Here is a 107,591-nt window from a genome sequence, read left to right as displayed (position 1 = left end):
GCGTCACCGGCTGCGGCTCCGGCGCCGGCCCCGGAGGACGACATCCCGCCCTTCTGATCCGAATCTGCCACACCACCCCGTTTCAGGGGAAACAGCAGTATGCGGGCCAACACGGGCGGGTCATCCAAAGCGCACCAGGACATGTGACCTGGATCAGTCGCACTCATGGCAGCGAGGCAAGGGATCGTGCGGCGAGCCGAGGGCGGCGGCGAACTGGGGGCGGCGGCGAGCTGGGGGCGGCGGGGAGCGGAGCGGAGGTGGGTGGTTGTGGAGGCGCGCGTAGGACCGTGCCAGCAACCACCGCGCCCGCGATGGCCGCGACAGCGGCATCACCAGGACGCAACTATCACGGCGCGCCGGAACAGCCACCCACCGCAGCGCAGCGATCCACACCCGCGGCGCCAGATGCCCGGGAAGCCCCAATTGCGACAGTGGCAGGAATCGGGAGGCCGTCCACTCAGACGACCGTGGACGCCCGCGCCCCGTTCCCGCATCACGCCGCCCCGTTCCCGCATCACGCCGCCCCGTTCCCGCATCACGCCGCCCCGTTCCCGCATCGTGCCGCGCCGTTCCCGCATCACGCCGCGCCGTTCCCGCATCACGCCGCCCCGTTCCCGCATCACGCCGCCCCGTTCCCGCATCACGCCGCCCCGTTCCCGCATCACGCCGCCCCGTTCCCGCATCGTGCCGCGCCGTTCCCGCATCACGCCACGCCGAATGCCCGTCGGCCTTCGCGGGTCGGCCGGTGTGAATCGGCCTTCGTGAGTCGACGGACCTGCGTGAGTCGGGCCTGCGTGCCCGGCGCGATACCGGCCTCGCTGTCCGTGGTGATCGAATGAGTCTCGTAGGCCAGTTCGATCGCCATGGACTTCCTCAGGCTCGGCGTGCGACGGCGGCGATGAGCGGCTGCACGAGGCGAGCGGCCAGAGGACCGAACGCCGCCAGGATCAGGACGTACGCGGCGGCCAGCGGTCCGAGGTCCGGATGGGCCCCGGCGGCGACCGCGAGTCCGGCGATGACGATGTTGAACTCGCCGCGAGGGATGAGCGCGATGCCCGCTCGTACGCGGCCTTCCCGCGCGATGCCCGCTCTTCGCGCCGCGTACGCGCCGGTGGCCAGCTTGGTGATCATGCTGACCACGGCGAGCAGCGCGGCCAGACCGGCGACCGGCCAGATCGCGGCCGGGTCGGTCTGCAGGCCGAAGAAGACGAAGAACACCGCGGCGAACAGGTCACGGATCGGGGCGAGCAGCGCGCGGGCGTCCTCGGCGAGCTCACCGGACAGGGCGATGCCCACGAGGAAGGCGCCGACCGCGGCCGAGACCTGGAGCTTCTGGGCGAGACCGGCGACCAGCAGGGCCAGGCCGACCACCTTGAGCAGCAGGACCTCGGAGTTGGGACTGCGCACGAACGCCTCGATGACGCGTCCGTACCGCAGCGCGACCAGCAGGACCAGGCTGACCGTGGCGAGTGCGATGGCGACGGTGACGGCGCCGCTGAGGAAGCCCAGCCCGGCGAGCACGGCCGTGAGGATCGGCAGGTACAGCGCCATCGTGAGGTCTTCGAAGACCAGCAGCGACAGCACGACCGGGGTTTCCCGGTTGCCGATCCAGCCGAGATCGGACAGCACCTTGGCCGTGATTCCGGAGGATGTGGCATAGGTGACGCCGGCCATCGCGATCGCCGCGACGGGTCCCCAGCCGAGCAGGAGGGCGCACACCGCGCCGGGGGCGGCGTTGAGGACCAGGTCGACCAGACCGCCGCGGGCGTTGTCGCGCAAGCTGGTGACCAGTTCGTCCGCGTTGTACTCCAACCCGAGGGTGAGTAGGAGGAGGATGACGCCCAGCTCGGCACCGACCGAGATGAAGTCCTCGCTCGTCGCCAGGGGGAGGATGCCGCCGGTGCCGAAGGCGAGACCGGCGATCAGATAGAGGGGAATGGGAGAGATACCGACGCGCAGGGCGAATGCTCCGAGCACACCGAGCGCGAGAACGACACCACCGAGTTCGACGAAGAGGATCGCTGTGTGCACCCGCTGCCCTACCCGTTCGCCATGATCTCGGCGACGGCCTCGGTGCCCTCTGAGCTTCCTACCACGACCACCACATCCCCTACGGCGAGCACGAACTCCGGTCCGGGACTCGCGATCACTTGTCCGGCCCGCACCACCGCGACGATCGACGTCCCGGTGCGGGTGCGCACCCGCGCATCTCCCATCGGCCGGCCCGCGTACGGCGTGCCCGGCACGATCGGCAACTGTTCACTGACGAGCCCTTCGACCTCGCGATGAAGGGCGTTGAGGCGCTGCACGATCCGCGGCGCGCCCAGCAGTTCGGCCAGGGCGTCCGACTCCTCGTCGTTCAGCTTGATCGCCTCGCATGCCCGGTCGGGATCGAGGCGGTCGTACACGATCAGGTCGCGGCGGCCCGTGCGGTGTGACACGACACCGATGCGCCTTCCCGCCTGCGTGACGAACTCGTGACGCAGCCCTATGCCGGGCAGCGCTGTCTGTTCGACCTCCACCGGTCTCCTTAATCCGTGTCTGTCCGGGGCTTTAACCGTACCAATCCGGACAACCGATTTCGGGTGACCCGTTGGTGTGTCATTGGTCCCAGACGGTCGAGTGTGTACTCCGGCAGATCACCGGAGAACCGAATCTTCCTCCGGAACGGCTGGTCTGGCTAGTCTCAATGGTCACCCGCGACTACGCCCCATTAAGGAAGCTGTGACCACTGAGTAATACGCCGTAACTACTCTCCCACGCATGTCATTCAACGTCCGGCGGGCCCTCACGACCGGCGCCACCGCCATGGTGGCCCTCGGCCTCGTCACCCCCGCTGCCCTCGCCGCCGCGACTCCCGACCACACGGTGAAGGTCACCGTGATGGCCAGCTCCGACATCCACGGAAACGCCCTCAACTGGGACTACTTCAAGAACGCCGAGTACGACGACAGCGCGCACAACGACGTCGGCCTGGCGAAGATCTCCACGATGGTCAAGCAGATCCGCGCCGACCGGGGCGCGGACCACACGCTGCTCTTCGACTCCGGCGACACCCTCCAGGGCACGCCGCTCGACTACTACTACGCCAAGGTCGAGCCGATCACGGAGTCCCGCGAGATCCACCCGATGGCCAAGGCCATGAACGCCATCGGGTACGACGCGGTGACCCTCGGCAACCACGAGTTCAACTACGGCCTGCCGCTGCTGGCCACCTGGATCAAGCAGATGAAGGCCCCGGTGCTGGGCGCGAACGCGGTGTCGGCCACGACCGGCCTGCCCGCGTACACGCCGTTCATCATCAAGACGATGAACGTCAAGGGCGACAAGCCGATCAAGGTCGGTGTGCTCGGGCTGACCAACCCGGGCGTCGCCATCTGGGACAAGGCCAACGTCGACGGCAAGCTGGAGTTCCTCGACCTGGTCGCCACCGCGAAGAAGTGGGTGCCGGTCATCCGCAGCCAGGGTGCCGACGTGGTCCTGGTCACCGCGCACGCGGGTGACAACGGCCTGTCCTCCTACGGCACGGACCTCCCGGTGGAGAACGCCGCGGCGATGGTCGCCGAGGAGGTGCCGGGGGTCGACGCCGTCCTCTTCGGCCACGCCCACAACGACGTGCCGCAGCGGTTCGTCACCAACAAGGCGACCGGCGAGCAGGTGCTGCTGACCGAGCCGAGCAGGTGGGGCCAGCGGCTGTCGGTGGTGGACTTCACCCTGACCAAGCAGCGCGGCCAGTGGTCCGTGGCGGCCAAGTCGTCCACCACGCTGAACACGAACACGGTGGCCGAGGACCCGAAGATCGTCACGCTGATGCAGTCCCAGCACGACAAGACGGTGGGCTACGTCAACCAGGTGATCGCCCAGTCCAAGGAGCAGCTCTCCGCGGCGGAGTCGCCGTACAAGGACACCGCGATCCTCGACTACATCCAGAAGGTGCAGACCGACCTGGTGAGCAAGGCGATCGCGGGCACGCCCGAGGCGTCGCTGCCGGTGCTGTCGATCGCCGCGCCGTTCAGCCGCACCGCCGTCTTCCCCGCGGGTCCGGTGAGCGTCCGCGACATGGCCGGCCTGTACGTCTACGACAACACGTTGCTCGGGATCACGCTGACCGGCGCCCAGATCAAGGACTACCTGGAGTACTCCGCCAAGTACTTCGCCCAGGTGACTCCGGGCGCTCCGGTCGACGTCGCCACGTTCACCAACGCGGGCGGCACCCCGGACTACAACTACGACCAGCTGTCGGGCGTCACCTACGACATCGACATCTCCAAGCCGGTCGGGCAGCGCATCGTCGGCCTCTCCTACAAGGGGCAGCCGCTCGCGGCCGACCAGCGGTTCGTGGTGGCGATCAACAACTACCGTCAGTCGGGCGGCGGCGGCTTCCCGCACGTCACCACCGCTCCGGTGGTCTACAACGCGCAGGTGGAGATCCGGCAGGCGCTGATCGAGTACGCCACCGCGTCCGGCACGATCGACCCGGCGACCTTCGCCGAGGCGAACTGGAAGCTGGTCCGCGAGGGTGTGCCGGTCTTCTGACCGGTCCCGGGCCTACGGCAGGACGCCCGCCTCGTCGAGGATCACCCGGGCGAGCGCGTCCGCGGCGTCCAGGCGGCCGAGCGACTTGGCCGCCCACGCCATGGCGGCGCGGTCGCCGGGGTTGCCCAGCAGGGCGGTGAGCTCGGCGAGGAGCCGGTCCGCGCCGGGCTTGTCCGAAAGGATCGCCCGGGCGGCGCCGGACTCGGCCAGATAGCGCGCGTTCTGGCGCTGCTCGTCACCGGCGGACGGGACGAGAGGGATGAGGACGGACGGCTTGCCCACGGCGGTCAGCTCGGCGATCGTGCCCGCGCCACTGCGCGAGACCACGATGTCGGCCGCGGCGAACACGTCGGCCAACTCGCCGCCGATGTACGGCACGGGGTGGTAACGCCGCCTCAGATCAGCGGGAAGGCGGGAGGCGGCCAGTGAGAGCTGGTCGATCCAGCCGGCGCCGCACTGGTGGAGCACCTGCGACCGCGTGAGCAGCGAGGGCAGGATCTCCTCGATCATCGTGTTGATCTGGCGGCTCCCCTGCGCGCCGCCGGTGACGTAGATGAGCGGCAACCCCGGCGTGAGTCCGAAGTGCTCCCACACGGACGCGGCGTCGCCGTGCACGAGGTGTGGCCGGATGGGGTTGCCCGTGACGACGGCCCGGTCCCGGGCCGAGGCGGGCAGGTGGTCAATCGAGGACGGGTGGGTGAGCGCGATCCGGGTGGCGAACCTGGCCAGGATCCGGTTGGCCAGGCCGAGCGCGGTGATCTGCTCGTGCATCACGAGCGGGCGGCCGAGCACCCGGGACGCGAGGCCGATCGGCACGCACACGTACCCGCCGGTGGAGAGCACGACGTCCGGCCGGTAGCGGGCCGCGATGACGGCGGCCTGGATGAGGCCGACCGGGATCCGGAACATGTCGGCGACGTTCGAGGCCAGCTCGCGGAGGTTGGGCCTGCGGCGCAGCTTCCCCGCTTTGATCGCCCGGAACGGGATGCCGTTCTCGGCGCTGACGCGGGCCTCCAGGCCGTCGGCGGTGCCGACCCAAAGCACGTCGAGGTCGAACCCGGCGGCGGCGGCACGCTCCCGGACCGCTCCGATGGTGGTCAGCGCAGGGTAGGTGTGCCCGCCGGTCCCGCCCCCGGTCACGAGCAGCCGCAGGCTTCGTCGGTCTCCGGCCATCATTCCCGCTTGTCCTCTCGACGGTGTCCACAATTGCGGGGCACCACTTTTCCACGAATGGGGACATGTCCTGACATCGTCCCGACACTGTCCCCGACATCAGCAACCAGACGGCCCCCGGGACTGCTGCTCACGGAACACGCTCGGGGCGACCCCCACCCGCCGGGTGAACAGGCGGGTGAAGTATCCGGGGTCGTCGTACCCCACCCGGCGGGCGACGGCGGCCACCCCGAGGTCGGTGCCGGCCAGCAGCTCCTTGGCCTGGTTGAGGCGGATCGTCAGCACGTAGTCCTTGGGGCTGCACCCTGCGCTGCGCCGTACGGCGTCGCGGAGGTCGGCGACCCGCATGGACAGGCGGCGGGCGTGCTCGGGCACGGACAGCGGCAGGCAGGCGTCCCTGGCCAGGCTCTTCAGCACCGGGTTGCCGTTGGGGTCGTGGTCGGCGCGGCTGCGCCGCAGCGTCACCAGCAGCTCGTGCACGGCGGCGGAGGTCTCCACCTCCATGTGGGGACCTCCGCGGCGGCAGGCCGCGGCCATCTTCTTGACCACCAGGTGGGCGGGCTCCGCCGACGACAGCGGGACGACCACCTCCTCGGGGTCGAGGAATCCGAGCTCGCCGTACGCGGCGACGGCGGGGCCGGTGAAGTCGGCGAAGCACTCCGACCAGCCCGGCTCGTATGGGCCGTAGTGGTGCTCCACGCCGGGGAACAGCCACAGGAGCGCGGGGGCGGCCACGTCCACCGGCGGCCGGCCGTCCCAGGAGAACCAGCCCTGGCCGGACAGGACGATCACGGCGACGTGGTGGTCGAGGACGCGGGGGCCGACAGCGGGCAGCCGCCCCCGCTGGGTGCCCACCGCGAGGCAGGCGAGCCCCAGCCGCCGGTGGACCGGACTCGGGGTGAGGTAGTGCCACCAGTGGTCCCAGGGCTCGTGCCCCTGCACCCAGTCGATGGGTCCAACTGGACGCCGCGAATTGTCCATGGTCGCCCCACCCCGTCCTCGGCAAGCTCGTGCCCGGGGATCGTAATGAGACTGAATGACGATCCCGTCACGAATGAAGGGGGATCGTCAGTGGGAAATTTCACGATAGAGAACGGCGCATTCCGACTGAACGGCGAGGATTTTCGCCTGCTTTCTGGCGCTATGCACTATTTCCGGGTGCATCCGGACCAGTGGTCGCACCGGCTGGCCATGATGCGCGCCATGGGCCTCAACACCGTGGAGACCTATGTGCCGTGGAACCTGCACGAGCCGCGGCCCGGGCGGTACCGGCGCCTGGACGAGCTGGACCGCTTCCTTGAGGCCGCGGCGCGCGCGGACCTGCACGCGATCGTACGGCCCGGGCCGTACATCTGCGCGGAGTGGGACAACGGCGGGCTGCCGTGGTGGGTGACCGGGCGTCTCAGGACGAGCGACCCGGAGTTCCTCACCCACGTCGACCGGTGGTTCGCCCGGCTCCTCCCGCGCCTTGCCGAGCACCAGATCACCAGAGGCGGAAACGTGCTCATGGTCCAGGTGGAGAACGAGTACGGCTCCTACGGCACGGACCGCGCCTACCTGCGCCACCTCGCGGACACCATGCGCGCGTCGGGGATCGACGTCCCGCTGTTCACCGCGGACGGAGCGGAGGACCACATGCTGACCGGCGGCTCCCTTCCGGGGGTGCTCGCCACCGCCACGTTCGGCTCCGATGCCGCGCAGGCCCTCGACACCCTGCGGCGCCACCGGCCGGACGACCCGCTGGTCTGCATGGAGCTGTGGATCGGCTGGTTCGACCACTGGGGGAACCGGCGGGTCACCCGGGACGCGGCCGAGGCCGCCGCCGTGCTGGAGGAGGTGCTGGAGGCGGGCGCGTCCGCCAACATCTACATGGCGCACGGGGGGACGAACTTCGGGACCTGGGCCGGGGCGAACCGCGACCTGGAGACCGGCGCCTACCTGCCCACGATCACGTCGTACGACTACGACGCGCCCATCAGCGAGAACGGGACGGCGACGGAGAAGTTCCGGCTCTTCCGCGACGTGCTGACGCGCTACAACCCCGCGCCGGAACCCCCTCCCGCGCCGCCCGTGCTGCCACCGGCCACCGTGCGGCTGACCGAGTCGGCGGCGCTGCTGCCCGCGCTGCCCGCGCTGGCGGGACCGCCCGTCGCCCGCCCGACGCCCCCGTCGTTCGAGGAACTCGGGCTCGACCACGGCCTGGTCCGTTACCGGGTGGAGGTCCCCGGGCCGCGCGGGCCGTACCCGCTGGTCGTGGACGGCCTGCACGACCGGGCCCACGTCTACGTGGACGGCGTCCGCGTGGCCGTGCTGGACCCCGTGGACCAGAAGGAGCACCGGGCGGTGGAGGTGTCCGGCCCGGCCACGGTGGAGCTGCTGGTCGAGTCGCTCGGGCGGTTGAACTACGGCCCGCTGATGGGCGAGCGCAAGGGCGTCACCGGCGGGATCAGGCACGAGCGGCAGTACCTCCACGGCGTGACCGCGGAGGCCGTCCCGCTCGGCGACCTGCGATTCGGCGACGCGGGCGCGGTCCCGTTCCGGCCCGGTACGGCGACCGCCGCCCCCGCCTTCTACCGGGGCGCCGTCACGGTGGACGAGCCCGCCGACACGTTTCTCGCGCTGCCGGGGTGGGGACACGGCTATGTCTGGGTGAACGGCTTCTGCCTGGGTCGCTACTGGTCGATCGGCCCGCAGCGCACGCTCTACCTGCCCGGCCCGCTGCTGCGGGCCGGGGACAACGAGATCGTGGTCCTGGAGCTCGACGAGGCCGGGGATCCCGTCATCGAGCTGCGGCCGGAGCCCGACCTCGGGTGAGGCCGGGCAGTACAGCCGCGGTCACAGGCACCGTCAGAAACGCCGCCGGAAACACCGCCGGAAACACCGTCAGAGCTTGACGCTGCCGGCGGCGAGGTCGGCCTTCCAGAAGCGCTGCAGCGACACGAAGGCCAGGATGACGGGCACGATCGAGATGAGGGCGCCCGTGACGACGGCGTCGCGCAGGAAGCCGGTGCGGATGCCGTGCCACTTGACCAGGCCCAGGGTGACGGGCCACAGGGCCTGGTCGTTGAGCACCATCATCGGCAGGAAGAAGTTGTTCCAGATCGCCACGAACTGGAACAGGAACAGCGTCACCAGCGCGGGCGCCATCAGCCGGATCCCCACGGTGAAGAAGATCCGCAGCTCCCCCGCCCCGTCGATGCGGCCCGCCTCCAGCAGCGTGTCGGGCACCGCCGCCTCAGCGTACGCGCGGGCGAGGTAGACGCCGAACGGGCTGACCATGCACGGCAGCAGCACGCCCCACATGGTGTTCAGCAGGCCGATCCGGCTCTCCAGGAGGTACAGCGGAAGCGTGATCAGCGGGGCCGGGATGAGGACCGCCCCCATGACGATCGCGAACACGACGCCGCGACCGCGGAAGGGGTACTTCGCCAGCGCGTACCCCGCCATGGCCGCGAGCAGCGTCGCCCCGAGCGCGCCTCCCCCGGAGTAGATCAGGGTGTTCAGCAGCCAGCGGGAGTACAGACCGCCGTCCTGCGACATCACCCGGTCGATGTTGCCCGCCAGGTGGAGGTCGCCGCCGAACCAGAGGCCGGGCGTGTCGAACAGGTCGGCGGCCGACTTGGTGGCGGACACGACCATCCACCACACCGGCAGCAGGATGTAGACGGCGACGACGAACAGGAACGCGGTGGTGAGCACCTGGGCTCGCATGGACGTTCTCATCGGTCACATCACTCCGCGTCGGGTGAGCCAGGCGGATAGCCGCAGGAAGAGGAAGGACAGCGCGCCGGCGAGCAGGGCGAGCACGATGGCGATCGCGGACCCCAGCGCGTAGTCGTTGTTGTCCAGGGCGACCTGGAGCGACCACATCAGCGGCGTGTAGCTCTTTGAGACAGCGGTGGTGACGCCGCTCAGCACGGTCGGCTCGTTGAAGAGCTGCAGCGTGCCGATGATGGAGAAGACGCCGGTCAGGATGAGCGACGGTCGGACCATCGGCACCTTGATCGACCAGGCGATCCGCCAAGCGCTCGCCCCGTCCATCGCCGCCGCCTCGCACAGCTCCTTGGGGATCGCCCGCAACGCCGAGTAGATGACCAGCATGTTGAAGCCGGTCCACGTCCACGTGACGATGTTGCCGATCGACCACAGCACCACGCCGCCGTCGAGCAGGTCGAGCCCGAACGGCGAGATCTCCGGTGTGTAGAGGAACGACCACACGATCGCCGCGATGACGCCCGGCACCGCGTACGGCAGGAAGTAGACGAGCCGGAAGAACCGTTTGAACCGGGCCGCGTGGCCGTCGAGGAGCAAGGCCAGCACCAGCGCCAGGCCGAGCATGATCGGAACCTGCACGATCCCGAACAGCAGCAGCCGTCGCACCCCGGTCAGGAAGGTGTCGTCCCGGAAGACCGCCGCGTAGTTCGCCAGACCGGAGAAGACCCGCTCCGGCGTCCCGAACCCGAGACCCGACCGCTTCAGCTTGTACAGGCTCTCGTTGACCGCGTACCCGATGGGGAGCACGAAGAAGACGACGAACAGCGCACCGAACGGCAGGAGGAAGATCAGCGCCGCCCGGTTGGTCACCCTGCTGGTCACCCTGCCGCTCGTCCCGCCACTCGCCCCGCCGGTCACCGCCCTGCCGCCCGGGCGGGCCGTCTCATGTTGCTGGACTGCCATGTTTTCGCTTTCTGGAGAGGAAACGTCCCGCACGGCGGCGCCGTACGGGACGTCTCACCGGAGAACCGGAGGTAGGTCGTGTCGGACACTCCTTAGCCTTCGGTGACGCTCAGGCCCTTGTCCTTGATGGACGCCACGGCCTTCTCCTGGACGGCCTTGAGGGCGTCCGCCAGTGTGCCGCCCTTGGCCACCGCCTCGCCCACGGCGGAGTTGAACGCGTCGTTCACGGCGGGGGTCGTCGGCCCCCACCCGAAGGACGGCGCGACCGTCTTCGCGGCCTCGGAGAACACCTCGAAGACCGGCTGGTCGCCGTAGAAGGGCCGCGGCGCCTTCATCGAGGGCAGCGAGGTGCCGTCCGCCGAGGTCGGGAACAGACCGCCGTTGACGACCAGGTCGTCGAACGCGGACTGGTCGGTGGCCAGCCAGGTGGCGAACTCCACGGCCTCCTTGGGGTGGGCGCATCCCTTCAGCACCGCGTTGGGCGAGCCGCCGACGTTGCCGGTGACCGTCGCGCCGGCCTCCCAGGACGGCATCGGTGCGACCGCCCACTTGCCCGAGGTCTTCGGGATCGAGTCCTCCAGCACCTTGGTCATCCACACCGCGCCGACCAGCGAGGCGATCCTGCCGTCGGTGAAGTCCTTGAACCAGGCGTCGGACCAGGCGGGCTTGACGTCGACGAGCTTCTTGTCGAGCAGGCCCTGCCAGTAGTTCGCGACCTTGAGGGTGGGCTCGTCGGTGATGCTCACCTTCCACGCGTCGCCGGCGGTGGAGAACCAGCTCGCCCCGGCCTGCCGGGCATAGCCGCTGAAGCCGTACATGTCGTCCGGGTTGAACGACGTGAGGAAGGCCTTGGGGTCGGCGGCGTGCAGCTTCTCGGCCGCGGCGGCGAACTCGTCCCACGTCTTCGGCACGTCGATCTTGTGCTTGGCGAGGATGTCCTTGCGGTAGAACATGCCCATCGGCCCGGAGTCCACCGGCACCGCGACCTGCCGGCCGCCGAAGGTGACCGAGTTGACCGCCCATGGCTGGAACTTCGCGTTCGACTCCTTGGCGTAGTCGGTGATGTCCTCCAGCGCCCCCTCGACGAGGAAGCTGGCCAAGGTCTCGCCGCCGACCTGGGCGAGGCACGGAGCGTTGCCCGCCTTCACCGCGCCGAGCATCTTCTGGTAGCCGCCCTTGGACCCAGGCTCGATCTGGGCGTACTTCACCTGGATGTCCGGGTGGGAGGCGTTCCAGGCCTCGGCCGCCTTGTCGTAGCCGGGCGCCCAGCCCCACCACTCGACGGTCACCGGACCCACGGACGCGGCCGGCCTGTCCCCGCCGACGTCGGTGCCGCCGCCGCCACCGCTCCCGCACGCGGCGACCATGAGGATCGCGGCCACTCCGGCGGCCACTCCGGCGCTCCGCCTCGCCTTCTCTGTGACGCCCATGACGTCTTCGTCCTCCCTAGCCCAAGGTGATCCGGTCAGCCGCAACCTTCACTCCGAGGGCAGGTTCCGCTCCATGGACAAACAGCGGCCGATCCTTGCACTTTGCGCATCGACCTCGTGATTCACGAGGAGGCGTGCGCGCTCGTGCGGCCGGATCTCCCAGAAAGAGCATCTTCGCCCACATAGCGGACACGTCACAACGGGCCGCGCATGGAACGGGCCGCGCCGCCGATATGGCGGGCGCGGCCCGGGTTTCAGCTCGCCGCCTGATTCAGTCCGCGCGTGACCCAGTACGGCGGCTGACTCAGGACGGCGAGCAGGTCAGGACGTGGTGCGATACCGCTCGACCTCCGACCACGCGGCCCACATGCCGGCGAGGCACCGGTCGAACACCTCGCCGTGCCGGACGTACTCGTCACGGGCGGGGCCGGGGCGCACGCACAGGTCGTCCTCGTCGTTGACCGACCACGGCTCGACGTCGTGGCCGAGCGCGGCGGGCAGCAGCGAGGCGACGCCGCGGGCGCCCAGCTCGCTGGTGAGCTGGCGGCGGACGGGACGGCCGAGCGCGTCGGCGAAGATCTGCGCCCAGACCTCGGACCTGGCGCCTCCCCCGGCCAGCCGCCACGGGCGGTCACCGACCTCGGCGCCGCTGGCCAGGACCCGGTCGAGTTGGACCCGGTGGTACTGCGCGACCCCCTCGATGACCGCGCGGGTGAGGTGGCCGCGACGGTGCACGCCCGAGATGCCGAGGAAGGTCCCGGAGGCCGCGGGGTGCTCGGGCGCGCCGTTGACGAAGGGCAGGAACAGCAGGCCCTCCGCGCCCGGCGGCACCGTGGCCGCCTCGGCGAGCAGCTCGGCCGCGGGAACGCCGCCGACCTGGCCGTGCGGCACCGACGCGGACGCCAGCCATTCGAGGTTGGCGGCCGAGGTCGGCGCGACCTCCATGGCCAGCATGGTGCCGGTGTCGGGCATCAGCGCGCTGAGCGTCACCTCGGGGGCCGGGGTGCCGGCGGGCACGACGACGCCGTTGATGGCCCACGTCCCGACGATGATCGTCACGTCGCCGAGCGCGCGCCCTCCGGCGCCCAGCGTCGCCGCCACGCAGTCCATGCAGCCCGCGATGACCGGCAGCCCCTCGGGCAGGCCGGTCAGCTCGGCTACCCGGGCGCTCAGCCCGGCGACGATCTCGCCGGACTCCCGCAGCGGCGGGAACCGGTCGAGGTCGCTCGCGGGCAGCCCCACCAGCTCCAGCGCCGTCGCGCTGTACTCGCGGGTGTCCAGGGCCACCATGCCGAACGCGCTCGCGTCGCTGTAGTCCGCGCTCGGGATCCCGGTGAGCTGCGACGTCACCCAGTCCTTGCAGGACAGCGCCCACCGGGTGGCGGCGTAGGTCTCCGGCTCGGTGTCGCGCAGCCAGCGCAGCAGCACGCTGGGCTGGGCCGCCCACGGGATGGAGCCGGTCTCCCGCGCCAGGCGGAGGGCGTCCTCCTCCGCGATCTCGTCCACGATGTGCTGGGCCCGGCTGTCCGACGACGCGATGGCCGGGCCGACCGGCCGCAGGGACGCGTCCACGGGGTAGAGGCCGTTGCCGTGCGCCGCCACGCCGATGCCGGCCGGGACGTACCCGTCGGCGGCCAGCTTGGCCGCGAGGTCACCGAGCAGCGACACGACCGTGTCGGCCAGCGCGACCATGTCGACGTCGTGCCGGTGCGCGGTCACGGCGGTGCGCGGCGTACGGGCGTGCACCACGCCGATCTCGTTGCCCTCGGCGTCGAAGGCGGCGGCCTTCGACGCGGTGAGGCCGACGTCGACGCCGATGTAGCACGTGGCGGGGGCCGTCACGAGGTCCTCCTGTCGCTTCCGCTGGGTGTTGGGGTGGCCAGGGCCCGAGGACGGAAGCGGCGTAGCTCCGCCTCGTAGCCCGCGACCTCGGCGCGCGCCCGCGCCTCGTCCCAGCCGAGGTGCCGTACGGCGACGTCGGCGCAGGTGGGGGCGGCCGAAAGGCCCATGTCCGCGCCGAGCCCGACCAGCATACGGCGCAGCAGGATGTCGCCCAGCGTCACGGCCCCCTCCTCGCGTACGGCCATGACGACCTCGGCGGCGAGCGCGCCGGACTCCTTGTCGACGACCTCGGCCAGCGACGGGTTCTCGGCGGCGAGTTCGAGCACCCGGCGGGCGCGGACGCCGTAGACGGTGAGCAGCCGGCGCGACTGCTTTCCGCTGAGCGGCGACGAGCGGATGAAGTCCTGGGCGAACGCCTTCCAGTCCGAGGTCTCCGCGCCGGGGAACGGCCGCTCGCGGGTGACGCACCGCCGGGGGCGGCGGCCGAGCACGCGCAGGACATCGTCGGTGACGTCCTCGGCGAGCGCGCGGTGGGTGGTCAGCTTGCCGCCGATGACCGTGAGCAGCCCCGAGTACGCGGGGGCGTGGTTGAGCACGGTGTGGCCGCGGCTGATCTTGGCGTTGTCCGACACCCCGGCCGTGTACGGCAGGGGCCGCACCCCGGCGACGCTGTACAGCACGTCGGAGGGGGTGAGCCGGGCCTCCGGGAAGATCCGGTTGGTCTCGGCGAGCAGGTAGTCGATCTCGGCGTCGCTGGCGACGACCTCGTCCAGGTCGCCCTCGAAGGTCAGGTCGGTGCTGCCCAGCATGTACCGGCCCTGCCAGGGGAGGACGAAGATCGGCCGCTGGTCGGCGGCGGCCTCGAAGAAGATGCAGGTGTCGGGGGCGCCGGGGAACGGGTCGATGATGACGTGGCTGCCCTTCGTGCCTCCGTTGAGGCGCCGGCTCTCCACCTGGCCGTCGAGGATCCGGTCGATCCACGGACCGGCCGCGTTCACGGTGACGGCGGCCCTGACCTCGGCGCGCTCACCGGTCCGGTTGTCCTCGATCCGCAGGCCGGAGACGCGGTCGCCCTCGACGATCAGGTCGGTGACCGTGGTGTAGGTGAGCACCCGCGCGCCCAGCCGCTGGGCGTCGAGGAGCAGTTCCACGCAGAGCCGCTCGGCCCACGGCACCTGCGCGTCGTGGAACAGCGCCGCTCCGCGCAGCCCCTTCCGCGACAGGGTGGGCCAGCGGCGGGCCACCTTGCGCACGGAGACGCCGCGGCTGAGGCCGCGTCCGCGGTTCATCGCGATGGCGTCGAACGCCGCCAGGCCGAGCCGGATCAGCGCGCCCGGCCTGCTGTTCCCCTCGTAGAAGGGGATGAGCATCGGGTAGTCCCGGACGAGGTGCGGGGCGGTGCGGAACAGGAGGTGCCGCTCGCGGATGGACTCGTTCACGAGCGTGAAGTCGTAGCGCTCGAGGTATTTCAGGCCGCCGTGGATCAGGCGGCTCGACGTGCTCGACGTGCCCGCGCCCACGTCGGCGCGATCGACGACGACGACGCGCAGGCCGCGGGCGGCGGCGTCTCGGGCTACGGCGAGCCCGTTGATACCGGCTCCGATGACGGCGAGGTCGACGACGTCGTCACGTCCGGCGGGGTGGTGCGGCATGGGGATGCTCCCGGGGATGACGGGCGCGGGTCCCCCGCCGGCGGCACTGCCGATGCCGCCCGGGACCCGCGCCCACGAAGGGGTCAGGACGCTGCGGTGCCGGCGGCCGACCGCTCCTTGAAGAGCTCGTGGGCCTCTTCCGGCTTCAGCCCGTCGTGCACGACCGCGCGCACCGCCGCGAGCATGGCCGCGGGGTACTCGCTCTGGAAGATGTTCCGGCCCATGTCGACGCCGGCGGCGCCCTCCTGGATCGAGCGGTAGGCCATCGTCAGGGCGTCCAGCTCGGGCAGCTTCTTGCCGCCCGCGACGATGATCGGCACCGGGCAGCTCGCGGTGACGGTCTCGAAGCCCTCGTCGACGTAGTACGTCTTGACGATGTGCGCGCCCATCTCGGCGGTGATCCGGGTGGCCAGCCGGAAGTAGCGGGCGTCGCGGACCATGTCCTTGCCGACGGCGGTGACGCCGAGGACGGGGACGCCGTGCCGCTGCCCGGCGTCCACGAGCTTGGCCAGGTTGGCGACCGACCGCGACTCGTGCTCGCCGCCGACGAACACCTGGATGGCCAGGGCGTCCGCGTTGAGCCGCACCGCGTCCTCGATGTCGAGGGCGATGTGCTCGTCCGACAGCTCGCGCAGGATGCTCGGGCCGCCGCTGGCGCGCAGGACGATGCCCGCACCGGTGGTGGAGGGGATGCTGGTGCGCAGCGCGCCCCGGGTCATCATGATCGCATCGGCGTCGGGCACGAGCGGCGCGATGTTGAGGTCGAGACGCTCCAGGCCCGCCATCGGCCCGACGAAGTAGCCGTGGTCGAACGCCAGCATGACTGTCCGCCCGGTGTCCGGCCGGAAGATGCGGGACAGCCGGTTCTGCAGCCCCCAGTCCTGCGCGTGCGCGCCCTTCACGTGGAAGCCGCCCGCGATGCCGCTCGCCGGGGCCCCGGACGTCCCGAAGTCGCGGGCGTCGATCAGGCCGTCGGTGTCAGCCATGAGTGTTGTCTCCTGTTGTTGTGGTGGTCGCGGCCGCCGTTCGCGGCCGTCTTCTGAATCGGGAGGCCGTGCCCCCGGCACGGTCACCCCCGCCGGCGAGGAAGAGGACGAAGAGCACCAGGCCGCCCTTGAGCAGGTTCTGCGCGGCGGTGCTCCAGCCCACGAGGTTGACGAGGCCGTCGAGCAGGATGAAGAAGAGTCCGGCTCCCCACACGCCCACCGGCACGGCGCGGCCGCCGGAGATGAGCGTGCCTCCGATGACGACGACGGCCACGGAGTCGAGCAGGTAGCGCGTGCCGAGGTCGGCGGAGGGCGCGATGTAGGCCGCAAGCAGCGCGCCGGTCAGCCCGGCGAGCGCGCCGCTCACCAGGTACGTCGTCGCGATGACCCGGGCGACCGGGATGCCGGCCCGCTCGGCCGCCCTGCGGTTCTGCCCGACCGCGATCAGGGAGCGGCCGTAGACCGTACGACGCAGCAGCAAGACGATCAGGCCGGTCAGGACCGCGACGGCCACGGCGAGGATCGGCACGCCCGCCGGGCGCACGTTGAGGAGCTGCCGCAGGCCGGGGTCGGGGATCGCGGTGAAGCCGGTCGCGATCGTCAGCGTGACCGACGAGGCGACGAGCCCGGCGGCCAGCGTGGCGATGATCGGCGGGACGGACAGGCCGAGGATGGCCACGGTGCTGATGACCGCGATGAGGACGCCGACGCCGATGCCCGCGAGGACGCCGACCGTCGCCGATCCGGACGAGGCGGCCACCCCGACCGAGACGAACCCGGCGAGCGAGATGATCGGCGCCACCGACACGTCGATGTTGCCGGGGCCCGCCGTGATGACGAGCATCTGGCCGAGCCCCACGACGACGAGGTACGGCGCCAGAGACAGCGCGAGCGACACCGTCTGGCCGCCGCCCTGGCCCGAGACGGTCAGGATGACCAGCCAGACGAGCACCGCCGCGGCGAAGCCCCAGATCCACGGGCGCGAAGCGATCGCGCGGATGTTCATCGCAGCACCTTCCCGACCACGACGCGGCCGGCGAGCACGGCCAGAACGATCACACCTTGTACGGCGGACTGCATGTTGGACTGCACGTCGAGCAGGCTGAGCACGACGCTGACCAGCCCGAGCGTCACCCCGCCGATGGCCACGCCCCAGGGAACGGCGCTCCCGCCGACGAAGGAGCCGCCGCCGAGGATCACGGCGGCCACGGTCATGAGCTGGTAGCTGGAGGCCGACGACACGTCCCCGCCGCCCGTCTGGGAGGCCAGGACGAGCCCGGACACGACGCCGAGCGCACCCGCCGCGGTGTACGCGAAGACGCGGGACGTCAGCGGCCGGAGGCCGGCCCGCTGGAGCGCCACCGGGTTGCTGCCCAGGCCGCGCATCCGCACGCCGAGCGCGCTGCGCGACGTGAGGAGGTACACCACCAGGGCGACGACCAGGATCGGCAGCAGCGGCGCGGGGAACCCGGCGGGTGCCCACGCGCCGAACGACGCCAGCCACTCCGGGGTCGAGCCGCCGGGCGTCGGCAGGATGAACAGCCCCAGTCCCAGCCAGACGAACGACGCGCCGAGGGTCGCGATCAGCGACGGCACCCGGCGGAGGTGGATGAGGGCGCCGAGCACGGCGTACGCCGCGACGAGCCCGAGAAGCATCAGGACGCCGAGCAGCGGCGACGTCACCAGCGTGGTGGCCGAGACGACGGTGACCAGGCCGACGAAGCTGCCGATCCCGAGGTCGATGTCGCCGACCGACATGAGCACCATCTGGGCCTGGGCCGCGATGACGAGGGGCACGGTCGCCGACAGGACCAGCGTGAGGCCGCCCACGGTCAGCACGTCCGACTGCAGCGACGCGCAGACCGCGATCATCGCGGCGAGGGCGACGGCGCTGACCACGGCCGGGGCCGTACGGCGCATCCGCGCCCGGGACGGCAGGGCCGACGCGAGGAGCTCACTCATTGCTCTGCTCTCCATCCGACTCGGACTCGGCGAAGGAGACGGCGATGATCCGTTCCTCGGAGATCTCTTCGCCGACCAGCTCGGCGACCACGCGGCCGGCGCGGAACACGTAGACCCGGTCGCAGTGGGCCATCTCCGCGTTCTCGCTGGAGTACCAGACGACGCTCCGGCCCTGCGCCGCCTCCTGCCGGATCAGTCCGTACAGGTCGGTCTTGGTGTGCACGTCCACGCCCCGGAAGGGGTCGTCGAGCAGCACGAGCTCCGCCGTCGAGGCGAACGCGCGGGCGACGATGACCTTCTGCTGGTTGCCGCCGCTGAGCTCGGTGATGCCCGCGTCCGCGCCGCCGCGGATGGCGAGGCGCTCGACCCAGTCGCCGACCGCCGCGCGCTCCTCGGCGGGGCGGCGGATGCCCTGCTTCGCGAGGCCGCGCATAGCGGTGACGATGAGGTTCTCGGCCACGCTCCACAGAGGCAGCACGCCGGAGCGCTGCCGGTCGCCGGGCACGTACGCGCGGGTGCCGAGCACCTTGGTGTCGCGCCGGACGGGGCGCCACAGGCGTTCGAGCACCTCCTGCTGGCCCTGCCCGGCCAGCCCGGCGAGGCCCACGACCTCGCCGGCGCCGACCCGCAGGGAGACCTCGCGCAGGCCGGGTCCGGTGGCGCCGCGCAGCTCGGCCACGACCGGCCGCTCGGCGGCGCCCTCGGCCGCGTGGGCCGCGGCGGCGCGCTCCCGCTCCGACGGGACCGCGACGTGCGCCCCCATCAGCGTGAGCACGTCCTGCTCGCCCAGCCCCTCGGCGAACCGCTCGGCGGTGACCGCGCCGTCGCGCAGCACGGCGACGCGGTCGGCCACCGAGAGGACCTCCCGGATGCGGTGCGAGATGAGCAGCACGGCGGTGCCGGCCGCGGTCAGCCGGCGCACGTAGTCGTACAGCGACCGCGCCGCGTCCGGGCCGAGCGACTCGGTCGGCTCGTCGAGGATCAGCAGGTCGAGCCGGTCGACCAGGCTGGCCCTGGTGATCTCGACCATCTGCCGCTGGGCCAGGGACAGGTCCTCGACCCGGTCGCGCGGCGTCACGCCGTGGCCGGGGAACATCTCGTCGAGCCGGCCGCGGACCGCGTCGCTGGCCGCCCGCCGCCACCGCATCCGCGGGAGGCAGTGCCGCGAGGACACCCAGATGTTCTCCGCGATCGTGAGATCGGGGCAGAGCGAGGTCTCCTGGTAGGCCATCCGCACCGCGCGGAAGTCCGCGGCGCGCGGGCCGGCCTCGCCGGAGACCTCCTTCCCGTGCACCAGGACCGCGCCGTCGTCGCAGGACTCCAGCCCGGCGAGTACGCGCATGAGGGTGCTCTTGCCGGCTCCGTTGTGGCCGACGAGCCCGAGCACCTCGCCCGCGCGGACCTCGAGGTCCACGCCGTTGAGTGCCCGGGTGCGCCCGTACGTCTTGGTCACGCCTTTGGCGACGACGACGGGCCGCCCGGCTCGCGGTCCCCGGTCCGCCCCCGGCGGCGTCTCGGACGGCCCCTGGGACGGGTCCTGAGATGACGCTGCCGGGAGGTTCTCCACGTGCATGCCCCGGTCTCCTCCGTGCCTGTTCGCTGTTCGGGTTCCTTCGGTTCCCCGGTCAGCCGGCGGCCGTCGGGATCGGCGGCTGCACCGGCTCGCCGCCGGTCTTAATGGCCTCGACCTGCTGCTGGAACAGGTCGCGGGTCCACGGCCACGCGGCGTACTCGTCGGGCTTGAGCACGGAGGCCCACGCGTCGCGGTCCTTCTGCTCCACGAGGACGATCGGGAAGGTCAGCTGCTTGGGCACGTCCTTGCCGTCGAGCAGCTCCAGCGCCTCCCACAGGGCGGCGACCGACTGGCCCGGGTCGGACATGACCGCCACGGAACCGTTGTCGATCTTGTTGTCCTTCCAGTAGTTCAGCGCGCGGCCGTTCGTCTCGAACGTCACCGCGGGCACCGGCTTGCCGGCCGTGGCGAACGCCTGGGCGACGCCGTAGCCGTCGCCGCAGCCGATGACGCCGTCGACCTTCGGCACGCTGGACAGCACGCCGAGCACGGCCTTCTGCGCGGTGGCGCCGTCGCACATGCCGGTCACCGTCGCGGCAGTCTTCACGCCGGGGTAGTCACCGAGGATCTTCTTCGTGGTGTCGAACATCTCGGCCTCAGGCTGCGAGCCGACGACGCCGCGGCTGACGATCACGTTGCCCTTGCCGCCGATGCCGTCCAGGAGCGGCTTCGCGGCGTAGGTGGCCCAGTCGACGAAGCTGTTCTGCAGCACGTGGGCGCACGGGGCGTCGATCGCGGAGTCGAACACGACGACCTTGACGCCGGCGTCACACGCCTGCTGGATGACCGGCTTGAGCGCGGTCGGCGAGGACGGGTCGATGAGCAGGGCGTCCGGCTTCTGCAGCAGCAGGCTCTTGATCTGCGCGACCTGCTCGGTCGCGGAGTTCTCGCCCGGGGCGTTGACGACCTTGTACTTGCTGATCAGGCCGTCCTTCTGCGCCTGCGTGGCGGCGGCCTCGAACTTGGCGATCATCGTCTGCCGCCAGCCGTTGCCGATGAAGCCGTTGCTGAGCGCGATGAACGGCTTGTCGCCGCCGCCGGCGGCGCTCGGCTTGTCGTCGGCCGCGGTGTCGCCGGAGCTACACCCCGTGGCCAGGACCGCGAGAGCGGCGATCGTCGCCGCGGAGGCCGCGCGCCAGGGCCGGCGTGTGGGACGAATACGCATCGTGTCTCCAGAGAGAGCAGGTCCGCCGGAGCGGGAGAAGTCGAAAGCCGCGGGAACGCATCACTCGCAAGAGGCGGGATGTCATTACAGGCCTGTAGTGACAAGCAAACTAAGCCGACGTTACGGAGCTGTCAAGACTGAGTTTCCCTGCGGACATGACCAGGGCAATGGAGGATAATCTTCACGACAGGCGCAAAAGCCTGTCATGACAGGCTTGCCGGGCATGGCATGCTGCTTGCAGCCACCGCCGAGGAGGGACCCGTGACGATGACCTTTCCGCGCCTCAACCGCGACGGGGCGGAACCGCTGTGGATGCAGCTCATGCGGGCGTTACGGGCGGAGATCGAGAGCGGCGAGCTGGGCCCGGACCAGCCGCTGCCGTCCGAGGCCGAGCTGAGCGTCATGTTCAGCGTGTCCCGCACCGTCGTCAGGGAGGCCCTGCGCGAGCTCGTGCAGCAGCGCCTCATCTACAAGATCAAGGGACGCGGCGCCTTCGTGGCCCCGCGCAAGACCGAGCTGCGCTTCGTCGGGTCGGTGTCCGGCTCGGCCGACGACCTGCGGGAGTCGGGACGCCGGGTGACGACCCAGACCATCCACCAGGCGATGGGCGAGGCGGACGAGCGGGAGGCGGCCCTCCTCCGGATCCCGCTCGGGGAGCAGGTCGTGCGGCTGCGCCGGCTGCGCCGCGTCGACGGCCAGCCGTGGCTGCTCGTCGACACCGCCCTGCCCGCCCGGCTGGTCCCTGGGCTGGAGCGCGCGGTCCTGGAGAACCAGTCCCTGTACGACGTGCTGCGACGCCGGTACGGCATCGAGCCGGCGGCGGCGGACCGGTGGATCGAGGCCGTCTTCCCCGACCCCGACGACGCGGCGCTGCTGGAGGTCTCCACCTCGACGCCGCTGCTCGGCATCGAGTCGGTCGCGTGGCTGGACGACAACACCCGGTTCGAGGCGTACTACGCGCTCCACCGCAGCGACCAGACCCGGTTCTACGTCGGCATCCGCTGACATCCCGCCGGCATCCGCCCGAAATCCAGCAGGCATCCCGCGGCTAGCCGACGTCCACCCAGTTCATCGCGCGTTCCACGGCCTTCTTCCACCCGGCGTACCCCTCCGCGCGCTGCTCGTCGGTCCAGGTCGGCAGCCAACGGCGGGCCTCGTTCCAGTTCGTCCTGAGCTCCCCCGTCGACCGCCAGAAGCCGACGGCCAGCCCGGCGGCGTACGCGGCCCCGAGCGCGGTGGTCTCGGCCACGACCGGCTTGGACACGGGCACGCCGAGGATGTCCGCCTGGAGCTGCATGCACAGGCTGTTCGCGGTCACTCCCCCGTCCACGCGCAGCACATCGAGGACGACCCCCGAGTCGCCCTGCATCGCCTCGACGATGTCGCGCGTCTGGTAGCAGATCGCCTCCAGGGCGGCCCGGGCGATGTGCGCGTTCGTGTTGTAGCGGGACAGGCCGACGATCACGCCGCGCGCGTCGGAGCGCCAGTACGGCGCGAACAGGCCGGAGAAGGCGGGCACGAAGTACACGCCGCCGTTGTCCTTCACCTGCCGGGCCAGCGCCTCGCTCTGCGCCGCGCCCGAGATGATGCCGAGCTGGTCCCGCAGCCACTGGACGGCGGAACCGGTCACCGCGATCGAGCCCTCCAGCGCGTACACCGGCGGCTCGGCGCCGAACCGGTAGCAGACCGTGGTGAGCAGCCCGTGCTTGGACCGCACGGGCTCGGTGCCGGTGTTGAGCAGCAGGAAGTTGCCGGTGCCGTAGGTGTTCTTGGCCTCGCCCGCGTCGAAGCACACCTGGCCCACCGTCGCCGCCTGCTGGTCGCCGAGGTCGCCGGACAGGGGCACCTCGCCGGCGAGCGGCCCCCTCCGCCGGGTCAAGCCGTACACGTCCGGGTTGGATGATGGCAGGATCCGCGGCAGCATCGCGCGCGGGACACCGAAGAACGACAGCAGCTCCTCGTCCCAGTCCAGGGTCTCCAGGTCCATCAGCATCGTCCGGCCGGCGTTGGTGGGGTCGGTGACGTGCACGCCGCCGTCGGTTCCGCCGGTGAGGTTCCACAGCAGCCACGTGTCGGTGTTACCGAAGATCGCCTCGCCGGACTCGGCGTCCTTCCGCACGCCGTCGACGTTGTCCAGAATCCACTGGATCTTCGCGCCGGAGAAGTACGTCGCCGGCGGCACCCCGGCCCGGCGCCGGATGACGTCGCCCCTGCCGTCGCGGTCCAGCGCGGCCGCGAGGCGGTCGGTCCGGGTGTCCTGCCACACGATCGCGTTGTAGTACGGCCGGCCGGTGCGCCGGTTCCAGACCAGCGTCGTCTCGCGCTGGTTGGTGACGCCGAGCGCGGCGAGGTCGGACGCGGTCAGCCGGGCCTCGCGCAGCGCGGTCTCGATCACCGCGCGCGTACGCTCCCAGATCTCGGTCGGATTGTGCTCCACCCATCCGGCGTGCGGGAGGATCTGCTGGTGCTCCAGCTGGTGCCGGGCGATCTCGTTCCCCGCATGGTCGAAGACCATGAACCGGGTGCTGGTGGTGCCCTGATCGACCGCTCCGACGAAGTCCGCCATGGGATGTCGCCTCCTCTGCCGCGTGCCCGCACCTCGTAGCCCGCGCCTCACCCGGTCAGCTGCCCTCGTTCTCGGCGGGGACACGGCCGGTCCCGGCGGCCTTGGCCCGAGGTCCGGCCGATGGTAGACAGACCGCATGGCAGAGATCGTCCTGCTCCGCTTCGTCGGCAAGCTCTGACGGGCGGTTCGGGATCCCATGGGGATAGAAGGGTCGTTCTGGCGGGCCATCGCGGTGTACCGCGTCGCCTCCCTGGCGTACGCCGCGCTGCTGCTCGCGAGCGCGGGAGGCTACCAGCGGCCCATCCTCGGGTGGCTCATCCTCGGGGTGATGGCGCTCTGGACCGCCGGCGCGACGTTCGCGTACCGGATCGCCCGTGGCCGGGCGCTGCTGCTGATCGACCTGCTCGTCACCATGGGATGCCTGCTGGCCTCGCCGTACGCGCAGGGACCCGAGGCCGGGCCGGCCGGGGTCATGCCGGTCACCGCGACCTGGATCGGCGGGCCGGTGCTCGCCTGGGCCGTGCACGGAGGGCGCCGCGCGGGCATCGTGGCCGCGGTCGCGCTGTCGGCCGCGGACCTGTGGGTGCGCGGCCTGCGCGGATTCGACCTGTTCGTCCCCATCAACGGATCCGTACTGCTGATCCTGGCCGGGGCCGTGGTCGGCCACGTCGCCCGGCTCACCAAGCGGGCCGAGGAACGGATGCAGCGGGCGGTCGAGATGGAGGCCGCGGGACGGGAGCGGGAACGGCTCGCCCGCGGCATCCACGACTCCGTCCTCCAAGTGCTCGCCCTGGTCCAGCGCCGCGGACTGGAGATCGGCGGCGAGGCCGCCGAGCTGGGACGGCTCGCCGGAGAGCAGGAGGCGGCGCTGCGCGAGCTGATCCGGGCAGAGCCGTCCACCGCCGAAAACGCCGGGCTCACCGACGTCGGGACCCTGCTGCGCCGGTTCGGCTCCACCACGGTGACGGTGTCCACACCCGCGACCCCGCTGCTCCTGCCCGCCGGACCGGCCGGGGAGGTGGCGGCGGCGGTCGGCGCGGCGCTCGACAACGTACGGCGGCACTGCGGCGAGGGCGCCAGGGCTTGGGTGCTCGCGGAAGGCGACGGCGAATCCGTGACCGTGACCGTCCGCGACGACGGCCCCGGCATCCCCGACGGGCGCCTCGCGGAGGCGGAGGCCGACGGCAGGCTCGGCGTCGCCCAGTCGATCCGCGGCCGGATCGCGACCCTCGGCGGCACGGTCGCCGTCGGCTCCGTCCCCGGCCAGGGGACCGAGGTCGAGATGACCGTGCCAGCCGCCGGGCCCGCCGCCTCCACGGGCTTCGGCGGGCCGTCCTACAGTTACGGTCGTGAACGCTCATCGGGCGAACGCTCTCCGGGTGATGGTGGTGGACGACCATCCGATGTGGCGCGACGCCATCGCCCGCGATCTCAGCGAGGCCGGATGCGACGTGGTGGCGACCACGGGTGAGGGACGCCAGGCGCTCCGCGTCGCGGCGGCCGTACGCCCCGACGTGGTCGTCCTCGACCTGCGGCTGCCCGACCTGCCCGGGGTCGAGGTGGCCCGCGGGCTGGCCGCCTCCAAGCATCCGCCCCAGGTGCTCGTGCTCTCCGCGAGCGGCGAGCAGGAGGACGTCCTCGAAGCGGTGAAGGCGGGCGCCTCCGGCTACCTCGTCAAGTCGGCGAGCCGCGCGGAGTTTCTGGAGGCCGTACGCCGCACCGCCGAAGGCGACCCGGTGTTCACCCCCGGCCTGGCCGGGCTCGTGCTCGGCGAGTACCGCCGGCTCTCCACGCAGGCGCCCCCGGACGACGGCCCGCGGCTCACCGACCGCGAGACCGAGGTGCTGCGCCTGGTCGCCAAGGGGCTCTCGTACAAGCAGATCGCCGAACGGCTGGTGCTCTCGCACCGCACCGTGCAGAACCACGTGCAGAACACGCTGAGCAAGCTGCGGCTGCACAACCGCGTCGAGCTGGCCCGCTACGCGATCGAGCGCGGGCTCGACGAGGAGTGACCCGGGGCCGTCGTGACGAAGCGGGCGGCGTACGGGGCCCGCACGTCAGACACCGTCCACCTTGTACGGGTCATGCTCGGACAGCAGCTTCTCCAGGCGCGCCTGGTCGACGCGGGTGGACATGCTGTCGAGCTCCTGCCGGTCGCGCACGCACTTGGCGAGCGCGAAGGCCGACGTCACCGTGTACATGACCCCCACCGCCAGGAACGCGCGCACCCACGGGTTGACCGGCAGATACGCGATGCCGGCCGCGACGGTGGTGAGCGCGAGCCCGAACGAGATGACGCACTGGGCGTAGTAGGCGGCGGTCATCGTGGGTTGGATGGGCTTGGGCTTCATGCTTCGATCGTCCGATGTGTCCGCTCGCCCCGCCTGAGTACGGATACCCGAGTCCGGCTGAGTACGCCGCGAGGCACCGAGCCCGGGTCGGTATCCCGGCCGATAACCTTGGGGTCCTGATGAGCGCCACACTTGTTGCGAAAGAACTCACCGCCGGTCATGGCGATCGGGTCCTGTTCACGGATCTCGATCTGGTCGTCGCTCCCGGGGATGTCATCGGCCTGGTCGGGGCGAACGGCGCGGGCAAGTCGACGCTGCTGCGCCTGCTGGCCGGGCTCGACACCCCCGAGCACGGCTCGGTACGGCTCAGCCCGCCCACCGCCAACGTCGGCCACCTGCCGCAGGAACCCGAGCGGCGGCCCGGTGAGACGGTCGCCGCCTTCCTCGCCCGCCGGACCGGCGTGGCCGCCGCGCAGCGCGCCCTCGACGTCGCCACCGAGGCCCTGGTGGGCGGCGACCCCGGCGACGCGTACGCGGAAGCCTTGGACCGCTGGCTCGCCCTCGGCGGCGCGGACCTGGAGGAGCGGGCCGCCGAGGTGGCCGCCGACCTCGGGCTCGCGGTCGATCTCGGACAGGAGATGACGTCCCTGTCCGGCGGCCAGGCGGCCCGGGCGGGCCTGGCGTCGCTGCTGCTCAGCCGCTATGACGTGTTCCTGCTCGACGAGCCCACCAACGACCTCGACCTCGACGGACTCGACCGGCTCGAACGCTTCGTGACCAGCCTGCGCGCGGGGGCCGTCGTGGTCAGCCACGACCGCGAGTTCCTCGCCCGTACGGTGAACAGGGTCGTCGAACTCGACCTCGCCCAGCGGCAGGTCCGCGCGTACGGCGGCGGCTACGACGCCTACCTCGAGGAGCGCGACGTCGCCCGCAGGCACGCGCGCGAGCAGTACGAGGAGTACGCCGAGACCAGGGCATCGCTGGAGGCCCGCGCCCGGACCCAGCGGGCCTGGATGGAGAAGGGCGTCAAGAACGCCCGCCGCAAAGCCGGCGACAACGACAAGATCGGACGGAACTTCCGCACCGAGACGACCGAGAAGCAGGCCGCCAAGGCCCGGCAGACCGAGAAGCTGATCGAGCGGATGGAGGTCGTCGAGGAGCCGCGCAAGGAGTGGGACTTGCGGATGGAGATCGCCGCCGCGCCCCGCTCCGGGGCCGTGGTGGCGACGTTGCGCGGAGCGGTCGTACAGCGCGGCGGGTTCACGCTCGGACCGGTCCACCTGCAGATCGACTGGGCGGAACGGGTCGCGATCACCGGCGCGAACGGCTCGGGCAAGACCACCCTGCTCGGCGCGCTGCTCGGCCGGCTGTCCCTCGAGGAGGGCGCGGCCGCGCTCGGCCCCGGCGTGGTCGTCGGCGAGGTCGACCAGGCCCGCGCGTTGTTCGAGGGCGACGAGCCGCTGCTCGACGTGTTCGGCGCGCTCGTCGACCTGCCGCCCGCCGACGTCCGCACGCTGCTCGCCAAGTTCGGCCTGCGGGCCGATCACGTGCTGCGCTCGGCGGCCACCCTGTCGCCGGGCGAGCGGACCCGGGCGGCGCTCGCCCTCCTCCAGGCCCGCGGCGTGAACCTGCTGGTCCTGGACGAGCCCACCAACCACCTCGACCTGCCCGCGATCGAACAACTGGAGTCGGCGCTCGACGCGTACAAGGGGACCCTGCTGCTGGTCACCCACGACCGGCGCATGCTGGAGGCGGTCCACACCACCCGCCGCCTCCACGTCACCGCCGGACAGGTCACGGAGACGGAGGTCGGCCATGGACAGCTTCGGCGACGCCCTGATCGGTGACTGGCATCGTGCCGCCTACGCCGCGGTCAAGGCGATGGCGTTGTTCCTGACCGCCGCCGCGGCCTTCCGGCTCACCGAGCGCCGAGCCATGGCGGAGTTCGCCCCGTTCGACTGGGTCGTCGCCGTCGCGGTCGGCGCCCTCGTGGGACGTACCGCCACCGCGACCGACGCCTCGTGGCTGACCGGCGCCGCGGCGCTGGTGTCCATCCTCGTCGGCCACGCGGCCGTCACCAGGCTGCGGTTCCTGCCGGGCGTCAGGCGGCTGGTCGACCCGCCGCTGCGGATCCTCATCCACGACGGGCACGTCAACCGGCGGAACCTGCGCCGTTGCGGGCTCACCGAAGCCGACCTCGACGCCGTGCTACGCCAACACGGGCACCACAGCGCGGCCGGCATCCACCTCGCCATCTTCGAAGCCAGAGGCGCCGTTTCCGTCCTTCCGCACAAGCCGGCCGCACCACCCCCGATCACCGCTGCAGGGTGAACAGACCGCGCACGCTTTTGCCCGTGGCTTTCCGTGCCGCCGCCCGAGGTGATGAAAGGCTGGTTCACATGGCTGTGTGACCCACGGAGACCAGGGGGCGTCCATGGCGGACGGGAACGACGTCTTCGACGTGATCGTGATAGGTGCGGGACCCGTCGGGGAGACCGTCGCCGCGCGCGCCGTACGAGGCGGCCTGACAGCGGCCGTCGTCGAGGATCGCCTGGCGGGCGGCGAGTGCGCCTACTACGCGTGCATCCCGAGCAAGGCGCTGCTGCGGCCGATGGGGCTGGCGGCCGAGGTGAGCCGGATACCGGGCCTGGAGTTGCGCGGCCCGATCGACGCCGCCGCGGTGCTGGCCCGCCGCGACGAGACCGTGTCCCACCTCGACGACGACGGCCAGGTGCGCTGGATCGAGAACGTCCCGGCGACGTTCGTCCGGGGCCGGGGACGCCTGGCCGGGCCTCTGCGGGCCGAGGTGAGAACGCCGGACGGCGGCCCCCGGGAACTGCGGGCCCGGCACGCCGTCGTCGTCGCGACCGGCAGCGACCCGTGGATCCCCGACACGCCCGGACTGCGGGAGGCGCGTCCGTGGACGAACCGGGAGGCGACCAGCGTCCAGCAGGTGCCCAAGCGCCTGGTCGTGATCGGCGGCGGCGCGGTCGCCTGCGAGATGTCCCAGGCGCTGCACTCCCTCGGCGCTCAGGAGACGACCGTGTTCGTGCGCGGCGACCGCCTGCTCGCCCGGACCGAGCCGTTCGCCGGCGAGCTGCTGGCGAAGTCGTTCCAGGACTCGGGGATCGACGTGCGCTTCAGCCGCTCGTGCGTCCGCGTCGAGCGGCCCGTCCCTGGCGGCCCGGTGACCGTCCACACCGACGACGGTTCGGTGATCGAGGCCGACGAGATCCTCGTCGGCACCGGACGGCGGGCGGCCGTCGGCGACATCGGCCTGGAGACGGTCGGCCTGGAGCCGCACGGCCCGATCGAGGTGGACGCGAGCATGCGGGCGACGGGCGTCCCCGACGGCTGGCTCTACGCCGTGGGCGACGTCAACGGGCGCAACCTGCTCACCCACATGGGCAAATACCAGGCCCGGATATGCGGCGACGTGATCGCCGCCCGCGCCCAGGGGCGGCCCGACAACCGGCAGGCGATGCGCGACATCGCCGACGACCAGGGCGCCCCCCAGGTAATCTTCACCGACCCGCAGGTCTGCATCGTCGGGCGCACGGAGTCCCAGGCTCGCGCCGACGGCTTCGCGGTACGCGCCGTGGAGTACGACATCGGCGCGGTCTCCGGCGCGTACCTCCAGGCCGACGGCTACACCGGCCGGGCGAAGATGGTCGTCGACGAGGACCGCCGCGTACTCCTCGGCGTCACCTTCGTCGGCCCCGCGGTGGTCGATCTCCTCCACTCGGCCACCGTCGCGATGATCGGCGACGTCCCCCTCGACCGGCTGTGGCACGCCGTTCCGTCGTTCCCGACCGTGAGCGAGATCTGGCTCCATCTACTGGAGGAGTACGGCCTGTGACGTTCGCGTAGCGCGGCTCTCACAGCCAGTCGAGGAACTGCCCGTGCGGTCCGGTGAACGCGACGGGCTTCTCGTCCAGCGCCAGGACGAACACGCCACGATCAGCCGGAGGGGTACGGCCCAGCCGTGCGGCGATGTCCGGCAGCACGGTCGGCGCCTCGTTGGAGATCCAACGAACGGGCAGGCGACGCATGGTCGCGGCGAACCGTTCCCGCTCGGCCGGTGGCAGGTAGGCGAGCACCGCGCTGTGGAACACCACCACCGTGGCATCTCGCGGCGCCTGCCGCACCAGCTCGTCGAGCGTCTCGTTCACGTCGCCTCGCACGAGGTGCGGTGGATCCGACCGGGCGAGATCGACGGCGGCGCGCAACCGCGACAGCCGGTCTTCCTGCTCAGGCCAGACCAGCGCCTCCAGCCAGCGCACCTGCTCGACGTCACGGACGTCGATCGGGTTGAGGTCGATCCCGGCCCGCCACACCACACGCGGCATCTCTCGCGGCACCGGGCCGTTGGTACGGCACGCGAGGGTGACCCCGCTGGCCGGCCCCAGCGGCTGCCCGCCGTCATAGCGGTACCGATAACGGTCGGGGTACAGGCACAGCCCGGCGGAAGCGCCGACCTCGATCAGCGCCAGTGGCTGCGGCAGCGAGGTCAGGAGCGGCAACAGCGTGGCGCACCGGCCGGGCTCGTTGGTCTGCGTGCTCCGCTCCCGCATCACCGCGCTGACCTCGGCCCAATGCTCGTGCACCCAGGGGAGGAAGCCGTCGTCCAGCGGACCGCCGAGGAACCGCACCGCGCCGTACAGCAGGTTGGGCTGCCGCTTGGCGACGGGCAGTTCGTCGAGCAGCCCAAGGAGCGCGGCGTCGTCGGCGACGGCCGCGCACAACCGCTCATAGGTGGGCGAGTGGCCACGCGCCTCGAACCGTCCGAACCGCAGATAGCGATCGGCCGTGTCCGTACCTTCCATCCCGTGCATGTGACCCACCCCTTCGATCAGGGATCATCACACCATGCCTGACCGCCAGACCTTCGACGCATCGGCCCTCCTCGACCTACTCGAGCGGTCGTGGGGTGCACAGTTGCGGCGGGTGTCGCTGGTCATCGAAGCCGAGGTGACCGAAGAGACGATCGAGGCGGCGGCCGACGCGCTGGGGACGGCCTACCGGCGACTCGGCCATCAGGAGCTTGCCACCCGCTGGCCCGCGTGCGTCGCGGTGAGTCTCGCCGGGATCGCCGCCCGCCACGATCCGGACAGCCCGTTCTGGCCGCACTGGTGGGCGGCCACCCACCATCGGGGGAGCCCGAGTAGGTGGGGTGCCGCGTTCCTGAACGCGTTGCGCGCCTTCGGCCTGCCCGCCGATCGGGACGCCAAGCAGTCGATCATGACGCATGCCGGTTTCGGCACCTCGGCTTCCGGCGATACGGGCGAGGCTCCGCCGCTCCATCTCGACCCCTTCGGGCAGGGGGTTCAGCGTGCCGGCGCGCCGCTGCCCCGCCCCACGGAGGAGACCCTGCTGGTGTTCGCCGAAGACGGACGACATCTGTCCGCGGAGCTGCCGCCCCGGCCGGTCTGGGTCGTCCACCCCCGGGACCGTGAGCCGACCGCGGACGTCCCGCTCCGGACGCTCGCCGAAAGCCTGCTCCCCCTTGAGTGGGAGGGCTGGCGGCTCGCGCAGGTCGACCTGGGGAACGCGGCCTGGCTGGCGCTGACGGACGGACCGCGCCATACGGTCAGGAAACGGTCCAGGCCACGGCTGTCGGCCTGCCGGCCCGTCCCCGGCGTGACCACACCGGACGGCTCCGCCGTACTGGCCTCTCCTCCCGCTCTGTGGCTGCCGAAGGGGGACTGGACGGTCACAGTGGAGCGTGCCGGCACTCACCCGGCTGGTCCCGCCGACCACGCCGATCTCTGGGCGGGACTGCCACGGCCGCTGCTCGGCACGTTCATCGTCACCGCCAGAACCCCGGGCGGCCGGGTGACCCGGGAGACCGTGACCGTCGCGGAAGGGCTGGCGGTGCGCTACGAGCCGCCGGTCCGGCTCTTCGACGACGAAGGCCTGATGCCGTCGGACGTCTCATTCGCCGCGGAGCCCGGCTTGACGGTGACGCCCCAGGCGCTGGCCTTCGCCTCGCGCGAGCAGCTGCGCCGGATCACCTGCGTCGCCTCCGGCCAGGTCACGGAGCTCATCATCACCCCGCCGCGCATGCGGGTACGGACCGGAGGGGAATGGCACACCGCTCCGCTTCACCTCACCAGGGCCGCTGTGGAGGAACTGGAGACGCTACGGCTGGACATCCCCGGCATCCGGGAGAGGCTTCCCATCGAGGTCGTCGCCGAACCCGCCGACGAAAGCAGCAGTGACGCCGCCACCGAAAGCGGGAGGACCGGGAGTGGGGAGACCGTGCAGGTGTTGACCCCGCACGCGCGTGGCGACTATCCATTGCGACGGGTGCTGGACACCCTGGACGCGAGTCTGGACGCGCACCAGAACATCGCCCTGATGGTCAGAGTGGGCGGGCACACCGTACCGCTGGCCTTCATCTCCCCCGGAGAGCGACATGTCCCGGATCCATGGCTCTGCAACGATTGACGGCATGGATCCTCTCGCGACCGGCGCGCTCATCACCGGCACCTACCGGCGCTACCTACGTTCGCTGCTGCCGGTGCGGGATCCCGGGATCGCCGCGGCCCTGGCCGCGGAGGTGGCGGCGAGCCCGCTGCTGACCAAGGGGCCGTTGCTGGAGGCCACCCCGCCCTACCGGACCGGGGCGACCCTGCGCGAGCTGATCGGCGAAGGCGTTCTCGATCCGGCCTTCGCCGCGCTCACCGGCCCCGCGCTCCCGGCGGACCGCCCGCTCTACCTGCATCAGGAGCAGGCGCTCCGCAAGGCGGCCACGGGACGGAACCTGGTGGTGGCCACCGGCACCGGCTCGGGCAAGACGGAGAGCTTCCTGCTGCCCGTGCTGTCCCACCTCACTGCGCAGCTGGCGCGCGGTGAACTCGGGCCCGGCGTGCGCGCACTGCTGCTGTACCCGATGAACGCCCTGGCCAACGACCAGCTCAAGCGGTTGCGAGATCTCCTCGCCGCGGTGCCGTCCATCACATTCGGCCGGTACACCGGGGACACCCCGGAAAGCGCCCGTCAGGGCGCCGCGCTGTTCGAGGAGCTTCATCCAGGTACGCCCCGGCTCCGCAACGAACTGCTGAGCCGGGAGGAGATGCGGGCGGCTCCCCCTCACCTGCTGCTGACGAACTACGCGATGCTGGAGTACCTGTTGCTCCGGCCGGCCGACCTGGAGCTCTTCGAGAAACAGGACACCTGGCGGTTCGTGATCCTGGACGAGGCACACGTGTACGACGGGGCTCGCGCGGAGGAACTCGGCATGCTGCTGCGGCGGCTGCGCGACCGGGTCGCACGCGGACGGCCCCTTCAGTCCATCGCGACCAGCGCAACGGTCGGTGACCAGCCGGGCGCCGTGATGGAGTTCGCGAGCCGGTTGTTCGACTCCCCCTTCGAGTGGGTGCCCGGCGACCCCGCGCGGCAGGATCTGGTGAGCGCGGCACGGGTGGACATGCCGTCCGGTCCCTTCTGGGGTCCGCTCACCGCCGAGGAGTACCGCAAACTCGCGGTGCACGAGGACCCGGGAAACGAGCTGGTCCGGCGCTCCGGCCTGCCCGACGCCGGTACGGCTCTCGCCCACGAGCACACCATGGCGACCCTGCGGGGCACGCTGTCCCGGGGGCCCCGGCCGTTCGCCGAGCTCGCCCGGCTGCTCTTCGGCGGGCAGGAGGCCCCGGAAGAGGGTCTAGCAGCGCTGATCGCCGTGAGCGGTTCGGCGCTGTCTGCCCGATACCACCTGTTCGCTCGTGCCACCGAAGGCGCTTTCACCTGCCTCACCCCTGCCGGCCCCCATGTGTCGCTGGCCCGCCGCGAGGTCTGTACGGCATGCGCCGGCGTCATGTTCGAGTTCGGGGCCTGTAAACGGTGCGGAGCGGTCCATCTGATCGGCACGGTGGAGCACGCCTCCGGCGGACAAGTGTTCAGCCCGCGGGCGACCAGGGTCGATACACGGGTCTGGCTGCTGCTCGGCGACAGCCCGAACGTCACCGACGAGGACGACGAGACACTGGAGGACCTGCCGGAGACCGAGGCGCAGGACGCGTTCCTGTGCGGCACGTGCGGGGCGCTGAGTGCCGGACCGGCCGACACGTGCTGCGACGCGCCCCATCCGCGGCCGGTGCGACGGCTCGCCTCCACGGCCGACTCGCCCAGCGGCTGTCTGGCCTGCGGCGCCCGGGGCACGGCCATGATCCGCCAGTTCGAGAGCGGAAACGAGGCCGCGGCGGCCGTGCTGGCCACGACCCTCTATCAGGCGCTCAGCCCGATGCCCGAGCACGAGGACCGTCCAGGGGGCGGGCGCAAGCTGCTCACCTTCAGCGACAGCCGCCAGGCCGCGGCGTACTTCGCCCCGTACCTGGAGTCGAGCTACGGCCAGATCCAGCAGCGGCGGCTGATCCTCGCAGGTCTCCGGCGAGCTTGCGCCCGGGACGACGACGCCACGGTGGACGACGTGGTGGACGAGGTGGTCAGGGCCGCGGGGGAGGCTGGGGTGTTCGAACGGCGGACCTCCCGGCAGCAGCGGCGCCGCGCGGTGGCCCTGTGGGTGATGCGGGAACTCGTCGCGATGGACGAACGCCAGTCCCTGGAAGGGCTGGGCCTGATGCGGGTGGAACTGGACCGGGATCCGGGCTGGCGGCTGCCGGCGCCGTTGCTCGAGCTGGGCCTCACGGAGCGGGAGTGCTGGCTGCTCCTGACCGAGCTGGCCCACTCGCTGCGCCGGCAGGGCGTGCTGAGCATGCCGGAGGAGGTCGATCCGCGTGACGAGCTGTTCGATCCGCGCCGTGGTCCGATCTACGTCCGCGGCGACGGCGCCGAAGCCAGGCTGAAGGTACTGAGCTGGCTGCCGACCCGTGGCGTCAACCGGCGGCTCGACTACCTGCGCCGGGTCCTCGCCGCCCTCGGCTCCGACGCGGACGCCCGTGAGATCCTGGACGGCTGCTGGAAACTCCTCACCTCGCTGCGGGATGGCTGGCTGGTTTCGGCCGCCCTGCCCAGGCTCGGCCGGGTCCACCAGCTGGATCACACCTGGCTGAAGCTGTCCCCCGCCACCCGGATCCATCGCTGCGACCTGTGCCACCGGGTCGGCGCGGACTCGCTGCGCGGGATCTGCCCGACACTCGGCTGCCGGGGGGTTCTCGGCCCGGCGGAGCCGGACGCGGACGACCACCATCGGGTGCTCTATCAGGAGATGACACCGGTTCCGCTGCTGGCCCGGGAGCACACCGCCCAGTGGACCGGCCTGGAGGCCGCCGACATCCAGCAGCGCTTCCTGCGCGGCGAGGTCAACGTGCTGTCCTGCTCCACCACGTTCGAACTCGGCGTGGACGTCGGTGAACTGCAGGCGGTGATGCTGCGCAACATGCCGCCGACCACGGCCAACTACATCCAGCGGGCCGGGCGGGCCGGGCGGCGGGCCGATTCCGCCGCGCTCGTGCTGACCTATGCCCAGCGCCGCTCGCACGACCTGTCGCGTTACCAGGAGCCGGAGACGATGATCTCCGGCCAGGTGCGGGCACCGTACGTGCCGCTGGGCAACGACCGGATCGACCGGCGTCATGCCCACTCGGTGGCGCTCGCGGCCTTCTTCCGGCACGCCAAGGAGACCTCGGGCACGGTCTGGAAGACCGCCGGCGACTTCTTCCTCTCCGGCGGGACGCCCCAGGTCAGGGCGTTCCTCACCCCGGTCCCCGCCGACGTGCTCGCCTCGCTGCGGCGGGTGCTCCCTGCACCGGTCGCCGCCACTCTGGGGGTGGAGACGGGCGCGTGGGTGGACGTGCTGTGTGATCTCCTGGAACAGGTACGCCTGGAGCTCACCCAGGACATCGAGGCGTTCGAGGAGCGCCGTCAGGAGGCGTTCGCGCAGCGCCGCAGCGACCTCGCCGCACGTTACGAGCGTACGGTCAACACGCTGACCCGACGCCCCCTGATCGGCTTCCTGGCCAACCGGAACGTGCTCCCGAAGTACGGCTTCCCGGTGGACAGTGTGGAGCTGCGCACCGCGCACTGCGACAGCCAGGTGGGAGCCCGCCTGGAGCTCAGCCGCGACCTGTCCTCGGCGATCTACGAGTACGCTCCCGGCTCCGAGGTGGTCGCCGGCGGCGTGCTGTGGCGTTCGGCGGGGGTCTACCGGCTGCCCGGGCGTGAGCTGATCAGCAGGTACTACACGGTCTGCCGTTCCTGCCAGCACTATCGTGAGGGCGACCGGACGCTGGAGGCGGCCTGCCCCGCCTGCGGCAGTCCCGGCGACGGGCCGCTGCGGCAGTACTACGTACCGGAGTTCGGCTTCGTCGCCGACCCGCGCACCGCCAAACCGTCCGGCGCCCCGCCGAAAACCTCCTGGCGCGGCGCCACACACGTCGTCTCCCTGGGCGAGGAGCTGGCCGAACGGCACTGGACGGCGCCGAGCCGTGCCAGCGTCTGGTGCCGTTCCGGTTCCCGGGGACGGCTGGTCGTCCTGTCCGAGGGCACCTCCGGCAGCGGGTTCCTGATCTGCGACTGGTGCGGCTGGGGTACCGCCAAGGTCGGCAAGACCGCGAAGTCGCATGTCCACCCACTGCGCCGGACGGCGTGCACCGGACCGCTGCGCTGGCGCTCCCTGGCGCACAGTTACGAGACCGACATCCTGGAACTGCGCCTCGACGCGCCCGGCGTGACCGGTTCCGGGCAGTTGCGCTCCGCCCTGTACGCCCTGCTCGAAGGTGCCGCCGAGGGCCTGGAGATCAGCAGGAACGACGTGGACGGAGTGATCAATCCCGGCTCCGACGGCCGGACCGGCCTGGCGATCTTCGATACGGTGCCGGGAGGTGCGGGCAGTGCGCTGCGGATCGCGGAGGCGCTTGACGTGGTCACTGCCGCGGCCCTGCGCCGGGTCGCCTCCTGCGACTGCGGGACGGAGACCTCCTGCTACGGCTGCCTGCGCACCCGGCGAAACGAGCGCTACCACGACCAACTCAGCCGGGAGGCGGCGTTGCGTGTGCTCACCGCGGTGACCCCGCTGACCCTGGTGTGAGAGCCGCGGGTGGCGGAGCGGGACATCCTCCGGAGCGGTCCGTTCCGTCGACGGCATGCGGCATCCTTGATGGCATTCACCTCTGGCGCCCCAAGCGGATGGAAGGCCATGGACCCACTCGCCCCCGAACCCTCCGTAGCGGGCGGCTCCTTCGGGATAGACGCGTTCACTCTCGACGACCGGATGCGGCTGTTCCATTTCGCCGCCGCGGAGAAGCGCAACGAGTACCTCTGGCTGCTCCGCGCCTTCGACCGCGGCCGGGCCAACTACCAGGTGCTGCTGCACGCCGGCAGCGCGCGGGATCTGCTCGCGCAGCTGCGTGCGGAGCACCCGGCCTGCCCGGAGATCGGTGAGGTGCAGCCGCTGCTCGACTCGCTGAACGACTGGCGGCTGCTCGACCGGAGCTATGACGGGACCCGGGCCGCCAACCTGGCCGAGTACCGCAACCGGCATTACGTCTACCAGTTCACCCAGGCGGGCTACCGGGCGTACCGCGCGGTCGAGGACGTGCTCGGGGCAACCCTGGAAGACGCTCAACTATCAAGGCTGATATTTCCCGACATTCTGACCGACCTGCAGGCGCTGGCGACGGCCAACGAGGTCGGCGACGCCGACGAGGTCTACCGCAAGCTCAGCCGCCTGGACCAGGTCCTGGGCGACATGGCGCAGCGGGCGGCCCGTTTCTACCTGATGCTCGGCGATCTCGCCCGGACCAATGACACCCGGCCCGAGGTCTTCCTCCGGCACAAGGACGCGCTCCTCACCCACATGCGCGAGTTCACCGCGGAGCTGGCCCGCTACACCCCCCGCCTGGCGGCGGCCGTGCACACCGTGGCGGAGACCGGAGTGGACCGGCTGATCGCGCAGGCCACCTCCGCGGACGACCGGCTCTTCCGCACGGCCAGTGAGCGGGAGGACGACTGGCGGCAGCGCTGGGCCGGTCTGACCCACTGGTTCGGCACCGGCACCGGCACCGGCCGCGACGCGCCCACCGAGGCCGACCGGCTGCAGACGGCTACCGTCACCGCGATCGCGGGCGTGCTCGCCCTGCTCAGAAGGGTGACCGAGGCGCGTCGCGGGGGCGTCAGCCGGGAAAGCCAGCTACGCCACCTGGCGCAGTGGTTCGTCTCCTGCCCGGACGACGAGGCGGCGCACGGACTCTTCCAGGCCGTCTTCGGCCTCGGCGGGCCACGCCACATCGCGGTGCCGCACGAGGACCCCGAGCTCATCCCGGCCCGGCTGTCCTGGTGGGACGCCGACCCCGTACCGCTCGCGCGGGGCCTGGTGGAGGCCGGCCGGGAACCGCGGAAGACCGGGAGCACCGCGAGGATCGAACGGAACGACGCCCAGCGGGAACGGCTGCGCACCGAGCAAATCAAGCTCCAGCGGGAACGCCGCGGCGCCGCCCTCGCGCTGGCGGCTGACGGCCTCTACGACCGGGTGCTGGACGAGCCGGAGACCCAAGCACTGCTCGGCCTGCTCGACCTCGCTCTCAGCGCCCGTGTCCCGGCGAGCCGGACCGTCACCGCGAGCGGCTCCGCGCACGGCGTCCGGCTCACGCTGCGCCCGTGCGAGGGGTCCACCACGGTCAGGACCGTACGCGGCAGGCTCCACCTGTCCGGCGTCAGGTTGGAGATGTCATGATTTCGAACCAGGAGCGGGAGGGGTACGGGGGCTCGGCGGAGCGGAACACGCACCGCGTCGCCAAAGATGTGAGCCCGCTGGACCTGGCCGACTACCAGCGCGCGGTACGGGTGCTGCTCAGCAACCCGCTCATCACCGACGCCTACCCCGACCGCCGCTCGCTGCCCCTTGTCAGGCGGTGGGCGGCCCAGCTGCGTACCGATGTGCACGAGGCGCTCGGCTACCGCCTGGTGACCACGGCGAACACGGCTCGGCTGTTGCGCGTCCAGGACGAACTCGACACCGCCCGCCCCGCTCGGACGAGAACCGACCGTCCCTTCGACCGCCGCCGCTACGCCTATCTGGTGCTGACACTCGGCGCGCTCGGCAGGTCCGGCACCCAGATCTCGCTGAGCGAGCTGGCCGACTCCGTCGGCGCCGACGCCACCCGCGTGGACGGGCTCGGCCTCGACACCGAGAACAAGCCGCACCGCGACGCTTTCGTCGACGCCGTCGCCTGGCTGGAGGCTCGCGGTGCGCTGTCCCTGGCCGACGGCTCGGCAGCCGACTGGGTCAACAACCCCGACCGGGCCGAGGCGCTCTACGACATCGATCGCGAGATCGTCTTCGCCATCTACACGCCGAGCCGGGTCCTGCAACACCTGCGGTCGGTGACCGCGCTGCTGGAAACGGATCATGGTCTCGCCCAGGGCCAGACGACGCAGCGCAAAACGGCCGCCCGCAAGGCCAGACGGCTGGTGCTGGAACAGCCGGTCGTCTACTACGCCGACGCCGACGAGACGATCCGCGGCCAGCTCAGGCACGCCTCGCTCGGCGAGGACCTGGAAAGGTTGACCGGCCAGACCGTGGAGCGGCGCGCGGAGGGTGTGGCGATCGTCGACGCCTCCGGGCGGCTGTCCGACGTGCGATTCCCCAGCGGTGGCACTCCTTCGCAGGCCGCGCTGCTGCTGTCGGCCCGGATCGCCAGGTACGTGGCGGACGAGGATCCGCCGAGGCTGCCCGCCGCCACCGCCGCCGAGCGGAACGAGGCCGCCGCGGCGAGGATCGACGCGGGCCTGCCCATCACCGGCATCCTGGACGAGTTGAGCGAGCCCGCCCCCGCGCCCCACGGGAACCCGGACGACCCGGAGAACCCGGGCGGCGCGGCGGAGGCCGCGGAGCCGGCCACCTACCCGTTCATCGCCGACGCCTGGCTGCGCTCGGCGATGCGGGAGCTGAACGACGTCTACGGCGCCGCCTTCGCCGTGGCCTGGCGGGGCGATCCCGACCGGCTCCTGCGCGAGGCGGTGAGACTCCTCGCCTCCCTCCGCCTGGTCGCGAAGATCGACGGCGGTGTACTGGCGCTGCCGCTGCTCGCCCGCTACCGGGGCACCACCGCGGTGGTCAAACGCCGCAACAAGCCGACTCCCCTCTTCGACATCGAGGATGTTTCGTGACGCGGTTCGTACCGACCCGGGCAGGCATCATCAACCTCTGGGACTACCGGGACGAGGAGTTCGCCTTCGCCGGCGGCTGGCTGATCCTGCGCGGCCCCAACGGCTCGGGCAAGACCAAGGCGCTCGAGGTGCTGTTCCCCTTCGTACTGGACGGTCGGATCGACCCCAAGCGGCTCAACCCGTTCGCCTCCGAGGACCGCACGATGAAGTCCAACCTGCTCTTCCGCGGGCAGGACAGCGCGGTCGGGTACGTCTGGATGGAGCTGCGGCATCGCGACACGGGCGAGTCGGTCACGATCGGCATCGGGCTGCACGCCCAGCGGCACCGGGACACCCCGGTGCGCTGGCATTTCATCGCCGAAGGCCGGGTAGGTGAGGACTTCTCGCTCATCACCCCCGACGACCGGCCGATGAGCAGGAAACAACTCATCGAAGAGCTCGGCGAGAACGCGATCACGGCCACCCCGTCGGATTACCGGCACGCGATCGACCAGCGGCTGTTCGGCCTGGGCCGCGAGCGGTACGAACAGCTCATCACGCTCATTCTGACGTTGCGCCGCCCGCAGCTGGCCAAGAACCTCGACCCCGGCAAGCTCTCCGACACGCTCACCGACGGGCTACGGCCGGTCGACGACGATCTAATCGCCGAGGCGGCCCGTTCCTTCGACGACATGGAGACCGTACAGCGGACCCTGGAGGGGCTGATCGCCGCCGACGAGGCGACGCAGTCCTTCCTGGCCAGTTACACGACGTACCTGCGCGCGCACGCGCGCTGGGCGGCCGACGCGCTCACCCGTCGCCGTGAGGTCACCGGGGCTCACCGTGCCGGGCTTGGGGAGGCCACCGCGGCGCTGGCCACGGCCGAGCGGGCCCAGACGGAGTCGGCACGCACACTGTCCGCCGCGGAGGACACCCTGGCCGGGCTCCGCGCCCGGCTGGAACAGCTCAAGAGCAGCGCCGGCTACCAGGCCCTCGAACAGCTCGCCGATCTCGAACGGCTGGTGCGGACCTGTGCGGAGACCGCCTCGGCGGCCGAGACGGAGCTGGAGCGGCGGGCCGGCACCACCCACCGGGCGCAGGCCGAGCTGGCCGACGCGCGGCGGACCCTCGCCGAACTTGAGGCGGCGGTCTCACGCACCGCGACCGAACTGGCCGACGAAGCCGCGGCGGCGGGGATCGGCTGGTCCCCCGCGGACGCGGAACCGGACGGCTTCGCCGAGCGGGTGGGTGGCCGGGTGGCCGCCCGCACCGGCGACGTACGGGCGATCCGCGCGGCGATCCAGACGCACCGCAGCGCCGGGCAGATCCGGGACCTCGCCCAGGTGGCCCTCGACAAGGCGTCGGCGGCGGTCGCGGCGGCGGAACTGGCCGAGGCCGAGGCGGCCGGTGCGGTCCAGACCGCCCGTGAGAACGCCGGTGAGCAGCTCGCCCAGTGGGCGCTGCGCCATCACGACGTCCTCGCCGACGGGCCGGGGGCGGGACTGCTGGAGGCGCTGGAACAGGCGCTGGAGCAGGCGGGCGAGCCCGACGCCCCCGGGCTGGACGCGGTCTTCTCCACCGTGAGCGCCCCTGCGGTGGCGGACCTCCGCGATTCCCAGGCGCAGATCAGAGCCGAGCTCGGCTCGGCGCGGCGGGACAGGTCGCAGGTCGAGGCGGAGCGGGGGCGGATCGCCGCCGAACGCGACGACGCTCCGCCCCCGTTCGCCGCCCGTACCGCCCCCAGGGACGGCAAGCCCGGAGCGCCGCTCTGGCGTCTGGTCAGGTTCGCCGACCATGTGCCCGAGGAACGCGCCGCGTCGGTCGAGGCGGCCCTTGAGGCGGCCAACCTGCTCGACGCCTGGGTGGCCCCCGGCGACGCCCCGGTCGCCGCCGGAGACTCCGAGGGCTATCTCGTCCCGGCCGCCCCGGTGGCCGGAGCGAGTCTCGCGGACCTGCTGGTTCCCGAGGAGGAAACGGTCGTTCCGGCCGAACGGATCACCGCCATCCTTCGCTCGGTGGCCCTGGACGGGGCCGGCCCGGTGATCTCGCCCGACGGCCGGTTCGCCCAGGGAATCCAGGTCGGAGCGCATCACAAGCCCCACGCGGAATACGTGGGCGCGACCGCGCGTGCCCGCCGCCGCGCCGTACGGCTCGCCGAATGCGACGCCCGCATCGCCGCGCTGACCGAGGCCGTCGCGGCGTTGGAGCGGCGCGCGGCCCAGGCGGAGAACACGTTGGAGGCGATCGCCGCCGCACGCGCCGGGCTGCCGAAGACCGGACCGATCGTGGCCGCCCTGCGGGAGCACGAGCGCGCGGCCGGGCGCCTGCGCGCCACCCGTGAAGGGGCCGACGACGCGCAGACGGCCTACGACGAGGCGGTCGCCGCCTGCGGCGCCGCCGAGCGCGCGCTGCGCCGGGCGGGAGCCGAGCACGCGTTGGACCCCGGATGCGTGGACGAGGTGGCCCACGCCGTACAACGCTTCGAGACCGCGGCCGGGACGCTCGTCGGACGCCGGCGCGAGGAAGAGCGGCAGCATGACGTGGTGCGCGGCGCCACGGACCGTCTTGAGTCCGCCGCCGACGACGAAGCGTCCGCGGCCCGGATCGAGCAGGCCGCGCGGCGGCGACACACGGAGGAGGCCGCCAAGCTCGACGCGCTCCGTAAGACGATGGGAGCCGAGGCCGGCGCGGTGCTCGCCGAACTCCAGCAGGCCGAGGCGGGCATCGCCGTCGCCTCGCGCGAGCTGGAGTCGGCCCGCGAAGCCGAGCGGGAGGCGCTCGCCGCGGCCGCAGGCGCCCGGGCCAGGCTCGACGCCGCTCGGGAGGCACTGAACGTCGCCTCGGCCGAGGAGCGGCAGACCGCCAGAGCGCTGGCTCCATTCGCCCGGCGTGAACTACTTGACGTGCTCAGATGCCCGGCCGGTCTGTCGTGGCCCGCGCAGGAGGCGGACTGGCTGGGCGAGGAGCTGCCCGCCGAGGTGAGCGCGGTACACGAGGCGATCCTGGCCGTGACCCGCGACCTGACCCCCACCGAGGTCTCGCTCAAGCAGTCCACGACCCGACTCACCAAGGCCCTGGACGAGCTCCAGGCGCAGCTCGCCGCGGCCGGGCAGGACTACCGGCCCGAGTGGGACGGCTCGGACGGCGTGATCGTGGTCAGGGTCACCGACGAGGAGGGGCCGCTGCCCGTGGGCTCCTTCGCCGCGAAGATGGCCGCCAGCCGCCGTGACCAGCAGCAGCTCCTCAGCAACTCCGAGCAGCGCATCCTGGAGGACGCGCTGCTCACTCGGCTGGCCCAGCAGATCCACGACCGTACCGTGGACGCCCGCGACCTGATCAGGCGGATGAACGCGGAGATGCGGTCGCGCCGCATGTCGTCCGGGACCACGGTCGGGGTGAGCTGGCAGCTCTCCGACGATCTCGACGACGAGCAGCGGGCGGTCTGCGGCCTGCTCGACGCGGACGCCGCCCGGCTCGGCCCCGACGAGCTGACCCGGATGCGTGGCCATTTCGCCACCCAGATCAAGAACGCGCGGGCCCGCGAGCGGGAGACTCCGTACAAGGAGCTGCTGTCCAAGGTGCTCGACTACCGCCGCTGGCGGCAGTTCACGTTCCAGCTCATCCGGCCCGGCGGGGCCGAGGAGCGTCTCACCCGGGCCAAGCACAGCCGGCTGTCCGGCGGCGAACAGTCGGTGTCGCTGCACCTGCCGCTGTTCGCCGCGGCGCACGCCATGCTCAACTCGGCCCGCCCCGACGCGCCACGGCTGCTCGCGCTGGACGAGGCGTTCGCCGGCGTGGACGACACGGGACGCAGCGAACTGATGAGCCTGGCCGCCCAGTTCGACCTCGATCTGTTCATGACCGGATACGACCTGTGGGCCGCCCACGCCGCCGTACCCGCCGCGGCGCACTACGACCTGGCCCACTCTCCGGTGGACCACACGGTCAGCGCGTTGCTCCTGGTCTGGGACGGCTCCGAGCTGCTCGCCGACGACGCGGGTGAACTGGCCGCCGCTCTCGGTTCTCCCGGCGTGCGCCGCGTGCCCTCGACGCCGACGATGGCAGACCTGGCAGACATGGCGGACGTTCATGGATGACCTGGACGGCGACGGCTGGCGGCGGCTACTCGCCGCCGCCAGGCGCCGGCTGGAACGGACCGGCGGGACGATCGAGGGGGCGGTGGGACTGGCCGACCCTTCCGACGCCGAGCGACGGGTGGTCATCGGCATCACCGGCAGCTACCGTCCCGAGAGCGTGAAGCGGCTCACCGTGCGGCTCGCCGACCTCGACCGCGCCCTGAACGGGGGGCTGCTGGCGACGCTCGCCGCGCTGGACGGTCCGGTCCGGGACCGGGCGGCGGAGCGGGCCGCCGAGGAGTCCCACCGGCAGTCGCTGCTGGCGGCGGCCGGGACCGCCGCCGGCGCCGCGGAGCCGTGGTTCGCCAAATGGCTCGCGGCGATGACCGCGGACGGCACGCTCACCCGCCTGATCCGGCGCGGCGACGCCCATCTGGTTGAGCAGGCGACGGCGGTGCTCGACCAGTTGCCCGCGGGCAACGTCCCGCTTCCGGTCCTGGCCGAGTCCGTCACCGGCGACACCAAGGCACTCGTGGCCGGCACTCCCCTGGCGACCCTCGTGCTGCGGGCCCTCGCGATCCGGTCGGGTTCCCCCGCGGTTCCCTCGAGCCGGGCGGAGCAGCGGGCTCTGTGGGAGTCCGTGGGCGTGATCATGGACGACATGGCCAGCCAGGTGCTGATACTCAACGTCCGGACCCGAGGCGGCAACCCGGTCTCCCGGTGGCTGGACGAGGCCGCCACCTTTGGCATCCCGTTCCGGCTCACCCTGCACCAGCAGGCGGAGCACCCGGTCGTGCCGGCCGGCGAGGAGATATTCGTCTGTGAGAACCCGGCGATCCTGCGCACCGCGGCCGCCGAGCTCGGGAAGGCGTCGGCCGCGTTGGTCTGCACCGAGGGGATCCCGTCCGCCGCCTGCCACAGGCTGCTCGCCGCCGCCGTTGCCGCCGGGTCACGACTGCGCTGGCGGGCCGACTTCGACTGGACCGGCCTGCGCATTGTGTCGGCCGCGATCACGCGGCATGGCGCGTCTCCCTGGCGGATGAGCGCCGCCGACTACGCGGCCGGCCTGGCGGAGGGCGAGTCCACGCCGCTCACCGGCAGCAGGACCGACAGCCCGTGGGAGCCGGGACTCGCCGAACTGATGGCCGCCGAAGGCCGGGCCGTCATGGAAGAACGCCTCATCCCCGTGCTACGCGCCGACCTCTCGCTCGACGCCTGATCAACGGCCGGCGCCGGCGGGCTCGGCCAGCGGGGTTTCAGAAGAGGTGGGCGAGGCGGTGGGAGAGGGCGGTGTTACGGCGGTGGCCGAGGCGGTGGACGGCGAGTTCCAGGGCCTTGCGCTGGCCGACGAGGACGACCCAGGAGCGGGCCCGGGTGACCAGGGTGTAGAGGAGGCGGCGGCGGAGCATGATGCCGCCCGACTCGGCGACGATGGGGGCGACCACGAAGGGGTACTCACTGCCCTGGGATCGGTGCACGCTGATGGCGTAGGCGTGGGTGAGGTCGTCGAGCTCGTCGAAGGCGTAGGTGACCGGGTCGCCGTCGTCGATCAGGATCTCCACGGTGCGGTCCTCCTGGTGAATGACGGTGATGGTGCCGGTCTCGCCGTTGAACACGCCCTTGTCGTAGTTGTTGCGGATCGGCATCACGCGGTCGCCGACGCGGAAGGCCGAGGCGCCGAACCAGTGTTCCGCCATGCCCACGGTGAGCGGGTTGATGCGTTCCTGGAGTCTGCGGCCGAGCTCGACGGTGCCCGCGGCGCCCTTGCGCATCGGGCAGAGCACCTGCACCTGACCGGGGTCGACGCCCTGCTTGCGGGGTATGGCCTCGGTCGCCAGATGGACCACCCGGTCCGCGACCGCCTCGGGGTCGTCGACCTCCTCGAACCAGAAGCCGCCGCCGCCCGGGGTGTACGGCACCTCCCCGGCCTTGATCTGGTGGGCCGCCTGGATGATGCCGCTGCCGTCGGCCTGCCGGTAGACGTGGGTGAGACGGACTCGGGGAGTCGCCTCGACCCGTAGCAGGTCGGCCAGCACGCTGCCGGGACCGATGCTGGGCAGTTGGTCGCCGTCGCCGACGAGCAGCAGGTGGCTGCCCGAGGGAATGGCGGAGCAGAGCCGGGTGGCCAGGTGCAGGTCGAGCATGGAGGCCTCGTCGATCACCACCAGGTCTGCCTGCACCGGGGTCTCGTCGAAGAGCGCGTCAGGGTCGGGCTCGTGTGCCAGCATCCGGTGGATCGTCATCGCGGGCAAGCCGGTCAGCTCCGACAGCCGCTTGGCCGCTTTCCCTGTGGGCGCGGCGAGCGTGACCGTGCCGCCCATCGCGCGTACGGTCGCCGCGACCACCTTCACCGTGTGGCTCTTACCGGATCCAGGTCCGCCGGTGAGCACGGAGACCGTGCTGGTCAGCGCCATCGTGACAGCCGCGCGCTGGTCGTCGTTGAGCCCGGCGTCCTCCTCGAAGTGCCGCATCGGGAGCGTCGAGGGGGCGTGCCAGATCCTGCCGAGCTCGGCAGCCAGCCTCATCTCGCGAGCGTGCAGCCCCTTGGCGTACACCACGGGGCCGTCCTCGATCACCACCCGGAACTCAGCTGCCAGGGCGTCGACCATCGCGCGGACGAGCTCCTCGTCCTGGTCGACCAGCCCGACCGTGCGTGTCAGGAGCGCCTGCATGGTCAGGTAGCAGTGCCCGTCGCGGCTTGCCGCGGCCTCCAGCCGGTCGAGAATCGCCGCCTTGATTCGTTGCGGGCTGCGCGCGGGGACCCCCGACTGCAGTGCGATCTTGTCAGCGGTGTGGAACGCGATGCCCCGCACCTGCCCGACGAGCCGGTAGGGGTCGGACCTCAGCACCTCGGTCGAGTCCGCCCCGAACACCTGGTAGATCTTGGCCGCGAGCAGCGGGCTGATCCCGAACCCCTGAAGCACCACCATCAGCGCGGCGATCGCCTTCTGCTCCTGCCAGGCATTCACGATCTGAGCCTGCCGGGCCGGACCGATGTTGACGACCTCGCGCAGCCTCTCCGGCTCACTGTCGATGACTGTCAGGCTGGTCTCGCCGAAGTGTTCCACGACGGCCTGGGCCAGCCGCGGCCCGATGCCCTTGATCAGGCCGGAGCCCAGGTATAGCTGGATGGCCCTGACCGTGGACGGGACGATCCGCTCGCATCCGGTCACCACCAGCCGCCGGCCGAAGCGCGGGTGGTCATCCCATTCGCCGGTGAGCCTGAGCGTCTCGCCCGGTTGCACTCCGGCCAGCGCCCGCCCCGACGCCACGAAAGCGGCATCGCCCTCGGCGCTCATCCGCGCGACCGTGTACTCGTCCTCGCGGACGAACACCAACTGCTCTACAGACGCCTCCACATCGGCAATCCAACCACCCGCACAACGGGAGGCCGGACCGCTCTCGCCCTGCTGGGGAAACATGCCCGCTCACTCCGATCACCACGGGCGACATCGTGACGGCCCACCACAGGGACAGCACGGAACCGGCTTACGGCACGGTCCTGGGCCCAAGGCCGGGCGCGTACGAGGATCGGCTCAAGGCATCGGCCACGGCCGGATTCGCGCAGTGCATGAGCGGCTCACCGCGTACGTAACGGGCCACTTCCTGGGCGACGATCTGGGCTGCCCTGGCCGCCGTCTCCTTGCTCGCGCCGGCCAGGTGCGGGGTCACCACGATGTTCGGCGTGGAGAGCAGCCGCGATCCCGCGGGGATCGGCTCCTCAGGGAAGACATCGAGCGCCGCGCCGAAGAGATGTTCCGCGTCGAGGGCGTCGCACAGGGCGTCGTAGTCCAGCAGGGCGCCCCTGGCGCAGTTGACGATGATCGATCCGGCCGGCATCGCGGCGATCTCGGCCGCGCCGATCATCCCGGTGGTCTCGGGCGTCACCCGCGCGTGCAGGGAGAGGAACCGCGAACGCGCCAGCAGTTCGTCCAACTCGACCAGCGTGACACCGGCTTCGAGGGCGTCGGGAGCCGCATATGGGTCGAAGACCAGCACGCGGGCGCCGAACCCCTGCAGCATCCGGGCGACCCGCATGCCGATCGCGCCGTAGCCGACCAGGCCCACGGTGCTCCCCTCCAGCTCCGGCCCTACACGGTCGTACCTGTAGTAGTCACCGCGCCACGTGCCCGCCGCGAGGTCCGCGTGAATGGCCGGGACGCGGCGGGCGGCCGCGAGCAGCATGGCCAGCGTGTGCTCGGCGGTGGCCGTGGCATTGCGGCCGGGGGCGAAAGTCACCGCGACTCCCGCCTTGGTCGCCGACTCGAGGTTGGCGTTGACGGGACCGCCACGGCTGACGCAGAAGAGCCTGAGATCGGGCGAGGCGCCGAGCACACGTTCCGTCAGCGGCGCCATCTGCGTCACGCAGACCTCGATCCCGCGCAGCGCCTCAATGAGCTCGTCCTCCACGTCGGACGCCTCGTCCACCTCGGCGACCCGACCGAAGGGCACCACCGGCCAGGGCAGCGTGAGCTCCCGCACGTCCAGCTCACCGGGAACCTCGCGCCTGAGCGCGTCGATCAGCAATTGATTGAGTACGAAGTGGTCGCCGGCGGCGAGGACGCGAATTGTCACAACGGGCTCCAACTACAGACTCGGGGAATTGAGCTGCAGGATCGCGGCCTTGCCGTCCCTGAGACGGATCTCCGTGATCGCGCAGTTGTCCAGGCGCGGGAAAAGCCGCCGGTACTCGCCCAGAGGCACCCCGATGAGGTAGCACAGAGCGAGCCGGATCGCCGTCGTGTGCGCGACCACGAGCACGCGCTCACCGGGATGTGCGCCGGCGATGTCCTCCAGGCAGTCCACGAAGCGACGGGCCGCCTCGCGCGGGTCCTCCCCACCAGGCAGGGGAGAAGCCACCGGATCGGCTTCGAAGGCGGCGCGAGCGTCGGGGAACCGTTCCCACATGTCCGCCGAGGTGAGCCCCTCTCCCCCGCCGAAGTCGAGTTCGCGGAGACGGGCGTCGGTGCGCGGCTCCATCCCGGTCGCCTCGGCACAGGCCATGGCGGTTACACGGGCACGGCTCAACGGGGAGGCCCACACGGCGGCCAGCTTCGCCGTTCTCGTCCAGGCGGCGAGGCGATCGGCCTGCGCGATTCCCCGCGGGGTCAGCTCGATGTCGGTGGCCCCGGCGTAACGGTTCTCGGCGTGCCACACGGTCTCCCCGTGGCGCGTCAGCACCAGATTCGTCAACGTGTCGTCCTCTCGTGGGCATGGGCGGCGACGTCGTCCGTCAGCCAGCCGCGGTTGTTCAGCTCGCCGACGAACCGCAGGTAGGCGTCTTCCAGATCGTCCGCGTACCCGGCGCGCGGCCGCACCACGCTGCGGGTACGGACCATCTGGGCGGCGACAGCGGAGACCTGGCGCCCCGCGGCGGCGGCGAGTACGGCCATGCCGAGTGCGGGCTCGGCGTTCTCGCGGAGCGTCACCGGCTGCCGCAGCACGTCTGCCCGCAGCTGGGTCCAGTACGGACTCCTGGTGGCGCCGCCGGTCAGGATGATCTCGCCGTTCAGCGGAGCACCCAACAGGTCGAGGTAGTCGAAGCAGAGCCGTTCGATGAAGGCCGCGCCCCGCAGGATCGCCGCGTAGCGGTCGACGTCGTCGGCGGGGCTGCCGAGGGTGAAGCTCTCAGCCTGCGGCGCATGGAAGGGGAACCGCTCCCCTGGGGAGACGAGCGGGTAGGTGGTCGCGGTGAGCTTCGCACGCCGCGCGGCCTGGTGGCTCAGGTCGTCCAGATCGCGTCCGGCGAGCTCACGGGCCAGCACGCCGGCGCCGGTGCTCGACGCGCCTCCAGGAAGCCAGCCGCCGTCCGGCGCGCGGTGGGAGTAGACGACGCCGAGCGGGTCGTGGATCAGTTCCGGGCTCGATCCCTTGAGCACGAGCGTCGTGCCCAGCACGGTGTTCCAACTGCCGGCGCGCATGGCACCCGCCCCGATCTGCGCGGCGCACCCGTCGGTGGTGCCCGCGATCACGGGCGTGCCCTCGGGAATGCCGGTGTACGAGGCAGCCTCGGCGCAGACCGTGCCGAGCACCGTGCCCGGCCGTACGACGCCGGGAAGGATGCGCTCCGGGACGCCCAGCTCTTCCAGGACCGAGTCCGGCCAGCTCTCGGCGATCAGGTCCACGCCGGTCTTCAGCGCGTTGCTGAGATCCGCGGGGACATCTCGCCCGACCAGACGGCGGTTGACGAAGTCGTTCTGGTGGGCCAGTCGCGTGCCGTCGACGGCGTTCTCGCGTAGCAGCCACAGCAGTTTCGGCAGCGCCCAGGTGGCCTGCATCTTCCGGTAGCCGAGCCGGGACCAGACGGGTCCGCCGACCTCGTTCACACGCTCGACCTCGGCCGCGGCCCGCCTGTCGTCGTACATCAGGGCTGGAGTGAGCGGGCTGCCGTCGGGCCGCGTCAGCAGGATCGTTCCGGAGGTGGCGGTCACGGCGACCCCGCTGACGAGGTCGCGCGGCACACCGCGGAGCGCCTCGCGGGAGGCGGCGGCCAGCTCCTTCCACCACTGCTCGGGATCCTGCTCGTGCCGGGGGCCGTCCCTCCTGCTGGTCAGTGCCCGACCGGCCACGCCGAGGACCTCGCCTCCGTCGGCTACGGCCATCGCCCGTACGCTCTGAGTTCCCAGGTCCAAACCGATCCAGGCCCTCACGAGCGGCTCCTGTCACGCATACGCGCGAGCAGTGGCCAGGAGACGGCGGTCGCCTCTCGCAGCGCCAGGAAGTCCTCGAAGAGGTGGGCGTGCAGCACGGATCCGGCCGGATCCGGCTCGACGGCGTCGCCCAGCCGTACCTGCTCCTGTACGGCCGCCGCGATGGTGTCGGCGCCGCCCGTCGCGACCAGACCCGTCAGGAACGCCCCGCGCGCGCCCACTTCGGCGTCGCGCGACCGGAGTACGGGGGCGCCGGTCACATCAGCGATCATCTGCAGCCACAGCGGGCTGGCCGCACCGCCGCCGCATACCCTCAGCTCGCGCGGACGGCCGCCCGCAGCGATCAGACAGTCCTGGATGACGAGCGCGAGGCCCTCCATCGTGGCACGGGCGATCTGCTCGGGGCCATGCTCGAAGGACATGCCGAGAAACGCGCCCCGGGCCAGGGGGTCGAGGAAGGGCGCCCGTTCTCCGGCCGGCGAGAAGTACGGCAGGAACGCCAGCCCTCCGGCACCCGGGGCGCTGCGTGCGGCCAGCTCTCCCAGGTCGGCGGGGTCGCGGAGGCCGAGGAGACGGCACGCCCACTGGATCACCTCGATCCCGGCAAAGGTGGGGAACGCGCGAAGGTACCTGTCGGGCACGCCTGAGGCCACCGTGATCCCCGACGGCTCGCCTTCCAACTCGAGGCGGTCGACGACGGCCTGCGTACACAAGGTGGTGCCCAGAATGCTGCACGCCTGGCCGGTGTCCACCGCTCCCACGCCCAGCGCCGTGGAAGCGATGTCGTAGGGCGCCATGACCACCGGAGTCCCCGCCGGCAGATCGAGGAGCGCTGCCGCGTCCCGGTTCAGTTCGGCGACGCGATGCGCGTCGTCACGCAACTCGGGAAGCAACCGCGCCGCCCACTCCAGCCCGAACAGGTCGAGAAGCTCCGGGGAGTACCGCCGCGTGCGCGGGTCCATGAACGGCGCCGATCCGTCGGACTCATCACACGCTATTTCTCCGGTCAGCCGGAAGAAGATCCAACCACCGCAGGTCAGCAGGGCCCTGGAGCGTTCGAGCCGGTCCGGATCGTGCCGCGCGAGCCAGGTCAGGATCGCGTTGGGCAGCCCTGACGCCGTCAGGGAGCCGTTGATCCGGAAGGCCCGCTCCACGACGCCGGACCGCATCCAGGACTCGACGATCCCGGCGGCCCGGCCGTCGTTCCACAGGATCGCCGGCCCGGCCGGTGAGCCGGCGGCGTCGACCAGCCAGCAGCCGTCGCCCTGCGCGGTCACGGCGACGAAGTCCACGCCGCTCCCGAGCTGCTGAACGACGCGCCGCACGGTCGAGGCGACCGCGTCCCAGACCGCGTCCATGTCCTGCTCGGCCCAGCCGGGAGCCGGCCGGGTCACACCGGCCTCCTGGCGGGCGACGACAGCCTCCGCGCCGGTCCCGTCGTAACCGACCGCCTTGATCATCGTGGTACCGGCGTCGACGCAGATGACTGCCAAGGGAACGACTCCTCTCAAGCCCTGCCGTGGGAGGTCCGCGACCGGCGTGAGACCGAGTCCACGATCACCGCCAGCAGCAGGACGGCCCCCGTGACCGCGAACCGGATAGAGGAGTCGAGGTTCAGCAGGGTCAGCCCGCTGGAGATCGACTGGATCACGATCATCCCCAGCAGCGCCCCGAAGGCCGACCCCCTCCCGCCGAACAGGCTGGTGCCGCCGATCACGGCCGCCGCGATCGCGTTGAGGTTGACGTCGCCTGTACCGCTGCTCTGGTTGGCGGCGGCGAGCCGGGCCGCGGCGAGCACTCCGCCGACAGCGGCGAACGTGCTGCACAGGACGAAGACCGAGCTGTAGACGGCTTTGACGTTGATGCCGGCCCGGCGGGCGGCCTCGGTGTTACCGCCCACCGCGTAGACGGCCTTGCCCCACTTCGTCCTGGACAGCAGGTAGTGCATGATCAGGACCAGTGCCACGAAGAGGACGAACATCCAGCCGACGCCCCGGGTCTGGTTCAGGTACCAGACGACGAGTCCCAGCCCCACCAGCAGCGCAGCGCTGCGGGTCACGAGGACGGGCAGGCTCCGCGCGGACAGGCCCGCCGTACGGCGCTCGCGGGCGTGCAGGAACCCGCTGACGAACAACACCCCGGCCGCGACGACGACGAAGACGTACGACAACCACGGCGGCACGAAGGCCAGCTGGGCGAAGTTCACCAGACCCGAGTCGAAGGGCAGGTTGATCGAGCCCTTCGTGCCGAGTACGTAGAGTTGCATGCCGAGGAAGCCCAGGAGCCCGGCGAGCGTGATGACGAAGCTCGGCACCCCGAACCGGTTGAAGATCTGCGAGTACAGCCAGCCGACGACGACGCCCACAAGCAGGGCGGCCAGGATCGCGCCCCAGACGGGCAGGTCCTGGCCGATGAACAGAACGGCCAGAACGGCCGCGGAAAGGCCGCTGACCGAACCGACCGACAGGTCGATCTGGCCGACGAGCAGCACGCAGACGATGCCGAGCGCCATGACACCGACCGGGACCGACTCCATCGTGAGATTCACGAGGTTGGCGCTCGAGAGAAAGACCGGGTTCAGGATCTGCAGCACCGTCCAGATCACCACGAGCCCGACGGCGACGGGCACCATGCCCAGATCCCCGCTCCGCGCCCGGTCGAGCAGGGCGGCGACCGCGCCGCGCAGGCCGTCGCGGGCTTGGAGGCGCTCATCTTGGAGGTCGGTGGCGACGGTCACCACGGTGGGGCTGTCAGTGGTTTTCACGAGGGGAGTCCTTCCTCGGCCGCCACGTTCCCCGCTTCGCCGCGGCGCGCCGCCCGCTGGGCGACCACGTTGTCCCGTGCGCCGGTGATGGCGGCGACGATGTCATCGGTCGAGACGTCCTTCACGTCGAACAGGCCGTTGTTCCTGCCGAGCCGCAGCACCGCCACGACGTCGGCCACCGCTTTCACGTCGGCCATGTTGTGGGTGATCATGATGACCCCCAGGCCGTTCTCCCGCAGCCGCTCAACGAGATTCAGGACTTCCGCCGTCTGGGCGACTCCCAGTGCCGCCGTCGGCTCGTCCAGAATGATGATCTTGGGGTTTCCGAGGAGCGACCTGGCGATCGCCACGGTCTGCCGCTGGCCTCCAGAAAGCGCGGCAACGGGGACCCTGACAGTGGGAATCTTGGCTGAGAGCCGGCGCAGCAGCTCCCAGGACCGGGTCTCCATCGCGACGGTGTTCAGGCGGAGTGGCCGCAGCTCCTGCCCCAGGAACAGGTTCTCGACCACGTTGAGGTTCTCGCACAGGGCGAGATCCTGGAAGACGGTCGCGATGCCGAGGCGGTGCGCGGCCGCCGGGGTCGGGATGTCGACCACCCGTGACTCGAAAGTGATCGCCCCGGAGTCAGGCCGGTGCACGCCTGAGAGGATCTTGACCAGGGTCGACTTCCCGGCACCGTTGTCCCCGACCACGGCGACGACCTGTCCCGCCGCCACGTCGAGGTCGATGTCCGTGAGCGCGGCCACCGCTCCGAACGTCTTGCCGATCCCGCGCAGGGACAGCACGCTGTCGCGCCCGGCTGCTGCTTGCTGAGAGGACAATGGAGGCTCCCTGAGGTCGAGGAGGGATCCGCGCTCCCCAGGGGAGCGCGGCCCGCCCACTACTTGATGTCGAGCTCCGCGCAGGCCTTGGCGTACTGCGCGGTGCAGACGTCAGAGGCCTTCATGATCCCGCTCTGGAACAGCACCTCGTTGATGTTCTCCTTCGTGACGACCGAGGGCGTGAACAGCTGGGAGGGCGTGTTGTACAGGCTCGTCTCCCCCGTCGGCTTCTTGCCCTGGATGAACTGGTGGGCAATGTCCGCTGCCGCCTCCGCCACGATCTTGATCGGCTTGGAGATGGTGTTGTACTGGTCGCCGGCGATGATGCGCTGAGCCGCGGCGAGCTCGGCGTCGTTGCCCGTGACAGGAGGCACCGGCGCTCCCGCCGCCTTGAAGGCGGCGATCGACCCGCCGCCTGTGCCGTCGTTGGCGGCCACAACCCCGGCGATCTGGTCACCGAACTGAGTGATCTGCCCGCTGACCCACTGCTGGGCCTTCTCCGGTTGCCAGTCCGGCGTGTCGTACTCGGCCAGCAGCTTGAAGCCGCTGGGATCGACCGCGCTGTGGATACCCTTTTTGATCAGGCCCGCGGCGGCGTCCGTGGGAGATCCGTTGACCTCCAGGATCCCGCCCTTCGCGTCCTCCTTCTTCAGGTGGTCGACGAGGGACTGGGCGATCAGGGAGCCGATCTTCTCGTTGTCGAACGACACGTAGAAGTCGGCGGGAGTCGCCGGAATCGGGCGGTCGTACGCGATGACCGCGACGTTCTGGGCCTGCGCCGTCTTGACGATGGTGGCCGCCGCGGCGGAGTCGACAGGATCGAGGACGATCACTTTGACGCCCTGTGCCAGCGCCGAGTTGGCCTGCTGCTGCTGCTTGGCCGCGTCGGAGTCGGCGTTTTGGTAGATCACCGAGCAGTCGGCGCACAGCTGCGTCATCTTGGCCACGAACAACGGCTTGTCCGCCAGCTCGTACCGGGTCGACGCGAGGTCGGGCATGAGAAAGGCGACCTTGGCGCTGTCCGCGCCGGCCCCCTTGCCACCGCTGTCGGATGTGGACCCGGAGGCGCAAGCGGTGAGCGTCGACCCTGCGAGCAGTGCCAACGCGGCGACCGCGGTCGCCCGTGCCTGAGCTTTGATCACGATTTTTCCTCACTCGCTCTCGCCCTGGCGACGATCGGACCCGCCGGTCGCCAGAGACGCCGCTCTGGTGTTCCCCGAGTACGCCGAAGGCCGTGCGGACCCTGCCTGGCGGCGAGGACGCGGAGGGGCCTCCTGTGGTGCGCTCACGCTAGTGCGACACCAGAACATCTGTCCAGCAAAAATGTTCAACAATTTCGGGCGTGCGTCAGGCATGGAGGCGCCAGGGAGGCACCAGGGAGGCGACCGTTATCGGGCCTGGCGCGACGCCGCGAGCAGTCCTTCCGCGGTCAGCACATCGGTGACCAACTGGTTGAAGTAACCGCCGCGGGCTCCGGCGATGATGGAGAGGATCTTCTGCGCACCCACCGCGACCGCGATCGACACCGGGATGCGTCGCAGATCGTCGAGGCTCGTGGCGACAAGGCGGTCGCTTCCCGGATACCCGACCGGCTCGCCCTCGTGATCGTAGAACCGCGAGCACACGTCACCCACGGCGTGGCTCAGACTGGGCGCGCTGGAGGGGACAAAGGCAGGGATCACCTGCCGGGACAGGGGAGCCGACCCGACCCCCACGATGGCGCACCTGGCGCGCGCCCACAGATCCATGACACGCCGTACGGAAGGCTCGTGCTGGAGGGAATTGAACAACTCCGGCCCCGGCAAGGCGGGCGCGTAGAGGTAGCTCGGCACGCCGCCGACGCGCTCGGCCAGGATCCGGGTCGTCTCGTTCGTCTGGAACCATGGCTGCGGCTCCTCCTGCCCGCCCACGGCCGGGGCGATGGTGACCCCCGGTAGCCACCCCACCCCTTCCTGCGCGCACTCGTAAACGGTGCTGCCGGAGGAAACCAGCACAACGTCGCCGGACTTGAGGCCGGCCGCGGCCAGGGCTCGGGTCAGGCCGGGGGCCAGCCACGGCCCGAGCTTGGGGCCGCCGACCTTCGGCACGAGGTAGACCCGCCGCAGGCCGAGGGCGTCCGCCAACTCCGTCGCCAACGGCCCGTCCTCCAGACTGGAGGGACGGTGCACCCTGATCTCGACCATGCCCTGGCGCCGGGCCTCGGCCAGAAGCCTGCTGACGGTCGCCCGGCTGACGCCGAGCCTCTTGGCGATGTCGCCCTGATTCGCGTCGTCCAGGTAGTACTGTGAGGCCGCCGCGTACATCAACTCCTGCGGGAAACGGGTCGATCCCGGCGCCTCGGCCGTGCCCGGAACAGGAGCCTGCTTGGGGTCGGCGGCAGTCATCGCACGTGCTCCTGTTCCCACAGCATTGAACATTTGTGCTGAACGAATGTACAGAATTATATTGTTAGTATCTCGGCCGACCGCATGAGCTTCCGGCACGCTGCTCGCCGGGGCGAACTCCGCCGGTCTCCGGCAATCCACTACGCGCGGTTACCCCGCCGCGCTCGTCCACCAGGTGGCCACCGGTCGCCTGCGCCCCCGCAGACCTGGGTCTTGGCCACCTGGCCGGCAGCCGCATGCTCCCGCCGGGAAGTGATCGACGATCTCATCGGGGCTATCGGCCCAGGCCAGTGATGTATGGCCGGGCCAACCCCGATTTGCTGCGCAAACGCGTGCTCCTCGCCGACTGACGAGGGTCAACGTCACGTAATTAGTGCCAGAGCCAGTTTTCACGCGTCGTCGACAGACTCCAAGGTAGTGGAGACGGCGCGGCACATCCGTAAGGCCCTGGACACTCCGCAGGCGCCGGGTCCTCGATATGGATCCGTTCTGGGTGTGGGCCACGCTTCCCGGCGAGACCTACGCTGGTCTCGACGACATTCCTCCGCCGGTCGAGACCGAGCCGGTGTCGTGCAATGTGGATGAGATAGAACCAACGTTGTAGCAAGCGCAACGAAAGCCCCGTGGGGGCCGGCGGCCGTTCTGACATGGTCGGCCGTCGGCCCCCGCGGGGTTTTTACGCGATGTATGAGGGAGGTGCGGTGGGCGACGAGTCGTCCTTCGATGCGGATGACGCTTGGGCGCTGCTGGACGAGGCCGTCTGTGTCACCTGGGTTCGGGCGGAAACCGAGGACGTCATTCGAGCCTTCAATGGCGAGCACGCCGACCTGGACCAAGGCCGCCTCACGAGCGTCGCCGACCAGTTGGCCCTCCGGTTGACAGCGGAGCCGGAACCGGTGTTCCTGTTGCGTCTACAAGGCGAGTGGATCATTGTGCTGGAGCCGCACAGCAACCTCGGCGCGAACGACGAGGTCCTGTTGGATGCCTCCGGCTCTGGCGAGGCGCTCAACCTGACCTGGGACGTCAACATGCACGGGCAGGTTTCCTTCGCCAGCGATTCGGTGATCGCTTTCGCCTTCGACCCCGCCGCGATGGGCGCCGGCGACGAGGACCTCGATGACGCCCGCCAATGGAGCAGGTCCCTGGGGATTGACGATGAGGACTGGAGGGCATCCTGGAAGGCCGCGGCTTTCGCCCTTGCCCAGGGCGTCACGGGGATCGAGATCGACGACACCTGGATGGACCAGGTATGGGTGCCCATACGGATACGCGCGGCCCGTCCTCAGCGTCAGGGCGCCGTCCGGCTGCCGTACCCGGACATGCGGGAACTGCTCACTAGAGCGCCTCAGATCCGCGACATAGTCGACCACCCCGGGCACAAGCAACTGCCGAAGATGCTGCGGATGCTCGTCGCCCTGGCCCTGTCCACCGCCGACGCACGGACTCCCCTCACTGAATCCGCCCTGGCCGCCATCGAAACCAAACCGCCGGAGCCGGAGGTCGAGCGGCTTGTCCAGCGGCTGCAGAGCCTCGCCGAGGAGTACAGCCGCCAAGCCGCCGCGGCCGGTGTCGCCCCGACACGCGCGGATGACCTGCATCGCAAGCGCAAGGCGCTGCTGGCCGGGGCGGCCGCGCTCGGTCCCGACCCACTGACCGCCTTCCCCGAGGTGGTCAGCCTCACCGGGACCGTCAGGCTGCGCCGGGACAACGACGATTACCTGAGCCTCGAGGTCTTGAACATCTGCTACCTGCACATCTCGCGGAACATGGCCTCTACGTGAAGCTGGATCCACGGCCGAATGTCGCGCGATACTGCGCTACGCCCGCTCAGGAGGGAGCAGTACGGTTACCGGCCTGCGCCGTGAGTTGCTCTTCCTGGGACAGGGACTGGTCATGTGAGGGGGATCTCTTCCTGGCCTCCGGCCGGCTGGCACTCCCTCTACAAGGTCGGCGCCAGCGTCGTCGCCCTGAACGGGACCAACTCGGACGACGACCGCAAGCAGATGACCGACCGGGCCGCCCACCCAGGTGATCAGAACCACGGATGCGTATTGATCATGACGCCAACAAGATCACGACAGACGAGCAACCGACGAGCAACCATCGTGATCAACGCCGGGCGCGGGGCACCGCTGAGACGATCGTCAAATAGAAAAACCCCAGGTCAGCGTTACCAACCTAGGGTCTTTCGCTGGTGCGCCGCCAGGGACTCGAACCCCGGACCCGCTGATTAAGAGTCAGCTGCTCTAACCAACTGAGCTAGCGGCGCCCGCCCCACAAGAGTAGCGAAGATTTGAGGTACTTCGTCCACGCCTCAGGGCCAGGGGTCTCCGGCGAGTGGCGGGGTCACGGGGCTGATGATGTTCAGCCGTTCGATCAGCGTCACGAAGGTCGAGGCGTACGGCGACGGCGCGGCCACGGCGGCCACCCGGTTCCAGTCGACCTGCTCGCGCATCGCGCGGACCATGGGCAGCAACGCTCCGTAGTCGCAACTGTGCTCCGACATCGGCATGATCCAGGAGATCACCAGATCGGTCGCCTCCAGGACCTTCAGATTGAGCGCCGCGACGTTGATCAGGTCGGCCCGTGCGATCATCTCCTCGGTGACCGGCCGGTTGGCCAGCGAGAAGATCAGGTCGACCAGCACGCCGCTCTCGTCGTACGCCTTGACCAGCCAGTCCTCCGGCGGCTTGACGGTGCGGAATCCCAGATCCTCCAGGGTCTTGAGCGCCAGCACGACGTCTTCCTCGACGAGCGCGAAGTCGACGTCGTGCAGCGAGGGAGCGGCCCCCCTGGCGTATCCGGCGCAGCCACCGGCCAGCGCGAACCGCACCCCCGCGTCGCGCAGGCCCGCGCCCGCGCGCTTGAGGGTGTCGAGGATCGCGTCTGTGACGGCGTGAGTGTGACTGCCCACCCACCTCGTCTGCCCCTGAGAGTTCGGTACAAACAATCCCGGATAGACGCCTCAATGACCGAGAAACCGTAAAGAAACCACCCAGGAGTACGAGGGCGAAGCCGAGCGTCCCCTGACGGCCGACACCGTCACGGCCCCAAATGCGCCCCCTTTACAAAGTATGTGGGGATCTCCGGGCGATCCGAGACCGCCCCTGACACGCGTCCGGCCCGCGACTATCGGACGGCCTGTGCGGACCGGCAACGGGGCAGGACCCCCTCGGCGTAGATCGAGCATCACCTGCGCGGCCGCGGCGGCCTGGGCGTCATAGCGGCCACCTGCCCGAACCGGAGGAACCGAACGCCCCACTACGCCGATCGGGCCACAACTCCGGTGGTCCCGCCGCCGAAAGAACCACGGACCCCTGTCACGCGGCGTTGAGGGAGTAGACCATGTACGCGGTGCCGATGACGGGGACGGCGACGTTCCGGACCTGGATGCCGCCGGGAGTGAGCCCCTTCTCCGTCCCAAGGTGCGCGTGGCCGTGCACGATCAGGTCGGCGCCCTCCTCGTCGGCCGCCTCGGCGAGCAGGTAGCTGCCGAGGAACGGATAGATCTCGGTGGGCTCTCCCATGAGGGTGTCCTTGACCGGCGAGTAGTGGCTCAGGACGACCCGGTGATCGCTGTCCAGGCCGTGCAGCGCCTGCCGCCAGCGGTCGGCGATCTGCCGGGTGTGCCGGACGAACGCCTTGGTCTCCGGCTCGCCGAACTCGCTCGCGCACTTCCCGGCGAACCCCCCGCCGAAGCCCTTGCCGCCGACGACGCCGAGCGTCGTCCCGTTCAGGGACAGGATGGTCGCCTCGTCGTCGAGCACGGTCACCCCGGCGTCGCGCATGATCGAGGTGATCGCCTGCTCCGCGTCCGAGTGGTAGTCGTGGTTGCCGAGCACCGCGATCACGGGGATCGGCAGGTCGCGCAGTTCGTCGGCGACCACCCGCGCCTCGGCTATGGTCCCGTGCCTGGTCAGATCGCCGCCCACCAGCAGGACCTCGGCCCGGTGTTCGATGCCGTGGAGTTTCGGGCGGAAGTGCCCGCGCAGGTCCTCCCCCATATGGATGTCCGCCACGGCCGCGATTCGCGTCTGTGTCACAGATGCTCCTCCTCTCCCGGTTCGCGGACCTCCACCAGCGTGATCTCGTTGTGCACGGAAAGGCCCGGGGCCGCCTCACGGGCGACGTCCTCGATCAGGAGGCGACGCTCCGGCGCGCTGACCCGGCCGCGAAGGAAGATCTGATTCCCCCGTACGTCGACCCTGATCCCGAGCTCGACGGTCCGCTCGTCCTCCGCCAGGGCCCGCTGCACACGGGCCGCGACATAGTGCGGCGCGTCCATGGATTCCCCCTCCGATCAGACTCTCCAGCGCCTGCCCACCCGGTCTGTGGTGAAACCGGCTCACCAGCCGAGATAAGCCGAGATAGTGCGGCATAGTGCGGCGCCCGGGCAGCAGCCAACGCGATCACGGCCTGCTCCGCGGCACCGTAGGTGGCGGGCCCGCCCTTCTCGACGTCCGCGCCCAGCCGTTCGAGTGGAATGGCCCGGTAGCTCAAGCTCTGTCAGCGTCGCCAGATCGGTCGACGACGATAGTGAACGGCATCCGAGGGTAGGTGGGCCCCCATGTCCGAGGAACCTCGTTTTCCCAGGGAACCCAGCGTGACGCCGGAGCAGCAGTCACCCAAGGGGATCCCCCGCGTGCCCGCGACGCCGCGGGATGTGATCCACATCCTGCTCGGCGCGTTCGTCCTGGTGCTGTGCTTCGGCGTCGCCCTCACCGGCGCGTTGACCCGGGTCTGGTGGGTGTTCGCCGCCGCGGCGGTCGTCGCGGTCATCGTGATCGCCGACATCGCCCTCGCTCTGCACCGCCAGCAGCGACTCGGCGGAGGCCCGAGATCATGCGGGTGACCCCGCGTGGCGCAGGGCCGGGTCTACCGGTACTGCCGAGAACCGGGAACTCGACCCGAACTTAAATGCATAAATCGGAGTTTGGGGGCAGTAGCGGACAACGGAAGGTGTTCGTCTCATCCCCGGAGGGGGTGCGCAACATGTCGCACAGCACGGACATCGGGCAGCATCCGGACATCATGGAGATGCGTGCCCGGTACGAGGCGGCCGCGGCGAATCCCACGGCCCAGCTGACGGACGGGCTCGCGTTGCTCGCCGGCATATACCTGGCGGTGTCGCCGTGGATCTGCGGATTCCAAGGTCTCAGCGGGATCACGGTCAACAACCTGGTCACCGGGATCCTGGTCGCCCTCCTGGCGCTGGGCTTCAGCTCCGCCTACGGCAGGACCTACGGCCTCGCCTGGGTCGCCCCCGTCATCGGGGTGTGGACGATCATCGCACCGTGGGTGATCAGCGGCCCGAACAACACCGCCCGGGTCATCGTCAGCAACGTGGTGATCGGCGCGATCATCCTGTTCCTGGGTCTCGCGAACATGTCGACCGGCATGACGGCCACGAGGCGTCACGCGCCGCGGTTCGCCGGCACCACCCAGCCGCGCTGACGGGTCCGATCTCTGAAGGCGCTCTCCCGCGGCCTCACCCGGAAAAACCATCGGTCGTACGCGACCTTCCGCCGGGACAGCGGCCGCGGGGAGCGCCTCGGTGACACGTGATCCCGTGAGATCGGGCGGGCGGGCGGGTAGTCGTGTCCCATGGCTATTTCCGACCCGCTGCAGGGTCTCGACCCGTTCGACATCTTCGACGCCGAGGCGGCTCGGCTGGATCGTTTCTTCTCCACGCTCGACGACGAAGGATGGCGCAGGCCGTCCCGCTGCGCGGGCTGGTCCGTCCGGGACGTCCTCGGCCACCTCGCCGGGGAGGAGCTGTACAACCACGCCTGCCTGGACGGGGACCTCGACAGCCTCTTCGCCACGCTGGCACGGGAAGGCGTCGGCGGGGGCTACAACGGCTTCAACGAGTGGTGCGTACAGCAGCGCCGCGACCTGCCGGTCGCCGACGTGCTGGAGGAGTGGCGCGGCAAGAACGCCGAGACGCGCGCGCGGATGCGGGCGCTCGGCCGCGATGCGTCGCTGACGACCTCCGCCGGGCCGTACCCCGTGGGCCTGCAGACCTTCCACTACGACTCCGAGTACGCCACGCACGGCGACGACGTGGGCGCCCCGGTCTCCGCCGAGGAAGCCGGCGCGCGCACGCTGTGGCGGGTCCGGGTCGGGCTCTTCGTGCTCGGCGAGCAGGGGTCCGGCGTCCAGGCGGAGCCGTCCGGCGACCACGTGGACGTGCGGGCCGACGGCGCCACCGCACGCCTGCCGTACGCGGAGTTCGTCGAGGCGACGGTCGGCCGGCTGCCCGCGGACCATCCGCTGGACTCCGGGATCGCCGCCGCCCTGCGCTGCCTCGCGTGACGCGAGGCAGCGCAGTCCTCAGCACAGAACCTGGCCCTCGGCCAGCGCTCCGTCGATGGCCCAGGCGGCGTTGATGAGTCCGATGTGGCTGAACGCCTGCGGGAAGTTGCCGAGCTGCTCACCGGTGACCGGTTCGATCTCCTCGGCCAGCAGGCCGACGTCGTTGACGTAGGAGACCGCCGTCTCGAACACGTCACGCGCCTGGGCGACCCGGCCCGCCAGCGCGAGCGCCTGGGCGAGCCAGAACGTGCAGAGGACGAACGTGCCCTCTCCGCCCTCAAGGCCGTCGTGGTTGCGATAGCGATAGACGAGGCCGTTTCCCCCGGTGAGCCGCTTGGCGACCGCGTCGATGGTCGCCAGCATCCGGGGGTCGTCCGCGGGCAGGAACCCGACGATCGGCATCATCAGCACGGACGCGTCCAGGTCCGCCGAGTGGAGTGTCTGGGTGAAGGCGCCCGCCTCGTCGCTCCACCCGTCGCGCAGCACGGCCTGGCGGATCTCCTCCCCCGCCCGCCGCCAGCGCGGGACGTGCTCGGCCGCGTCCAGCCGGTCCGCGAGCCCGATCGCCCGATCGAGCGCCACCCAGCACATGACCTTGGAGTACACGTAGTGACGGGGATCCCCGCGGATCTCCCAGATGCCGTGGTCGGGACGGCTCCACTGGTGGGCGGCCGCGTCGGCCAGCGCGACCAGGAAGCCCCGTTCGTCCGGGTCGGTCCAGGAACGCTGGTCGGCCAGCCGGTGGGCCGCGCCGAGCAGCGCGCCGTAGACGTCGATCTGGGGCTGACGCCACGCGGCGTTGCCCGTACGGACCGGCCAGCTGTCCCGCCAGCCGCGCAGGTGCGGCAGCTCGCGCTCGGAGAGGTCGTGCTCGCCACCGACGCCGAACATGATCTGGAGCGCCCGCCCGGGCTCGTACGTCGCGGCGGCCGTCGTCATGAACGAGAAGAAGTCGCCGGCCTCGTCGGGGCAGGCGGCGACCCACAGCGCGTCCATGGTGAAGCCGGCGTCCCGGATCCAGGCGTACCGGTAGTCCCAGTTGCGCTTCCCGCCCCTCTCCTCCGGCAACGACGTCGTCGCCGCCGCGACGATCGCGCCCGTGGGCTGGTAGCTCAGTCCCTGCAGGACGCGTCCCGAGTGCCGCACCAGGCGGAGGTACTGACCCTCGTACGCCTGGTGCGCCCTCGACCAGGCCCGCCACGACGTCAGCGTGGCCTCCAGCTCGGCGGCGATCTCCTCGGGGCCGAGCACCGCGGGCTCGGGCTCGTTCAGCGCGGCCCAGCGGAGAGCGAACCGCAGCACCTCGCCCGCCTCCAGCGCCGCCGTGGCCACGGCCTCCTCCCGCGCGATCACGAGCTCCATGGGGGTGGACAGGACGATCTGGCAGGATCCGCCGCGTGCCCTGACGCCCCCGTCCAGCGTCGAGAGCAGGGGCGTGACGAGTCCGTACTCCGGTCTCGGCCGGTAGCGGATCTCCACCTCGGCGGCGCCGCGGACGCAGGTGACCGAGCGGACCAGGAGGTGCGGCGCGGACACGCCGAGCCGGTGCGGGTCGGTGTCCGCACCGGTCGCCAGCGCGTCGGTGAGGACCAGCGTGCCCGTCCCGGTCTCGAAGGTCGTCTGCAGCACCAACGTCGTGTCCATGTAGCGCCTGGAGGCGGTGTACGGCCCGGCCGGGCGGATCGACCACGATCCCGCGTCGTCGTCCAGCATCGCGGCGAACACCGAGGGACTGTCGAACCGGGGCATGCACAGCCACTCGATCGTGCCGTCCTTGGCCACCAGCGCGGCGGAATGCCGGTCGGACAGCATGGCGTAGTCGGCGATGGCAGTCGTGGTCATGGTGCCTCCGGGTCCCCTCGGCACGCTTGCCCTCCCCTCCACTGTGGACCACGGAGGAAGAGCCCGGCCGCTCACCCCGGGCTCCCGCTGAGGCATGATGGGACACCGTGGAGAGATCGTTAATCATCTACGACGGGGACTGCGGTTTCTGCACCACGGCCGCCGGCTTCATCGAACGGCGGATGGACGTCCCCGCCGACATCAGGGCCTGGCAGTTCACCGACCTCGCGGCGGTGGGCACGACCGCGGAGCGCGCGGAGTACGAGCTGCTCTGGGTGGACACGCGAGGTCGGATCTTCGGTGGCGCGCAGGCGGTCGCCAAGATCCTGCTCGCGGCCGGACTCCCCTGGTCACCGCTGGGGCTGGTCCTGCGCGTCCCGCCCTTCCGCTGGCTCGCCCACGGCGTCTACCGGCTGATCGCCGACAACCGGCACCGCCTCCCCGGCGGCACTCCCATGTGCGTCCTGCCCGCCGACCAGCGCGGCGGCGACGGCTGATCCCCCGCCCGTCTCCGCCGTCTCGGCCCGCCGTACCAGCCGCTCCGTCGGCAGGAAGGCCAGCAGCAGGCAGAGAACGTGCGGCCAGAACATGATCGAGATGGTGGCGTAGACGACGACGTGGAACCCGGCCAGCGCGCCGACCACGATCCGCTGCCACCGGCCGCGCAGGAAAAGGACCACCGGCGAGAACAGCTCCATGAGCATGATCCCCCACTGGGACCAGTGCAGGAGCCACGGAAGGTCGAGCAGCAGGCGGCCGAACCCGGTGCCGCGGCGCATCACCGCGCGGACCAGGGTCGCGCTGTTGACCCACTCGACGCCGCCGAAGCGCAGCTTGGCGAAGGCCGAGAGGAAGTACGTCGCCACGACGGCGATCTGCACGCAGCGCAGCGCCCAGGCGGCCGACTCGGCCGAGCCGCGTTCCCGCAGCCGCGCCCCCGCCACGGTGGGCAGCACGGCGAGGGCCACCACGTACGCGATGCGGTCGTGGTCGACCTTCCCGAAGGAGAAGCTGATGATGAGCTGCTCGAAGTAGAGCACGAAGATCGCCGTGCCGAGGAGCCGCTGCCACCGGCCGGACGGCGCGAGGGCCGCGGCGACGAGCGCGAGCGGGATCAGCGACCAGGTGACCACCGCGATGAGCTCGGGGGTCGGGCGCGGCAGATGCAGCAGGTCGGCGACGATGAGCGGCTTGTAGAGCGCGGTCGCCGACGCGTGGTGCGAACCGAGCGGCCGCAGTACCAGCAGGTCGAGCGGGATGAACAGATAGGCGGCGATCCGGAAGACCACCACCCGCGCCAGCGGCACCGGGCCGAAGAACCAGCGGGTGAGCGGGTTACCCCTTAGCGCAGCCACTCGGCCACCACCTTCTCCTCGGTGCCGACGAACCTGCGGTCGCGCAGCTTGAGATATCTCATCACCAGGCGGGCCCCGGTCCATCGGGGCTCGGCCGGGCGGAGCCGGTCATGGGCCTCGACGAGCCGGCCGACCAGCGCGGGCTCGGCCTGGAAGCGGGGGACCTGCCCCTCGACCTCGGCGCGGTTGACGCCCACCACGACGGAGTCCAGGGGGACCTCGCGCCAGCTTCCGTCGGGCATCCGCGCCTTCAGGACCATCACGTGGATGTTCCCGTTGGGCGGAGTGCTGGTGGAGTACATCCGGAACGGGCCGAAGGGGAAGGCGTCGTCGTCTCCCCAGAACGTGCCGACGACGAGCAGCGCCATGCACAGGCCCGCGGCGGCCAGCCGTACCGCCCGGGCCCGGCCGGAGAGCGTCGCCGAGGGCTGCTCGGCAGGCTGCGCGGAGGGCGGCACGGGAGGCGCGCCGGGCGTGATCATGGTCGGCAAGTCTACCGAGGCGATGCGGCGTTCATCCGGTTTTCTCCGGTCATCCCACGACACGCCGCAGGGTGCTCCGCCGTGCTACCCCCATTGACTTCCACAATATGTGGGTATAAATACAGATGAAACAACATTGAAACGGCGGTGAATCAACATCATGTACGCCGAGGAGCGGCAGCAGGAGATCCTGCGCCGCGCGCGGGCCATCGGCCGGGTGGATGTGGTGACGCTGGCGGAGGAGTTCGCCGTCACCACGGAGACCATCCGCCGCGACCTGACCGTCCTGGAGCGGGCCGGCGTGCTGCGACGCGTGCACGGCGGCGCCATCCCGGTCGAGCGCCTGGGCTTCGAGCCCGCGCTCGCCGCCAGGGACGAGGTGATGACCGAGGAGAAGGAGCGCATCGCCAAGGCCGCGCTCGCCGAACTGCCCGAGGACGGCGCGATCATCATCGACGCGGGGTCCACGACGGGCCGCCTGGCGCGGGCGCTCCCCGCCGACCGGGAGCTCACCGTCATCGTCAACTCCCCGCCCCTCGCGACGATGCTGGCGACCCGGGCGAACCTCAGCGTGATCATGCTCGGCGGCCGGGTGCGCGGCCGCACCCTCGCCACCGTCGACGACTGGGCGCTGCGCCCGCTCGCCGACCTCCACGTGGACGTGGCGTTCATGGGCTCGAACGGCTGCTCGGTCGCCAAGGGGCTGACGACGCCCGACCCGGCCGAGGCCGCGATCAAGCGGGCCATGATCGGCGCGGCGGAGCGCAGCGTGGTGCTGGCCGACCACACCAAGTTCTCCGGCGTCTACCTCACCCGGTTCGCCACGCTCGCCGAGATCGACATGGTGATCAGCGACGACGGGCTGGACCCGGCCGTCGCGGCGGAGGTCGCCGCGGCGGGCCCCGAGGTGGTTCGCGCATGATCCTGACGCTGACCCTCAACCCGAGCCTGGACCGCACGATCGAGATCGCGGCACTGGACCGGGGCGCGGTCATCCGCGCGGCGACGGCGCGGCTCGATCCCGGCGGCAAGGGCGTCAACGTGTCGCGCGCGCTGCTCGCCAACCGGATCAGGTCCTGCGCGGTCGTCCCGTACGGCGGGCACCAGGGGCGGCAGCTCGTGGACCTGCTCTCGCACGAGGGCATCGACATGATCACGGTCCCGATCGCGGGGACGACCCGGTCCAACGTCACGTTGGCCGAGCCGGACGGCACCAGCACGAAGGTGAACGAGCCGGGCACCCCGCTGTCCACCGTCGAGCTGGAGACCGTGGCCGAGGCCGTCCTCGGCGCCGCACACACCGCGGACTGGGTGGTCGCGTCCGGCAGCCTGCCCCCGGGGGTACCCGCCGACGTCTACGCCGGGCTCTGCCGCCGGTTCGCCCGGGCGGGCATCAACGTCGCCGTCGACACCAGCGGCCCGGCGCTGCCGGCCGCCGCGGCGGCGGGTCCCGCGCTGGTCAAGCCGAACCGGGAGGAGCTGGCCGAGGCGACGGGGACGGCGATCGGCTGCCTCGGCGACGTGATCGAGGCGGCGGAGAAGCTGCGCGCGATGGGCGCGGGCACGGTGCTGGCCAGCGTCGGGCCGGACGGGGCGGTCCTCCTGCAGGACGGCCGCGTCTGGCACGGCGAGTGCCCGGTGGCCGAGCCCAGGAGCACGGTCGGCGCGGGCGACGCCATGCTGGCCGGTTTCCTCGCGGCGGGGGCGAGGGGCGAGCGCGCCCTGATCGAGGCGCTGGCCTGGGGGACGGCCGCCGTCGGGATGCCCGGCAGCCGGATGCCCGCACCGGGGGACATCCGGCGCGACCTGGTGCGCGTCGGCCCGCCCGACCTGAGACGTCCGCTGAAGTCCAGGGACTGAAGCGGAGCCCCTTCACCCCCCATTGGAAGGAGCACCACCCATGGCCGACTACACCCCCACGGTCTACGGCACCGGGGCGAAGGCCACCATTCAGCGCATCGGCGGCCACCTCGCCGGGATGATCATGCCGAACATCGGCGCGTTCATCGCCTGGGGCCTGATCACCGCGCTTTTCATCCCCACCGGCTGGCTGCCGAACGAGGATTTCGCCAAGCTCGTCGGCCCCATCATCACGACCCTGCTGCCGGTGCTCATCGGCTACACCGGCGGCCGGATGGTCCACGGCCAGCGCGGCGCCGTCGTCGGCGCGGTGGCCACCATGGGCGTCGTCGTCGGCGCCGACATCCCGATGTTCCTCGGTGCCATGATCGTCGGCCCGCTCGCCGCCTTCGTGATCAAACTGGTTGACGGGTTCGCCCAGCAGCGGACCAGAGCCGGGTTCGAGATGCTGGTGGACAACTTCACCGCCGGCATCGTCGGCGGCGCGATGGCCCTGCTCGGCGCGTGGGGCATCGGACCGATCGTCCGGGTGGTCACCGACGCCGCGGGCGACGCCGTCGAATGGCTCGTCGGCAACAGCCTGCTGCCGCTCGCCTCGGTCCTGATCGAGCCCGCCAAGGTGCTGTTCCTCAACAACGCCATCAACCACGGCGTCCTCGGGCCGCTCGGCGTCGCGGAGGCGGTCAAACACGGCAAGTCGATCCTGTTCATGCTGGAGTCGAACCCGGGCCCCGGCCTCGGTCTGCTCCTCGCCTACCTGTTCTTCGGCCCGCGCTCGCTACGGCCGTCCACCCCCGCCATGATCATCCACTTCCTCGGCGGCATCCACGAGATCTACTTCCCGTACGTGCTGATGAAGCCGCGACTGATCCTCGCGGTGATCGCCGGCGGCGCGGCCGGGATCTTCACCTTCCTGGTCACCGGTGCCGGGCTGGTCGCGACCCCGTCGCCCGGCAGCATCTTCGCCTACCTCGCGGTGACCCCCAAGGGCGGCTGGTTCGGCGTGCTCGCCGGCATCGTCATCGCCACCGCCGCGTCCTTCGCCGTCGCCGCCGTCCTGCTCGGCTTCGGCAGGAAGACGGGCGGGGAGGCCCCGGAACCCGCCGCCGAGCCCGAAACCACCCCCGCTTCCCAGGAGGCATGACCGACATGGCCAGCATCGAGAGCACGGACATCCGCAAGATCATCGTGGCCTGCGACGCGGGAATGGGCAGCAGCGTGATGCTGGCCAGCCAGCTGCGCAAGCAGCTCAAGGGCCTCGGGATCGAGGTCGAGCACACCCCGGTCAACTCGATCCCCGCCGACGCCGACGTGGTGGTCTGCCACTCCGGGCTCGCCGACCGGGCCAGGAAGACCGCGCCGGGCACCGTCCTCATCCCCTTCACGATCTTCATCGGGGACCCGGCCGTCACAAAGCTCGTCACCACCATCAAGAACGGCGGAACCGTGCATGCCTGACACGGCGCCGCTCCCCCTCGACCCGCGCGCCGTGCTGCTCGACGCCTCGGCGGCCGACCGCGACAACGCGATCCGCCAGTGCGGGCGGGCCCTCGTCGCCGTCGGCGCGGTCGAGGAGCCGTACGTCGAGACGATGATCGAGCGCGAACGTTCGATCTCCACCTACGTCGGCGAGGGCGTGGCCATCCCGCACGGCACGCTCGCCGCCAAGGAGGCCGTCCACCACGACGCCGTCTGCGTCCTGCGCTTCCCCGGCGGCGTCGACTGGGGCGGCGAGCGGGTCACCGTCTGCGTCGGCATCGCCGCCCGGGGCGACGGCCACGTACGACTGCTCGCCGAACTGGCGCAGATCCTGCTCGATCCGGACCGCGTCCACGCCCTGCGGGAGGCGACCCGGGTCGAGGAGGTCGTCCACCTGTTGCAACCCACCAAAGAGGAGACCACGTGAAGGTCGCCCGATTCCACGCGCCCGGCGACATCCGCATCGAGGACGCGCCCGAGCCCGTCGCGGGCCCGGGAGAGGTCAAGATCCGGGTGCGCGCCTGCTCCACCTGCGGCACGGACGCGAAGATCCTCAAGCACGGTCACCACCACATCAGGCCCCCGAGGGTCATGGGTCACGAGATCGCCGGGGAGGTCGTCGAGACCGACGTGCCCGGCTGGGCGCCCGGCGACCGCGTCCAGGTGATCGCCGCCATCCCCTGCGGGACGTGCGGGGAGTGCCGTCGCGGCCGGATGACGGTCTGCCCGAACCAGGAGTCGATGGGCTACCACTACGACGGCGGCTTCGCCGAGTACATGGTCGTCCCGGCCAAGGTCCTCGCCGTCGACGGCCTCAACCGCGTCCCCGACGGCGTGAGCTTCGCCGAGGCGTCGGTGACGGAACCGCTCGCCTGCGTACTGAACGGGCAGGAGCTGGCCCGGGTCGGCGCCGGCGACGACGTGCTCGTCATCGGCTCCGGCCCCATCGGCTGCCTGCACGTACGGCTGGCCCGCGCTCGGGGCGCCGCCCGGGTGTTCCTCGCCGACATCAACGCCGACCGGCTGGCGCTCGCCGCCGGCCTGGTCCGGCCGGACGCCGCCGTGCACGGCGAGGACATCGTCGACGAGGTGCTCAAGCTGACCGAGGGCCGGGGCGCCGACGTCGTCATCACCGCCGCGGCCTCCGGAGCCGCCCAGGAGCAGGCGCTGCGGATCGCGGCGCGGCAGGGGCGGATCAGCTTCTTCGGCGGCCTGCCCAAGGACGACCCGATCATCCGCTGCGACTCCAACCTCGTGCACTACCGGGAGCTGACGATCGTCGGCGCGAACGGGTCGAGCCCGGCCCACAACGCGCGGGCGCTGCGGCTGATCGCCGAAGGATCGGTCCCGGTCGCCGACCTGATCACCCACCGGCTCCCGCTCTCCGAGGTCCTCGACGGCATCGACATCGTCAGCCGCGGCGCCGCCATCAAGGTCACCGTCGAACCCTGACACCCCTTCCCCTCACGTTCCCCTCACTTCCCCCGCACTTCCCCCGCACAGAAAGGTCCACGACGATGCCGGAGAGGACAGTGGTCATCGCCTCCCGCACCGGTCTGCACGCCCGGCCAGCCAAGATCTTCGTCGAGGCGGCGGCCCGGCAGGGAACACCGGTGCGCATCCGAGTCGGCGACGGGAAGCCGGTCCCGGCGCACAGCATCCTCGCCGTGCTGTCCCTGGGCGCCACCCACGGCACGGAGGTCACCCTCGACGCGGACGGCCCGGACGCCGACGCCGCGCTCGACTCCCTCGCCCAGCTGCTCGCCCGCGACCTCGACGCCGATGAATGAGCCTCCGGAGGGCCGGGCGCCGGTTACCGAGACGTCCGGAGGCGTGACGCTGCGCGGGCTCGGGGTCAGCCCCGGCCTGGCGGCGGGCCCCGTGTGCCGGATGGAAGACTCCACGCGCCTGCTCGACGGCCACTGGGCCGCCGCGGAACCCCACGTGGAAGCCGGCACCGCCGTACGGGCGCTGGAGCAGGCCTCCCGCGCCCTCGCGGAGCTGGCGGAGCGGGCCGCGGAGCCCGAGGCCAGGGCGATACTCGAGGCGCAGTCCTTCATCGCCGCCGATCCGCTGCTCCAGGAGTCCGTACGGGCGAACGCCCTGGACGGCATGCACGCGCCGGACGCCATCACGGCCGCCTGCGCGCACCACCGCGAGGCGCTCGTCACGGCGGGCGGCTACTTCGCCGAACGCGCGGCCGACCTGGACGACATCAGGAACCGCGCCATCGCCGCCGCGCGGAACCTGCCGATGTCCGCGATCCCCGACCCCGGCCACCCGTTCGTCCTCGTGGCCGACGATCTTTCACCCGCCGACACCATCACGCTCGACCCGGCGACGGTACTCGCGGTGATCACGGAGAAGGGCGGGCCCACCAGCCACACGGCCATCCTCGCCCGCGCGAGGGGGGTGCCCGCCGTGGTCGCCTGCCGTGGCGCGCGGGAGCTCCGCGACGGGACACGGGTCGCCGTCGACGGCGCGCTCGGCGAGGTACGCACCGGCGTCGGCGAGGCGGAAGCGGCCGAGGTCCGGTGGCGGTCGGCCGAGATCCGGGCCCGGCTGCGGGCGAGCGCCGGGCCGGGCCGCACCGCCGACGGGCATCCGGTGAAGCTGCTGCTCAACATCGGCTCGGCGGCCGACCTCGACACGGAGGTGTCCGCCGAGGGCGTCGGGCTGTTCCGCACCGAGTTCCTCTTCCTCGACCGGCGCTCCGCCCCGGAGATGGACGAGCAGGTCGCCGCGTACGAGGCGGTATTCCGGGCGCTTCCCGGCGACCGGGTGGTGGTGCGCACGCTCGACGCGGGCACCGACAAGCCGCTGCCGTTCCTCGGCCTGCCCGAGGAGACCAATCCCGCGCTCGGCGTGCGCGGGCTGCGGGTGGTCCGGGCCCGGCCGGACGTGCTCGACACGCAGCTCGACGCCATCGCCGCCGCCGCGCGGGCGACCGGGGTACGACCGTGGGTGATGGCCCCGATGGTCACCACCGTGGCCGAGGTGGCGGACTTCGCCCGCCGGGCCCGCTCCAGGGGCATCGTCGACGTCGGCGCGATGGTGGAGGTGCCCGCCGCCGCGCTCCGGGCGTCCCGGCTCCTGGCCGAGCTCGACTTCCTCAGCATCGGTACCAACGACCTGAGCCAGTACACCTGCGCGGTGGACCGCCAGCACGGCGAGCTCGCCGACCTGCTCGACCCGTGGCAGCCCGCGCTGCTTCGCCTGGTCGCCGAGTGCGCCGACGCGGGCAGGCGGGCGGGCAAGCCGGTCGGAGTGTGCGGCGAGGCGGCGGCGGATCCGCTCCTGGCTCCCGTGCTGGCCGGGCTCGGCGTCACGAGCCTGTCCATGTCAGCCCTGAGCGTGCCCGCCGTACGGGAGGCCCTGGCCGGGCGCACCCTGGCGGAGTGCGAGCGGGCGGCGAGGTCCGCACTGGAGGCCGACGACCCGGCCGAGGCACGGAGCCGTGCCGGGTGATCTGCCCGGCCCGGGAAGCGGGCAGAACGAGAGCGTGGACAAGTCTCATCTCTCTGTGACGGCGCACTCCGACGCGAGCCCGGAGCGGGTGTTCGCCGTGCTGACCGACTGGCCGAGGCACGAGGAGTGGATGTTCCTGACCCGCGCGCGGGTCACCGCCGGGGACGGCCACAGCACCGGCAGCGGCCTGGCCGCGTTCACCGGTGTCGGGCCGCTCGGCTTCCTGGACACGATGGAGATCACCCGGTGGAACCCGCCGCACACCGTCGAGGTGCGGCACACCGGGTGGCTCGTCCGGGGAACCGGCGTCTTCCACGTGCTGCCGAAGGCGGGAGGCGGCAGCACGATCGTGTGGCAGGAAGACCTGGAGATCCCCCTCGGCCTGGCCGGGCGGCTCGGCTGGCTGGCGGCCAAACCGGTCAGCGCCGCCGTGCTCCGCTGCTCGCTGCGACGCCTGGCCGAGCTGAGCCGTACCTGAACCTGGAGCTCCGACCGTGCCACGTCTGGGACCCTGGAAGGCGATCACGCCCCGGTGACCGGAACCGGGCACTGACCGCAGGGGACCGGAACCGGACCAGGAAGCCCGCCGAGGTGCCGCATGAACCCGTCAGAGACGCACGAGCAGCCCCGATCTCCCGGAGCCACCCGGGCTACTCCGGCGGCGCGCCGGCGCGTGATCGCGGTGCTCGCCGCTCTGCTCACCGTCGCCGCCGGGCTCGGGATCCGGGCCGTCGCCGACGGGCCAGTGACCAAGTACGGCGGGGACGCGCTCTACACGCTCCTGCTGTACACGCTGGTCCTGGTCGTCGCTCCCCGGGCCCGTCCCGCGATCGCCGCCACGGTGGCGCTCGCCGCGAGCTGGGCGGTGGAGTTCTTCCAGATCACCGGCATCCCCGCCGAGCTCGCGACACGCAGCGTGCTCGCCCGCCTGGTGCTGGGCACCTCCTTCAACCCGCCCGACCTGTTCTGGTACGCCGTGGGAGGCGCGTTGGGCTGGGCCGTCCACGCCCTGGCGGAGCGGACGAGCCGGACAGGTCTGGCGGGTCTGGCAGGCCGGGCGGACCGGGCGGTTCAGCGGTCGAGCCGCCGGTAGCGGCGTGCGGACAGCGGCAGGAAGACCAGCGTGAGCAGCACCGGCCAGCCGATCGCCAAAGGCAGCGCGTGCTCGGCGGCCCAGGAGTCACCGCCCCAGCCGGGATTGCCGAACAGCTCGCGGCAGGCGGCGACGGTCGCCGACAGCGGATTCCACTCCGAGAGCGCCCCCATCCAGCCGGGCATCAGCTCCGGGGAGACGAAGGTGTTGGCCAGCATGGTGAGCGGCATGAGCGGCATCCACGCCGCGCCCGCCGACTCCGGGGTGAGGATGAGCCCGAGATAGATGCCGACCCAGATGAGTGCGAAGCGCAGGAGCAGCAGCAGCCCGAGGGCGGTCAGCGCGTTCGCGAGGCCCCGGTGCCAGCTCCAGCCGACCGCGAGGCCGCACAGGAGCAGCACGGCCAGCTCGAGCACCGAGTTGACCATGTCGGCGACGGCGCGGCCGAGCACCACCCCCGCCCGGGAGATCGGCATCGAACGGAACCGGTCGGTGACCCCTCGTGCCGCGTCGTTGGCGACGATGATCATCGTGGTCATCACGCCGAGCGTCATCGTCTGCCCGAACATCCCGGGCATCAGGAACTCGCGGTAGTCGCCGCCCCCGGCGACGTTCATGGCGCTGCCGAAGACGAAGCCGAACAGCAGCACCATCACGATCGGATACAGCAGCAGGTTGAGGATCGCGGCCGGGTTCCGCGCCAGATGGACGAGGTTGCCGCGGGCGATCACGCACCCGTCCGCGAACGTCCAGTACAGCCGCTGCCCGCGGGATCGGGGGATCACGGGGGCGATGGCGGTCGTCACGCGGCCACCCGCTTCCCGTCCGCCTGCTCCCCGTCCGACTGCTCCCCGTCCGCCTGCTTTCCCGCTCCCTGCTTTCCCGCTCCCTGCTTTCCGGCTGCCTGCTTGCCTGCGCCGGGCGCGGGCTTCCCGCCGGTGAGGCTGAGGAACACCTCGTCCAGGGTCGGTCGGCGCAGGGCTACGTCCTCGACCGCGACGCCGCGCTCGCCCAGCTCGCCCACCACCTCGGTCAGCGCCCCGATCCGGTCGCGTACGGGAGCGATCAGGCGGCGGGCGTCGGGGTCGGCGACCGGTTCGGCGCCCGCCGCGGCGGCCAGGACCCGGGCGGCCTCGGCGAGGTCGGCGGCATCGCGGACGACCAGGTCGATCTGGTCTCCGCCGATCATCGACTTGAGCCGGTCGGGAGAACCGTCCGCGATCACCCGTCCGGCGTCGATCACCGCGATCTGGTGGGCGAGCTGGTCGGCCTCGAACAAGTACTGCGTGGTCATCAGCACCGTGCTGCCCGCGGTGGCCAGGTCGCGGACCGCCTGCCACACCTCGTTGCGGTTGCGCGGGTCGAGCCCGGTGGTGGGCTCGTCCAGGAACAACACGCGCGGGGCGAGCACGAAGGCCGCGGCCAGGTCGAGCCGGCGCCGCATGCCGCCGGAGTAGTGCTTGACCCGCTTGTCCGCGTCGCCGGCGAGGCCGAACCGGTCGAGGAGCTCCCCCGCGCGACGGCGGGCCGTAGCCCGGTCCAGGTGGTAGAGGCGGCCCCACATCTCCAGGTTCTCCCGGCCGGTGAGGATCTCGTCGACGGCGGGGTTCTGCCCGGCCAGGCCGATCCGGTAGCGCACCTCGGCGGGCCGGTCGGCCACGTCGAAGCCCGCGACCAGCGCCCGCCCGGCGTCCGCGCGGAGCAACGTGGTCAGGACGCGCACCGCCGTGGTCTTGCCCGCGCCGTTCGGCCCGAGCAGGCCGCACACCGTCCCCTCGGGGACGGTCAGGTCGAACCCGTCGAGGGCCTGCGTGGCGCCGAAACGTTTGCGCACCCCTTCTGCGACGACTGCAAAGGAATCCATGCGCCTCATTGTGGGACATCAATGTCCCAAAAACAAGCGCGACAGTCTCGATATGGTGGCGCTGTTAGCCTTTGGCCGTGAGCGCGACCCGGCAGCCCCCCTCCCGTACACCCGCCTCAGGCACGCCCGAGGCGGGCGAGCCTGGAGAGCGGAAACCGGAGGCGCCGGAAACCGGCGTGCGGGGGCGCACCCGGCGCGCCATCCTCGCCGCCGCCGCCTCGGCACTTGCCCGCGACCGCGGCGCCACGCTGGCGGACATCGCGGAGGCGGCGCAGGTGGGCCGGAGCACGCTGCACCGCTACTTCCCCGACCGCCAGGAACTGCTCAACGCGACCATCGTCGACTCGTTCCGGGTGGTCGAGCAGTCGATCGCGGCGGCGGCCGTCCACCAGGGGCCGCCGCGCGAGGCGATGCGCCGCCTGATCACCGCCATGGTGGACGTCGGCGACCGGCTGGCGTTCCTGTTCGGCGATCCGCGCGTGCTTGAGGAGAGCACCGCCTGTTTCGAGCCGGACGCGTCGGTGCCGACCGCGCTCAGCCTCATCGAGCGCGGTCAGGCCGAGGGCGTCTTCGACCCCCAAGTCAGCGCCGAGTGGATCCAGGAGATGCTGTACGCGATCACCTACACGGGCTGGGAGGCGGCGGAGAGGGGCCTGCTCCCCCGCCACGGCGTCACCTCGACCGTCATCCGCACGTTCGAGAACGGACTGGCCGTCCGCCCCTGATCCGCCCGTGGCGCCGTCACGCCTGCCGGACCCGCAGATCGCGGCGCAGATACTCGGCGGTGTGCGAGCCGGTCGCGTCGAGCAGATCGCGGGGCGTTCCCTCGAAGACGACACGACCGCCCTGGCTGCCGCCTTCCGGGCCGAGATCGATGACCCAGTCGGCGTTCTTGACGACGTCGAGGTTGTGCTCGATCACGATGACCGAGTTGCCCTGGTCCACCAGCCGATCGATGATCGCGAGCACCAGTCCGACGTCCGACATGTGCAGGCCCGTGGTCGGCTCATCCATGACGTACACGCTGCCGCTCTTGTGCAGTTCGGTGGCGAGCTTGACGCGCTGGCACTCACCACCGGACAGCGTGCTGAGCGGCTGCCCGAGCGTGATGTAGTCCAGGCCGACGTCGATGACCGCCCGCAGAATCGCGGCCGGCTTCCGCTCGGTGAAGAAGCGTGCCGCCTCGGCCGCCGTCATCGCCAGCACGTCGGCGATGGACGCGCCCCCAGGAATGCCCGAGGATCAACGGTCCAGCCAGGAGTCGAGCGTGTCGAGCAGCGCCTTCGGGGCGAGGCGCCCTCCCAGGTCGGCGACGACGGCCCGGCAGGGAGAGCGCCAGACGCGGATCTCGGCCACCGCGCCGGTCAGGTCCGCCGCCCACACCACGTCGAGGTCGCGGACCCCGGTCGGGCCCGGGCCCGGTCTGCCGCACTCGGTGTGGTTGACCACCTCTTCGCCTCCCCCGTTTGTCCGCACCCGGACGGCGGTCGCGTCGTTGAGCAGCGCGCGGACCGGTTCGAGCCCGTCGCGCAGTGTCCGGTGTCCGCGCAGCCGCATCCGGTCCCCGTCCCGGACGTAGCGGCAGGCGGTGACCGCGACGAGCCGAGTCGGGAGGTGGACGGCCCGGCCGCGGTTGCGCCTGATGTCGTCCCTGGGGGCGTCGGTGTAGGCGCGGTTCTCCATCCGCCGCGCGAGCGGCACCGTGGCGCAGGCAGGGGGCTCGACGTCGCTCGCCGTGGACGCGAGCTGCTCGCGGTAGAGCGCGAGGAAGGCGTCCACCGGTTGGCCGTCGTCGGTCACCCTTCTCTCACCGTCGAAGAAGCGGACCCGTCCCGCGCGGGAGGCGGTGCCGCAGTTGCGGTCGAGCAGGACTACCGCGGGCGGGCCGTCGGCGTAATGCACGGCGAACGACAGCTCGGTCGAGAAACCGACATCGGTGCAGTCATAAGAAAGAACGTCGGGCTCCGGAACCGGGCGGCCGGCGGCTTTCTCCCGGGCGCGGATCCGGGCGTCGGCCGCCACACGGGAGGGCAGGGCGTTGAGCGTGGTGATCATGGCCGGGACGCCGACGGTCAGCGTGCGGGGCACGCCGAGGTCCCGCTCGGGACGCAGGAAGGAGTTTCGGGGCGGCGAGGTGACCAGCTCGCACAGCGTCACCGACGTCGCCCCCTCCGCGGGAACGAGCGGACCCGGCGGCCCGTCGAAGCCCCAGCGGTTGACCCAGACAGTAGGGCACCCGTCGGCATCGAGGGGCGGCTCCGGGATCGCGGCGCTGGCCCGCACCTCGGAGAACGCCTCGGGGAGCCCGAGGGGAAACGATGCCGTGGCCATGAGCGCGAGCAGCGTCAGCACGCCGGCCACGGTGGGCGCGCGATACGACCGACCTCCGCCGGCGCGGTCCTTCGCCGAAGACGTCATGGTCACGAACTCTAGACCGGCCGGGCCACTTCGCGATCTTCCTTTCCCTGGTGGCACCCCCGCCGGGCCGTACGGCCCGGAGAGCGGGCGGGTCAGGCGTTGCGGGCGCGGAAGGCCGCGGTCTTGACCCGGTTCTGGCATGGGGTCGAGCAGAAGCGACGCGTCCCGTTGCGCGAGGTGTCGACGTAGACGCGGTCGCAATGGGGGGCCGTGCACACGCCCAGCCGGTCGTACAGCTCGCTGCCCAGCACGACGGCGAGGCCGGTCGCGCAGCTCGCCGCCCAGTCACCGGCGAGCGTGCCGCCGCGCCCGTGGAAGTGGACGTGCCACGGCTCCCCGTCGTGCCGGTCGAGGTGCGGGCGCGCGTCGGTCTCGGCCAGGAGCCGGTTGGTGTGGTGCGCCGCCGCGTCGATGTCGCCGGCCGCCACTGACTCGAAGACCGTCCGCAGCGCCTCCGCGACACCGGCCAGCTCGTCCGCCTGCTCCGCGCTCACCTCGTACGACCGGGAGGCGCCGGGGGCGACGGCCCGGCTGACGGCGGCGGTGCGCTCCTCGCCCGAAGGCGGCGCATACGGCCGGCCCCGGGACTCGCCGGCGGTCAGCGTGTTGACCAGGGCGACGGCGACCGTCACCACGATATCGGTGTGACTGTTGAAGTTCACTTGACCAGTTACGCCTTCGGGATTTAGTGTTTGTGACTGGCAAAAGCATATGTGACAGTTACGAGGAGGGGCCATGCTCACGTTCGACACCGCCCGGAAGTGGATCGACCGCTGGGACCGGCAGCAGGAGGGCTATCTCCCGGGCCGGGAGGAGCGGTTCAGGGCGTTGATCGACGCGGTCGAGGCAGGGGTGGGGCGGCCCGACCCCCTCGTGATCGACCTCGGCTGCGGCCCCGGCTCGCTGGCCGCCCGCCTGCTGCGCCGGCTTCCGTGGGCCACGGTCGTCGCGGTGGACACCGACCCCCTGCTGCTGTCGCTGGGCGAGGCGGGCTACGGCCAGACGACCGGGCTGCGTTTCACCTCACTCGACCTGCGCACCCCCGGCTGGAGCGCCGAGCTGGGCCTGGACCGTCCGGCCGACGCCGCCGTGAGCACCACCGCGCTGCACTGGCTGCCTGAGGAGCATCTCCAGGCGATGTACAAGGAGCTGGCCACCGTCCTGCGCCCGGGCGCGCTCTTCCTCAACGGCGACCATCTCGACTCCGACCAGACGACGCCGACCCTGGCCAGGCTCGAACGCGCCGTCCACGACAGCGATGAGCGGAGGCTCTTCGCCGACGGGCGCCCCGAGGACTGGGGCCAGTGGTGGGACGCGGCCCTCGCCGATCCCGCGCTCGCGGAGGCCGGCGCCGCCCGCGCGCGCAGCGCCGCGGCCGTCGAGCATCGCGGATCGGAGTCCAACCTCCTGTCCACGCACGTCGACGCCCTCCGGGACGCGGGCTTCGAGGAGATCGGCACGCTCTGGCAGCGCGGGAACAACCGCCTCCTCTGCGCCGTACGGCCATGACGTGACCTCGGCACCCGGCCGTCAGGAGCTCAGCGGAGGAGCCTTCCTGGCGGAGCCGCGATAGAGCTCGGCGTCGTACCGGCGGTCGTTCTCGTCCAGCTTCGCGTTGGCCGCCTCGACCAGATCGACGCCGACGACGTCGGCGAGACGGACGAGATAGGCGGTCACGTCGCCGAGCTCCGACCGCACCCGGGCAAGGGTCTCCGGGCTCAGGTCCGCGGACTCCTCCGCGGTCAGCCACTGGAACTCCGCCACCAGCTCCCCCACCTCGCCGGAGAGCGCCATCGCCAGGTTCTTGGGCGTGTGGAACTGCTCCCAGTCACGGGCACGGGCGAACTCGCGCAGCCGTACGGCCAGTCGTTCCAGCTCGGTCGTCACGTCTCGCGACCTTACCCACCGCCCGTGGCACCACCCGTAACGGCTTCCACGAACCAGCGGGTGATGGTCGCCGGGTGGAGGAAGCGGGGGAAGCGGTCATCCCGGGAAGCGGATGAAGGCGGGCGGGACGTGATCGACCAGCCACACGCCGTTCGCGCTGACGCGGAACTCGTGCCCGGCCGCCCGCATCGCGGCCGCGTCCACCACCAGTACGACCGGCCAGCCCCTGCGCGCCCCGACTCTCGTCGCCGTCGCCCGATCGGGGGAAAGGTGGACGTGATGACGGCCCATCGGCCGCAAGCCCTGGGCGCGGATCGCGGCCACGCTTCGGCCGATGGTGCCGTGATAGAGGAACGCCGGCGGCGTGGTCAACGGCAGGTCGAGATCGACGGGGACCGAGTGGCCCTGACTGGCCCGGATCCGTTCCCCCTCGATCACGTACCGTCGCTTGTCGTTGTCCGCGACGACCCGCTCCAGCTCAGCTCGCGAGATCGGGAACCCGTGCGCGGCCGAGGCGGCAAGGAGCGCCTCGACGTCCACCCAGCCGCGGGCGTCCAGCTCGATGCCGATCCGTTCCGGTTGGTGCCGCAGGTGCTTCGCCAGATATTTGGAGATCCGCACCATCCGCCGCTCGTCCATCACATCCTCGCCGCCGGATCATGTTCGTGGCCACCGTACGCTCGCACGGATTGGGGCGCATCCTGTTATCCGGTTTATCCGCTCACCTGGGCAGGATCACCTCGGAGCGCCACTTCCAGGTCGATCCGGTAGACGCCGGTCATGATGGCCTGGAGGTCCGCGACGATCTCCTGCGCGTACTCTCCGGAGGAGATGGCGCCCGCGAGCCGCGCTCGGACGCGGCATGCCCGGCTCCGCCGCCAGGCGATCGGCGGGGAGTCCGGGCGTCCAGGGCGCTGATCAGTTGATGCCGCTGATCCGCTTCAGGTCATCGGCCGTGAGCGCGACCGGATTCTCGGGGAGCTTGGACGGATTGCCCGCGGCGTCGAGGGGATACTGCCCCTGCAGCGGGTTGAGCAGGGCGGCGGGAGCGTCCGGATAGGTCTCAAGGAACAGGACATAGCCGGTGTTCTGCTTGAGGGGGTGCGCCTCCGCCTCCTGATAGGTGACGCCGTTGAGCTGGCCGCCCAACTGCTGGATCTCGATCATCTGGCCGGGCTGGGCGCTCCCCTTGAACACCTTCTTCACCTCGGCCTGGTAGACCGTGATCACCACCGGGTCGGCCGGTGCCGCCTGCCCCGCGGGCGCACCCGCCGCCGGGTTCAGCTTGGGATCGTCGCTGGTCGTGTCCGGCTTGAGCTCCTGGACCCGGACCGGATTGCCGCTCACCGTGGCCTCGACCACGACGTCGGCCTTCGTGAACAGATTGCCCGCCGAGTCGTAGGCCGGGTAGTCGGCGTGATAGGTCACCGTCTTGTGTTCGCCGGACGCCGACGTTCCGGAGCAGGCGCTCAATGTGGCCGCGGACGCGACGAGTGCGAGCGTCACGGCGAACCGCCGGGAAAGCCTCATCATCATGCCGCTCCCTTCTTTAGTAGTAGGCGTTGACATCGCTGATGTCGTGCGACTGCGGTGTGGTCATGGATTCGATTCCGGCAGTAGCTCATGATCGAGGTCGTGCAGTAACCGCTCGTCAGGTCGTCGAGGCTGAGGCGGTGACCGAGTTCGTGGACGAAAGAACTGGTCACGAAATTCGACCAGTTCGACGCGTCGTTGTAGATCGTCCGGGAGTTGAGCTGGATGCGGAAGTAGCGGCTGGTCCTGCTCCCGTACGGCGTGTAGAGGCCGTACCAACTGCTGGAGAAGGACGCCGCCTGGAGCCAGGAGCTGGACGACGAGGACTTGGAGACGTAGGCGGGGGTGGCCGTCACGTTCCAGTTGGACAGGGCCTTGTTGAGAGGCGTCATCCAGGTGTTGTTGTAGTCGTACGGCTTGATGGTGAAGCTCGCCGAGGAGCCGCCTCCCGAGTAGTAGTGCGCGGACGCGGGCGACGCGGTGACGGCGAGGGTGACAAGAAGCGCGGACGCGGCCAGCGATATCCGGCCGGAGATGCTTCTGCCACGTGTTTTGTGGCGCGTGTCATGGAACGGCATGCGTCAACTCCGGAGATCTGGGCGAGATAGCGCGGCTACCACGCAACCTGGAATACGACGAAGTGACTCAGCTGGTTCAGGAAGCTGATGATCACATCCGGAGCATAACTAGACAAATTATGTAAAACAAGAACACAATGTGCAGTAAATATACTCGGGTGACGTTTTACCGGATTCCAGCGGCGACGTCCTGGTACGGCATTCGGTGAGATGACACCGGGAACGGCGACATCAGCCCCGGTCACAGACTCGGCGGCTCCTTTAGGCTGCGGGCATGACGGTGGATCATGACGACCTGACGCCGCTGCTCGACCGCCCCTGGGCGGCCCTCTCCCACCGGCAGGCGCTGGCCGAGCTGGTGCTGCTGGGCTGGACCCCTTGCGGCATCGGGGACTGGGCCGTCGGGTTGCGCTCCCCCAGCGGACTGCTGGCCGCGCGGGTCTGCCCGTTCGATCCGGCCTACGCGGCCTTCCTGGAACTGTGCCGCCGTTGCGCGGGCAACCCGTACCTGCCGCGGGTCGCCGTCGAGGCCGAACTGGACGGCGGCGGAACGCTGGCCGTCCTGGAGTTCCTCGCCCCGCTGGAGACGACCACCGAGGTCGTACGGCAGTGGCGGGAAGGTGACGGCGACGCCGCCCTGGCGGAGGTACGGCGCCACGCGGCCGAGATCGACGCCGAATGGCGGGCGACCGTGCCCTGGTGGGACGGCATCGACCTGAACGCGGGCAACGTCCGGCGGGCGCTGGACGGACGGATCGCGCTCATCGACGTCTTCTGCATGGACGGCGCCGCGCTGTACGGCCAGATCCTCAAGGACGCCACCGTCGTCCGCGACCAACTGCCGCACAGCCGGTACGTGCTCGACATCCCCTATATCGCCCGGGAAAGCACCCCCGAGGAGATCCACGCCCTCCGAACCGCCTGGACCACCGGCACCTGACCAGATCTGCTGGTGCGGCGTGCCCTGACCCGGCGACAGCGAACGAGCGAGCGGTATGGCCGCCACGACCACTGACGGAACCCGAAATCGCCGGCAGCGGCGGCAGGGGGGAGGACGATCGGGATCATCCTCATTTCCCAGTACTTACTGTGGCAAGAAGGTTACGCTGATCGGTGATCAAGGAGGTCAAGGAGATCGCCTCCTGACATGACATGGGCAGGAGGCACCTACCTGTGGACGACGCCCCCATCCTGGGTCTCTACGACACGATGCTCACCAACCGGCTTGATCGCCGCACGACCTCTTGGCGCGAGTCGGGACATCTCGTCGAGGTCTCCCACGTCGACAAAGAGGAAGTCGCCCACCTGCTCGGCCGTTTCGTCGGCGAGACGGCCGCCCAGGCGTTCGCCGCGCTCAAGACCCCCGAAGAGCAGATCGACCTCGCCAACCGGCTGCTGGGGCACCTGACCACTGACGCGGATGGGGTGGCGGGCGGTCCGCGCAGGCTGCTGTCGGTCGTCAAAGACGCGCCCGGCGCGATCTCGCCCGCCAGACCACTGACCTCGCTGTCGGAGGCGGCGCTGCTCACCAACGCCCGCGAGGACCCGAACCTGGCCCACGAACTGGCGACAGAGCTGGCCAGCGCCGACCAGGTGGACCTGCTGTGCGCGTTCGTCAAATGGTCCGGGCTGCGCATCCTGGAGAAACCGCTGGCCGAGCTGCGGCGCCGGGGCGTACCGCTGCGCGTCATCACCACCACGTACATGGGCGCCACCGAGCGGCGTGCGCTGGACCGGCTGGTACGTGACTTCGGCGCCGATGTCCGGATCAGTTACGAGCAGAACTCCACTCGCCTGCATGCCAAGGCCTGGCTGCTGCGCCGCCGTACCGGCTTCGACACCGCCTACGTCGGCAGCTCCAATCTCTCCCGAGCCGCCCTGCTGGACGGGCTGGAATGGAACGTCCGGCTGTCATCGGTGACCACTCCGCGGCTGTTGGACAAGTTCGAGAGCACCTTCGATTCGTACTGGAATCGACCTCAGTTCGAAGCCTATGACCCCGATGCCGACGGCGATCGGCTGGATGAGGCACTGTCCCGGTCGAAGGCCGGCGAGCGGCTGTTCGATATCCCTGCGCTGGTCCCGCATCCGTACCAGCACCAGCGGGAGATGCTGGAGGACCTCGACGTCGAGCGCACCGTCCACGATCGGCACCGCAACCTGCTGGTGGCCGCCACCGGGACCGGCAAGACCGTGGTGGCCGCGTTCGATTACCGCAACCTGCAGCAACGTCTCGGACGACAGCCATCCCTGTTGTTCGTCGCCCACCGCAGAGAGATCCTGACCCAGGCGCTGCGCACCTACCGGCAGGTGCTGGCCGTACCCGACTTCGGCGAGCTCCACGTCGGTGAGGAACGGTCCCGGCACTGGCGGCACGTGTTCGCCTCGGTGCAGTCGCTCACCTCGCGGGGCATCGACGCCTTCGACCCCGAGCACTTCGACGTCGTCGTCATCGACGAGTTCCACCACGCCGCCGCCCGGACATATCGGCAGATCATCGACCACCTCAAGCCCAAGGAACTGCTCGGCCTCACCGCTACACCCGAGCGGGCCGACGGCACCTGGGTTCAGGACGAGTTCTTCGACCGGCGCATCGCCTCCGAACTTCGCCTGTGGGATGCCCTCGATGCCGACCTGCTGTGTCCTTTCCACTATTTCGGCATCAACGATGAGACCGACCTGACGACCGTGAAGTGGTCGCGCGGTTCCTACGACAGCGGTGCGCTGGACAACGTGTTCACCGGCGACACCGCCCGTGCCCGGCTGGTTGTCAACGCCCTGCGCGACAAGGTCGGCGACCCGAGCACCGTCCGTGGTCTGGGCTTCTGCGTCTCGGTACGGCACGCGCATTTCATGGCCGAGTTCTTCACTCGCTCGGGGCTGCCATCACTGGCGGTGGACGGCTCGACCGACGACACCTCACGTAAGACGGCGCTGAAGGCCTTGCGGGAGGGGGACGTCACTTTCCTGTTCGCCGTGGACCTTTTCAACGAGGGCTTGGACGTGCCCGACGTCAACACCCTCCTCCTGCTCCGTCCCACTGAGAGCGCCACCGTCTTCCTCCAGCAACTCGGCCGCGGGCTCCGCCGTACACCGGACAAGGACGTCCTGACCGTGCTGGACTTCGTCGGTCAGCACCGCAAGGAGTATCGCTTCGCCAACCGCTTCCAGGCGCTCACCGGATTCACCCGCGGACGCCTGGAGAAGCAGGTCGAGAATGACTTCCCGCTGCTGCCGTCCGGCAGCCAGATCGTGTTGGATCGGGTGACCAAGGGTCGGCTGCTCGCCGAGCTCAAGGTCCACCTCGGCGCCACGGTCGCCACGCTCACCCAGGAGATCCGTTCCTACGCGGAAGCGTCCCTGATCGGGTATCTCGAAGCGAGCGGGCGCGACATCGGCGACCTCTACCGCAACCGCCGATATTGGACCGACCTGCTGCGCCGCACTGGCCTCATCCAGCAGGCTCCCTCCCCCATGGAGGAGGCACTCGGGCGCCGCGTCCGCGCGCTACTCCATGTCGACGACCGGCGCCGAGCCGACGCCTACACCCGATTGCTCCAGCCCGACGGCCCGAGCTACGACGACTGCTCCCCCGTCGATCAGTCCTTCGCCCGGATGCTGTTCTTCTCGTTCTGGCGCGGCGGCGGCGCCTTCACCTCCTACGACCAGGCGCTCGAACGGCTCCGCACCGAGCCCGCCCTGTGCGAGGAGATCCGGCAGGTCCTCGCCTACGGCGTCGAGCGGCCTCGCCACGTGGCCAAAACCCTGCCTGACCACCTGGGCCAGGTACCTCTGGCGGTCAACGCCCGTTACTCCGCCGACGAGATCCTCGCGGCGATCGGCTGGGCGACGCTGGGCGGATCCCTACCGTCGACCATGCGTGAAGGGGTCGCCTGGAGCCCCACCCACCAGTGCGACGCCCTCCTCGTCACCCTGCGCAAGAACGAGAAGGAGTTCTCGCCGCAGACCATGTACCGCGACTACGCGCTCACTCCGGCACTCTTCCACTGGGAGTCCCAGAACCGCACCAGCGCCCGCTCGGCCACCGGGCAGCGCTACCAGAACCACGAGCGGGAGGGCAGCCACATTCTGCTGTTCACCAGGGAACGCAAGGAGAACGAGAACGGCCACCCGGAGCCGTTCGTCTTCCATGGCACCGCACGCTATGTGGAGCACCGAGGCGAGCGGCCCATGGCCATCACCTGGCGGCTCGACGAGGAGATGCCCGCCGACCTGTTCCGCCGAGCCGCCATCGCGGGGTGATAACGGTCGCGTCCGGCGTGAGGATCCCGGAAAAAGCGAAATGACCCGCGCTCGGCGCGGGTCATCGTCGGGTTTCCCCTGGTAGATCGTGAGTGCCCCCTGCAAGATTCGAACTTGCGCTCCCGGCTCCGGAGGCCGGTGCTCTATCCCCTGAGCTAAGGGGGCTCAACGAGAAGAAAGACTACCAGTCTCGGGGGACTCCCGCGCACAACGATAAGCGCCGCCTTTGCGACGATCCGGTGAAAGCCGCGCGTGAACCCCCGGCGAGGGGTTAGCTTTGCGCCCGTGAACGACGTTCTGGGCCGAGTACTCGTCGTGGACGACGATGAGGTCATCAGGCAGCTCATCGCGGTCAACCTGACCCTGGAGGGATTCGAGGTCGAGACCGCGCACGACGGGCAGGACTGCCTCGACCGCGTCCACGAGGTCGATCCCGACATCATCACGCTGGACGTGATGATGCCGCGCCTGGACGGGTGGGAGACCGCGACCCGGTTGCGCACCGACCGGAGCACCAGCCACATCAAGGTCGTGCTCATCACCGCGCGGGCGCAGGAGGACGACAGGCGGCGCGGGCTGGGCATCGGGGTGGACGCCTACCTCACCAAGCCGTTCGACCCGGCAGAGCTGATCGACGTCGTCCGCGACCTCGCCGACGGAGGCCCCCTATCGTCGTAGGTATGAAATTGGCGGTATGGCGCGAATCCGGACCCATCTCACGTGACCAGGCCCGGGAACGGTTTCTCGATGGCCCACCGGAGCCGGACGAGGACTTCACCGGCGCTTTCGCCGAGCTCTTCCCCGGTGAGCGGATCGACGACATCGCGCCGGAGCGGATAGACGAGATCTCGAACGCGGTCTTCGCGCTCGCCCGGGAGCACGGCCTGGTCTGCTACGACCCGCAGCGCGATCTCGTGCACAACCTGGAGCCGCGCGGCGTTCATCCCCAGATGCAGATGCACACCGGCGACGGGATGGCCGTGACGGACCCGGACCTCCGACTGATCTCTGACGTGCTGGACACCCTGTCGGCGCAGAACCCGTTCGTCGCGCTCGTCTGCTTCGGTCAGCACTTCATGCAGGTGGCCCCCGGCTACGAGCTGGAGTTCAAGGAGGGCGGGGAGATCCGCGGCATCGTGACCTCCGACCTCGCCGAGGTGCGCCGGGCGATGCTGGAGTACGCCACGGGCGACCGGGCGTTCCTCCAGCGCCACGAGTGGAAGCCCGTTTAGCGAGCCAGGCTCACGACTCCTGCTCCTGTACGGCGACCGCCGCCTTGTCGAGGAACGCGGCCAGCCGATCGGGGGCGGCGAGCACGCCCAGGTGGCCCCGCCCGGAGATCACGGTGAGGCTGCCGTTCTGGCAGGCCCGCAAGAAGTCGAGCTCGTTCGCCCGGAAGCGATCACGGGACCCGTTGACCAGCCACACCCGTCCCGGGTAACGGCGGAGTGACCCCTCCGGGTCCTCGGACGTCACCGCCTCGACCACGGAGGGGATCACCTCGCAGGATATGCCGCCCGCGACCATCGCCTCCGCGGCGGGGCCCGGCAGGACGCGGCGCAAGCCGTACGCGCTGACCCGGTCCGCCAGCGCGGGCTTCGCGGCGGCGAGCCGCGCGGCGAGCCGGTACACGTGGACGAGGGTGCCGGCGGGCCGGGCAGTACAGCCGATGGCGACCAGGCCGGCCACCATCGACGGGTGGCGGGCGGCGGTGGCGATGCCGACGTAGCCGCCGAGCGAGAGTCCGGCGACGAGCGCCCGCCCGCCGAGCCCGGCGATGCACTCCGCCACGACATCGCACGCCGCGTCCATGTCGTACGGCACGCCGCGCCGGGAGCCATGGCCCGGCAGGTCTGGGGCGGCCGACGGGCTGCGCAGCAGCGATCTCACCGGGGACCACATCGAGCCGGTGACCCGGAGCCCGTGGACGAGGACGATGGGCAGATCCGCCATGACGAAACCTCCTACACCAAAGAACAGAACGCAACGTTGCGTTGCGAATCTATCCAACCACAACGCAACGATGCGTTGCGATGGCGATAAGGTGGCCGTCATGGCACCGCGCAAGAAGCACGACATCCTCAACGCGACCCTCGACCTGCTCGCCGAGAAGGGGTACGAGGGCCTGACGGTCGAGGGCGTGGCCGAGCGGTCGGGGGTCAACAAGACGACCATCTACCGGTGGTGGCCGTCGAAGGCCGCCCTCCTCGGCACGGCCCTGGTCGAGGCGCGGGCATTCGACTTCGAGGTGCCCGACACCGGCTCGCTGCGCGGCGACCTCCAGGCCGTCGTCGAGGCGACCGCGCGGCTCCTCACCGCTCCCCCCGCGTGCGACATCGCCGTCGCCGCACTTGGCGCCGCCGCGGGCAACCCGGAACTGGCCGCCGCGACGCGCGGCTTCTTCGCCGACAGGTACGCCAGGGAGTTGCCCATCTTCGAACGCGCCCGGGCCCGCGGCGAGATCGGCGAGAGCGTGGACCCGATGCTGATCATGGATCTCCTGGCCGGGGCCGTATGGCTGCGCGTGGTGTTCCGCCAGTTGCCGCTCGACGAGAGCTTTACCAGCGCAGCGGTCAGCGTCGTGCTCGGCGGGGTAGCAGCGGAGCCAGGCGCCCGCCGCGGCGACTGATCGCGGAACGAGGGCGCCCGTCGCACCGATCCCGTTATCGGACGCGCCCGAGCGCAGCGGAAACCGAAAGGAGGGAGGGGCGACCTTCCCCACCTGACACCGGCTGATACCTGCCGATACCGGCTAACACCGGCCGATACTGGTCGGGGGCGTGCGCCCCGGAATCCCGATGATCGATCGCGAGTTCAGCCCATCTCAGCTTCGGCACGAGGCGCCGTCGTCGCGGCGCCGGATTCGCCGCGGGCTCCTTCTCGGAGCCGCCGCCCTGATGTTCGCCACCGGTACAGGCATGGCGGCTCCGGATGCGCGGGCGAGCGCCCCGGCCCAGCCGAACCCGTCGCCGAGCGAATCCCCGACCGGGGGCGCGCCCGGACACATGATGGAGGGCCCGCTCGGCGCCGTCCACGGCGAACTGGTCGTCCCGAAGCGCGGCGGCGGCTACCAGACCGTCACCACGCAGACCGGGAAGGTGAGCTCGATCAATAAGGGCTTCATCGCGGTCACGAGCACCGACGGCTTCGCCCGCACCTACAAGATCGACGACTCCACCCGGATCTGCGCCGGGCGTAAGGGGCTGAGTGACATCTCGACCGGCGACACCGTGTTGGTGATCAGCCCCAGCAAGGGGAACAACGCTCCCGCCGCCCTGATCGTGAACCTCAGCCGCCCGCAGTGGTCGGTCGGGCACGGCGGCGGAGCGCCGGCGCCCACACCGTCGTGATCGGCCCATGGCCGGCGTGACCTCATAGAGGCACCGGGCGGTCGCCGGGGGCATGTCCCCTCGGCGACCGCCCGGCCGGGTCACGTGGTCGAGAACGTGAACCAGTTGACGTTGACGAAGTCGGCGGGCTGCCCGCTGCTGAACGTGAGATAGACGGTGTGTGTTCCGGTCACGCCGGAGATGTTCGCCGGGACCGTCTGCCAGCTCTGCCAGCCGCCGGTCGGCCCGACCGCGAAGCTTCCGACGGGAGCACTGGTGCGGCTGTCCAGCCGGACCTCCACGAGTCCGCTGACGCCGCCCGCGGCGCCGGAGGCGACCCTCGCCTTGAACTGCGTGGCCGCCGTGCCACCGAACTGGACGTTGTCGTACCTCAGCCAGTCGCCGTTGCCGATGTAGGCCACGTTCTGGCCGCCGCCCGTGTCGGTCGTGGCCTCCAGCGCCGTGCCGTACTGGTCCTGGTACGCCTCCGCCTCGATCCTCGACCGCGCGTCCACTCCGCCACCCGACGGCGACGGAGAGGGAGAGGGAGACGGGGACGGTGACGGGGAGGGTGACGGCCCGCCGGCGCTGGTCGCCGTCGAACGGGCCGGCACCGTCAGCGTCGCACCGTCCGAGAAGGTGACCGTACGGCCGGCGGTGCCGAAGTTGTGCGCCACGTACGTCCGGGTCGAGCCGTTCACGAAGACCGCGGCGGTCGGGATGTTCGCGGTCACGGCGGTGTCGACCGTGCCCATCCTGGCCAGGTTGTAGATCCAGTGGTAGGTGTGCGCGAGCGACTCGCCGGACTCGGGCGTCAGGGTCGGGTAGCCGCCGTCCCAGTTCGCCTTGGCCGCCGCCGGATCGGCGAGGGCGCGGAACTCCCAGATGACGTCCTTCCACTCGACGGCCGGGCCGGGGTTGTTCGCCTCCATCTCGGCGAGGTTCTGCCGGACGTCGGCCTGATAGAGCCCGTGGTAGAGCGAGCCGCCGGTGATCGGCAGCATGTTGATGCCGTGGATCTCCTCGGGGTTGGCCGTCCACCAGGTGGAGTACGCGGCGCCGCTGCCCCAGATCATGCCGACCGTGTGGTGGCCGAAGGAGGACGGGAAGACCACGTTGTCCTTATCGAACCAGTACTGCGCGATGGCCGCCGTCTGGGTCGTGTAGAGATAGATGCCCAGGTCGCGCAGGGCGGTGTCACCGGTGGCCGCGCCCAGCAGGATGGCACCGTTCGCGAAGTTCATCCCCTCCGACGAGGACTCCTCGTTGTTCCCGGCGGCGAACCCCTGGTGACCGGACGCCCAGCCGTTCCCGGCGTAGGGGTCGAAGTTGCGCAGGAACGGGAACCGGGCGTCCGACCTGTCCCCGTTGTTGGCGTCGGAGGCGAGCAGCTTGGCCATCGGCCCCCAGCTCGCCGCCCACGCGGAGTCGTACCTCGCCACCGTGGCGGCGGCCATCAGGTAGTAGCCGTAGTGGAAGTGGTGGTCGTTCACCTCGGTGTCGCTGCCGTACGACGCGGGGTAGCCGGTGAGCACGCCCCAGGTCGCGTCGTAGCGGAACTGCTCGCCGCCCACGGTGAACCAGCTCTCCAACTTCGCCTTCAGGAGGCCGAGCAGCTTGTCCCGCGACGCGGTGTCGCCGAGTTGTTCGGCGATCGGCACGAGCTGGGCCAGCCGGCCGAGCGCCTTGCCGGTCCAGTAGGTGTCGGTCGCCCCCTTCCACGGGTCGGCGGCGTTCGCCTCCTGCCTGACGTAGCCGCCGAGCCTTGTCCGGTCGTACGCGCCGAGGTCGGGCAGCGAGGGCAGCACGCCGTGGAACGTCTGCCTGGTGGTGAACGACGCGCCCTCGCGCAGCCTCATCGTGCCGCGCGGCGAGACGTACGTGTACGGGGTGAGGGTGTCGCTCGTGGCCAGCCACTGGTGCCGGTAGAGCGCGAGGAGCGTGCCGGTCTGGGTCCCTTCCTTGGCCGTCGTGGTCGCCGTGTAGGTGGTCGTGAGCTGGGCCGTCGCCTCGTTGTACGCCCAGGTCACCTTGGTCCCGGTGACGAAGCTGAACGCGTACTTCGCGAACAGGTCGAGCGTCGAGGCCGAGGTGTCCGGCAGCGCGGCGACGGAGAAGTAGTTCTTCCCGCCCAGCGCGTCGGTCGCGACCGTGCCGCTGATCGTCCAGTCGGTCCCCGAGGGGGCGAACACGCCGTAGTGGTGACCGTTGACGGTGACGCCGAGGACGTTGCCCCGGTCGGCCCACACGTTCGGCGTGGCGACGAAGGAGACTTGGGCGTTGCCGCCGCTCGGGGTCGCGTACACGTAGGGCTGGCCGTGCCCGATCGTGGCCCTGAGCGCGCGCGTGCCGTCCGACCAGTACGGCGTGACGGTCCAGTCGGACCACCCGTCCGCCTTGGTGTCGGGCGAGTTGAGCCCGGTGACGCCGATCGTGAGGTCGCGGGCGTGCGGATACTCGTACATCCGCCCGTCGCCGCTGATCAGCGGTGTGGTCGGGTAGCTCACCTCCAGCCCTCCGGCGACCGCGTGGAAGGCGAGCGGGTGGCCGTACATGTTCTCGGAGTACGGGTTGCCCGCGTATCGCTGGAAGGCGAGGGAGGACCACCAGTCGTTCGTGGGGACCTTGCCGGTGACGTTCCCGGTCACCTTGGGGGTGACGGGCGTGCCGTTGGAGTTGGCCGGGCCGCTCGCCCCGGCGGGCAGGTCGGTGGTGTAGCTGCCCGCCCCGACGGTCACCGTCGCCGCCTGGGCGGGAAGGGCCGGGACGGTCAGCGCGAGGGCGGTCAGGACCGCCAGGCCGGATGAAGCGAGAAGTCTCGTACGGCGACTGGGACTGGGACTGGGACTGGGACTGGGGCTGGGACTGGGGCGAGGGAATCTCATGGAGCGACCTCCGCGAGGTGGGGGTACGACCGAGATCGGGCTGGAAGCGCTCTCAGCGCCGTTGACGCTAGATACGCGGCAACCGTCTGTCAACGGGAAGAGAATGTTTCTCGAAGATCAGGAGAGCGCTCTCTTTGCGGTGCGCGGCCGAGGCCGGGCGACCACGGATCACCCGCCCGGCTCCGGGGCGTACGAACCCGGACCCCTCACACGACAGGCGCCCCCTGACGAGGGGCGCGCCCCAAACGGCACGCCGCGCCGTCGTGAAGCTGCGGATTCGCGATATGGGAGCGCTCTCATGAGCAACGAGGGCCTGATCAGATAACGAGGATCGTTATTGATATGACCCTTGACGCTTCGAGAAGCGCGGCCGACCCTTGTGCGAGAGCGCTCTCTTCATGATCGTTAACTCGGAACCCGAGGAGGGTTCATGGGCATCCCCCGCACCGGCCGCCGGCTCCCCCGGCTGCTCGCCCCCATGGTCGCCGCCACGCTGCTGACCCTCACCGCGTGCGGTGGCGGCGGCGGTTCCACCCCCGCGAGCGGAGACTCGGCCGCCCCGGTCGAGAAGATCAAGCTGACCGTCGGCCTCTTCGGCGACTTCGGCTTCAAGCCGCTGTACGAGGAGTTCAAGAAGACACACCCGAACATCGAGATCGAGGAGCGCCAGGCCGCCTACGCCGACCACCACACCAACCTCGCCGCGCACCTCGCCACCGGCGCGGGCGCCGCCGACGTCGAGGGCATCGAGGTCGGCTTCATCAGCCAGTTCACCGCCCAGCCCGACCGGTTCCAGGACCTGCGGCAGTACGGCCTGGACAAGCGCCAGGGCGAGTATCTCGACTGGAAGTGGCAGCAGGGCGTCGCTCCCGACGGGGCCGTCCTGGGCCTTGGCACCGACGTCGGCGGCCTGGCCATGTGCTACCGCACCGACCTGTTCAAGAAGGCCGGGCTGCCCACCAAACGCGACGAGGTGTCGGCGCTGTGGCCCACCTGGGACGAGTACATCGAGACCGGCAAGAAGTTCAGCGCCGCGGCGCCCAAGGGCACGAAGTTCTTCGACAGCCCCGGCGAGATCATTCGGGCGATCATCGCGCAGGCCCCCGTCGGCGTGTACGACGCGCAGGACAACATCGTCGTCGCCACCAACCCGGACGTGAAGAATGCCTGGGACCTGTCCATCCGGATGGTCCAGGACGACCTGTCCGCCAAGATCGGCGCGTGGACGCCCGAGTGGAACACGGGATTCGCCAAGGGCTCGTTCGCCACGATCATCTGTCCGGCCTGGATGACGGCGTACATCCAGGACCAGGCCAAGAACGCGTCCGGCAAGTGGGACATCGCCACCGTTCCCGGCGGCGCGGGCAACGCCGGCGGGACGCATCTCACGGTTCCCAAGCAGAGCAAGCACCCCAAGGAGGCGGCCGAGCTGGTCGACTTCCTGACGTCGCCCGACAGCCAGGCGGCCGTCTTCAAGGCGATCGGCAACTTCCCCTCGATCCCGGCGCTGTACGAGCAGCCGGACATCCAGAACTTCACCAAGGACTTCTTCAACGGCGCGCCCGTCGGCAAGATCTACTCCGACGCCGCCAGGAACCTCAAGCCGCAGCACCTCGGCCCCAAGGAGGGTGACGTGCGCACGGCGATCGGCAACGGCCTCGGCCGGGTGGAGCAGGGCAAGCAGACCCCCGAGCAGGCGTGGACCCAGGTCCTCAAGGACGTCGAGAACGTCAAGTAACCAGGCGCCCGGTGGGCCCCTCCGCCACCCGGTGATCCTTCAGGGTGATCTCTGGGGCCCACCGTCCCTGAAACGACCGGAACACCTGGACCACCCGGCCCGGAACGCCCCGGAAGACCCGGCCTGGGGCACCCCGGAAGACCCGGAAACAAACCGGAACGAAAGGATTCCCGATGCCCGTCGTCCATCGGGCGCCGACCGCCGAGAGCCCGCCGCACCCGCCGCCGGGCGGGAGCCGTACGTGGGCGGCGACCTCGCCGTGGCGCCACCGGCTGGACCGGCTGGTCTCCCCCTACGCCTACGTCGCGCCCTTCTTCCTGCTCTTCGCCGCCTTCGGCGTCTTCCCGCTGATCTACACGGCGTGGGTCTCGCTCCACGACTGGAACCTGCTGAGCAGCGCGAACCCGTTCATCGGCCTGGACAACTACCGGGAGCTGTTCTCCGACGGCTACTTCTGGAACGCGGCGTTCAACACGCTGTCGATCGGCGTCCTGTCCGCGGTGCCCCAGTTGGCGCTCGCGCTGGTGCTCGCCCACCTGCTGAACCGCCCGCTTCGGGCGCAGACGCTGTTCCGCATCACCCTGCTGCTGCCGAACGTCACCAGCGTCGTCGCCGTCGTAGTGATCTTCAGCCAGCTCTTCGGCCGCGACTTCGGCCTGGTCAACGCGCTGCTGGATCTCGTCGGGATCGACCGCGTGTACTGGCAGGCGAACGTGGCCAGCTCGCATGTCGCCATCGCCACCATGATCATGTGGCGCTGGACGGGGTACAACGCGCTCATCTACCTGGCCGCGATGCAGGCCGTACCCCGGGAGATCTACGAGGCCGCGACCATCGACGGGGCCTCGGCGGCCCGGCAGCTCTGGGGCATCACGATCCCGATGATCCGCCCGACGATCATCTTCACGATCATCGTCACCACGATCGGCTCGATGCAGATCATCGCCGAGCCGCTGCTGTTCGGCGCCCAGGTGAGCAACGGCGCGGCGACCACGGGCGGCACCGACCGGCAGTTCCAGACGCTCGCGCTCTACCTGTACGAGAAGGGCTTCCGGAGCTTCGAGTTCGGCTACGCCTCCGCCGCCGCGTGGGTGATGTTCCTGCTCGTGGTGCTCGTCGTCGGATTCAACTACCTGGTTGTCCGCAGGATGCGCGGAGGTCTCGATGTGTGACGGAAGCCGTCCGATGCGCGAAGGAAGCCCGATGTGCGAAGGAAGCCGCTCGACGCGCGCAGGAACCGGGGTACGCGGATGAGATCCCTGCGCAAGCACCCGCTCACCTATCTCACACTGCTGGCGGTGGCGTTCTTCTCCGCCTTCCCCGTCTACTGGAGCGTGATCGTCGCCTCGCACGACAACGCGGCGCTGGCCGAGATGCCGCCGCCGCTGCTGCCCGGCGGCAACTTCCTCGCCAACGTGTCCCGGGTCTTCGACACCACGCCGTTCGCGCTGGCGCTGCTCAACTCGTTCGTGGTGGCCGGCACGATCACCGTCTCGGTGACGTTCTTCTCCACGCTGGCCGGTTTCGCGTTCGCGAAGCTCCGCTTCCGGGGGCGGAACGCGCTGCTGCTGCTCACCGTGGTGACCATGATGGTCCCGACGCAGCTCGGCATCATCCCCCTCTACATGCTGATGATCAAACTGGAGTGGACGGGGAAGCTGTACGCCGTGATCGTGCCCGCGCTGGTCAACGCGTTCGGCGTGTTCTTCATGACGCAGTACCTCAGCCGAGCCCTTCCGACCGAGCTGCTCGAAGCCGGACGGATCGACGGCTGCGGCACCTGGCGGCTGTTCCGTCACGTCGTCGTCCCGGCGGCGCGACCCGCCGCCGCCGTGCTCGGAATGCTGACCTTCATGACGGCCTGGAACGACTACTTCTGGCCGCTGGTCGTCCTCACCCCGGACGACCCGACGGTGCAGGTCGCGCTGTCCCAGCTCGCCAGCGGGTACGTCCGCGACTTCACGCTCGGGCTGACCGGGACCGCGGTGGCGACGCTGCCGCTCGTGCTCATCTTCGTCCTTCTCGGCAAGCAGATCATCGGAGGAATCATGCAGGGAGCTGTCAAAGGATGAGCGCCACGACCACCGCGTACCCCGGGGAACCTCCCGTGACGGCGGCGGCGCCCGCCGGGACCGTACCTGCCGGGACCGTACCTGCCGGGACCGTGCGCGGCGAGACGGACGAAGGCCGCGGCGGGCGGCTGGCGTTCCCCGACGGCTTCGTCTGGGGGGCCGCGACCGCGGCGTACCAGATCGAGGGCGCCGCCGCCGAGGACGGCAGAGGGCGCTCCATCTGGGACAGCTTCTCCCGCATGCCGGGCAAGGTCGCCGACGGCCACACCGGAGACGTCGCCTGCGACCACTACCACCGCTACGCCGAGGACGTCCGGCTCATGGCCGGGCTCGGCCTGGCGGCCTACCGCTTCTCCGTCGCCTGGCCGCGGGTGCGTCCCACCGGGTCCGGCCCGGTCAACCCACGCGGGCTGGATTTCTACGACCGGCTCGTGGACGAGCTCCTGGCGCACGGCATCACGCCCTACCCGACGCTCTACCACTGGGACCTGCCGCAGGCGCTGGAGGACGCCGGCGGCTGGACCTCCAGGGACGTCGCGTACCGGTTCGCCGACTACGCGATGGCCGTACACGACCGGCTCGGCGACCGGATCCGGACCTGGACGACGTTGAACGAGCCGTGGGTGGCGGCGTTCCTCGGCTACTCCTCGGGGGTGCACGCGCCGGGGCGGGAGAGCCCGGCCGCCGCCTTCCGCGCCGCGCACCACCTGCTGCTCGGGCACGGGCTGGCCGCCTCGGCGCTGCGTACGGCCGGAGCCGCGGAGATCGCGCTCACCCTCAACCTGGCCCCCGTGATCGGGCCGGATGACGCCGCGCCCGCCGTGACCACGGTGGACGGGCTGCTCAACCGGCAGTTCCTCGATCCCGCGCTGCGCGGAAGCTACCCGGACGACGTGCTGGAGATCGCCGCGCGGCACGGCGGCCTCGACCACATCCGGGACGGCGATCTGGAGATCATCCGGCAGCCGCTGGAGCTGCTCGGGATCAACTACTACAACCCGTCCTTCGTCTCCTCCGCCCCCGGCGAACCCGCCAACCCGGCGTTCCCCGGCAGCGAGGGCATCCGGTTCGACGCGCCGGCCGGGCCGACGACCGCGATGGACTGGCCCATCGACCCGGCCGGGCTGGAGTCGCTCCTGCTCCGGCTGTCCCGCGACTACCCAGAGGTGGGCCTGCTGGTCACCGAGAACGGCGCCGCCTTCGACGACGTCATCCAGGACGGACGGGTGTCCGACCCCGAGCGGGTCGGCTACCTCGACGCGCACCTGCGCGCCGCGCACGCCGCGATCTCGGCCGGTGCGGATCTGCGCGGTTATCTCGTATGGTCGCTGCTGGACAACTTCGAGTGGGCGTACGGGTACCACAAGAGGTTCGGGATCGTGTACGTCGACTTCGCGACCCAGCGGCGCATTCCCAAGGAGAGCGCGCTGTGGTACCGCGAGGTCATCGGCCGCAACGGCCTCTCCTACGGCTCACAGGGGGACAGATGAAACGACCCACTCTGGAGGCGGTCGCCGCGCGGGCCGGGGTGTCGCGCGCGACCGTCTCCCGGGTCGTCAACGGCCAGGCGACGGTGACGCCGCAGATCAGAGAGGCCGTGCTGCGCGCGGTCGACGAGCTGGGATACGTGCCCAACTCGGCCGCCCGCAGCCTGGTCACGCAGCGGACCGACTCGATCGCCCTGGTCGTGTCCGAGCCGCCGACCAGGGTCTTCTCGGAGGACCCGATGTTCTCCACGGTCATCCGATCGGCCAGCCTGGAGCTCGAGGCCGCCGACCGGCAGGTGGTGCTGATGCTGGCGGGCTCGCCCAAGAGCCACGCGAGGATCGAGCGCTACATCTCCGGCGGCCACGTGGACGGCGTCATGCTGATCTCCATGCACGGCGCCGACCCGCTGCCCGCCGCGATCTCCCGCATGTCCGTGCCGATCGTCTCGTACGGCAGGCCCGCCGTGCCCGTGCCCCTGCCGTACGTGGACAACGACAACGTGGGCGGCGCCGAGAAGGCCGTACAGCACTTGCTGGACAAGGGACGGCGCCGCATCGCGACGATCGCCGGGCCACAGGACATGATCGGCGGCCAGGACCGGCTGGCCGGGTACCGCAACATGCTGCGGGAGTCCGACCGCCGCTCGATCGTGGCCGTCGGCGACTTCACCCGCGAGTCCGGCGCGGTCGCCATGCGCCAACTTCTCCGGGACGATCCGGATCTCGACGCGGTTTTCGTGGCCAACGACCTGATGGCCGTCGGCGCGTTGCAGTCGCTCCGGCAGGCGGGCCGGCGGGTCCCCGACGACGTGGCCGTCGTCGGCTTCGACGACATCGAGGCGGCGAAGTTCACCGAGCCCCCGCTGACCACGATCAGGCATCCGTTCACCGAGCAGGCGGCGGCGATGGTGAAACTCCTGCTCGGACTGTTCGAGGGCGGCCCGGCCGACCCGGTGATCCTCCCCACCGAACTGGTCGTCCGCGAGTCCGCCTAACAGTGACGCCAAGCAGTGACACCCAGCAGTGAGGCCTTGAGGCCTAGCTAGAGCGTGTTTCGTGGATCTTTGTCGTAGCGAGGATCAGCCAGATGGATGCCGCGCAAGGCGGAGGAGGAGGTCGGAGCGGAGCCTCCGGCCGACATTCCCGGGCCCCGCGGAAAGCAGATTGGATTTTTGCACGCCGAAGATCTACACGATTTTTGAAGGTACGAGCGAGATCCAGCGTCTCATCATCGGCCGCTCCGTCACCGGCCTGCCCGTTCGATAGCGTCTCCGCAGCTCAAGAGACTCTGGTCCGGAAGAACCCCGTCCATCGCCGTCCGATGGACGGGGTTCTTGCGGTTCTCTGACCGATCACTGTTCCGGCCCCGTTCCGTGAAACACGGCACGGGGCCGGAACAGGCGGCCGTCCATACCCTTCCGCGCGGTCATGGGAGTAGCGCATCCATCTCCCCGGGACGCCCGGGGCAGGGTGGATTGCCACGCCGAAGGCCCCGCCAGCGTTCAGGGGTGGCTGACCAAACCTGGAACCCCTACCCGTAGTACTTAAGAGCTACGCGAGAAAGGCATTCCTCGGCGGGACGCCGACCACGAGGTGTGATCCATAGCTTCGTTGTCCGAAGCACGAAGGAGATCCACTTCGGAAGGACCGTCCCCCATGGCGTCCCACCCGCGCGGGAGCCGCCCGCGCCGCACCCTGCTCGCCGCGCTCATCACCGCCTCGGTGGCCGTGCCGGTATCGGGTGCCGCCCGCTCCGCGGCCGTCCCCGCGCCCGCCCCCACCGCATCCGCCCCGCTACGGGACGCCACCCCCGCAGCCCTGACCAAGCGATACACCGCCAGCCGCGACGACATCCAAGCGGCCGGGCGGATGGCCACTGACCACGGCGACCAGTGGCGGGCCGCGATGCTGCACGCCATGGCCGACCCCGCCCGCCACTTCCTGTTCTTCGATGGCCGCGACGGCGGCCGCACCGCCGAAGTTTTCGGCGACCTGTCCCAGGCCGAACAGATCGCCGTACTCGTCCCCGGCTCCGACACAAACCTCGATAAATACGGATACGTCCGAGCGGGCGGGCTCGCCCTCCAGCAGAGGCTGGGCGACCGAACCGCCGTCAGAACCGCCGTCATCGCCTGGCTCGGCTACCCGACCCCCAGCACCGTGAGCCTCGGCGCGCTGACACCCGACCGCGCGCAGGAAGCCGCCCCCGACCTGAACACCTTCGTGCGGGAACTCCACGCCGCCCGACCCGCCGCCCGGATCAGCCTGCTCTGCCACTCCTACGGCAGCGTCGTCTGCGCCGCGGCCGCGCCCGGGCTGGACGTCGCCGACATCGTCCTGTACGGCAGCGCCGGCGTCGCCGCCGACACCGCCGCCGCGCTGCACACCCGCGCCACCGTCTGGGCCAGCCGGAGCAGCGGCGACTGGATCGCCGACGTCCCACACACCCGGCTCCACCTCCCCTTCGCCACCCTCGGCTTCGGCACCGACCCGGTCTCCCCGGAGTTCGGTGCCCACCTTTTCCCGGCAGGCGACGGCGGCCACAGCGGCTACCTGCGACACGGCTCCCTGTCACTGGAGAGCATCGCCCGGATCGTCACCGGACAGGCCCCTGCTGAGGCGGGCCGTGATGCGTGACCTCCTACAACACCCCTTCCGGCACCCCCTCCGGCGGATCGTCCAGCGCGTCGACGCGGCCACTCCGCCCGGCCGCGACCGGGCTGTCGACGCGCTGCGCGCCCTGGCCATCTGTGGTGTGGTGCTCGGCCACTGGCTGGTGACCGCCCTGGTCGCCGACAGCGGCACCGTGCGCACGACCAGCCCGCTGCGGCACCTTCCCCAACTCACCCCCATCTCCTGGCTGTTGCAGGCCCTGGCGGTCTTCTTCCTGGTGGGCGGGCAGGTCGCAGCGCGAAGTCACGCCTCCGCCCGCGCCCGGGGCACACGGTATGGGCGGTGGCTCGGCGCCCGAATGGGCCGACTGTTTCGGCCGGTCGCAGTTGTGCTGGTGGTGTGGAGCGTGGCGGTCGTCGCGATGCTGGCCGCCGGGGCTGGGCTGGAGAGCGTGCGGGCGCTGGTCAAGCTGGTGCTGTCGCCGATGTGGTTCCTGCTGGTCTTCGCGGCGCTGACAGCGGCGACCCCGCTGGCCGCCCGGCTGCACCCGGTGTGGCCGCTCGCTACGGTGGCGCTGGTCGATCTGGCCCGGTTCTGGTGGGGCGGGCCCGCTTGGCTTGGTTGGATCAACGTCGCGGCGGGGTGGCTGGTGCCGTACTGCCTGGGCGCGGCCTGGGCCCGGGGCAGCCTGCGCGGCCGCGCGACCGGATGGGGGCTGCTGCTGGGCGGTGGCGCAGCCACCTCCGCACTGGTGGCAGGGGCGGGCTACCCGGCCGCGATGGTCGGAGTGCCCGGCGCCGCTGTCTCCAACCTCGACCCGCCCACCCTCGCGGTCGTCATCTTCGGGCTGGCCCAGTGCGGCGCGGCACTGCTGCTGACCGGCCCACTACGGCGGGTGCTACAACGGCCCGCCGCGTGGGCGCCGGTGGCACTGGTCAACCTGTCCGCGATGACGATCTTTCTCTGGCATCAGAGCGCCATGATCGTGGTCACCGCGATCGGCATGCTCGCGGGCACGCCCTTGCCGGGCCTGCACACCGTCCCCGACGGCTCCGGCTGGGTCCTCGCCCGGCTGGCCTGGCTGCCGGCCTTCGCGCTGGCCCTGCTGGTGTGCTGGGCCGCGTTCCGTACCCACGAGCAGAGACGACCCGGCTGTGTCGAACATGAGAGGCGGCCCGCCCGGACGCTGGAGGTGTGGCGTGTTTAGGGTGACTTCTGTGCAGAAGGAGGAGATGAGCCGCAAGATGCGGCTGATGGCGGCACTGCGGGCGGTACCCCGTAACCTGCGCGACGACCTGTGGACGACGGGGCATGAACCGATACCGCATACGGGGCGGCCCAGCTGGCTGGATTGGATGCCGGCGTTCGTGATGCTGCTGGTGATGGCCGCGGCGTCCATCGTCATCCCCCACATCAACCAGCTCGTCTCGCTCTTCAGGCTGGACACGTCGTACGCCGTGCTGCTCGGCGGGCTCCAGGGGGTGGCGCTCGTCCTCGCGCTCTTCCGGCCGGTGCTGGCGTGGTGGGCGGTGACGATCGCCATGGTCGTCATCGCGGTGGTCTCGGAGCCGCGCACCCCGGATGCGCTGTTGCCCTGGACCGGCCCCGGGCTCGCGCTGCAGGCCGGGGTGCTGCTCCTGCTGGCGTTGAGGGTCCGCCCGCGGGCCGCGGTCGAGGCGCTGTTGATCAGTATCCTCGCGGGACTGGCCTGCGGCATGTTCAATTCCCAGGCGCACAACTACGACGCCGGTGCCGCCGCCGCGATTCTCAGCACCGTGGTGGTCATGGGCGCCGCGCTGCGCGGCAGCCGGGTGGCCCGTACGGAGCTGGTCATACAGGAGGAGCTCACGGCCGAGGAGCGGGCCCGGCGCACCCTGCTGGAGGAGCGCAACCGGATCGCCCGCGAGCTGCACGATGTGCTCGCCCACCACATGTCGTTGATCTCGATTCAGGCGCAGGTCGCTCCGCACCTGGTCGAGGACCCGCCCGAAGAGTTGAGGGAGAACCTCGCGGGAATCCGTGAGAACGCGGTGGAGGCGCTGACCGAACTGCGCCGGGTGCTGGGCGTGCTGCGCTCGGAGGACCCCGAGTCGGAGGGGGCGCGGCACGCCCCGCAACCCACCCTCGACCAGCTGGACGAGTTGGTCGACAATGTGCGCGACGCCGGGCAAACGGTCACCGCCCGGACCACCGGTGAACCGCGTCCGCTGTCACCGGGCATCGAGTTGTCGGCCTTTCGTATCGTTCAGGAGGCGCTCAGCAACGTGATGCGGCACGCTCCCGGAACGGAGGCGCGAGTGGAGATCGGATATCAGCCGGACGTTCTCACCATCCGGGTCACCAACACCGCGCCGGAGGATCCCGCGCCGCCCTTCCCGGTCGCCGGACACGGGTTGTCGGGCATGCGCGAACGCACGACCATGCTGGGCGGCGAACTGGCCGTCGGCCCCACCCCCGACGGAGGCTACGAAGTGACCGCGATCCTGCCCGCAAACCCGCAGAAGCCGCCCGCCGAGGATGTTGAGGGCACCCTGTGAGGAGCATCCGCGTAGTGATCGCCGACGATCAGATGATGGTCCGCCAAGGCTTCACGGTGCTGCTCAACGCCGAACCCGGCATCGCGGTCGTCGGCCAAGCCGTGAACGGCCTCGACGCCGTCGCCAAGGTCGCCGAACTCACCCCGGACGTTGTCTTGATGGACATCCGGATGCCCCAGCTCGGCGGCATCGAGGCGACCCGCCGCATCACGGAACTGTCCGGCAGCGCCGTCAAGGTCCTCATTCTGACCACCTTCGACCTCGACGAGTATGTGTATGAGGCGCTGCGCGCGGGTGCCTCCGGATTTCTACTGAAGGACGCCTCGGCCGCCGACCTCGCCCAGGCGGTACGGGTGGTGGCGGCCGGCGACGCCCTGCTCGCCCCGAACATCACCAAGCGCCTCATCGCCGAGTTCTCCCGGATGACCGGCGCCCCCCGAACCCCGCTCAAGGACCGCGTCGGCGACCTGACGGAACGCGAGTCCGAGGTGTTGTCCCTGATCGCGCAGGGTCTGTCGAACGCGGAGATCGCCGCGCGGCTGGTGGTGGCGGAACAGACCGTGAAGACACATGTGAGCCGCATCCTGGTCAAGCTGGGCCTACGTGACCGGACCCAGGCGGCGGTCTTCGCGTACGAGACGGGACTGGTGCGCCCGTCCGGACACTAGTGGCCCGTCACCGGATCTCGGACGGGTAATTGATCTCCGGCGGTGAACCCGTCAGGCTGGCTGCCTCTTCAACGTTGGGAGGTGGTCGTGGCTCACCGACCGGAAGTGTTCGTCCGGCCGTTGACCATGGAGGAAGGCCGCAAGCTGCAGCGGATCACGCGGAGCGCGAAGGATCCGGTCAAGCTGCGGCGGGCGATCGTGGTGATGATGTCCGGCCAGGGCCAAAGCGTCCCGGACATCACCTCGTTGATGCAGGTCAGCGACGACTACGTGCGCGACGTCATCCACGCCTTCAACGAGAAGGGGTTCGACGCGCTGCGCTACTACGCGCTGAACGGCACCGACCACCGCACCCATGACGAGCAGAACGCGGCGCTCGGTGCCTACGTGCGCTGGCGCAACGCCCGAGCCGAGCCCAAGACCAGCTTTGCCGCCAGCTCGCCGATCAGAAGCTGGACGAGTTACCCGGCCAAGGTTGGGTGACGGGCCACTAGCTGACTGGGCACGGGCGTTGGTGATGTCGCCCGCTGGGCCTGCCGCTACTGGCGCTACGGCCCGGTTGCCCTCGGTCGCGGCCGAGGACTTCCGACCGGGGTCCCGGCCGCGCGGCCCGCGATGCCACGCCGAGGTTGACCTGACCGCTCCTGCCGCCCGCACCGCGGCCCCAACCTCACCGACCAGCGCACCGGACCGCCGTCTGGCGACTATCTAGAAGGAAACGATGACTCTCAGGAATGGGTGTCCCAATATTTCCCGAAATAGTCTATCCATACGGTCATCGAAATTCTTTACGAATTCATCTTGCCGACCTCCGGAATTTCTGACAGTATTCATACACACGTTCTAATCGGCGATCGGGGGTGGCGTGGCCGAGCTCTTCGGGCCTTCCGGATTCTTTTCGGGGGAGTCGCCAAGTCGCGCCAAGTCCAGCCCCTTGGGTGCAGGTTGGTGGGATCAGGTAGCGGCCCCCAGCATGACCGGAATTGCCGATATATCCCACGGAAGTTCGGCCTTCGCCATTGACGACTTCCTGCCCATAACGGATGACGGTGGCCGTCCGGTCTCTCGTGAACCGGTTTCTCCAAGAATGGCATTCTTTCCCGGATCGCCGGGACAAAATCCGCTCTTTCCGGGCCGAGATTCCGTTTTCTCACCGAAGCGAGGCGATGTCAGTCCAGACGTGGATGACTCCCCCGCCGACGCTAGCGCCTTCACCGCCACTGGCGTTTCGACGAGCAACACTGTCAACGGTCCTGACACCACCGGCCCCTCTCCCACGAGCAGCACCGCTGACGGTCACAACGTGCGCGCCACCTCTTGCCCGGCTGACGCCCCTGGTGCCGGTAACGCGTCAGGCACCGGTGAGGCCTCTGGCGGACCGTCCACCTGCTCTTCGACCGCCACTGGTCGAGTGTCGTGGCCGTTGGTGGCCTCGGTCCGGGAGACGGCCTCTGAGCTGGCGCTCGCGCTGGTGCCGGACTCGCCGGGGGTGTGCCTGGCCGAGGCGGAAGACCTGCTGTTCGCGCGGGATCGGCTCATCTCCGCGATCGCGGCGCGGGTGGAGCGGGTGCATGCCGCCGGTGAGGCCAAGGCGTACGGGCATGCCTCCACCAAGTCCTGGCTGCGTACCGCCGCCAGGATGAGTGTCGCGGGCGCGGGCCGGATGCTGGCGCTCGCGGTGGAGCTGGCCCGCCTACCCACGGTGCGGGCCCGGTTCGCCGACGGCAGCCTGGCGGAGGGGTATGTGACGGCGATCTGCGCGGCGACCGGCCGGTTGACCGATGAGCAGGCCGCGCTGGCCGAGCCGATCCTCATCACGCTCGCCGAGCAGGCGACTCCGGCGGAGATCGCCCGGGCCGGCCGCTACCTGCACGCCGTGCTGAACCCTGATGGGGAGGCCGATGACGCCGAGGCCGACTACCGGCAACGTTTCCTGCTCGTGCGGGAAAGCTCCACCGGCGGCCTGGAGGGGGAGTTCCGGCTGCCCCGGGAGGCGGGCGCGCGGCTTCGGGCGTTGCTGGATGCGTACGCCAAGCCCAAGGCCGAAGGTGATGACCGGCCGCTGCGGGTGCGGAACGCAGACACGCTGATCGCCCTGCTGGAACACCAGATCGGCACCGAGCTGCTGGTTCTGGTCAACGCCGAGTCCCTCCCCGACGACCCGCCAGCAGCCCCCAGCCACGACACCCCGGCCCAGCGCACCCCGGCCCAGGGCACCGACACGCAAGCTGCGGCCACGCAGGACGTGGCAGCCCCGGACAGTGCCGACCACGACAGCGGCTCCGAGGAGGCTGCCCGCGACAGGGCCGCCCAGGACAGCGGCGCACAAGACATGACAGCCCGCGAGAACACCGCTGCCCGCGAGAGCGCCGACTGCGAGGAAGCCGGCCACGGCACCACCACCACCACCCAGGGCGCGGCAGCCCGGGAGAGTACTGACCACGCCCAGAGCGGGCAGGACGCCGCCAGGCAGGACGCCGCCAGGCAGGACGCCGCCAGGCAAGGCACGGCCGCGCCGCAGGATGCGGCGGCCCGAGACACGGCTGCCGGAAAGACGACCGGCCAAGAGGCGGCCACCGACGGGGCAGCGGCAGCCGTTGGCGACTCGGCCGCCGATGACACCCAGACGCGTCACACAGCTGCTCACCTCAACAGCGCAACCACCACGGCCGCGAGTGCGGCTGGCGCCAGGACCGAGAGCGGACCTCCCGCTACAGCCTCGGCATCAGACACAGATGAGCCGCCCACAACACGACAAGAGCCGGTCAAAGCACGGCGCGCGCGGGAGCCGTCCGCAAGCGGGCGGAACACGCCCGGGCAGGAACGCGGGCCGTCCGGCCAGGGTCGTGGCACGACTCGGGATGAAGCGTGCACGACAGCGGACGGACGAGACTGGGCGCAAGCCACGGGCGGCCCATCGCGGGATACAGCGAGTACATCGCGGGATAGGCGAAGCACGTCACGGGACACGGCGAGTGCGCCGCGCAGTAGACGACGCTCGGCACGGAGAGGGCGGGTGTCTGACTGGGTGACCCCTGGCGGGCTGATCTCGGGCCGGACGCTGCCCGGACTACTGCTGGCCACCGGACAGTTCCTCCCCATCACCGACATCCACCGCCTGGCATCCACCTCCAGCCTCACCCGCCTGGTCATGAACGCCGAAGGACGAGTCCTGGACGTCGGACGCACCGTCCGCCGCGCCACCAGAACACAGCGGCGAGCCATCCT

The 107,591-nt window shown here is 70.7% G+C and carries 92 protein-coding genes, 2 tRNA genes and 1 pseudogene; 49 read left to right on the top strand and 46 right to left on the bottom strand.

Annotated elements, in window-relative coordinates:
• Nucleotides 1-329: 329 nt before the first annotated feature.
• Genes QSK17_RS27950 through QSK17_RS27935 form a run of 4 tightly spaced genes read right to left on the bottom strand, consistent with a single transcriptional unit; the run spans nt 330 to nt 2,522 of the window.
• Nucleotides 330-704: a hypothetical protein gene (locus QSK17_RS27950; protein ID WP_285708371.1), complete on the bottom strand. Its 375-nt coding sequence runs from the start codon at nt 702-704 to the stop codon at nt 330-332.
• Complete coding sequence (locus QSK17_RS27945) at nt 704-865, bottom strand: hypothetical protein (RefSeq protein WP_285708370.1); 162 nt, start codon at nt 863-865, stop codon at nt 704-706. The genes QSK17_RS27950 and QSK17_RS27945 overlap by 1 nt, the downstream gene beginning before the upstream one ends.
• 8 nt (nt 866-873) lie before the next feature.
• Nucleotides 874-2,031 carry a cation:proton antiporter gene (locus QSK17_RS27940; RefSeq protein ID WP_285708369.1) on the bottom strand — a complete coding sequence of 386 codons (1,158 nt, stop codon included), beginning with the start codon at nt 2,029-2,031 and terminating at the stop codon, nt 874-876.
• An 8-nt stretch (nt 2,032-2,039) separates the two neighbouring features.
• Nucleotides 2,040-2,522 (bottom strand): cation:proton antiporter regulatory subunit, encoded by a 483-nt coding sequence (locus QSK17_RS27935; RefSeq protein ID WP_285708368.1) that lies wholly within the window; start codon nt 2,520-2,522, stop codon nt 2,040-2,042.
• A gap of 241 nt (nt 2,523-2,763) precedes the next feature.
• Between QSK17_RS27935 and QSK17_RS27930 the strand changes: the two genes are divergently transcribed.
• The gene (locus QSK17_RS27930; protein ID WP_285708367.1) at nt 2,764-4,536 is read left to right on the top strand and encodes a bifunctional metallophosphatase/5'-nucleotidase; all 1,773 of its coding nucleotides are present in this window, start codon (nt 2,764-2,766) and stop codon (nt 4,534-4,536) included.
• Between the two features lie 12 nt (nt 4,537-4,548).
• Here QSK17_RS27930 and QSK17_RS27925 read toward each other — a convergent pair whose 3' ends face one another.
• A complete protein-coding gene (locus tag QSK17_RS27925) occupies nt 4,549-5,712 on the bottom strand; it encodes a UDP-N-acetylglucosamine--N-acetylmuramyl-(pentapeptide) pyrophosphoryl-undecaprenol N-acetylglucosamine transferase (protein WP_285708365.1) in 1,164 nt (387 codons plus the stop codon).
• A 96-nt stretch (nt 5,713-5,808) separates the two neighbouring features.
• The gene (locus QSK17_RS27920) at nt 5,809-6,690 is read right to left on the bottom strand and encodes a helix-turn-helix transcriptional regulator (protein WP_285708363.1); all 882 of its coding nucleotides are present in this window, start codon (nt 6,688-6,690) and stop codon (nt 5,809-5,811) included.
• A 45-nt stretch (nt 6,691-6,735) separates the two neighbouring features.
• Between QSK17_RS27920 and QSK17_RS27915 the strand changes: the two genes are divergently transcribed.
• Entirely contained in the window at nt 6,736-8,523 is a 1,788-nt protein-coding gene (locus tag QSK17_RS27915) for a glycoside hydrolase family 35 protein (protein ID WP_285708362.1), read from the top strand.
• A 69-nt stretch (nt 8,524-8,592) separates the two neighbouring features.
• Here QSK17_RS27915 and QSK17_RS27910 read toward each other — a convergent pair whose 3' ends face one another.
• The 10 genes from QSK17_RS27910 to QSK17_RS27865 form a co-directional block, all read right to left on the bottom strand.
• On the bottom strand, nt 8,593-9,420 hold the full coding sequence (locus tag QSK17_RS27910; RefSeq protein ID WP_285708360.1) for a carbohydrate ABC transporter permease: 828 nt from the start codon (nt 9,418-9,420) through the stop codon (nt 8,593-8,595).
• 15 nt (nt 9,421-9,435) lie between these two features.
• Nucleotides 9,436-10,386 carry a carbohydrate ABC transporter permease gene (locus QSK17_RS27905; RefSeq protein WP_285708359.1) on the bottom strand — a complete coding sequence of 317 codons (951 nt, stop codon included), beginning with the start codon at nt 10,384-10,386 and terminating at the stop codon, nt 9,436-9,438.
• 92 nt (nt 10,387-10,478) lie between these two features.
• Nucleotides 10,479-11,816, bottom strand: coding sequence for an ABC transporter substrate-binding protein (locus QSK17_RS27900; protein WP_285708358.1), 1,338 nt, complete (start codon nt 11,814-11,816; stop codon nt 10,479-10,481).
• 321 nt (nt 11,817-12,137) lie between these two features.
• Entirely contained in the window at nt 12,138-13,658 is a 1,521-nt protein-coding gene (locus QSK17_RS27895; RefSeq protein WP_285708356.1) for an FGGY-family carbohydrate kinase, read from the bottom strand.
• Nucleotides 13,655-15,310, bottom strand: a complete 1,656-nt coding sequence (locus tag QSK17_RS27890) for a glycerol-3-phosphate dehydrogenase/oxidase (RefSeq protein ID WP_285708355.1) — start codon at nt 15,308-15,310, stop codon at nt 13,655-13,657. Before QSK17_RS27890 ends, QSK17_RS27895 begins: the two co-directional genes overlap by 4 nt.
• A gap of 83 nt (nt 15,311-15,393) precedes the next feature.
• A complete protein-coding gene (lsrF, locus tag QSK17_RS27885) occupies nt 15,394-16,296 on the bottom strand; it encodes a 3-hydroxy-5-phosphonooxypentane-2,4-dione thiolase (protein ID WP_285708354.1) in 903 nt (300 codons plus the stop codon).
• The gene (locus QSK17_RS27880; RefSeq protein WP_285708353.1) at nt 16,289-17,302 is read right to left on the bottom strand and encodes an ABC transporter permease; all 1,014 of its coding nucleotides are present in this window, start codon (nt 17,300-17,302) and stop codon (nt 16,289-16,291) included. The genes lsrF and QSK17_RS27880 overlap by 8 nt, the downstream gene beginning before the upstream one ends.
• Entirely contained in the window at nt 17,299-18,258 is a 960-nt protein-coding gene (locus QSK17_RS27875) for an ABC transporter permease (RefSeq protein ID WP_285708351.1), read from the bottom strand. The genes QSK17_RS27880 and QSK17_RS27875 overlap by 4 nt, the downstream gene beginning before the upstream one ends.
• On the bottom strand, nt 18,251-19,831 hold the full coding sequence (locus QSK17_RS27870) for a sugar ABC transporter ATP-binding protein (protein WP_285708350.1): 1,581 nt from the start codon (nt 19,829-19,831) through the stop codon (nt 18,251-18,253). Before QSK17_RS27870 ends, QSK17_RS27875 begins: the two co-directional genes overlap by 8 nt.
• Nucleotides 19,832-19,883: 52 nt before the next feature.
• Nucleotides 19,884-20,996 carry an ABC transporter substrate-binding protein gene (locus QSK17_RS27865; protein ID WP_285708349.1) on the bottom strand — a complete coding sequence of 371 codons (1,113 nt, stop codon included), beginning with the start codon at nt 20,994-20,996 and terminating at the stop codon, nt 19,884-19,886.
• 267 nt (nt 20,997-21,263) lie between these two features.
• On the opposite strand from QSK17_RS27865, the gene QSK17_RS27860 reads away from it, so the two are divergent.
• Nucleotides 21,264-22,001, top strand: coding sequence for a GntR family transcriptional regulator (locus QSK17_RS27860; RefSeq protein WP_285708378.1), 738 nt, complete (start codon nt 21,264-21,266; stop codon nt 21,999-22,001).
• Between the two features lie 43 nt (nt 22,002-22,044).
• Here the strand turns inward: QSK17_RS27860 and glpK are convergent, their stop codons facing one another.
• Nucleotides 22,045-23,562, bottom strand: a complete 1,518-nt coding sequence (gene glpK / locus QSK17_RS27855; RefSeq protein WP_285708348.1) for a glycerol kinase GlpK — start codon at nt 23,560-23,562, stop codon at nt 22,045-22,047.
• Between the two features lie 196 nt (nt 23,563-23,758).
• On the opposite strand from glpK, the gene macS reads away from it, so the two are divergent.
• On the top strand, nt 23,759-25,033 hold the full coding sequence (gene macS, locus QSK17_RS27850) for a MacS family sensor histidine kinase (RefSeq protein ID WP_285708347.1): 1,275 nt from the start codon (nt 23,759-23,761) through the stop codon (nt 25,031-25,033).
• Entirely contained in the window at nt 24,945-25,574 is a 630-nt protein-coding gene (locus QSK17_RS27845) for a response regulator (RefSeq protein ID WP_285708377.1), read from the top strand. The genes macS and QSK17_RS27845 overlap by 89 nt, the downstream gene beginning before the upstream one ends.
• Before the next feature lie 45 nt (nt 25,575-25,619).
• On the opposite strand, the gene QSK17_RS27840 is transcribed toward QSK17_RS27845, so the two are convergent.
• The gene (locus QSK17_RS27840) at nt 25,620-25,913 is read right to left on the bottom strand and encodes a YiaA/YiaB family inner membrane protein (RefSeq protein WP_285708346.1); all 294 of its coding nucleotides are present in this window, start codon (nt 25,911-25,913) and stop codon (nt 25,620-25,622) included.
• A 119-nt stretch (nt 25,914-26,032) separates the two neighbouring features.
• Between QSK17_RS27840 and QSK17_RS27835 the strand changes: the two genes are divergently transcribed.
• From QSK17_RS27835 to QSK17_RS27825, 3 genes are all read left to right on the top strand, one after another.
• Nucleotides 26,033-27,700, top strand: a complete 1,668-nt coding sequence (locus tag QSK17_RS27835; RefSeq protein ID WP_285708345.1) for an ABC-F family ATP-binding cassette domain-containing protein — start codon at nt 26,033-26,035, stop codon at nt 27,698-27,700.
• A complete protein-coding gene (locus QSK17_RS27830; protein WP_285708344.1) occupies nt 27,669-28,184 on the top strand; it encodes a DUF421 domain-containing protein in 516 nt (171 codons plus the stop codon). The genes QSK17_RS27835 and QSK17_RS27830 overlap by 32 nt, the downstream gene beginning before the upstream one ends.
• A gap of 76 nt (nt 28,185-28,260) precedes the next feature.
• Nucleotides 28,261-29,712 (top strand): dihydrolipoyl dehydrogenase family protein, encoded by a 1,452-nt coding sequence (locus QSK17_RS27825; protein WP_285708343.1) that lies wholly within the window; start codon nt 28,261-28,263, stop codon nt 29,710-29,712.
• A gap of 19 nt (nt 29,713-29,731) precedes the next feature.
• Here the strand turns inward: QSK17_RS27825 and QSK17_RS27820 are convergent, their stop codons facing one another.
• Nucleotides 29,732-30,679: a DUF2332 domain-containing protein gene (locus tag QSK17_RS27820; protein WP_285708341.1), complete on the bottom strand. Its 948-nt coding sequence runs from the start codon at nt 30,677-30,679 to the stop codon at nt 29,732-29,734.
• 43 nt (nt 30,680-30,722) lie between these two features.
• On the opposite strand from QSK17_RS27820, the gene QSK17_RS27815 reads away from it, so the two are divergent.
• The 6 genes from QSK17_RS27815 (at nt 30,723) to QSK17_RS27790 (ending at nt 45,197) form a co-directional block, all read left to right on the top strand.
• Complete coding sequence (locus tag QSK17_RS27815; protein WP_285708340.1) at nt 30,723-32,303, top strand: hypothetical protein; 1,581 nt, start codon at nt 30,723-30,725, stop codon at nt 32,301-32,303.
• Between the two features lie 4 nt (nt 32,304-32,307).
• Nucleotides 32,308-36,843, top strand: coding sequence for a DEAD/DEAH box helicase family protein (locus QSK17_RS27810; RefSeq protein WP_285708339.1), 4,536 nt, complete (start codon nt 32,308-32,310; stop codon nt 36,841-36,843).
• A 108-nt stretch (nt 36,844-36,951) separates the two neighbouring features.
• The gene (locus tag QSK17_RS27805; protein WP_285708338.1) at nt 36,952-38,487 is read left to right on the top strand and encodes a TIGR02677 family protein; all 1,536 of its coding nucleotides are present in this window, start codon (nt 36,952-36,954) and stop codon (nt 38,485-38,487) included.
• Nucleotides 38,484-39,923, top strand: coding sequence for a TIGR02678 family protein (locus QSK17_RS27800; protein ID WP_285708336.1), 1,440 nt, complete (start codon nt 38,484-38,486; stop codon nt 39,921-39,923). The genes QSK17_RS27805 and QSK17_RS27800 overlap by 4 nt, the downstream gene beginning before the upstream one ends.
• Entirely contained in the window at nt 39,920-43,999 is a 4,080-nt protein-coding gene (locus tag QSK17_RS27795; RefSeq protein WP_285708335.1) for a TIGR02680 family protein, read from the top strand. The genes QSK17_RS27800 and QSK17_RS27795 overlap by 4 nt, the downstream gene beginning before the upstream one ends.
• A complete protein-coding gene (locus QSK17_RS27790; RefSeq protein WP_285708334.1) occupies nt 43,992-45,197 on the top strand; it encodes a TIGR02679 family protein in 1,206 nt (401 codons plus the stop codon). The genes QSK17_RS27795 and QSK17_RS27790 overlap by 8 nt, the downstream gene beginning before the upstream one ends.
• 37 nt (nt 45,198-45,234) lie before the next feature.
• Here the strand turns inward: QSK17_RS27790 and recD2 are convergent, their stop codons facing one another.
• The 9 genes from recD2 to QSK17_RS27745 form a co-directional block, all read right to left on the bottom strand.
• Complete coding sequence (gene recD2 / locus QSK17_RS27785; protein ID WP_285708333.1) at nt 45,235-47,337, bottom strand: SF1B family DNA helicase RecD2; 2,103 nt, start codon at nt 47,335-47,337, stop codon at nt 45,235-45,237.
• 130 nt (nt 47,338-47,467) lie between these two features.
• Nucleotides 47,468-48,553, bottom strand: coding sequence for a 2-hydroxyacid dehydrogenase (locus tag QSK17_RS27780; RefSeq protein ID WP_285708331.1), 1,086 nt, complete (start codon nt 48,551-48,553; stop codon nt 47,468-47,470).
• A gap of 12 nt (nt 48,554-48,565) precedes the next feature.
• Complete coding sequence (locus tag QSK17_RS27775; protein ID WP_285708329.1) at nt 48,566-49,171, bottom strand: histidine phosphatase family protein; 606 nt, start codon at nt 49,169-49,171, stop codon at nt 48,566-48,568.
• Nucleotides 49,168-50,628, bottom strand: a complete 1,461-nt coding sequence (locus QSK17_RS27770) for an FGGY-family carbohydrate kinase (protein ID WP_285708328.1) — start codon at nt 50,626-50,628, stop codon at nt 49,168-49,170. Before QSK17_RS27770 ends, QSK17_RS27775 begins: the two co-directional genes overlap by 4 nt.
• Nucleotides 50,625-52,121: an FGGY-family carbohydrate kinase gene (locus tag QSK17_RS27765; RefSeq protein WP_285708326.1), complete on the bottom strand. Its 1,497-nt coding sequence runs from the start codon at nt 52,119-52,121 to the stop codon at nt 50,625-50,627. The genes QSK17_RS27770 and QSK17_RS27765 overlap by 4 nt, the downstream gene beginning before the upstream one ends.
• A 14-nt stretch (nt 52,122-52,135) precedes the next feature.
• The gene (locus QSK17_RS27760; protein WP_285708325.1) at nt 52,136-53,392 is read right to left on the bottom strand and encodes a sugar ABC transporter permease; all 1,257 of its coding nucleotides are present in this window, start codon (nt 53,390-53,392) and stop codon (nt 52,136-52,138) included.
• The gene (locus tag QSK17_RS27755; protein ID WP_285708324.1) at nt 53,389-54,213 is read right to left on the bottom strand and encodes an ATP-binding cassette domain-containing protein; all 825 of its coding nucleotides are present in this window, start codon (nt 54,211-54,213) and stop codon (nt 53,389-53,391) included. Before QSK17_RS27755 ends, QSK17_RS27760 begins: the two co-directional genes overlap by 4 nt.
• 59 nt (nt 54,214-54,272) lie before the next feature.
• On the bottom strand, nt 54,273-55,355 hold the full coding sequence (locus QSK17_RS27750) for an ABC transporter substrate-binding protein (RefSeq protein WP_285708322.1): 1,083 nt from the start codon (nt 55,353-55,355) through the stop codon (nt 54,273-54,275).
• A gap of 246 nt (nt 55,356-55,601) precedes the next feature.
• Entirely contained in the window at nt 55,602-56,597 is a 996-nt protein-coding gene (locus QSK17_RS27745; RefSeq protein WP_285708320.1) for a sugar-binding transcriptional regulator, read from the bottom strand.
• A gap of 701 nt (nt 56,598-57,298) precedes the next feature.
• On the opposite strand from QSK17_RS27745, the gene QSK17_RS27740 reads away from it, so the two are divergent.
• Complete coding sequence (locus QSK17_RS27740) at nt 57,299-58,378, top strand: DUF6461 domain-containing protein (protein ID WP_285708318.1); 1,080 nt, start codon at nt 57,299-57,301, stop codon at nt 58,376-58,378.
• A gap of 411 nt (nt 58,379-58,789) precedes the next feature.
• On the opposite strand, the gene QSK17_RS27735 is transcribed toward QSK17_RS27740, so the two are convergent.
• From QSK17_RS27735 to QSK17_RS27720, 4 genes are all read right to left on the bottom strand, one after another.
• Nucleotides 58,790-58,866 (bottom strand) — tRNA-Lys (locus QSK17_RS27735).
• A gap of 45 nt (nt 58,867-58,911) precedes the next feature.
• On the bottom strand, nt 58,912-59,511 hold the full coding sequence (locus QSK17_RS27730) for a nucleotidyltransferase (RefSeq protein WP_285708317.1): 600 nt from the start codon (nt 59,509-59,511) through the stop codon (nt 58,912-58,914).
• 406 nt (nt 59,512-59,917) lie between these two features.
• Complete coding sequence (locus QSK17_RS27725) at nt 59,918-60,640, bottom strand: metallophosphoesterase family protein (protein WP_285708316.1); 723 nt, start codon at nt 60,638-60,640, stop codon at nt 59,918-59,920.
• Nucleotides 60,637-60,882, bottom strand: coding sequence for a BON domain-containing protein (locus tag QSK17_RS27720; RefSeq protein WP_067172924.1), 246 nt, complete (start codon nt 60,880-60,882; stop codon nt 60,637-60,639). Before QSK17_RS27720 ends, QSK17_RS27725 begins: the two co-directional genes overlap by 4 nt.
• A gap of 282 nt (nt 60,883-61,164) precedes the next feature.
• Between QSK17_RS27720 and QSK17_RS27715 the strand changes: the two genes are divergently transcribed.
• The 3 genes from QSK17_RS27715 to QSK17_RS27705 all read left to right on the top strand — a co-directional run bounded on the left by QSK17_RS27715 (nt 61,165) and on the right by QSK17_RS27705 (nt 62,912).
• The gene (locus tag QSK17_RS27715; protein WP_285708313.1) at nt 61,165-61,449 is read left to right on the top strand and encodes a hypothetical protein; all 285 of its coding nucleotides are present in this window, start codon (nt 61,165-61,167) and stop codon (nt 61,447-61,449) included.
• Nucleotides 61,450-61,589: 140 nt separating this feature from the next.
• Nucleotides 61,590-62,051, top strand: a complete 462-nt coding sequence (locus QSK17_RS27710) for an SPW repeat protein (protein WP_285708311.1) — start codon at nt 61,590-61,592, stop codon at nt 62,049-62,051.
• A 150-nt stretch (nt 62,052-62,201) separates the two neighbouring features.
• Entirely contained in the window at nt 62,202-62,912 is a 711-nt protein-coding gene (locus QSK17_RS27705; RefSeq protein WP_285708310.1) for a maleylpyruvate isomerase family mycothiol-dependent enzyme, read from the top strand.
• A gap of 18 nt (nt 62,913-62,930) precedes the next feature.
• Here QSK17_RS27705 and QSK17_RS27700 read toward each other — a convergent pair whose 3' ends face one another.
• The gene (locus QSK17_RS27700; RefSeq protein ID WP_285708309.1) at nt 62,931-64,754 is read right to left on the bottom strand and encodes a glycoside hydrolase family 15 protein; all 1,824 of its coding nucleotides are present in this window, start codon (nt 64,752-64,754) and stop codon (nt 62,931-62,933) included.
• Between the two features lie 107 nt (nt 64,755-64,861).
• Here QSK17_RS27700 and QSK17_RS27695 point away from each other — a divergent pair, with 107 nt between their 5' ends.
• A complete protein-coding gene (locus QSK17_RS27695; protein ID WP_285708307.1) occupies nt 64,862-65,251 on the top strand; it encodes a thiol-disulfide oxidoreductase DCC family protein in 390 nt (129 codons plus the stop codon).
• Between the two features lie 845 nt (nt 65,252-66,096).
• Here the strand turns inward: QSK17_RS27695 and QSK17_RS27690 are convergent.
• Nucleotides 66,097-66,591 (bottom strand): hypothetical protein, encoded by a 495-nt coding sequence (locus tag QSK17_RS27690; protein ID WP_285708305.1) that lies wholly within the window; start codon nt 66,589-66,591, stop codon nt 66,097-66,099.
• 160 nt (nt 66,592-66,751) lie between these two features.
• On the opposite strand from QSK17_RS27690, the gene QSK17_RS27685 reads away from it, so the two are divergent.
• From QSK17_RS27685 to QSK17_RS27640, 10 genes are all read left to right on the top strand, one after another.
• A complete protein-coding gene (locus QSK17_RS27685) occupies nt 66,752-67,513 on the top strand; it encodes a DeoR/GlpR family DNA-binding transcription regulator (protein WP_285708304.1) in 762 nt (253 codons plus the stop codon).
• Nucleotides 67,510-68,451 carry a 1-phosphofructokinase gene (pfkB, locus tag QSK17_RS27680; RefSeq protein WP_285708303.1) on the top strand — a complete coding sequence of 314 codons (942 nt, stop codon included), beginning with the start codon at nt 67,510-67,512 and terminating at the stop codon, nt 68,449-68,451. The genes QSK17_RS27685 and pfkB overlap by 4 nt, the downstream gene beginning before the upstream one ends.
• 40 nt (nt 68,452-68,491) lie before the next feature.
• A complete protein-coding gene (gene mtlA / locus QSK17_RS27675; protein ID WP_285708302.1) occupies nt 68,492-69,595 on the top strand; it encodes a mannitol-specific PTS transporter subunit IIC in 1,104 nt (367 codons plus the stop codon).
• Nucleotides 69,592-69,909 (top strand): PTS sugar transporter subunit IIBC family protein, encoded by a 318-nt coding sequence (locus QSK17_RS27670; RefSeq protein WP_352231853.1) that lies wholly within the window; start codon nt 69,592-69,594, stop codon nt 69,907-69,909. Before mtlA ends, QSK17_RS27670 begins: the two co-directional genes overlap by 4 nt.
• Nucleotides 69,902-70,357 (top strand): PTS mannitol transporter subunit IIA, encoded by a 456-nt coding sequence (locus QSK17_RS27665; protein WP_285708301.1) that lies wholly within the window; start codon nt 69,902-69,904, stop codon nt 70,355-70,357. Before QSK17_RS27670 ends, QSK17_RS27665 begins: the two co-directional genes overlap by 8 nt.
• Nucleotides 70,354-71,382 carry a zinc-dependent dehydrogenase gene (locus QSK17_RS27660; protein WP_285708300.1) on the top strand — a complete coding sequence of 343 codons (1,029 nt, stop codon included), beginning with the start codon at nt 70,354-70,356 and terminating at the stop codon, nt 71,380-71,382. The genes QSK17_RS27665 and QSK17_RS27660 overlap by 4 nt, the downstream gene beginning before the upstream one ends.
• Before the next feature lie 65 nt (nt 71,383-71,447).
• Complete coding sequence (locus tag QSK17_RS27655; RefSeq protein WP_285708299.1) at nt 71,448-71,720, top strand: HPr family phosphocarrier protein; 273 nt, start codon at nt 71,448-71,450, stop codon at nt 71,718-71,720.
• The gene (gene ptsP, locus QSK17_RS27650; RefSeq protein ID WP_285708298.1) at nt 71,713-73,398 is read left to right on the top strand and encodes a phosphoenolpyruvate--protein phosphotransferase; all 1,686 of its coding nucleotides are present in this window, start codon (nt 71,713-71,715) and stop codon (nt 73,396-73,398) included. Before QSK17_RS27655 ends, ptsP begins: the two co-directional genes overlap by 8 nt.
• A 55-nt stretch (nt 73,399-73,453) precedes the next feature.
• Complete coding sequence (locus QSK17_RS27645) at nt 73,454-73,876, top strand: SRPBCC family protein (protein ID WP_285708297.1); 423 nt, start codon at nt 73,454-73,456, stop codon at nt 73,874-73,876.
• A 120-nt stretch (nt 73,877-73,996) separates the two neighbouring features.
• Nucleotides 73,997-74,491 (top strand): DUF2809 domain-containing protein, encoded by a 495-nt coding sequence (locus QSK17_RS27640; RefSeq protein WP_285708296.1) that lies wholly within the window; start codon nt 73,997-73,999, stop codon nt 74,489-74,491.
• Here QSK17_RS27640 and QSK17_RS27635 read toward each other — a convergent pair.
• Nucleotides 74,470-75,297, bottom strand: a complete 828-nt coding sequence (locus tag QSK17_RS27635; protein ID WP_285708295.1) for an ABC transporter permease — start codon at nt 75,295-75,297, stop codon at nt 74,470-74,472. The genes QSK17_RS27640 and QSK17_RS27635 overlap by 22 nt on opposite strands.
• Complete coding sequence (locus tag QSK17_RS27630; RefSeq protein WP_285708294.1) at nt 75,294-76,355, bottom strand: ATP-binding cassette domain-containing protein; 1,062 nt, start codon at nt 76,353-76,355, stop codon at nt 75,294-75,296. The genes QSK17_RS27635 and QSK17_RS27630 overlap by 4 nt, the downstream gene beginning before the upstream one ends.
• 77 nt (nt 76,356-76,432) lie before the next feature.
• On the opposite strand from QSK17_RS27630, the gene QSK17_RS27625 reads away from it, so the two are divergent.
• Nucleotides 76,433-77,080 carry a TetR/AcrR family transcriptional regulator gene (locus tag QSK17_RS27625; protein WP_285708293.1) on the top strand — a complete coding sequence of 216 codons (648 nt, stop codon included), beginning with the start codon at nt 76,433-76,435 and terminating at the stop codon, nt 77,078-77,080.
• Between the two features lie 16 nt (nt 77,081-77,096).
• Here the strand turns inward: QSK17_RS27625 and QSK17_RS27620 are convergent.
• From QSK17_RS27620 to QSK17_RS27610, 3 genes and pseudogenes are all read right to left on the bottom strand, one after another.
• Nucleotides 77,097-77,582 (bottom strand): annotated as a pseudogene (locus tag QSK17_RS27620) (ATP-binding cassette domain-containing protein); the annotation flags it as partial.
• 15 nt (nt 77,583-77,597) lie between these two features.
• Nucleotides 77,598-78,773 (bottom strand): hypothetical protein, encoded by a 1,176-nt coding sequence (locus QSK17_RS27615; RefSeq protein ID WP_285708292.1) that lies wholly within the window; start codon nt 78,771-78,773, stop codon nt 77,598-77,600.
• 92 nt (nt 78,774-78,865) lie between these two features.
• Complete coding sequence (locus tag QSK17_RS27610) at nt 78,866-79,435, bottom strand: CGNR zinc finger domain-containing protein (RefSeq protein ID WP_285708291.1); 570 nt, start codon at nt 79,433-79,435, stop codon at nt 78,866-78,868.
• 73 nt (nt 79,436-79,508) lie between these two features.
• Between QSK17_RS27610 and QSK17_RS27605 the strand changes: the two genes are divergently transcribed.
• Nucleotides 79,509-80,282: a class I SAM-dependent methyltransferase gene (locus QSK17_RS27605; RefSeq protein ID WP_285708290.1), complete on the top strand. Its 774-nt coding sequence runs from the start codon at nt 79,509-79,511 to the stop codon at nt 80,280-80,282.
• A gap of 21 nt (nt 80,283-80,303) precedes the next feature.
• Here QSK17_RS27605 and QSK17_RS27600 read toward each other — a convergent pair whose 3' ends face one another.
• The 4 genes from QSK17_RS27600 to QSK17_RS27585 form a co-directional block, all read right to left on the bottom strand.
• Nucleotides 80,304-80,660, bottom strand: coding sequence for a nucleotide pyrophosphohydrolase (locus QSK17_RS27600; RefSeq protein ID WP_285708289.1), 357 nt, complete (start codon nt 80,658-80,660; stop codon nt 80,304-80,306).
• A gap of 96 nt (nt 80,661-80,756) precedes the next feature.
• Entirely contained in the window at nt 80,757-81,299 is a 543-nt protein-coding gene (locus tag QSK17_RS27595; protein WP_285708288.1) for an RNA 2'-phosphotransferase, read from the bottom strand.
• A gap of 279 nt (nt 81,300-81,578) precedes the next feature.
• On the bottom strand, nt 81,579-82,196 hold the full coding sequence (locus QSK17_RS27590) for a hypothetical protein (protein WP_285708287.1): 618 nt from the start codon (nt 82,194-82,196) through the stop codon (nt 81,579-81,581).
• On the bottom strand, nt 82,193-82,771 hold the full coding sequence (locus QSK17_RS27585; protein WP_285708286.1) for a hypothetical protein: 579 nt from the start codon (nt 82,769-82,771) through the stop codon (nt 82,193-82,195). Before QSK17_RS27585 ends, QSK17_RS27590 begins: the two co-directional genes overlap by 4 nt.
• A 274-nt stretch (nt 82,772-83,045) precedes the next feature.
• Here QSK17_RS27585 and QSK17_RS27580 point away from each other — a divergent pair, with 274 nt between their 5' ends.
• Nucleotides 83,046-83,711 (top strand): hypothetical protein, encoded by a 666-nt coding sequence (locus tag QSK17_RS27580; RefSeq protein ID WP_285708284.1) that lies wholly within the window; start codon nt 83,046-83,048, stop codon nt 83,709-83,711.
• Between the two features lie 233 nt (nt 83,712-83,944).
• Nucleotides 83,945-87,034: a DEAD/DEAH box helicase gene (locus QSK17_RS27575; RefSeq protein WP_285708283.1), complete on the top strand. Its 3,090-nt coding sequence runs from the start codon at nt 83,945-83,947 to the stop codon at nt 87,032-87,034.
• Nucleotides 87,035-87,127: 93 nt separating this feature from the next.
• On the opposite strand, the gene QSK17_RS27570 is transcribed toward QSK17_RS27575, so the two are convergent.
• Nucleotides 87,128-87,199: transfer RNA gene (locus QSK17_RS27570), tRNA-Arg, on the bottom strand.
• A 120-nt stretch (nt 87,200-87,319) separates the two neighbouring features.
• On the opposite strand from QSK17_RS27570, the gene QSK17_RS27565 reads away from it, so the two are divergent.
• Both QSK17_RS27565 and QSK17_RS27560 read left to right on the top strand, forming a co-directional pair.
• Nucleotides 87,320-87,712 carry a response regulator transcription factor gene (locus QSK17_RS27565; protein WP_285708281.1) on the top strand — a complete coding sequence of 131 codons (393 nt, stop codon included), beginning with the start codon at nt 87,320-87,322 and terminating at the stop codon, nt 87,710-87,712.
• A 2-nt stretch (nt 87,713-87,714) separates the two neighbouring features.
• The gene (locus QSK17_RS27560) at nt 87,715-88,266 is read left to right on the top strand and encodes a hypothetical protein (RefSeq protein ID WP_285708279.1); all 552 of its coding nucleotides are present in this window, start codon (nt 87,715-87,717) and stop codon (nt 88,264-88,266) included.
• A 10-nt stretch (nt 88,267-88,276) separates the two neighbouring features.
• Here QSK17_RS27560 and QSK17_RS27555 read toward each other — a convergent pair whose 3' ends face one another.
• Nucleotides 88,277-88,987 carry an alpha/beta fold hydrolase gene (locus QSK17_RS27555; RefSeq protein WP_285708278.1) on the bottom strand — a complete coding sequence of 237 codons (711 nt, stop codon included), beginning with the start codon at nt 88,985-88,987 and terminating at the stop codon, nt 88,277-88,279.
• A gap of 100 nt (nt 88,988-89,087) precedes the next feature.
• Here QSK17_RS27555 and QSK17_RS27550 point away from each other — a divergent pair, with 100 nt between their 5' ends.
• Nucleotides 89,088-89,663 carry a TetR/AcrR family transcriptional regulator gene (locus QSK17_RS27550; protein WP_285708277.1) on the top strand — a complete coding sequence of 192 codons (576 nt, stop codon included), beginning with the start codon at nt 89,088-89,090 and terminating at the stop codon, nt 89,661-89,663.
• 169 nt (nt 89,664-89,832) lie between these two features.
• A complete protein-coding gene (locus QSK17_RS27545; RefSeq protein ID WP_285708276.1) occupies nt 89,833-90,384 on the top strand; it encodes a hypothetical protein in 552 nt (183 codons plus the stop codon).
• An 80-nt stretch (nt 90,385-90,464) separates the two neighbouring features.
• On the opposite strand, the gene QSK17_RS27540 is transcribed toward QSK17_RS27545, so the two are convergent.
• The gene (locus QSK17_RS27540) at nt 90,465-93,101 is read right to left on the bottom strand and encodes a glycosyl hydrolase (RefSeq protein ID WP_285708275.1); all 2,637 of its coding nucleotides are present in this window, start codon (nt 93,099-93,101) and stop codon (nt 90,465-90,467) included.
• Between the two features lie 65 nt (nt 93,102-93,166).
• Between QSK17_RS27540 and QSK17_RS27535 the strand changes: the two genes are divergently transcribed.
• The 12 genes from QSK17_RS27535 to QSK17_RS27475 form a co-directional block, all read left to right on the top strand.
• A complete protein-coding gene (locus QSK17_RS27535; RefSeq protein WP_285708274.1) occupies nt 93,167-93,313 on the top strand; it encodes a hypothetical protein in 147 nt (48 codons plus the stop codon).
• A 365-nt stretch (nt 93,314-93,678) separates the two neighbouring features.
• Entirely contained in the window at nt 93,679-94,986 is a 1,308-nt protein-coding gene (locus QSK17_RS27530) for an ABC transporter substrate-binding protein (protein ID WP_285708273.1), read from the top strand.
• Between the two features lie 173 nt (nt 94,987-95,159).
• Nucleotides 95,160-96,158, top strand: coding sequence for a carbohydrate ABC transporter permease (locus tag QSK17_RS27525; protein WP_285708272.1), 999 nt, complete (start codon nt 95,160-95,162; stop codon nt 96,156-96,158).
• A gap of 78 nt (nt 96,159-96,236) precedes the next feature.
• Entirely contained in the window at nt 96,237-97,058 is an 822-nt protein-coding gene (locus tag QSK17_RS27520) for a carbohydrate ABC transporter permease (RefSeq protein WP_285708374.1), read from the top strand.
• Complete coding sequence (locus tag QSK17_RS27515; RefSeq protein ID WP_285708271.1) at nt 97,055-98,548, top strand: GH1 family beta-glucosidase; 1,494 nt, start codon at nt 97,055-97,057, stop codon at nt 98,546-98,548. Before QSK17_RS27520 ends, QSK17_RS27515 begins: the two co-directional genes overlap by 4 nt.
• Nucleotides 98,545-99,540: a LacI family DNA-binding transcriptional regulator gene (locus QSK17_RS27510; RefSeq protein ID WP_285708270.1), complete on the top strand. Its 996-nt coding sequence runs from the start codon at nt 98,545-98,547 to the stop codon at nt 99,538-99,540. The genes QSK17_RS27515 and QSK17_RS27510 overlap by 4 nt, the downstream gene beginning before the upstream one ends.
• 661 nt (nt 99,541-100,201) lie before the next feature.
• Entirely contained in the window at nt 100,202-101,182 is a 981-nt protein-coding gene (locus QSK17_RS27500; RefSeq protein ID WP_285708269.1) for an alpha/beta hydrolase, read from the top strand.
• Nucleotides 101,175-102,365 (top strand): acyltransferase family protein, encoded by a 1,191-nt coding sequence (locus QSK17_RS27495; RefSeq protein WP_285708268.1) that lies wholly within the window; start codon nt 101,175-101,177, stop codon nt 102,363-102,365. Before QSK17_RS27500 ends, QSK17_RS27495 begins: the two co-directional genes overlap by 8 nt.
• Nucleotides 102,366-102,375: 10 nt before the next feature.
• Nucleotides 102,376-103,695: a sensor histidine kinase gene (locus tag QSK17_RS27490; RefSeq protein ID WP_285708267.1), complete on the top strand. Its 1,320-nt coding sequence runs from the start codon at nt 102,376-102,378 to the stop codon at nt 103,693-103,695.
• Nucleotides 103,696-103,709: 14 nt separating this feature from the next.
• Nucleotides 103,710-104,363: a response regulator gene (locus QSK17_RS27485; protein ID WP_502889318.1), complete on the top strand. Its 654-nt coding sequence runs from the start codon at nt 103,710-103,712 to the stop codon at nt 104,361-104,363.
• An 87-nt stretch (nt 104,364-104,450) separates the two neighbouring features.
• A complete protein-coding gene (locus QSK17_RS27480) occupies nt 104,451-104,846 on the top strand; it encodes a helix-turn-helix domain-containing protein (RefSeq protein WP_285708266.1) in 396 nt (131 codons plus the stop codon).
• 928 nt (nt 104,847-105,774) lie between these two features.
• A partial coding sequence (locus QSK17_RS27475) for a DUF222 domain-containing protein (protein WP_285708265.1) occupies nt 105,775-107,591 on the top strand: 1,817 nt, incomplete at its 3' end.

The organism is Microtetraspora sp. NBRC 16547, assembly GCF_030268965.1.
In the GTDB taxonomy this organism is placed as follows: Bacteria; Actinomycetota; Actinomycetes; order Streptosporangiales; family Streptosporangiaceae; genus Microtetraspora.
Note: the sequence above shows the minus strand (reverse complement) of the source record. Positions and strands in the feature narration are given on the sequence as shown.

Coding starts and splice junctions, on each gene's coding strand:
- QSK17_RS27560 (WP_285708279.1), top strand. CDS start 87,715: ATGAAATTGGCGGTATGGCGCGAATCCGGACCCATCTCACGTGACCAG.
- QSK17_RS27520 (WP_285708374.1), top strand. CDS start 96,237: ATGAGATCCCTGCGCAAGCACCCGCTCACCTATCTCACACTGCTGGCG.
- QSK17_RS27865 (WP_285708349.1), bottom strand. CDS start 20,996: ATGCGTATTCGTCCCACACGCCGGCCCTGGCGCGCGGCCTCCGCGGCG.
- QSK17_RS27535 (WP_285708274.1), top strand. CDS start 93,167: ATGAAGCGAGAAGTCTCGTACGGCGACTGGGACTGGGACTGGGACTGG.
- QSK17_RS27550 (WP_285708277.1), top strand. CDS start 89,088: ATGGCACCGCGCAAGAAGCACGACATCCTCAACGCGACCCTCGACCTG.
- QSK17_RS27495 (WP_285708268.1), top strand. CDS start 101,175: ATGCGTGACCTCCTACAACACCCCTTCCGGCACCCCCTCCGGCGGATC.
- QSK17_RS27745 (WP_285708320.1), bottom strand. CDS start 56,597: ATGACTGCCGCCGACCCCAAGCAGGCTCCTGTTCCGGGCACGGCCGAG.
- QSK17_RS27860 (WP_285708378.1), top strand. CDS start 21,264: ATGACCTTTCCGCGCCTCAACCGCGACGGGGCGGAACCGCTGTGGATG.
- QSK17_RS27525 (WP_285708272.1), top strand. CDS start 95,160: ATGCCCGTCGTCCATCGGGCGCCGACCGCCGAGAGCCCGCCGCACCCG.
- QSK17_RS27665 (WP_285708301.1), top strand. CDS start 69,902: ATGCCTGACACGGCGCCGCTCCCCCTCGACCCGCGCGCCGTGCTGCTC.
- QSK17_RS27670 (WP_352231853.1), top strand. CDS start 69,592: ATGACCGACATGGCCAGCATCGAGAGCACGGACATCCGCAAGATCATC.
- QSK17_RS27615 (WP_285708292.1), bottom strand. CDS start 78,773: ATGACGTCTTCGGCGAAGGACCGCGCCGGCGGAGGTCGGTCGTATCGC.
- QSK17_RS27585 (WP_285708286.1), bottom strand. CDS start 82,771: ATGCCGTTCCATGACACGCGCCACAAAACACGTGGCAGAAGCATCTCC.
- QSK17_RS27815 (WP_285708340.1), top strand. CDS start 30,723: ATGCCTGACCGCCAGACCTTCGACGCATCGGCCCTCCTCGACCTACTC.
- QSK17_RS27630 (WP_285708294.1), bottom strand. CDS start 76,355: ATGGATTCCTTTGCAGTCGTCGCAGAAGGGGTGCGCAAACGTTTCGGC.
- pfkB (WP_285708303.1), top strand. CDS start 67,510: ATGATCCTGACGCTGACCCTCAACCCGAGCCTGGACCGCACGATCGAG.
- glpK (WP_285708348.1), bottom strand. CDS start 23,562: ATGGCGGACTTCGTCGGAGCGGTCGATCAGGGCACCACCAGCACCCGG.
- QSK17_RS27700 (WP_285708309.1), bottom strand. CDS start 64,754: ATGACCACGACTGCCATCGCCGACTACGCCATGCTGTCCGACCGGCAT.
- QSK17_RS27875 (WP_285708351.1), bottom strand. CDS start 18,258: ATGAGTGAGCTCCTCGCGTCGGCCCTGCCGTCCCGGGCGCGGATGCGC.
- QSK17_RS27705 (WP_285708310.1), top strand. CDS start 62,202: ATGGCTATTTCCGACCCGCTGCAGGGTCTCGACCCGTTCGACATCTTC.
- QSK17_RS27845 (WP_285708377.1), top strand. CDS start 24,945: ATGGTGGTGGACGACCATCCGATGTGGCGCGACGCCATCGCCCGCGAT.
- QSK17_RS27880 (WP_285708353.1), bottom strand. CDS start 17,302: ATGAACATCCGCGCGATCGCTTCGCGCCCGTGGATCTGGGGCTTCGCC.
- QSK17_RS27710 (WP_285708311.1), top strand. CDS start 61,590: ATGTCGCACAGCACGGACATCGGGCAGCATCCGGACATCATGGAGATG.
- QSK17_RS27640 (WP_285708296.1), top strand. CDS start 73,997: ATGAACCCGTCAGAGACGCACGAGCAGCCCCGATCTCCCGGAGCCACC.
- QSK17_RS27690 (WP_285708305.1), bottom strand. CDS start 66,591: ATGATCACGCCCGGCGCGCCTCCCGTGCCGCCCTCCGCGCAGCCTGCC.
- QSK17_RS27910 (WP_285708360.1), bottom strand. CDS start 9,420: ATGCGAGCCCAGGTGCTCACCACCGCGTTCCTGTTCGTCGTCGCCGTC.
- QSK17_RS27840 (WP_285708346.1), bottom strand. CDS start 25,913: ATGAAGCCCAAGCCCATCCAACCCACGATGACCGCCGCCTACTACGCC.
- QSK17_RS27555 (WP_285708278.1), bottom strand. CDS start 88,987: ATGGCGGATCTGCCCATCGTCCTCGTCCACGGGCTCCGGGTCACCGGC.
- QSK17_RS27545 (WP_285708276.1), top strand. CDS start 89,833: ATGATCGATCGCGAGTTCAGCCCATCTCAGCTTCGGCACGAGGCGCCG.
- QSK17_RS27800 (WP_285708336.1), top strand. CDS start 38,484: ATGATTTCGAACCAGGAGCGGGAGGGGTACGGGGGCTCGGCGGAGCGG.
- QSK17_RS27820 (WP_285708341.1), bottom strand. CDS start 30,679: ATGGAAGGTACGGACACGGCCGATCGCTATCTGCGGTTCGGACGGTTC.
- QSK17_RS27945 (WP_285708370.1), bottom strand. CDS start 865: ATGGCGATCGAACTGGCCTACGAGACTCATTCGATCACCACGGACAGC.
- QSK17_RS27810 (WP_285708339.1), top strand. CDS start 32,308: ATGGATCCTCTCGCGACCGGCGCGCTCATCACCGGCACCTACCGGCGC.
- QSK17_RS27835 (WP_285708345.1), top strand. CDS start 26,033: ATGAGCGCCACACTTGTTGCGAAAGAACTCACCGCCGGTCATGGCGAT.
- mtlA (WP_285708302.1), top strand. CDS start 68,492: ATGGCCGACTACACCCCCACGGTCTACGGCACCGGGGCGAAGGCCACC.
- QSK17_RS27920 (WP_285708363.1), bottom strand. CDS start 6,690: ATGGACAATTCGCGGCGTCCAGTTGGACCCATCGACTGGGTGCAGGGG.
- QSK17_RS27890 (WP_285708355.1), bottom strand. CDS start 15,310: ATGCCGCACCACCCCGCCGGACGTGACGACGTCGTCGACCTCGCCGTC.
- QSK17_RS27590 (WP_285708287.1), bottom strand. CDS start 82,196: ATGATGATGAGGCTTTCCCGGCGGTTCGCCGTGACGCTCGCACTCGTC.
- QSK17_RS27655 (WP_285708299.1), top strand. CDS start 71,448: ATGCCGGAGAGGACAGTGGTCATCGCCTCCCGCACCGGTCTGCACGCC.
- QSK17_RS27950 (WP_285708371.1), bottom strand. CDS start 704: ATGCGGGAACGGCGCGGCACGATGCGGGAACGGGGCGGCGTGATGCGG.
- QSK17_RS27905 (WP_285708359.1), bottom strand. CDS start 10,386: ATGGCAGTCCAGCAACATGAGACGGCCCGCCCGGGCGGCAGGGCGGTG.
- lsrF (WP_285708354.1), bottom strand. CDS start 16,296: ATGGCTGACACCGACGGCCTGATCGACGCCCGCGACTTCGGGACGTCC.
- QSK17_RS27830 (WP_285708344.1), top strand. CDS start 27,669: ATGGACAGCTTCGGCGACGCCCTGATCGGTGACTGGCATCGTGCCGCC.
- QSK17_RS27515 (WP_285708271.1), top strand. CDS start 97,055: ATGAGCGCCACGACCACCGCGTACCCCGGGGAACCTCCCGTGACGGCG.
- QSK17_RS27870 (WP_285708350.1), bottom strand. CDS start 19,831: ATGCACGTGGAGAACCTCCCGGCAGCGTCATCTCAGGACCCGTCCCAG.
- QSK17_RS27510 (WP_285708270.1), top strand. CDS start 98,545: ATGAAACGACCCACTCTGGAGGCGGTCGCCGCGCGGGCCGGGGTGTCG.
- QSK17_RS27715 (WP_285708313.1), top strand. CDS start 61,165: ATGTCCGAGGAACCTCGTTTTCCCAGGGAACCCAGCGTGACGCCGGAG.
- QSK17_RS27790 (WP_285708334.1), top strand. CDS start 43,992: ATGGATGACCTGGACGGCGACGGCTGGCGGCGGCTACTCGCCGCCGCC.
- QSK17_RS27930 (WP_285708367.1), top strand. CDS start 2,764: ATGTCATTCAACGTCCGGCGGGCCCTCACGACCGGCGCCACCGCCATG.
- QSK17_RS27805 (WP_285708338.1), top strand. CDS start 36,952: ATGGACCCACTCGCCCCCGAACCCTCCGTAGCGGGCGGCTCCTTCGGG.
- QSK17_RS27720 (WP_067172924.1), bottom strand. CDS start 60,882: ATGGACGCGCCGCACTATGTCGCGGCCCGTGTGCAGCGGGCCCTGGCG.
- QSK17_RS27685 (WP_285708304.1), top strand. CDS start 66,752: ATGTACGCCGAGGAGCGGCAGCAGGAGATCCTGCGCCGCGCGCGGGCC.
- QSK17_RS27530 (WP_285708273.1), top strand. CDS start 93,679: ATGGGCATCCCCCGCACCGGCCGCCGGCTCCCCCGGCTGCTCGCCCCC.
- ptsP (WP_285708298.1), top strand. CDS start 71,713: ATGAATGAGCCTCCGGAGGGCCGGGCGCCGGTTACCGAGACGTCCGGA.
- QSK17_RS27595 (WP_285708288.1), bottom strand. CDS start 81,299: ATGGACGAGCGGCGGATGGTGCGGATCTCCAAATATCTGGCGAAGCAC.
- QSK17_RS27500 (WP_285708269.1), top strand. CDS start 100,202: ATGGCGTCCCACCCGCGCGGGAGCCGCCCGCGCCGCACCCTGCTCGCC.
- QSK17_RS27605 (WP_285708290.1), top strand. CDS start 79,509: ATGCTCACGTTCGACACCGCCCGGAAGTGGATCGACCGCTGGGACCGG.
- QSK17_RS27580 (WP_285708284.1), top strand. CDS start 83,046: ATGACGGTGGATCATGACGACCTGACGCCGCTGCTCGACCGCCCCTGG.
- macS (WP_285708347.1), top strand. CDS start 23,759: ATGGGGATAGAAGGGTCGTTCTGGCGGGCCATCGCGGTGTACCGCGTC.
- QSK17_RS27915 (WP_285708362.1), top strand. CDS start 6,736: ATGAGACTGAATGACGATCCCGTCACGAATGAAGGGGGATCGTCAGTG.
- QSK17_RS27925 (WP_285708365.1), bottom strand. CDS start 5,712: ATGATGGCCGGAGACCGACGAAGCCTGCGGCTGCTCGTGACCGGGGGC.
- QSK17_RS27900 (WP_285708358.1), bottom strand. CDS start 11,816: ATGGGCGTCACAGAGAAGGCGAGGCGGAGCGCCGGAGTGGCCGCCGGA.